Raw genomic sequence first — 83820 nt, forward strand, 5'->3', positions numbered from 1 at the left:
AAAAAATCCATAGCCAGACAGTCTGACTATGGATTTTGAAGGCTCTGCCGGATCGGTCAACCGATCGCTAAAAATTCTTTAACTGATCGGCATTACCCACGAAGGGTGCCTTTAAATACATCAAAAATCCAGTATTACTGCGCCTACTGTAACAGTGGCGACCCGGTACTGACAAAATCAAAGCCTTTAATGTCCGCTTCGTTTGCTAAAGCCTGAATGTATTGCGATACCGCCTTGCGGTGAACTTTTTCTTCCAGGTACTCAGCAATTTTGTCACGTACTGCCTCGTATGGCAGCGGTTTGCCTTCAATTTTATGATCCACGCTGACTACGTGAAAGCCATAACGCGTTTCTACCGGGTACTTCATAATGCCGGTATCAGCCGTAAACAATTGCCGCTCAAATTCCGGCACCGTTTGGCCTTTACTCAGTTGCCCCAGGTTACCATCGGTTTCTTTCGACGGGCATGAAGAGTACTGACGCGCCAACTGAGCAAAATCATGGCCTTGTTTCAGTTCCTCGATTAATTGCTCTGCCATACGTTTGGCGTTAACACGCTCTAAGTCGTCATCGGGTGCAGCCGCCAACAGAATATGGCGAGCCTCAACAATGGGCGACGTTTTAAAACGTTCCGGGTTTTGCTCGAAGTACTGACGACATGCTTGCTCATCAGCCTCTGGGCGCGCAACCTCACGGTCAATCAAGGTTTCGATAAAGTCATCGCTGCCACCATCGGCACTGTCATCAGCAACTTCAATACCTAAGTCTTTAGCGCGTTGCTTAAACAGCTCGCCAATGACCAGCGCTTCCGCCGCTTTCGCCATGGCTTCTTCGCGCGTTTCAGCGGGATGATACTGCATTTCTTCCAGAATCACTTTTTCTGGAATTTCGTTTTGATTAACTTGAATCATTATTGCTTCCTTGAGGGGGCATCGCCCCCTCTACTTCAGTCACTTAATAGGTCGGCTTAGCAAACTTCTTGCGCACCACCTGGTGCTGGCGAGTAATGTACTGCACCGGCACACTAAACATGTGAACTAAGCGCGAGAACGGGAAGATTAAGAAAATGGTCATTCCCAATACCACGTGCAGTTTAAACACCCAATCCACTGGATTATTAGCAACTGCCGCTACGGCTTGGACCGGGTCGAGAGTGACGATGTTTTGTGCCCATGTCATCAACGCCACCATAACCGCCGCTTTTTCACCTTCTGCACCGTGAGTGACGTGACTCACCGAGTAGAAAATTGAGATTAAGCCCAGCACTAACTGCGCCAGCAGAATCCACAGCAGGAAGATATCCATGGAAGAACTATTCACACGCACACGGACGTTGTTCATGCGACGGTTGACCAGGATGACTAAACCATACAGGCAAATAACACCAAAGATGCCACCCATGATAATCGCAACCCATTGCTTCAGCTCGTTGCTGACACCCAATGCATACCAGATTGGTTTTGGTGTTAATAAGCCGACTAAGTGCCCGAAGAAAATACCAATAATACCAATGTGGAACGGCAAACTGCCTTTTCGCAGTTGCTTGCTCTCCAGCATTTGACTGGAACTGGTCTTCCAGGTGTACTGTTCGCGGTCGTAGCGAATCCAGGTACCGATAAAAAACACAGCCAGGGCAATATAAGGATATACGCCGAAGGCCAACATATTAATGTAATCCATGATGCTCTCCTTAAATACCCGAGACTTTTCTTGGCTGTGACGGATCTGAATTCATCAGGTCGTCGGTGTTAAACGGTACATATTGATCGCGACGCTGACCTTCCGACGGGCGATTTTGCGCTGTTGGACAGCCCTGGGTTTGATCGTTACCGGTAAAGGTAACCGCTTCTTCTTCCCAAACTTTATCCAACGCTTTCGCGGTATCATCACGCTTTTCGTCTGCGATTTGCTGACGCACGTCGTCCAGATCGATATCGATACCGGAGATGTGCAATAGCACTTCAAACAGCAGTGAGTAGTTACTCCCGCGCTGTTCCAGGCGAGCCGTCAATAGCGCCAGTATATGAGCCACTTCCTGTAAGCCCAGTGTCGCGTTTTCGTCACCCTGAGTTGATAAAAACTCCAGATACAGCGGAATATAATCGGGCAACTCTTTAACACCCAATTCCAATCCCGCTTGTTTGTACTGATTGTTCAAATCAACCATAGCCTGACCACGATCGCGAGACTCGCCATGAACATGCTCAAACAACAGTAATGACAACGCTCGTCCGCGCTCGAACAAGCTGTCGTACTCTGATTGCCAGTCCATCAAACCCATTGCACAGCGGGTTTGCACAAACTCCATGAGTGCGGCTTTATCGCCTGCAGGCAAGGACGACTGCTGAATCATTACCTCGATGTCTTCCCGAGCTTCAACAAGCTCGGGTTTTGGGTAATCCAATAATAAAGAAATAACCTGTAGTACCTGCATGTGATTACTCCTTCATCGTTACTGGAATGACTTGACGGACGCTTTGTTTTTTCGCACCGAACAAGTTGACTTCGTTGTTACCATCGCTACAACCGTTACCAAAGCTGAAGCCACAACCACCCTTGATGTCGTAGGCATTTTCCGCATAAGCACGATGGCTAGTCGGAATGACGAAACGATCCTCGTAGTCAGCCAAGGCCATGTAGCGATACATTTCGTCGACTTGATGCTTAGTCAGTCCAACTTGTTTTAGTACGTTCAAATCCTCTACGCCATCAACGTGTTTAGAACGCATGTGTGAACGCATAGCAATCATTCGTTCGAGCGCACGAATTACCGGCTTCTCGTCACCAGCAGTCAACAGGTTTGCCAGGTAACGCAGCGGTATACGCAATGACTTCAAGTCCGGAATTTCACCGTCCATGCCAACATGGCCGGCTTCGACCGCGCTTTGAATGGGCGACAGCGGTGGCACATACCAAACCATTGGCAGCGTGCGATATTCAGGGTGCAGTGGCAGTGCCACTTTCCACTGCATCGCCATCATGTAGACCGGCGAGCGCTGGGCTGCTTTGATCCAGTTTTCAGCAATGCCTTCTTTACGTGCCGCTTCCTGCACTTCAGGGTCATGCGGGTCTAGGAAAATACCTAACTGCTCTTCGTACAAGTCTTGCTCGTTTGGTGTATTTGCTGCCTCTTCAATGCGATCCGCATCGTATAGCAACACACCTAAGTAGCGGATACGACCGACACAGGTTTCTGAACACGTGGTTGGCTGACCTGCTTCGATACGCGGATAGCAGAACGTACATTTTTCAGATTTACCGGTCTTCCAGTTATAGTAGATTTTCTTGTACGGGCAGCCCGATACACACATACGCCAGCCGCGACATTTGTCCTGATCAATCAGTACAATACCGTCTTCTTCGCGCTTGTAGATTGCACCTGAAGGACACGCAGCCACACACGCAGGGTTCAGGCAGTGTTCGCACAAGCGTGGCAAGTACATCATGAAGGTCTTTTCGAACTGACCGTACATGTCTTTTTGCACCACGTCGTCGAAGTTCTTGTCCTTCTTACGCTTCTCGAATTCCGTACCCAGAATTTCTTCCCAGTTCGGCCCCCAATGGATTTTCTCCATGCGCTTACCAGTAATCAGTGAGCGCGGGCGTGCCGTTGGCTGGTGCTTGCTTGGCTTGGCCGTGTGCAAGTGCTGATAGTCAAATTCGAACGGCTCGTAGTAGTCATCAATTTCCGGCAAGTCAGGGTTACCAAAAATGTTTGCCAGCACGCGACGCTTGCTACCAATTTTCAGCTCCAGGTTGCCCTTTTTATTGCGTGACCAACCGCCGTTCCATTTGTCCTGGTTTTCCCACTCTTTCGGGAAGCCAATGCCCGGCTTGGTTTCTACGTTGTTAAACCAGGCATATTCGACCCCTTCGCGAGAGGTCCATACGTTTTTGCAGGTGATGGAGCAAGTATGACAGCCGATACACTTGTCCAAATTCAGCACCATGCCAATTTGAGCTCTTACTTTCATCGTGTTGTCCTCACTCCGATTTATTCAGTGTCCAGGAAGTCGACTTTGTCCATCTTGCGGACCACCACGAATTCATCGCGGTTACAGCCTACTGTCCCGTAATAGTTAAAGCCGTATGCCTGTTGTGCATAACCACCAATCATATGAGTTGGCTTCATGACCACACGCGTCACTGAGTTGTGAATACCGCCTCGGGTACCGGTCAGCTCAGAGCCCGGCATATTCAAAATACGCTCCTGGGCGTGGTACATCATGCTCATACCCTCAGGTACACGTTGCGAAACCACCGCACGGGCACAGATTGAACCGTTAACGTTAAAGATTTCCATCCAGTCGTTATCTTCAATGCCGGCTGCTTTCGCGTCGATTTCACTGATCCAGACAATCGGGCCACCACGTGACAGGGTTTGCATTAACAAGTTATCTGAGTAAGTGCTGTGAATGCCCCACTTCTGATGCGGCGTAATCCAGTTCAGTACGATCTCTTTATTACCGTTTTGGCGCTTGTTCAGCACCGGCGCAACAGTTTTCAGGTTAATAGGTGGCTTGTACGCACAAAGCGTTTCGCCAAAGTCACGCATCCACTCGTGATCCTGATAGAACTGCTGACGACCGGTAATGGTGCGCCACGGGATGAACTCGTGAACGTTGGTGTAACCGGCGTTGTAAGACACATGTTCGTCTTCCAGACCTGACCAGGTCGGCGACGAAATAATCTTACGCGGCTGCGCCACGATATCGCGGAAGCGAATTTTCTCTTCTTCCTTCGGCTTAGCCAGGTGCGTATGGTCGCGACCTGTCAACTCACCCAGTGCAGCCCATGCTTTAACGGCAACATGACCATTAGTTTCCGGCGCCAGAGATAAAATCGTTTCGCAGGCATCAATCGCCGTTTCGATTTTCGGACGACCCTGATTGGCGCCTTCTTCAACATGGGTGCGATTGAGCTTACCGAGGAACTCAACTTCCTCTTTAGTATTCCAGTTAATGCCCTTACCACCATTACCTAGCTTGTCCATTAATGGTCCAAGCGAGGTAAAGCGGTGATAGGTATTCGGATAGTCACGCTCAACCACAGTAATATTCGGCATGGTTTTACCCGGAATCGCTTCGATTTCGCCTTTCCACCAAGCTTTGCCACCGTATGGCTGTGCTAGTTCTCCCGGTGAGTCGTGCTGCAATGGCACCGTGACCACGTCTTGCTCAACACCCAGGTGACCCTGGCTTAAGCGTGAGAAGTCTTTGGCAATCCCTTTAAAGATGTCCCAGTCAGACTGCGCTTCCCAGACCGGATCAACGGCCGCTGTTAACGGGTGAATAAACGGATGCATATCCGAGGTATTCATATCGTCTTTTTCATACCAGGTAGCTGTGGGCAGCACGATGTCTGAGTACAGGCAAGTCGTCGACATGCGGAAGTCCAGCGTGGTTAGCAAATCAACCTTGCCTTCCGGTGCCTCGTCAATCCATTCCACGTCTTCCGGTTTTTTGCCACCAAACTCACCCAAATCTTTACCCAACAAGCCATGCTTAGTACCCAACAGGTGCTTCAGCATGTACTCGTGGCCTTTACCTGACGAACCTAAAAGGTTTGAACGCCAGATAAACATGCTACGAGGGAAGTTTTTCGGATCATCCGGCTGCTCACAGGCAAACTTCAGATCACCTTTTTTGAGTTGATCGACAATATAATCTTTTACATCCATGCCGGCTTCTTCGGCTGCTTTTACCAGCCCCAGCGGGTTTGTTCCCAACTGTGGTGCAGACGGCAACCAACCCATGCGCTCCGCGCGGGTGTTGTAATCAAGGATGGTGCTGCTCCACTTGTCTTTATTTGCCAGTGGTGACACCACCTCACTCATGTCGAGTTTCTCGTAACGCCATTGATCAGAATGGTTGTAGAAGAACGAGGTACCATTCATGTGGCGAGGTGGGCGCTGCCAGTCCAGACCGAAGGCCAGTGGTTGCCAACCCGTTTGCGGACGCAGTTTTTCCTGACCCACATAGTGAGCCCAGCCGCCGCCCGATTGACCAATACAGCCACACATCATCAACATGTTGATCAAACCACGGTAGCTCATGTCCATGTGGTACCAGTGGTTAATTGCCGCACCAACGATAACCATCGAGCGACCTTTCGTTTTGTCTGCATTACGACCAAACTCGGTTGCAACACGGATAACGTCTTCGGGTTTTACACCGGTAATGTGCTCTTGCCACGCCGGCGTGTAGGGTACGTTATCGCTGTAATCCTTAGCCCGATTCTCGTCGTTCATGCCATTGTCGACACCGTACTGCGCCAGCATTAAATCAAATACTGTGGCAACGTAGGCGGTCTCGCCATTGGCCAGCTCAACTTTTTTAGCCGGAATTTTACGGATCTGAACTTCGTCATGATCAGTGTGCTGGAAATACTCATACTCATGCGGTGCACTGCCAAAGTATGGGAAGCCTACTTCCACGACTTCGTCATGGTTGTCTTTTAGAGACAATTGCAGATCAACTGCACCCTGCTTGTCTTTTTGTTCCAGGTTCCACTTACCTTTTTCGCCCCAACGATAACCGATGGCACCGTTCGGGCTGGTCAAACGCTGATCTTTGCTATTGATGGCAATGGTTTTCCAATCTGGGTTGTTGTCTTCGCCGAGGTTGTCGACCAAGTCCGCAGCGCGCAGGAAACGGCCCTGATTCAGGACTTTTTCACCCGGCTCTAACATAACCAGCATCGGCATGTCGGTATAACGCGTAACATAATCCTGGAAGTACTGGCTTTGCTTGTTCACGTAAAATTCTTTTAAGATTACGTGTCCAAACGCCATCGCTAGTGCCGAGTCGGTTCCCTGACGAGGCGACAACCAGGTATCACCAAACTTTGATGCTTCTGAATAGTCCGATGTAATAACGCAGGTTTTTGTACCTTTGTAGCGAACTTCCGTTAAGAAGTGCGCATCCGGTGTACGCGTTTGCGGTACGTTAGAACCCCAAACGATGATGTAGTTAGAGTTGTACCAATCCGCTGATTCAGGAACGTCTGTCTGTTCACCCCACACCTGCGGCGACGCCGGCGGTAAGTCACAGTACCAGTCGTAAAAGCTTAAGCAGTTACCACCAATCAGCGATAGATAGCGTGCACCTGCCGCATACGACACCATAGACATCGCCGGAATAGGTGAAAAACCACTGATGCGGTCAGGACCATATTCTTTCGCCGTATATACGTTCGAAGCAGCAATAATCTCATTGACTTCCTGCCAGTTTGCACGAACAAAGCCGCCCATACCGCGCGCCTGCTTGTAGCTCTTCGCTTTAGCTGGATCGGTAACAATAGATTCCCAGGCTTTTACCGGATCTTTGTGGGTTTCTTTTGCTTCGCGCCACAGCGACATCAGCTGCTGGCGAACCTTTGGATATTTGAGGCGGTTAGCACTGTAGATGTACCAGGAATAGCTTGCACCACGCGGGCAGCCACGCGGCTCATGGTTCGGCAGATCAGGGCGAGTACGTGGATAGTCGGTTTGCTGGGTTTCCCAGGTAACCAAACCGTCTTTCACGTAAATCTTCCAGCTGCATGAACCGGTACAGTTTACCCCATGGGTAGAACGCACCACTTTGTCATGCTGCCAACGTTGCCGATAACCTTGCTCCCAAGCACGGTCTTCATCGGTGGTAACACCGTGACCGTCGGCGAATGGTTCTTTGTGCGTTTTAAAAAAACGCAATTTTTCGAGTAGACGACTCATAATTTCAGACTCCCAGTCCACGCCTAACAGGTATTTCTAATGGATGTCAGCAAGTGTGCGGGATCAAAGCCCGTAACACCAGTAGGGGTAGCGGCGTAAAAATAGACTAGAGGTAGAAAAAATACCTCTTTTGGGTGATGGGGGTATTTTTTTAACTTGCTGTTTTATAAGTATTTAATTTTTTACAATTGATAGTGGTTTTCATTAACTGGCTCTCGCAGTAAAAAAGGGGTAGCCCAAAGTTACTTACTGCTAAATTCTCTGCTAACATCGTTGTTAATATGCATTAAAACTACATGTATTTACGTAAGTTTTTTACTTATTAGCAGGGTAGCTTTCGGTTTATGAAGACAACGTCGATCATTAATCTTTTTCGCGTTTCACTCGCCGTGATTGTCATTGTCGCCAGTGGCTCAGCGCTAACCGGCTTCTTACTGTTAGAAAAGTCCGAAAAGGACGCCGCCGTTATCAATGCCGCGGGTATGCATCGAATGCTGGCTTTCGAACTTGTTGCTGCGCAACAGGCAAACCAGCCGGGAGAAGTTGCCCGGATCGCTGCTGATATTAATCAACGCTGGCAACACCCCTTGGTCGAGTTCCACACCGCGGATCCTGCAACTAATGCTGCGACGACCGCAGTGATAGCCCGCCAGCAATGGCAGAAGCTAGAGCAACAGCTAAATGACAATAACGTCATCAGCTACGATGAAACACAACACTACGTCACTGCGTTGCAGAACTTTGTTATGGCGTTGCAGCAAAAATCGGAGCAACGCATGGCGTTAGTCCGCGGCGCACTTGCTGTATCAGCATTTATTATTGTCGGTGTGTTCTTCTTTTTGCTTTACATTGTGCGCCGACGTATCGATGACCCTCTCACCCATATCATGGGCGTCTGTCGCCGCCTTATTCAGGGCGACTTTACCGCACAGTCAAAGGTCAAGTCTGATGACGAGCTGGGACAGCTTTCCAGTGCCTTAAATAAAATGTCCGATACCGTCAGCTATTTTTATGGCGGGCTGGAGCGCCGTGTTGCCCAGCAAACGGCTGAACTGAGCCGCAAAAACCGGGTATTGTCTTTTTTGTACGACACGGCACGTTCAATCATTGTCCACAGCTATGATTACGCCAATTACCAAGACGTCATCGAGCGCCTTTATGAGGTGGGTGAAGTCGATGACATCGAGCTATGCCTGTTGACCGAGGAAGGCAGCCGGCCATTTTTGCAAATGCAGCCGCGCCCCAATTCAAAAGAGCCGTGTAGTTCACAAAATTGTGCCAGTTGCATCAAAGCAGGGCCTGGAGCCTCTGTTATCGAAGACAAAATGGTCTATCGCTTTGTGTTAAAACGCGAAGATCAGGAATATGGCGTGCTGATCGTTCGCTGCGATAAAAACGCAACGCTTGCGCCATGGCAGCAACAATTGATGGCATCAACAGCCGACCAACTGGCCTTGTCACAAAGTTTAAAAACAGAAGAAGAGCAAGTTCGCCGGCTTGCCCTGATGCATGAACGCACGGTTATCGCCCGCGAGCTGCATGACTCATTAGCGCAAGCCTTGTCGTATCTTAAAATTCAGGTCACACGGCTACAGAAAGCAGTAGAAAAAGAAGACCGTGAAGTTATTGACGACGTATCGACTGAGCTTCGTGAAGGACTCAATGCGGCTTACAAACAATTACGGGAGCTGCTAACGACCTTCCGTCTTAAAGTTGATGGTTCAGGGCTCTACAGTGCGTTGCAAACGACGGTGAAGCAGCTGTCTGAGCAAAGTGAATTACAGGTTCATCTGGATTATCGCCTGAATGATATTCCACTGGCACCCCACGAAGAGATTCATTTATTACAGATTATCCGCGAAGCCAGCCAAAATGCAGTAAACCATAGTGAAGGGCAAAACCTTCATATAGCGCTGACGCAGCCGACGGGTTCAGATATCGAGCTAACGATTAGTGATGACGGTGTGGGTATTCCAGAAAGTGCAGAAAAGCTGAATCATTACGGGCTGGCCATTATGCAAGAGCGCAGCCGCAATTTGGGCGGTGACCTGGACATGCGTCGTCGCGAACAAGGCGGCACCGAGGTAAGCTTCCGCTTTACCCCCGATTACTTGCTACAGTAAGTGCGCGGCCTGTTATGGGTTATAGAAGTCGCCATGGCGGCGCAAATAAATAACGTAATTAAAAATAAATCCAGCAACAAAAAACAGCGCCACTTCAGTCATTACTTGATCAAAGCTGAATGGCTGCCAGGCGACAGCAAAGCGCAACGGCAAATAGAGCGCGCCTAACATAGCAAAGCTCCCCATCCAGGTCAGCGCGCGGTTAATGTAAGCCACAGGAAAAACTTTGTGCAAGGTCACAACGACTGAACCGTTTGCCATCGCAGCACTAATAACCAAGCCCAACATGCAAGTAAACAGCACATCAAAATAGCGCATGTCATGTTGGTGGTGTGTTAATTCAAACTGCTTTGCCGCCAGCGCAGCAAAGATAGCCATCAATAATAAGCAAACCTGTGTGATTAACGTACCGCCGACCAGACGTCCGAGCCAATGCCCCAAAGGTCGCGATAAAATTGCCAAAAACGGTGCCATCCACACGAGCATTAAGGTGCTATAACCAAATACAATTTCCAGCACAAAAGGCAAAACAAAACTAACGCCGATGAAGGTACCTAGTGTTAAGTTATAGAGGATACCGATAAACCAAAAATGTCGATTTCTGAGTAATTCCGGGCTGAGTGACTGACGCTTGCCGGTTAAGAACTGAAAGCGTCTATCGGGAAGGCACCATTGTTTGACACCAGAAACTAAGAACAGCGCCATGATAAATAAAGGGAAGGATGCCAACCATATAACCGATCCGGGAGCCCGACGAATAAATAAATTACCACTACTTAGCACAAACTCGTGAGCGGCCCCTGACAGCGGTAGATGAACCATTACCACTAATGGCACAATCAGGTAGGCTAAGAAAGTGGCCACCAGAATAATGCCCACCACCCATGCAGAAGGCAGCATTTCACCACTTAAGTCAGCTCGCGAACCGACCAGAGATAAGTCAAAAGCTCGTGCGTAAAGCAGCCCCGAACAGCCGGACACCGCCACGGCAAAATACAACGCGTAATGGAGTGAAAAATCAACGAGTGCATAGCAGCCAAGAGCGGCGACAGATGCCATGATCAAATTATGAAAACGCGCAATAGTTGCTGACTGCATTGGGCTCATAAAACTACCAACAACGCGGGCAAGAACACCACTACCACCACAAATACCAAGCAACAAAAATGCATCAGACGGTGCCAGTCGGCTCGTCTGATACATCAATACAATAATTATTGGCCAGCTAGCCCAATAACTCATGCCTATGAGCAGCTGTAGCCAAGTTGCACGGCTTTCCTGGGTCACTACGTTAATGATTATGGTTGCTTTAAGATCCTATCAACTTTGCCTTGAGCGCCGCCAAACAACAATGCGTTTTACGTGTTAGTTATTGATTTTTATGGGGTAATGAAATACTCCAAAAGGAGTATTTTTAATGTATTTGAATTAAGAATATGGCAACCTATGCTTAGTTAGATTCATAGAGAATATATGTTTTAGGGAGATACTCATGTCGAATGAAGCAGCCAGCATTATGCTTGTTGATGACCACCCGCTGTTACGCAAAGGATTAAAGCAACTCATCGCCATGGAAGACGATATGCAGGTTGTCGCTGAAGCAAGTAGTGGGAAGGACGCGATTGCGTTAGCTGCTGAACATGACCCGGACCTCATCGTTTTAGATTTAAACATGCAGGGAATGGATGGCATTGAGACACTCAAGCAACTGCGTGATAGCGGCGTTACGTCGCGTATCATCATGCTCACTGTCAGTGACGCTGACGACGATGTCGTCGCCGCCATCACTAACGGTGCAGACGGGTACCTACTTAAAGACATGGAGCCCGAGCAATTACTGGAACAAATCCATCGTGCGGTTACCGGCAAAATGGTACTTAGCGAAGCCATTACCGAAATTCTTGCCACCGCCCTGCGCCAGCCAGCTAAAGCGCCTTCGTCACAGTTAAGCTCATTGACCAATCGTGAATACGAAATCCTCAGCCTGATTGCTAAAGGCATGAGCAATAAAGTCATAGCCCGCGAGCTGGATATTTCTGACGGCACCGTAAAAGTGCATGTGAAACACCTACTCAAAAAACTTGGGCTCCGCTCGCGTGTCGAGGCGGCAGTCTGGATGGTTAATCAGCAAGGCCAGCAAGGAGAGTCATAATGTCTAACGCAACAGCGCCAATGATGCCGTTCGATGACGCTATTGCTACCATGCTAGCGCAAGTCAGTGCATCGGAGTCATCGGAAACTGTCCCATTAACTCAAGCGCTAGACCGTATCGCAGCTGAGGACATCGTTTCACCGATTGACGTACCGGGCCATAACAACTCCGCCATGGATGGTTATGCCGTTAAAGCCGGTTCAGCTCAAGTTGGCGATGAGCTTAAAGTGATTGGCGTTGCCGCGGCCGGACACCCGTTCGCTAAAGAACTGGGGGACGGCGAGTGTGTCAGAATTATGACCGGTGCCACCATCCCCACCGGGGCTGACGCTATCGTCATTCAGGAAAACGTAACTGCCAACACCGAAGCCGGAGCGATTACCATTAATCAAGCAGCAGCAGTTGGCGACAATATTCGTTTGCAGGGAGCGGACATTAAACTGGGCCACGCTGTCATCGCCACAGGGGAGCGCCTCAGCCCTGTTGATATTGGTTTGTTAGCGTCCCTTGGGATTGCTGAAGTCAAAGTTAAGCGTAAATTAACGGTGGCTATTTTTTCTACCGGAGATGAACTTGTTGCTCCCGGCGCGCCATTAGAGTCAGGCCAAATTTACGACTCAAATCGCTACCTTATCCATGCCATGTTACAACGCTTTAACGCAGACATTATCGATTTGGGTCGTTTACCCGATGATTTAGGCAAAATAAAGGATGCACTGAGCGAGGCAGCTTCGCAAGCCGATGCCATTATTACCAGCGGTGGGGTTTCGGTTGGTGATGCAGATCACACCAAGGCGGCCTTAGATGCGCTTGGCGACGTTGGTTTTTGGAAGGTTGCAATGAAACCCGGCAAGCCCTTTGCGTTTGGTCGTATCGGCGCTAAACAAGCCGACAACGGAGCCTGGTTTTTCGGTTTGCCCGGCAATCCCGTTGCTGCTGCTGTCACCATGGACCAGTTAGTTCAGCCAGTGTTAATCCAGTTAGCGGGTCAACAGCCAACAGCATCTCCAGTCTTTAACGCAGCAGCCGATGAAGCCTTTAAAAAGCGACCCGGACGTGCAGATTTTCAGCGCGCAACGTATTGGCAGGATCCGCAGGGACCGCTAAAAGTTAAAAGCGCTGGGTCACAAAGCTCTGGCGTGCTGAGTACCATGAAAAGCGCCAATAGTTTTGCTCGCCTTGAACAACAGCGTGACAGCGTTGCTGCCGGCGAAACGGTAGAAGTATTGCCATTTTCCGAGTTGTTACGCTAGGCCAATTAATGCATTGCGGCAGCTTTAAAGGCTGCCGTAATCTTTTGACCCACGCCCAGCTTCAAGCGCTGACAGGAGACCACAGTTACCAATGCCCGTAACAATTGACCGTCTACCAACAGCGTAACTATTTTCTCAGCCTCGTGACCGGCACTCTGGATATCTGTAATCGTTGCATCAACCTGGTTGCTCAACGAGCTATCCCTTGCAGGACTTAAAGAAATACTCACGTCCCGAGCCCAAATAACGAGTCGTTTGTGTTTATCCACTTGATTCAGAGTCTTGGTTAAACCGTCAGGTAGCCAAAGTTGTTGCACTCCCATACTCCAGCAACGTAACCCTTGCTCAACCGGTTTGTCCGTTTGGGTTAACTCAATAATCGATAACGGACCGTCGCTGACCTGACCTAAATAGGGAGCTTCATCAACAAGCGAACCGGCTGAAACCTTTACCCCGTTATCGATAACAACGACCTCATCAGCTAACGAAACAACTTCGTCAACGTGATGGCTTACCAGTAACATAGGTAGTTGGTAACGCTGTTGAATCCTTTTCAGGTCTCCCAGTATTTGGCGCTTTGCGTCGCTATCAAGCCCATTAAGCGGCTCATCTAACAATAACAATTTAGGTTGGGACAGCAGTGCCCGCGCTATTGCAACGCGTTGTTGCTGACCCCCGGATAACTGCGACGGAAGGCGCTGTAATAACGGTTGCAATTGCAGTAAATCGATAACCTCTTGCGGCTCGATAAAGATATCGTCTGTTGTTTTAGGCAAACCGTAACGAATATTGTCAATAACACGCTTTTTGCTAAACAAATTGGCTTGCTGAAATACCATCGCTAAGTTTCGTTGCTCTGCTTTACGAAACGTCTTTTTGTTTTGCCATGGCTGTCCCTGCCAGCTAATTTCACCGGTAACTCTTGCTTCTAGCCCGGCAATGCAGCGTAGCAAGGTACTTTTACCGCTACCTGAGGCCCCGAATACCGCGGTTATTTTATTATCAGCAAAACGGTGCTGCAGCTGCAGCATAAAGTCCCGGCGCTGTAATCTGATATCAACGCTTAACACCAAGTCCTCCTGCTGCATAACGCTTTTGTAAACTGTAAACGCTAACTAATACAATGAATGAGAACACTAACAACCCAAGCGCCAGCGTACCGGCGCTGTCATAGTCCATTGCTTCCGTGTGATCATAAATCAGAATAGACAACACCTGGGTTTCACCCGGAATACTGCCGCCGAGCATCAAAATAACACCAAATTCTCCCAGCGTGTGGGCAAAACTTAGCGTCGCCGCAACCAACAAACCGCCCTGACTCATCGGTATAACGAGTGTCCAAAAACGTCGCCACCATCCGGCCCCTAAGGTTGCTGCAGCATCGAGCTGGCCCTGGGGGAGTTGCCGAAATGACTCGATTAATGGCTGCACGGCAAAAGGTAAGGAATAAATCACCGAGGCGATGACAATGCCCTCAAAACTAAACGCTAAATGATCAAGTCCCAGACTTTCGAGTGAGGAGCCAATAAAGCCCGAGGGCCCTAACCAAATCAGTAGATAGAAGCCCAGCACCGTGGGAGGTAACACTAGTGGTAAAGCCACCAGCGTCTGCACGATAGAGGTTACCCAGCCGTTTTTGCGTGCCAGCCACCAGGCTAGCGGAATCGCCACTAACAGCAGGATCAAGGTGCTATAGATACCAAGCTTTAGCGTTAGCGTCACCGCTTGCCAGTCGGCCTCGCTCATCGCTTATCACTCCCGCTATCAGTGGTTAGCCCGTATTGCTGCTTAATCTCATCGAACTTAGGCTGTTGGAAGTAGTCGCTGAATTGACGGGCAACACTGGCCTCAGATGTCGCAGAAACAATGCCATGCCTATGTTGCAACAGACTGTTATCGACCGCAGGTAGAATAACTAACTGCTTTGCTGTGCGCGCATCTAGCGGAATGACCGATAGCGCTACCAGGCCAAATTTGGCGGCGCCACTAAAAACCATTTGTGCAGCCTGAGCGACATTCTCAGCATAAACGAGCTGCTCTGCCAGGTTCAGGTCGTTGCTTTGTAGCCACTGCATTGCCGCTTGCCCATAAGGCGCATGTCGCGGCTGTGCAATAGCAATGCGCTGTTGCGTGTGTTGCAAATTATCAACGCTTAACGCTGTGGCTTGTGGAGCAGCGGCCCACAGGCCAAGTTGTCCATAACCATCCAGCGTTACGTCACGGACTAAACCTTTGTCTTGTAGCAACTCCATAAAGCGCTTATTGGCTGAAAAATAGATATCGAACGGCGCGCCGGCCTGTATTTGTGACGCCAGCTTACCTGAAGAACCATAAACGATGCGTACCGAAATGTCGTTGGCTTCTTTAAAGTCAGTAACTACGGCTTCCAGTATGGGTCGATAACTTGACGCTGCCGCTAACGTGAGTGTTTGCGTCGCCGCGTTGCTACTGAACACCAGCAACAATGGCAGTACTAGTCGCCACATGACTCACTACCCTGCCAGCGCTTTGCAGCCTCGTCATCGCTTTGTTTTGCTTCAACCCAATGTGTCTTGTCAGCATAATGTTCTTTCTTCCAAAATGGCGCCCGGGTTTTTAAGTAATCCATGATAAAGCGGGTCGCCTCAAACGCCGCATCACGGTGACCACTAGCGACACCAACAAAAACAATTTGCTCGTTTACACGCAAATAACCGACCCGATGAATGACCGTGACCCGCTGCAGTGGCCAGCGCTGTTGAGCCTGTTCAACAATGCCATGCAGTGCTTTTTCAGTCATTTGTGGGTAGTGTTCCAGTTCCAGTGCTTTTAGATCTCCTGAATCATCACGCACTAAGCCACAGAACGTCGCAACAGCACCACTGCGTGAGTCTGTAGCGAGCTGGTTATAAAGTTCGCCAACATTAAAGTCGTCGTTCTGTACAGACACATTGACCGTCACGCCTTAGCCCCCTGTTACTGGCGGGAATAGCGCCAGCTCATCGCCATTACGGACGGTTGCGGCAGGATCGGCGAACTCATGATTGATCGCACACAGCAAATCATAACGCGAAAGCTCTTTATGCCACTTTTCTGAACGCTGCTTAAGCTGTTCCAGTAATTCACTTACCGGTGTTGATTCAGTAACATCTAACTGGATTTCGTCCGTCGCTAAACGCTCGCGTAGCACGGCAAAAAATTTAATCGTCAACATATTCTAGACCTCTTACACGTCACCTTGTTGCTCACTAAAGCGCCAGTGACCTCGCTTGCCGCCCTGCTTTTCGACAAGGTGTGTATTAGTAATCACCATGGCCGGGTCAACGGCTTTACACATGTCGTATAGCGTTAACGAAGCAACCGATGCCGCAGTCAGGGCTTCCATTTCAACCCCAGTATTGCCGTTGACTTTGCACTCTGTCAGCACCTTAATAGCGCCTGCGTTCTCGTCAATATCAAAGCTGACACTGACGCGTGTTAATGCCAAAGGGTGACACAACGGAATTAAATCGCTGCAACGTTTGGCGGCCATGATTCCTGCAATGCGGGCTGTCGCCAGAACATCACCTTTTTTGTCTGCGGCTTTTTTTAACAACGCCACCACATCGCCTCGGGTGATTAAGGTACTGGTTGCCAACGCCACACGTTGTGTTTGTTGCTTGTCACCCACGTCAACCATGTGCGCCGAGCCGTCTTCGGTTAAATGTGTAAATTCACTCATTTTATCTCTCGTTTAAACTAAATGACCGACGAAGTTGCAAGGACCTTGTCGAGCATCCATCTGTGGTTTCAATAGTTTTTCCCACGCTAGCATGGCAGCTCCGCCGGAACCCGGCACGCAGGCGACTAAGGTTTTATTGGTAATGCCGGCAAAGGCCCGTGACTGTAGTGATGAAGAGCCGATATCCTGATATGACAACTGACGAAATAGCTCGCCAAAGCCATCTATTCGCTGCTCTAACAATGGCGCTATTGCTGCTTGCGTCACATTGTCCAGCGCAAACCCGGTGCCACCGTTGGTTAAAATCACCTGTACTTCGTCATCGGCAATTAGGCTACATACTGCGGCCCTAATGAGATGTTTATTGTGTTCACATACCTTGCGGTAAACGACTTCATGGCCCTCGGCCTCAACAGCCTGCTGCAATTTGGCACCGGTCGTATCGTTGCTTTGGTCGCGTTTATCTGAAAATGTCAGTAGCGCAACATTCAATGGCTTAAACTGTTTTGCTGAGCTCATACCTGCTCCTCCTTTAATGCGTCATGCCATTGCGCCGGGGTATTGGTATTGACCAGTTGTTCAACCTTGTCGGTTTTTATTGGCTTGGCATCGAAGCTTTGCAAAAGACGTTTTATCGATCGATCACCATCATGATCGACCAGACAATTCTCGATATAGCGAAGCAAATCCGGCGTTAAACTTAAAACACACGGCAACGCGCAGTGTTGATAATAAACGGGGTTGTCGCTATCAACATCGAGTAACCGTTTTAAAGCGCATACGGTTAGTTTTGGCATATCAACGGGAGTGACTAAAACTCGTAACGGCTTGCTCGAAATGGGGTGTTGATACAGCAAGGTTTGTAAGCCTGCATGAAGGCCACCCAAAGGTCCGCGCTCCTGATAAATATCTGAGACTCCGCCGACATTCTGGCCGCTCACCACGATGGGGTTACAGCCCGCTTCGCTCAATAGGCGCTGCCCCCGCTGCAGCAAGGTTTCACCTTTGAGCTTCAACAACGCTTTATCACGACCCATGCGACTCGACTTGCCGCCCGCTAAAATAATGCCGGCAGGCTCTAAGGCTACTTGTGATGGCACGGTTTCAGCCTCCAATCATTGCCAGGTGGCGTGTCGCTCCGCTGTTTTCATCGTGCAATCCATGCGTGGCTTTTTTTAACATTACATTGTGCTGCAAGGCATTCATCAACGGTTCAGGGTCGTCAGTCTGAAGGTACTGACGAATATCTTGATGTTGTTCAGTAAACAGGCACAAGAAAAGCTGCCCTAAACTGGATACCCGCAGGCGGTTACAATCGTCACAGAAATCTCGACTGTAAGGCATGATGAGGCCCATCTGACCAGCGTAGTCGGGATGCTTAAATTCCTGAGCAGGGCCATCGTTATGACTTTTCAAGCGTTGAACCCAGCCCTCATTAAGCAGCTGCTGCTTAATTTCCTGCCCGCTGACATGATGTTTTTTATAGTAATCGACATTATCGGATGTACGCATTAACTCGATAAACCGAAGCGCCACATTGCGGTCTTTGATAAAGTCCAAAAACTGTGGCAGCTCACCGCCGTTGTATTGTTTCAATAAGACGGTGTTGACTTTTACCTTGGCGAAATCCATTGCCACAGCCTCGTCAATGCCCTCGATAATTTGCGGTAATTTATTTTGCCCGGTAATCAAATGAAAAGTTGACGGGTCGAGACTATCAATACTGACGTTAATCGCATCCAGGCCAGCATCGCGCCACGCCGGCAAATCACGTTGCAAACGGTAACCGTTAGTTGTGATTGCCACCTTTTCGATACCCGGCACCTCTTTACAGGTTGCAATAATATCCGTCAGGTCTTTGCGTAAACAAGGTTCACCACCGGTTAGGCGAATTTTGGTGGTGCCTAATTCAGCAAAGGCGGTAACTAACCGACGTATCTCAGATAGCGTTATTTCGTGTTTGCGTGAGCTGCAATCGGGACCATTAGGCAGACAGTAGTCACAGCGGAAGTTGCAACTTTCGGTTAGCGAAAGACGCAAATAGGTAAAACGGCGCTTAAAGCGATCCTGCAGTTGTGTCATAAGTCACCTTTCCAATGTCGGGAGGTGTCACCGTTTCCAGCTCCACCCGGTGGGCTCAAGGTTAAGAGCACCACGGCACACGGTTCATGTCAGCGGCTATACCACTAAGTTAGAGCCCGTCGCTCGGCGAATGTGATGACAAGCTTACGCAGTGCAAGCGTTTTACGAAATTCCCTTGAATGGGGGGATTAATTACCACTTTGGGGGTAGCCTAGTTAGCGAAGTTTTGATCCCCATCAAGTTTTTGCTACCACTACTCTGCTAATCTCAGCGCAAATTTTCCACAATCCTGATCTAGGTCAAGCTGTCCATGGTCAATAAACCAGAATTACTCTGCCCTGCCGGCAACCCTAACGCGATGAAAATAGCCTTTGCCTACGGCGCCGATGCGGTTTACGCAGGCGAACCGCGTTACAGCCTACGAGTACGCAACAATAGCTTTACGTTACAGAATATGGGTGAGGCAATTGCTTATGCTCACAGCCACAACAAACGCTTTTACGTGGTCGTAAACATTGCCCCTCATAATGCTAAGCTCACTCACTTTGTTGAGCATATGGCGCAGATAGTAGCTTTAAAGCCGGATGCTCTGATCGTATCCGACCCCGGCGTTATCATGCTGTTGCGCCAGCACTTCCCGGAACAGGCGCTACATCTCTCTGTGCAAGCTAATACCATTAACTGGGCCGCATTAAAGTTCTGGCAACAACAAGGTATCGAGCGTGTTATTTTGTCGCGCGAACTTTCGTTAAAAGAAATTAAAGAAATGCGCCAACAGGTACCCGATTTAGAGCTCGAGGTATTCGTGCATGGCGCCCTATGCATGGCCTATTCCGGCCGCTGTTTGCTATCGGGCTATATGAACAAGCGCGACCCCAACCAAGGCGCCTGTACTAATGCCTGCCGTTGGGGGTATCAGGTTCACGAGGCCAAAGAAGACGCGGTGGGCCAATATGTACCCACCAATCACCCCGATCCGGTGTTATTGGGTGACCCCAAACAACCTGACGACCTGATGTTACTGGATGAAGATTTACATGGCAGTTACATCATGAACTCTAAAGATTTAAGAGCCATTGACCTGGTTCCTGATCTTGTCAGTATCGGCGTGCATTCGCTTAAGATCGAAGGACGTACTAAATCCGATTATTATGTCGCCCGCACCGCGCAAGTCTATCGCCGCGCTATCGACGATGCGGCAGCCGGCAAACCTTTTGACCCGCAATTGTTAGATGACCTGAACGGCATGGCGAACCGTGGCTTTACACATGGTTTTTTACAGCGCCACTCACCACAAGATCTACAAAATTATCAACGCTCGCATAGCGAAGGTGAGCAACTATTAATCGGTCAGTTTATCGAGCAAGTGGGCAGTAACCGTTATCTAATTGACGTAAAAAATGGTTTTAACGTCGGCGATACCGTGCTGTTGATGTCACCATCCGGTAATCAAAGTTTTAATTTAGAAACCCTTGAAAACGAGCACGGCGAAGCGATTATTCGCGCCCCTGGCTCGGGTTACAGAGTAATTGTACAGACAACTTTACCCTTAGCCGAACGAGATATCCCTTATAGCCTATTGGTTAAACAGTGAGCAAATCGATATGATAGTGATTAACGAAGATTGTATTAACTGTGATATGTGCGTGCCCGAGTGTCCGGTAGAGGCAATCGACATGGGAGCAGAGCATTACGAAATCAATCAAGCACTTTGTGTCGAATGCGAAGGCTATTACGATCAACCGAGCTGTTATGCCGTCTGCCCTGTTAATGCTGTTGATATTACGCAAGACTAACGCATTCAGTAATGAAGGTAACTCACATGCAACACGCAGCAAAATCACAACCCGAGGTGGCCATGCGCAATCCTATTCAGTGTAATCAATGCAGTATGCAATCCATTTGCGTACCCGCCGGCCTAGTTTCTAGCGACGTTGAGTTGCTCGACAAAAGTAGTCGCGAGCCCCATGTCTACAATAAACGAGCGATGGTTTATAGCCCCGATCAACCGATGCACTCTTTATTTGCCATTAAATCAGGGTCGGTCAAATGCTATACCATCGACAGTGAAGGCAAACAGCAGATTACCAGCTTCCATTTAGCCGGCGACATCATAGGCATGGAGTCAATCGCTAAAGGCGCTGCAGTAACCTATTGTGAAGCACTAGAAACGTCGATGCTGTGTGAAATAAAGCTTAGCCGCCTGTTCGCGCAAAACTTCAACGGTGTCGATAAGAATTTATTGCAATTACTCAGTAAGCGTATCGGTCAGCGTAATGTGCATTACCTTAACGTCGTCAACACTACCGCTGAACAACGCGTCGCCTCGTTTTTAATGGCGATGGGCGATCATTTGCACGAGCACGGGTTCTCGCGACAAGAATTTCGTTTACCCATGACGCGTACCGATATTGCCAATTACTTGGGTTTAGCGGTAGAAACTGTCAGTCGCATTTTCACCTCCTTTAAAAACCAGGGGTTAATCGCGACACAACAGTCTATATTGACCATTAAGAATTTACAGGAACTGCAAAAAATAGCGGCCTAACAACTCATAACAACTCATAACAACGGAGGCATTCTATGTCACAGCCGGCATTTAACTGGGAAGATCCTTTAAATATGACTTCGCTACTAAGCGAGGAAGAGCGTATGGTGCACGAAAGTGCGCGTCAGTACGCACAAGAAAAGTTAATGCCGCGCGTGTTACAAGCCAACCGCGAAGAAATTTTTCACCGTGAAATCATGAATGAATTGGGTGAAATGGGATTACTTGGCTCGACACTCCCTGAAGAATACGGCGGCGCCGGTGTTAATCATGTTTGTTATGGCCTGATTGCACGCGAAATCGAACGTGTCGACAGTGGCTACCGTAGTGCGATGAGTGTGCAGTCATCATTGGTGATGCACCCGATTTATACCTTTGGCACCGAAGCACAACGCAAAAAGTATTTGCCTAAATTGGCATCGGGCGAATGGGTTGGCTGTTTTGGCTTGACCGAACCTGACGCCGGCTCAGATCCCGCCAGTATGCGCACAGTGGCCAAAAAAACCGACAATGGTTATGTATTAAGCGGCAGTAAAATGTGGATTACTAACTCACCCATTGCCGACGTGTTTGTGGTGTGGGCAAAACTCGATGGCGAAATCCGCGGTTTTGTGCTGGAAAAAGACATGCCGGGTCTGAGCGCACCCAAAATTGATGGCAAATTCTCACTACGTGCATCGATCACCGGCGAAATTGTCATGGATGGCGTCGAAGTACCCGAAGAAAATATCTTCCCTGAAGTTAAAGGCCTGAAAGGTCCATTCAGCTGCCTTAACAAGGCCCGTTATGGTATTGCCTGGGGCTCCATGGGTGCAGCAGAATTCTGCTGGCATGCCGCGCGTAAGTACACCTTAGATCGCGAACAATTCGGTCGCCCGCTAGCGGCTAATCAGCTGATTCAGAAAAAACTCGCCGACATGCAAACCGAAATCAGTATGGGCTTGTTGGCCGCGCTTCAAGCCGGACGTGAACTCGACAATGGTAGCCTAAACCCTGCGGCTATTTCGCTGATTAAACGTAATAACTGTGGCAAGGCGCTAGACATCGCGCGCACCGCTCGAGATATGCACGGTGGTAATGGTATCGCTGACGAGTATCACGTTATCCGTCACGTGATGAATCTGGAAGCCGTCAATACCTACGAAGGCACTCACGACGTTCATGCCTTAATTTTAGGACGCGCGCAGACAGGTATTGCTGCGTTTTAATTGCTGACAAGGAGTCGTCATCATGATGCGAACCGATTTTGAAGGTTGGCAGGCAGACTTTATTCAGCGTTTGGCCGTAGCTGATTTACCTGCAGCCGAGGTATCAGAACCCTCAGTATCCAATGCCATGCTCAGTGAGTGGTATAACAGCCAACTGACCAGCCGCTTTGCCGACTTAGAGTCCCGGCGACTGCAAAAGCAGGGTCTGAGTTTTTATACCATAGGCAGCGCCGGCCACGAGGCTAATGCTTGTGTTGCTGCGGCCTTACGCGTAACCGACCCGGCGTTTCTGCACTACCGCAGCGGCGCCTTTTTTTTACAACGCGCGAAGCAACAGCCCGGCTGCCATGCACTCTATGACCTGATGTTGTCCTTTTGCGCCTCAGCCGACGATCCCATTTCTGGCGGTCGTCACAAAGTACTGGGTAGTCTCGAACTCAACATTCCGCCGCAAACATCAACCATAGCCTCTCACTTGCCCAAAGCCATGGGGGCAGCGCATGCCATCGCCATGAGTAAGCGCTTAAAGCTTAATGGCAATTGGCCACACGACAGTATTGTGCTGTGTAGTTTCGGCGATGCCTCAGCCAATCATTCAACGCTGTTAGGTGCGCTTAATGCCACCGCCTGGGCTGCCTATCAGGGGATTCCGATGCCGGTGCTGTATGTTTGCGAGGACAATGGCATCGGTATTTCGACCCGCTCTCCCAACGGTTGGATCGGTCAACGCTTACAGACTATCCACCCGTTAAAATACTTTTATGCAGACGGCCGCGATGCGCAACAGACTTACTTAGTCACTCAATCGGCACAGGCCTACATCCGCAAAACCGGTAAGCCAGCTATTTTGCATTTAAAAACCATTCGCTATTTTGGCCACGCGGGCGCCGATGCAGAGGTAGCTTATCGCGATAAAAAGAGTATCGCGGCTGACTTTGAAGAGGATATTTTGCTGCACACGGCGGCGCAACTCGTTGAAAGGGGAGTATTCGATGGTGCCAAGCTGGCACAACACGCAAAGGACACTAAAGCCCGCATTCAGCGCGTGGCTGCTGAAGCGGCTACTCGACCGCGCTTAAAAACGGCAACCGCCATCAAAGCATCGATTGTTCCGCAAGCTAAGACGCAGACTTTGCCTGCTCGTAGCGAACAGAGTATTGCAGCAGCGCTTTCTTTCGATAAACGTAATGCCGGGCAACCGCAACCGTTAGGCAAAATGCTGAACTGGGCTTTGCATGAGGCCATGCAGGATTATCCGAATACGCTGCTATTTGGCGAAGATGTCGGCAAAAAAGGCGGCGTTTACCACGTTACCCATGCGTTAAGAGACCGTTTTGGACCCAACCGGGTAATGAATACGGTGCTCGACGAACAAAGTATTTTAGGTTTAGCCATCGGTGCCGCACAACAGGGCTTCTTACCTATTCCGGAAATCCAGTTCCTCGCCTACGTGCATAACGCGGAAGACCAAATTCGAGGTGAGGCCGCGACACTACCGTTTTTCTCTAATGGCCAATACGATAACCCGATGGTTATTCGAATTGCCGGACTGGCCTACCAGAAGGGGTTTGGCGGACACTTCCACAACGACAACTCATTTGCCGTATTCCGCGATATCCCCGGCGTTATCGTGATGTGCCCCAGCAATGGCCGCGACGGCGCTCTACTCATGCGCCACGCCATTGAACTGGCGCAACGTGAACGTCGGGTGGTAATCATGTTAGAGCCCATTGCACTCTATATGACCCGCGATTTACTCACAGAAGCTGATAATGGCTGGGTCGGTGACTACCCTAACGCTGACCAACCGTTGCCTAAATTGGGTCAACCCAGTGTGTATGGCAACGGCAAAAAAGTGGGGGTAATCAGCTACGGTAATGGTTATTACTTAAGCCGCCAGGCGTGTGCCAGATTAAACGCAGAACAGCAAATTAAAGTCATTGATTTGCGCTACTTAGTGCCCCTGGATATGGATCAGATTATGCAGGCGATCGACGATTGTGAGCAGCTACTGATCGTTGACGAGTGCCGCCAGCGCGGTTCGCTCAGTGAAGAAATCATAACCTATCTGGCAGAGCATGACTCCCAACGCCGACCGGTACAGCGGATAACCGCAGACGACTGTTTTATTCCGTTGGGTTCCGCAGCGTATGACGTACTGCCCTCGGCAGCAGATATTGAATCCGCATTAACGGCAATGGGAGTGACCAAGCGATGAGTCAGCAAAAGCCAACCGCCATTGTTGTCTGCCCCGGCCGTGGCGGTTATAACAAACCTGAACTGGGCTCTATTAGCCGCAAGTATGGCAAACAAAAGCACTGGCTTGACGCTTGGGATGAGCGTCGTCATAGCCTGGGTGCAGCAACCGTTACCGAACTCGATCAAGCACAAAAGTTTGACTTTAAACGACACCTACACGCCGAAAACTCCGCCGCACTGATATACGCGGCCGGTTATCTCGATTATCAGGCGATCAAAGACGACTACGATATTGTCGCCGTTACGGGTAATTCGATGGGTTGGTATACCGCATTGAGCTGTGCCGGTGTTTGGGACCCCGTCAATGCCATGGATATCGTCACCGACATGGCCCGCAATACCGCCGATGCTCAGGGCGCCCAGCTTATTTTCCCGTTAACAGACGCGAACTGGAAACCGCAGCCTGAATTTCAAGCTGCCATTACAGAGATGCTCAATGAGTTACGTAACGAGCTCTTTGAATCCATTTATTATGGTGGCTATATCTTGTTGTCAGGCACCGAGCGTGCCATTAAACAAGTGGCCGGGAAGTTACCCAAGGTTGACGACAGGTTTCCGTTAATACTACCGGGGCATGCGGCTTTTCATTCGCCACTGATGCAACAGGCGAGTCAACGGGCGTTAGCCAATTGGTCAGTCGAACACTTTAACCAACCAGCGCTGCCGCTGATTGATGGGCGAGGTCATATTTGGCAGCGCCCTGCGGTTGATTTAAACGACCTGCGCGGCTACACCTTTAATCATCAAGTGGCACAAACCTATAATTTCACTCGCGCGCTTGAGGTTGCCGTGCGTGAGTTTGCGCCAGACAAGCTGTTGCTGTTAGGGCCTGGCAACAGTCTTGGCGGCGCCGTTGGGCAAACGCTGGCGATGATGAATTGGCGCAACATTCACGACAAACAGAGCTTCGTTCAACAGCAAGAGCGTGATGACGCTGCTGTCATCAGCCTGGGTTTAACTTAACCATCGCTATCTGTAGCGACTGCCAGCGCGAGCGTGATCATGGTATCAAAAGAGCGCTCGCGCTCATCACCTGACAGGTGCTGTTGTGTAATCAGGTCGTCAGAAACCGTTAAGATAGCCAGTGCCCGGGCACGGTGCCGTGCTGCCACGCTATAGAGCCCGGCAGCCTCCATTTCGACCGCGAGTATATGCAACCGGTTGAGCATGGCGGTTAACTTACGGTTCGGGTGATAAAAGCTATCGGTTGAAAATACGTTACCGACTTTTACCGTCTTCTTTTGTTGCTTCGCTACATCCACAGCTCCGCTCAATAAATCAAAGTCTGCAATGGCAGCATAGTCATAGCCGTTAAACTGATGCCGGTTGGCATTGGAGTCTGTCGATGCGCCAGCCGCCAATACAATATCATTTAGACCAATTTCGGGATCGGTTGAGCCGCACGAACCAACACGAATTAACCGCTTAACGCCGTAATCCTTAATTAATTCCTCGGCATAGAGCATACAACTTGGCATCCCCATTCCGGTACCCATTACTGATACCGGCCGTTGGTTATAAAAGCCCGAATAGCCCAACATATTGCGCGTGCTGGTTATGCATTCTGCACGCTGCAAATAGTTCTCAGCAATGAACTTTGCGCGCAGTGGATCGCCGGGCAATAAACAGGTTTCTGCAAATTGATCAGATTTTGCTTGAATATGTGGTGTCGTCATATATTATGCTTTTAACTTAATTGTTTTGATGCGATTCAATGTAACCGAATTAGCAGTATTGACGATTGACGCATATCAATCCAGTCGCTGTCATTAATTAGCGGACTGGACTATTTTGCAGTATCTCTATTGGAGTAATAAGCATGAGCGTAGAAAAAGCATTAATGGCCTTTGCCGGTTTTATGGTGATGCTGTCTGTTGCCCTGACCTATTGGGTTCATCCTAATTTTGTCTGGCTAACCGTATTTGTGGGCGCAAACTTGTTCCAACAATCTTTTACCGGTTTTTGCCCTGCCAGCATGGTCATGAAAAAAGTGTTTGGACTTAAGACTGAAAAAGAGCTGGCAAAATAACCGCAAAAATAGCTAAGTGCTACCTTTTGTCACATCCCCAAACGTAGCGGTTACACAGATAATAGGCACCTTATTTTTTAATAAAGGTGCCTGTAATGAAAAAGTCGGTTTGTTACATAGCTGTATTAAGTAGTTTTTCAGCCATTGCCCAAGACGCTAATGAATCGACTCAACAGCCTGAAGAACATATCACCATAATCGGTGACTCGATGTTGTCACCCAGTGTCTATGAATTAAACGCGAAGCAACCCAGGCAGCCCTTACCTGCACACGATGGCGGTGACTTTTTAAAGACCATTACAGGTTTTAGTGCGACGCGCAAAGGCGGCGCTTCATCAGATCCTATGTTCCGGGGAATGGGCGCTTCGCGGCTGACCATCGTTAATGACGGGCAAATGTTGCAGGGCGGATGCAGTAGCCGCATGGATCCGCCAACTGCCTATATCACGCCACAAAGTTACGATACTGTTCGCATTGTTAAAGGTCCGCAAAGCGTCCGCTATGCAGGCAGTGCCGCAACCATCGAGTTCGAACGCGATACTCTGCGCTATTCTGAACCCACTTTGGAGGGTTATGCCAACCTCACCGCGGCAAGCTTTGGGCGGTTAAATGGCACCGCCGAGCTCATTGGCGGTAATGCAACCGGCTATGTCAAAGCTAACCTTAGCGCAGCCACTGCAGATAATTACGAAGATGGCGATGGAACTGAAATCAACAGCCAGTACCAACGTTGGAGCGGTGACATCGATCTGGGCTGGACACCGTCGCTAAATCACTCATTTAAACTGAGCCTGGGCGCCAGCGATGGTGAAGCGGCCTACGCCGATCGCGCCATGGACGGTGCTAAGTTCGAGCGCACCAGCACCGCATTAACCTATGATTATGAGGGCGCCGGTACCTTCCAATCACTTACCGCCAACAGTTATTTCAATTATATCGATCACGTGATGGATAATTATTCCTTACGTAACTTTACGCCATCAATGATGATGCCAAATAAGACCGCGCGCAATCCTGACCGTTACTCGCGTGGCGCACGGATCGAGTCGACATGGCAGCTACACTCGCAACATACCACTGAGCTTGGTATCGAATATCATGATAACAAGCACCGAGATCGCATTAGCCGCAATCAAGAAATGAGCCCTTATCAATCGCTGCCACGCAAAGCCGATGCTGAAAGTTCCCAGTTTGGACTGTTCGCAGACCACAGTATGTCATTAACAGCCGACCAGCGGCTCATCACAGGAGTTCGTTTTGACCACTGGCAGCTGACTGATCGCCGCGAGAGTCTGGGTAACATGATGAATAGTCAGCCGAATCCAACACTAAACCAAACGCACTCCGATGATTTGTTTAGTGGCTTTATTCGTTATGAGCAGCAAACCGACTTGGGCACTTGGTATGCTGGCTTGGGCCAGGCAGAGCGCTTTCCGGACTATTGGGAAGCCATTGGCAACAATAAAACCTATCAGAACTCGCCCTCGGCACTTTATCTGCAACCCGAACAAAATCAACAGTTGGACTTAGGCTGGCAATACCAAAACGACGCCCTGCAATTAGAAACCTCAGTATTTTTCGGCAATATCGATGACTTTATTCTACTGGAACAAAGCTCAGGGATGATGCCCGATAGCGTCCGCAATATCGATGCAACCACCTGGGGTGGAGAGCTAACCAGTCGTTGGAATGTAACGACAGCCTGGAAACTTTCAGCCAGCTTTGCTTTTACCCGAGGTAGCAACGACACCGATAATCGCTATCTGCCACAACAATCGGCGGATGAACTGCGACTTGCCAGCGACTATACACATAACGACCTTACCTACTCACTGCTATGGCGGGTCGTTAAGCAGCAAGACAAGGTGGACATCGGGCGTGGCAACGTCATTGGTTATGACTTTGCCGAAACGCCAGGCTATGGCGTGCTGTCAGCTAACATGAACTGGCAACTCGATAAAAGCTGGAAGTTAGCCATAGGTGTCGATAACCTGTTAGATAAAACGTATGCTGAACACATTAGTAGCAGCGGAGCCACCATTGCAGGCTATGAACAGGTTGATCGCGTTAACGAACCCGGACGGGTCTTTTGGTTACAAAGTAACCTGTATTTTTAGGCGCCCCGGAGCATCTGAATGTTGACCCTCTTAGCAACGATATACGGCCGTGAAAATACCTTGTTATTAGTCTTGGCAATGTTGATTGATATCAGCATCGCCAACGTGGTTATTGCCTTTACTGGTGGTATCAGTAACCCCTTTTCGACGATCTTATTGCTATTTGTTGTGGTTGCCGTCTTGCTCCTTAACTGGTTACCCGCATTAATCATTTTAGTTGCTAGTATTTCAGGGCAAATCGCGCAACTGTGGGGGCATCAGTGGCTCAGTGTAGCTGACCACAGCGGCCATGCCATGGGGCCGGAGTTTACCGCCCACGCGCAGGGTATGGTCATTAGTTTTGTTATCGCAGCAATGATCATTTGGGTATCAAGCCTTTGGTTAAAGCAACGCTGGCAGCGCTCACAACAGGTTGCTCAAGCCCTGCGTGAACGCCAGCTGCGCGATGAACAGCTACTCACCATCGGTTCTGCGGCGGCACAACTAGCGCATGACTTAGCGACACCCATCCAAACCATGCAACTGTTGCATGAAGAGCTTATTGAGCAAGCCCCGTATGCTGACTGGCAAACTCTGGACACTGAGCTAACGAAAATCGGCCACTCACTCGCGCAATGGCGGCAAACTGCTGATGATGTTCGTAGCGGCCGTCGCCATCGCTTGAGTGTTGAACAGCTAAGTCAACAAATTCGGCAGTTATTGCGAGTTGTAAGCCCACAAACGCTTGCCCAGTGGCAGCTTGATAACGCAACGCTTAAACAGTCTCTGGTCTGTGATCGGACGTTAATACCTGCGATCGCTAATCTCATTATCAATGCACACGAAGCTTCACCAGAGCGCGAAATTGACGTGAAAATTACGACTAAAAATAACTTTTTATACTGGCACATAACAAATCAAACCCAGCACGTTGATTCGCTAGCCAATAACCTGGGTTTTAGCTTACAAAAAAGTGATAAAGGCAGTGGCGCAGGCGCAGTCATTAGCCATGCTACGATAGAGCGACATCATGGTCAGGTAAGCTGGAATTGGCACAACGGCATCGCTATAACCAAAATACGACTGCCGCTATCACCCGCTAACAATATAGGTTAAGCAGTATGAGTCTGTCGGTATTACTCATTGACGATGATAAAAGCTTTTGCCACGTCATGAGCCGTCGTCTTCAGTATCATGGTTTTAACGTTGATGTTAGTTTTGACAGCTTGTCTGCTTTGGAACAGCAGCCTGTCCACTATGACGTGATCTTGCTCGACATGATGATTGGCTCCGATAATGGCATAGAGCTTATTCAACCCCTGATTAAGCGGTATACGCCCGACCAACTGATTGTATTAACCGGTTATGCCAGTGTTGCAACCACGGTTGAGGCGATAAAACGCGGGGCTGATGACTATTTAGCTAAGCCGGTCAGCAGTCAGGATATTATTAAACGCTTAAATGGCGAGGCTCCAACCAACCTTGAACAAGCCCAGCCATTATCACCGGCTCAGGTAGAGTGGGAGTATATTCACCGGGTATTGCTGGAAAATCAGGGTAATATTTCTAAAACAGCACGAGAGTTGGGTATGCATCGACGCACACTGCAACGCAAACTCGCTAAAAAAGCGCCATAAAAAAGCCGCCATCAGAAAACCTGTGGCGGCGAGGGCATCTTCCCTAATTCAGGCCCCTAAAACGCTAGAACGAATAACGTAAACCAACCATTGCCACGTATGGGTCGATTTGTACGTCGACACTTTCTATCGTTGCACCATTCAGACGCACATCACCCGTGGTATCAATATCCATTTTGCTGACCATAACGTGCATCCCCCAGTCTTTGCTTAGACTGACGTTAACACCGGCTTGCAATGCAACACCCCAGCTGTTTTCTAAAGAAAGATCTACTGCGTCACTCGTTGTTGCAACACCGGTGCTGACTAATAGGTCTTTTACTGCCGGTGACACCTGGTCGTCAAAAAACGCTGTATAGTTAGCACCGACACCAACAAACGGCTTAAACATATCGCTGCCGATATCAAAGTGGTACTGGGCTAATAAGGTTGGCGGTAAATGTTTGGTATCACCGATTTTAACGCCCGCTAAAGCACCGGTACCGGTGATATCATGACTAAAGGGAGTCGCAGCGACCAACTCAATAACCCAGTGATTATCAAGCGCATAGTCGAATGTCAGGCCAAGTTGCGTATTGGTGTTAACGCCAACGCCGGTGCTGTCCGCATCCAAACCCGCAACGCTTTCAACAACGTTTAGTGAACCGCTGCTGTCGTCAGGCATAACACTGATTGCACCGATATTGACCGAAAAATCGTTAGCCTGTGCGGCGCCGCTTAACAACCCGAACAAAATACCAACAGACAAAACTGAACGCTTCATGGGTAACTCCTTTTGTAGAATACCCATGAAGTTTAAAAGGTTTTGCGTTAAATCAATTTGATCTGGATCAGTATTTTGACTGGCTAAACTTCAGCATTGTGATAAATGTTTTGCACGTCATCGCAGTCATTCAACATATCCATCAGGCGCTCGTACATTGGCATGTCGTCGTCGCTGATTGCTGTGGTTACGTGCGGAACAAACTGAATTTCGTCAGTATCAAAGTCGATATCAGCAAAAGCAGACGTTAATGCCTGATGTGCTGCAGCATATTCTGTGTGGGGAGCAAAAACGGTCACAACACCGTCTGCAAATTCTACGTCGGTAACATCGACGTCGGCTTCCATCAAGGCTTCCAGAACCTCGTCTTCGCTATCGTGTTTAAACGAGAAAATCGCACAATGCTCAAACGAGTGCATTACGCTACCCTGTTCGCCAATTTTACATTTGCTTTTAGTAAAGCAGTTGCGGACTTCACCAAAGGTGCGGTTTGGGTTATCTGTTAAGCATTCCACGATAACCATGCAATTACTCGGACCATAGCCCTCGTAACGGGCAGGTGAAAAATCCTCGCCCGCACCGCCTTGTGCCTTTTCAATGGCTTTATCGATAACATGCGAGGGCACTTGATCTTTTTTCGCCCGGTCAATCAGGCTGCGTAACGCCAGGTTAGCCTCTGGATCTGTTCCACCCTGCTTACCACAGACATAAATTTCACGGCCGTAACGGCTATAGACCTTACTTTTAGCGGCTGCCGTTTTGGCGATAGATTCTTTTCGGTTTTGGAATGCGCGACCCATAACGTGATTCTCTATTCTGTTATTTTTAACAAAGAACGTGAATTTTACACGGGCATCGCGCTAGGGTCTATGGAAATCAGTAGAGCGTTTTATCAGCCGTAATCACGCAGTTTCTACCCTTTTGTTTGCCAAGGTAAAGCGCTCTGTCCGCTATTTGCTGTAACTGCTCTTCTGAGTCAATATCTTCCGAAATAGCGACTAACCCCAGTGTCGCCGAGACTGAGACAGACGTGCCATTATCATCTATCGGGTTGGTTGCGATAGCCTCGCGGAGCTTCTCTGCCACCAGCTGACCTCCGCTTACATCCAGTCCCGGCAATAAAATGGCAAACTCCTCACCGCCAATGCGCGAAAAGATATCTTGTTGCCTGAGATTAGTGCCGACAACTTCAGCGGTTGCCTTCAGCACCTTATCACCCATCGCATGACCGTAAGTGTCATTTACCCTCTTAAAATGGTCGAGATCGAACATGATCAGACACAATGGCGTGTGATAGCGTTGATAGCGGTTGTACTCCCTTTGCAACGCCTGGTGGAAATAGCGACGATTGCCAATTTGAGTGAGTGGATCGATGACGGCTTGCTGTTGTAATTTTAATTCCAACTGTTTCTGCGTCGTAACATCCCGCACGGTACCAATTAGCGTGACACCGTCGGCTTGTAACTCGGCTAATTCATGCACCCAGATTAGCTCACCGGATTTTGTGAACATCCGATGCTGCACGTCATGAATACCAATTTGCTGCGCTTCTTGTTCACTCTTGCGAACAGCGGTTAAATCTTCCGGGTACACCAGGCTATTAAACAGTTCGACGGAGGGCTCAACTTCTCCACGCTCGAATCCCAGTATCTGAAATACCATATCCGACCAATACAAGGCGCCTGTTTCAAGGTTCGCCTCCCAATGTCCGGTACGCGCTATTTTTTGTGCAAGCTTCAGGTTTGCCTGACTTTTTTCCAGCTCCAACTCAAGCTTCTTGCGCTCAGTAATATCAATGATCATGCCATACCACAACACTGAGCCATCAATGCCGGATTGCGGGCGCGCATGCCCAAACACCCAACGAGGTGTACCTGTGTGTATGACCCTATACTCACATACCCAGTCTTGACCCTGCTGCGCCGACTGGTTAATTGTTCTGGCAACGCGTGGCAGATCTTCTGGGTGAATGGCTTCAAATACCAGCGCGGCATCCTCTTTAACGGCGTCGGGTGCGACGCCATAGATATGCCGTAGACCCTGGCTGGCAAAGGGGAAAGACGAGCTGCCATCGGGGCGTTGCTGGTATTGATAAACGACCCCCGGTAACAGATCAGCAAATGCCTCAAAGCGTTCGCTTAATTCTTTTAAGCCGCTGATATCAATATGTGTGCCCACAACCCATTCGGGTTTTCCCTCGGCCGTGCGGGACACCAATTTGCCGTAATCACGAACCCAGACCCAGCGGCCATCTTTGTGTCGCATGCGGGCTTCGCACTCGTAAAAGCTGCGCTTGCCATCGAAATGTTCAGTCAGCCGTTTATCAGACTCGCTTCCATCATCAGGATGGACGAACTTCAACCAGGTCTGGATATTAATCGGCTGCAGCTCATCCAGCGTGTACCCGATAATTTCCGCCCAGCGCTCGTTAAAGTGCGTTTCCCCAGTCTGCACGTTCCACTCCCATGTGCCAGCCTGAGTGGCCTCTAGCATCATCATCAAACGGTCACTAAGCGGTAAATTTTGGTATTTCCCGTAGGGCACTGAACTATCCTTACACTACTTTTTTACTAACTATGCCAAATAAAGAGAGTATTATCACGAAAATTTGGCGACCCATTGCTGCAATTGCGGTGTCGACATAACGCCGGCTTGCCGCGCCACTTCCTGGCCACTTTTTATCAGCATGGTTGTCGGGATACTGCGTACCGCATACTGTTGAGCTAGGTTGGGCTCTGTTTCTGTACTGATTTTTAAAAACTGCACGTCATAAGGCAATTGTTTTGCTGCTTGTTCGAAGTGCGGTCCATATTGCTGACAAGGCCCACACCAACTAGCCCAAAAATCGACCACTAATGGTAAGTCGGCACTTTGATGAGCACGAAACTCGTCGCTGTTCACCTTGATAACCCGACCACCGAACAGCGCCGCTTTGCAATGCCCACACACAGCATTTTCTTGCTTTCTTTCCCAAGCAACACGGTTCTTTTTGTGGCATGCGGGGCATGCCACAACCTTCTTCTCGCTCATTCTTTTGTTCCTGTCGATTTATCCGTTGTCATCCCGATAAGTTTATACAGCAGACAGAATTTGAATATGGCAGTACCTAACACTACTGCGCCCAGAATCCACCATAAGTTACCCGCTTGTAACGACCAAACGATAATAGCGATTCCTACAATCGCTCTTAAAATACGATCAATACCACCAACGTTTGCCATAATAGCCACCTTCTTAGTTGAGCCTAATGAACTAAATAGTCTGCCTTTTTCGTAAGCGTAGTACTGTTTTAATCAGATGAAAGATTAATATCATGCTAAATTTAGATTTTACTCAACGCGTTGTCATAAATACCGCTGAACAAGATTGGATTGATAGTCCCGCAGCAGGTGTCCGGCGCAAACAGCTCGAGCGCGAAGAAGCAGAACGCGGCCGTGCTACCAGTATTGTCGAATACAAGCCCGGCGCGTCATTCAAGACCCATCATCACCCTCTGGGTGAGGAAATTTTGGTACTTGAGGGTGTATTCTCTGATGAAAATGGAGACTATCCCGCTGGCACTTATCTACGCAACCCTCCCGGCAGTTCGCACGCTCCTTTCAGCGAAAAAGGCTGCAAATTACTGGTGAAACTTCACCAGTTTGATGCTGATGACCGCAACACTGTGCGTATTGATATCAACAACGCCGAGTGGCTAGCGGGACAGGGTGGACTGCAAGTCATGCCACTGCACAGCCACAATACAGAACACGTTGCACTGGTAAAATGGCCGGCCAATGAAGTTTTCAAACCTCACCGCCACATGGGCGGCGAAGAAATCATTGTACTACAGGGTGAGTTCTGCGATGAACACGGCCGGTATCCTCAGGGCACCTGGTTACGTAGTCCTCACATGAGTACCCATCATCCCTTTGTTGAGCACGAAACCATTATCTGGGTAAAAACCGGTCACCTACCCATTTAGAGTTAGCGGTTTCGCACCGGACGAAAGCGACTTTTAACGCACAACAGCGTATAATACGCGACCAATTGCCCGAGCATAGTCTACAAGCACCAGATAAAGTTGAGTGTTTTAGTCAGGTATTTTATAATATGGGCATTCGCAAGTTAGTAAGGTGGTCATCATGAGCGAACAAATTGATCAAGCGCTAGAGCGCAAATACGATGCTGGTTTTGTTTCTGAAATAGAATCAGAAACGTTCCCGCCGGGGTTGGACGAAGATGTTATCCGCCGTTTATCCGCAATGAAAGAAGAACCGGAGTGGATGACGGAGTGGCGTTTGCAGGCCTATCGGAAGTGGCTGAAGATGGAAGAACCCGAGTGGGCGCACGTTGATTACCCGAAGATTGACTATCAATCTATCTCGTATTATTCAGCGCCAAAAAGCATGAAAGATAAGCCTAAATCGCTCGATGAGGTCGATCCTGAACTGCTGCGCACCTACGAGAAGCTGGGCATTCCTCTGCATGAGCAGGAAATGCTAGCCGGCGTTGCCGTGGATGCGGTATTTGATTCAGTTTCTGTGGTCACCACCTTCCGCGAGAAGCTTGAAGAAGCAGGCGTTATTTTTTGCCCAATTTCCGAAGCGCTACACAAATACCCAGAGCTGGTTAAAAAGTATCTGGGTACTGTGGTGCCTAAAGGCGACAACTACTTTGCGGCATTGAACAGCGCTGTATTTACTGACGGCTCGTTTGTTTACATTCCAAAAGGCGTACGTTGCCCAATGGAATTGTCGACCTATTTCCGTATTAATGAACAGAATACCGGCCAGTTCGAGCGCACCTTAATCGTTGCCGAAGAAGGCAGTTACGTTAGCTATCTCGAAGGCTGTACCGCACCCCAACGTGACGAGAATCAGTTACACGCAGCGGTAGTCGAGTTAGTAGCGTTAGATGACGCCGAAATCAAATATTCGACCGTACAGAACTGGTATCCGGGTGACGAAAACGGCAAAGGCGGTATTTATAATTTCGTGACTAAACGCGGCCTGTGTGAAAAGAACGCGAAGATTTCCTGGACTCAGGTAGAAACAGGTTCTGCGGTAACCTGGAAGTATCCGAGCTGTATCCTTAAAGGTGACAATAGTGTCGGCGAGTTTTACTCAGTCGCTCTGACCCGTGGTAAACAGCAAGCTGATACGGGTACCAAAATGATTCACTTGGGCAAAAACACCAAGTCGACCATTATCTCCAAAGGTATTTCTGCCGGTTACAGCAACAACGCCTATCGTGGCTTAGTACGCATGGGACCGGGCGCCGAGGGAGCACGAAACTTTACCGAATGTGACTCGCTGTTAATTGGTGATAAGTGTGGTGCGCATACCTTCCCATATATCGAAAGCAGCAATCCAACGGCGATTGTTGAGCACGAGGCAACCACCTCAAAAGTCAGTGATGATCAGTTATTCTTATGCCAGCAACGAGGCCTTGACCCTGAAAAAGCAGTCTCAATGATTGTAAATGGCTTCTGTAAAGAAGTATTCCGCGAATTGCCAATGGAGTTTGCGGTAGAAGCCGGTAAGTTGCTCGAAATCAGTCTTGAAGGTTCAGTGGGGTAAAACATGTTAACGATTAAAGACCTACACGCACGTGTAGAAGAAACTACCATTCTTAAAGGCCTTAACCTGGAAGTGAAACCGGGTGAAGTACACGCCATCATGGGCCCTAATGGTGCCGGTAAAAGTACGCTTGGCTATGTATTGTCCGGTCGCGAAGGTTATGAAGTCGAAAGTGGCAGTGCTGAACTCGATGGTAAGGATTTATTTGATATGGAAGTAGAAGAGCGCGCGCAAGCCGGCGTTTTTCTTGCTTTCCAATACCCGGTAGAAATTCCCGGCGTAAGCAACATGGAATTCATGAAAGAATCAGTCAACGCGATGCGCGAAGCTCGTGGGGAAGATGCATTAAGCTCGGCCGAGTTCCTGAAAAAAGCGAAAGAAGCATGCAAGCACGTTGAGTTGCCGTTGGACTTCTTAAAACGAGGCGTTAACGAAGGTTTTTCCGGTGGCGAGAAAAAACGCAACGAGATCATGCAAATGATCATGCTTGAACCTAAGCTTGCGATTCTCGATGAGTCTGATTCAGGCTTAGACGTTGATGCCCTGCAAGTGGTTGCAAAAGGCGTAAACAGCCAACGCGACGGTAACCGCAGTTTTATCGTGGTTACCCACTATCAGCGGCTGTTGGACTACATTGAACCCGACTACGTGCACATCTTATCGCAAGGCAAAATTGTTAAGAGCGGTGGCCCTGAGCTCGCTAAAGAAGTTGAAGCCTCGGGTTACGCGTGGTTGAAAGAGGGAGAAAGCGCATGAGTCAATGGTTAGCCCACGTTATTGAGCGTGCTGCCAACGTTGACGACTGGCTGTCTCCGGTACGCGCTAACGCGCTTGCCCAGCTAAAGCAAAAAGAGTGGCCGGGACGTCGCACCGAGGCATGGCGCTATACGTCACTGCACAAAGTCGCCGATTTGAACCTGCAAGCCGGCAGTCAGGCGAGTGCAGAAGCTCCTCAGGTTAATGGTTTAAACAGCATCGATCTGGTATTTGTTGATGGCCGCCTGACGACTGATATTGCTCAGTTGCAGCTGCCCGCAGGTATCAGCATTACAGCCTTAGATGCTAAAAGTGAGGCTGCCGATGCATTATTCGCAAAAGTTAAGCCTGCGCACCATTTATTTGGACTGATCAACGATGTGCTTGCGCAACAAGGCATTGTTATTGATGTAGCTGAAGGCTCACAGGTCGAACAGCCCATTCGTATTGTGAATGTTGCTACCGACGGCGTTGAGTCACACCAACGCACACTGGTTCGTGTTGGTAAAGGCGCTCGCGCAACCATCATTGAACACGGTGCCGGCAACGAGCAAAGCCTAAACACAGTGTTTGCCGAGTATGACATTGCTGACAACGCAAAACTCGAACATTACCGCTTAGCGTTGCAAGAAGACCAGGCGATTCATGTTGGCGGTAGTCACTTCCGTCTGCACAATGAATCGAAATTAAACAGTACATTGGTTGGTTATGGCTCACAGTTAACACGCCTGGATGTTGATATCGAGCATGCCGGTGAACATGCCTTTGCCAAGTTCAATAATATCTATTTGCTGGCACCGCATGAGCATTTCGACCTGCACAGCACGATTGAGCACGCACAACCCAATGGTACCACCGAAGAAAATGCTCGTGGCATTATCGGCGACAAAGCTAAAGCGGTATTCAACGGTCGTATTCATATTCACCGTGACGCCCAAAAGACGTTGGCGGAACTGAATAATCGCAACTTGTTGCTGTCGCGCGGAGCACAGATCAATACCAAGCCCGAGCTTGAGATCTATGCCGACGACGTGCAGTGCGCTCACGGCGCTACAGTCGCCGAGATTGACGAAGAAGCGCTTTATTATATGCTGACACGCGGCATCGATAAGCAACAGGCATTGGTTATGCTCAACTTTGGTTTTGTGCAGGAGCTACTGTTTCAAATGCCGAATAAAGCATTGGCGGATTGGTTGCAGCCGATTTTACGGCAGCGTTTTGAGCGCATGATGGAGCAAAAATGACCCTGAACGTCGCACAAATTCGTGAGCAGTTTCCGATCCTGGCGCGTCAGGTTAATGGTCAGCCGTTAGTTTATCTGGACAATGCGGCAACAACGCAGAAGCCGCAGGCGGTTATCGATGCGCTGGTTGACTACTACACACAGTGCAACTCGAATGTGCATCGCGGCGCTCACTACTTGTCAGATGAGGCGACTAAGCGTTATGAAGCCGCCCGCAAAACCGTTGCTCACTACATTAACGCAGGCCGCCCAGAGGAAGTCATTTGGACCAGCGGTACCACCGAGGGTATTAACCTTGTCGCTAATGGTATGGCGCAACGTTTAAAAGCAGGCGACGAAGTCATGGTGACCGAAATGGAACACCATGCAGACTTAGTTACCTGGCAGCAGGCGTGTAAACGCTCAGGCGCGACGTTAAAGATTGTACCTATTCATGATAACGGCGAACTGAATAGCGATGCGTTTTATGATTTGTTGAGTGACAACACGGCATTCGTCGCAATGCCGCATATCTCGAACGCGTTAGGTACCATTAATCCGATTAAAGAACTGACCGCCGCGGCTAAGGCGCGCGGTGCGTTTGTGTTGATCGACGGGGCGCAAGGCGTTGCTCATGGTGCTATCAACGTACAGGATATTGGCTGCGATTTTTACGTGTTTTCGGGTCACAAACTATTTGGTCCGACCGGTATTGGTGTTTTGTGGGGTCGTTATGACGTACTCGCCGACTGGCCGGTGTGGCTCGTTGGTGGTGAAATGATTGCAACAGTGACCTATCAGGACGCGACTTGGGGCGAATTGCCCAATCGCCTCGAGGCCGGCACCCCGAATATCGCAGGAGCAATCGGTTTAGCTGCCGCCATTACCTGGTTACAGGGATTCAATGCCGATGATATCTGGGCTCATGAGCAGGCATTGCTTAAACGAGCCACCGAGCTCGCGGAAAAGACCGACGGTATGCGTATCATTGGCACGGCCAGCAACAAAATCGGCGTGCTTAGTTTTATTATCGAGGGTACGCACCCGGCCGATATTGGCTTTATACTCGATAAGCAAGGCGTCGCCATTCGTACCGGCGATCACTGCGCACAGCCATTGATGAAAAGATTGGGTGTGCCCGGTACGGCTCGAGCTTCTTTTACTATTTACAACACCATGGACGATGTTGATGCGCTGTTTAAAGCGATCAATAAAGCCCGCATGATGTTGGCTTAACGACGGGAGGAAATATGTCTGTCGAATCTTTTGTCCCATCAACCGCGTTAGTCTCGATGACTGACAGCGCGATTCGATATTTCGAATCGCGCCTAGAGGATCAACCAGGCAACCTCGTGAGGTTATCGACTAAAGCCAGTGGTTGCACCGGTTATGCCTATGTCCTGGATTCGGTTGATAATGCACAGGAAGGCGATGAGTTAGTTAAGATCAACGACAACATCACCGTTGCTGTTGCAGCCAACGCCATCGAACTGCTGCGTAACACCGAAATTGACTACGTCAAAGAAGGCATTAACGGCATTGTGAAGTTTAACAACCCCAACGTTGTTAACGAGTGTGGCTGCGGCGAAAGCTTCAGCGTCAGTTAAAAGGCTGCCGTAACCCTATGCAACAGAAAATGGTCAACACCTTGCGCGAAGTAAAAGCGCGCAAGGTCCCTTCAGGCGAACCCAAAGTTATTCCTAAAGGTGAATTTGTTAATATAACTCAGGACCTCGGCGGTAACTACACGGTAACGTGGCAAGGTAATATGCTGCGTATAGACGGTACCGATGGCGATGCCATTGGTCGCAAACCGGAAAAACTTGATTTCGAAGCGCCCGCTGACGGGAAAATCTCGGAACAACAAGTTTGGGACGCATTAGAGACGATTTACGATCCGGAAATTCCTATTAACCTGGTATCGCTTGGGCTAATCTACAAGGTGGACGTTGACCAAGACGCCAATCAGGTAAATATCGACATGACCTTGACCGCCCCGGGTTGCGGCATGGGTCCTGTGCTCGTTGGTGATGTTGAGTACCGTGTTTCACTGGTGCCTTTCGTGAACAATGTAAAAGTTAACCTGGTATTCGATCCGCCATGGTCTCGCGAAATGATGAGCGAAGAAGCGCAACTAGAAGCAGGAGTGTTTTTCTAATCATGAGTAACCTACCCAGCACTGAAGAAATCATTGACGACCTGGAGTTTCTGGACGACTGGGAACAACGCTATCAGTATATTATCGACCTGGGCAAGGCACTGCCTGGCTTGCCGGAAGAGCAGCATAGAGACGAATACCGGGTACGTGGATGCCAGAGCAACGTATGGTTAATCAGCGAACAAAGAGGCGGTAAGCTATTGTTTCACGTCGATAGCGACGCAGTTATCGTACAAGGTCTCTTGACGCTGGTGATGGCGGCTTATGATGATAAAACCCCGGCGCAAATACTCGAATTTGATATCGATGGCTATTTTAATCGGTTGGATTTAGAAAATCACATCACGCCCACTCGGGGAAATGGTCTCCGTGCCATCGTTGGTAAGATTCAGGATATTGCCAAAGCCAGTTAGTCGTTCGGCTTTCGCCATCCTGTGATCATGGGTCGTATTAATGCGATACGACCCCACCAGCCAATAATCAACACCGCTGCAATATGCAGTAAAGCCCCCGCATATAACGCGTGAGCAATCAGCTCGTGAATATTCTCCACTAAACTACTGCCAAAAAATCGGTCTGTTTCTTCAAGTAAAAAGCCGGTTAACCCTTGCCCCAGAAACAGTAACCAAAACACCAATATTAGCATGCCCCCCAAAGCATTATGGCCTTGTCGCTGTGACAGTCGCCGCATACGTAAGTGATCAAAGTGTCGCCGTAGGCGTAACGGGGTAGGAAAAAAGTCAGTGATTCGTGCGGTTTGTGGGCCAATAAAGCCCCACCCGATTCGCAATAAAACCAGAGCCACGGCGCTGTAACCGACCCATTGATGAATCGTTTCGCCGGGCTCCAGGATAAAGTAATTCAATGTAAATGCGACAATAATTAGAACATGGTAAAGCCTAATAAACGGATCCCAGATTAACCTTGTCGCACTCACCGTATTACTCCATTTCTTGTTTTACGATACTGCCGTCAACAGGGTTAAAGTAAATTTCAACTTTATCGCCAGCGGGACTTTGGCCATAGATTTCATAACAATTACCGGGTGTCACCTTAAACTCGTTAATTTGGTAACCCTGTTGCTCAAGGCCTGCTTGAAACTCGCCCTCGTCCATCCATTCCGAGCTTGCAGCGGTCGTACACTGGGTAACACTTTCTTCGGCGCTGCAGGCTGCTAATAACGAAACTACAGCAGCTGAGGTTGCTAACTTAATCATGTTCATCTTGTGCTCCTTTTGTTACTTCTTTTTTGCGCGCGGGGTTTTGCTCGTTAGCCGCTTCCATCGCGGCCATCAGATTGCTCGACAACGAATCGAGTTGCCCGGTAGGCTGTGGCAACATAATAACCTTACTGGAAGAATTATCGAATGAGCCGAGTACATCAACATAGTTGGTGAACTTCAGCAAATCAATGACATCACGTGAGGTCACGTCCTGGTTTTCATTAGTCACCATGGCAATAGAATCTCTTAAGCCCTCGGCAATTGCACGGCGCTGCCCGGCAATACCCTCGCCTTGCAAGATTTTAGATTCTTTGTCTGCCTCAGCCTGCTTTACCTTGATTATTTTTTCAGCCTCGGCTTTGTGCTCAGCCGCGCGCCGCTCCCGCTCTGCCGCATTGATTTGGTTCATTGAATCTTTAACCGACTGATCCGGATCTATATCGGTAACCAAGGATGCAATGATTTCAAAACCATAGCCTTCCATAGTGTCGCGCAGCTGCATTTTCACATCGTTAGAAATACTGTCTTTGTTATCAAAAACTGCATCAAGGTTTTGCTTAGGTATCTGCGCCCGCACCGTATCAAAAACATAGGACTGCATTTGCCATTCGGGATTTTCCAGCTGATAAAACGCGTTATATACAGCATCTGTTGAGCCTACGCGGTATTGCACTGAAACCCGCACCACCACAAATACGTTATCGTTAGTTTTAGTCTCTACATCAACGTCCAGTTGGCGCGTCCGCATAGACTCTTTATGCGCAACTTGTTCAACCAAGGGAATGATAAAGTTAAGACCCGGGCGCAATAATCGCCGATAGCGACCAAAAAGCTCAATAATAAAAATACGTTGTTGGGGGACAATACGAATCGAGCTCGCTAAAAGAGCGAGCCCGATTATAATGACCACCACCCATAAAATGGGAAAGTTGGCGGCGTTTTGCATTATTCAATTACTCCTGTGGTAATGATTCGTAACCCATGTGGTAGAGGGTGAAACCAAAAATATCGGAATACTGTTCAATCGTTTTTGAAACGGGTGTCCCGGCGCCATGCCCCGCATTCGTTTCTATACGAATGAGCTGTGGGTTATCTCCACCCGCCTTTTCTTGCAGTTCTGCAGCAAATTTAAACGAATGGGCCGGCACAACGCGGTCGTCATGGTCACCCGTCGTGATCAATGTTGCCGGATAAGCCACACCTTCTTCTACGTTGTGTACTGGTGAGTAGTTTAACAAGTACTCGAACATTTCCGGGCTATCTTCTGCGGTACCGTAATCGTAAGCCCAGCCAGCACCAGCGGTAAAGGTGTGGTAACGCAACATGTCCAGTACCCCAACTGCCGGTAACGCAACAGCGAATAGTTCAGGCCGTTGTGTCATCACGGCACCCACTAACAAGCCGCCATTAGAGCCGCCTCGTACAGCAAGTCGCTCAGATGATGTGTAGTCCTCATCAATTAAGTACTCACCCGCAGCGATAAAATCATCAAACACGTTTTGCTTTTGCATCTTAGTACCGGCTTTGTGCCACTCTTTGCCGTACTCGCCGCCACCGCGCAAGTTAGCCACGGCATAAACACCACCCATCTCCAACCAGGCTGCGTTAGCAATACTAAAGCTTGGGGTCAGGCTAATATTAAAGCCACCGTAACCATACAAAATCGTTGGGTTGCTGCCGTCCAGCGCCATACCTTTTTTGTGCGTGATAATCATCGGTACCTTGGTACCATCTTTAGAGGTATAAAATACTTGCTTGCTGACATACTGACTGGAGTCAAAATCAGCACCCGACTCTTCGTATACCACTGATTCGCCGGTATCCGGATTCATTTCATAAATCGTTTGTGGCGTGCTGTAGTTAGTAAAGCTATAGAAAACTTTTTCAGCGTCTTGTTTCTCGCTAAAGCCGCTGGCACTGCCAACGCCTGGTAACTCGATATCACGTACTTTGTTACCGTCGTAGTCGTATTGCTCCACTTTAGACACGGCATCAACCATGTACTCGGCAAAGATATAGCCGGCACCGGTAGACGGGTTCAATACATTATCGCTGTGCGCAATAAAATCCTGCCAGTTCTCCGGCTGCGGATTGCTTGCATCAACGGTCACCACACGACCATTTGGAGCATCCATATTGGTCTCCAGATACAACATATTATCGCGACTGGTTAATACCGATGTGTCGTAGTCCATGTTGCCGTCAACTAAAACCAGGTCAGCATCCGGGTCACTCAGGTCTTTAATGTAAAGCGTGTTGCCTGATGTCGAGTTCGCTGCAGATACCACCAGGAAACGGTCATCTTCGGTAACGTAGCCGCCAACATAGCGATGTTTTTCTTCTTCCGTACCACCAAAAATTAACTGATCGTCAGACTGCGCTGTGCCTAACTCATGGTAATACAATTTATGTTGGTCAGTTTTCGCCGACAGCTCACTGCCTTCGGGCTTGTCATAGCTGGAATAATAAAATCCGTCATTACCTTTCCAGGAAATACCGCTGAACTTGACGTCAACGAGCGGCTCTTCCAGTTGCTCACCGGTTTCGGCATCAATAACAATGATTTTTCGCCAGTCACTACCGCCTTCAGAAATAGAGTAAGCGGCAATCGAGCCGTCCTCGCTAAAAGTTAATTGCGCCAACGAGGTGGTACCGTCTTCGCTAAAGGTATTCGGATCTAAAAAGACCTCAGCTTCCGCATCCTCACTTTTTTTACGATAAACGACATACTGGTTCTGCAAACCATCATTTTTATAAAAATAAATGTAGTCGCCTTCAAAACGCGGGGCGCTAACTTTTTCGTAATTCCAAAGCTCCGTCAGACGTGCTTCGATTTTTTCACGAAACGGAATATTTTCGAGATGATCAAAAGTTACTTCATTTTGCGCTTTTACCCAGTTTTCCGTCTCTTCGCTCCGATCATCTTCTAACCAGCGATAGGGATCGGCAATTTCGGTCTCAAAGTAAGTATCGACAACATCTCCTTTCCGCGTTTCGGGGTACTGCATTTGCGCGCTCTCTTGTTGTGCTTGTTGCTCTGTTTGTGGTTCTTGCGCTTGCTCTGCAGATTGTTGTGGCGAACATGCCATTAATACACTCGCGGCAACCGCGGTTAAGACCATTCTCATTGTTATTCTCCTGTGTCTATTTATTGCAATACGTTAGCAGAACTAGGCAGCAAGAGGAATCTTTGCTAGAAAGGTAACGACTGTCAGCAAAAAAAGAGCGACCAGTGGCTGATTTACCCCAGATCATTTGCGGACCTATTTTACGTTCGGTCGAACCTGACGCCATTATTCTATGGCTAGTTACATCTCATGATAGTCCAGCAGATGTGCGACTAACTGTCGATATTGAACGCTGCGATGAGCAATTAGTGAGGGTCGGTCGATACGCCTGGATTCGTCGACTCTGCATCACACCTAAAACACCACTACCCGATCAGCACTACATAGAATACGACGTGTTGTTTGATGGTCAGGGGATTAAACACACATCACCGCACTTGCTGTACGCCGACCAGCATAGTCCCGGTTTTGTATTTAAAAGCAATATCGATAAGTTACTACACGGCTCTTGCCGTCGCCCCCATCATGCCGCTACCGACGGCTTAGTTCGTGTGGACCAAAAACTCGAAGCATCCGTCAATAGCCCGGCAGATAGACCAGCGCTACTCCTCCACTCGGGTGACCAGGTTTACGTTGATGATGTAGCCGGGCCAATGCTGGTGGCTATAAAACAGGTTATAGAACAACTCGGGCTTTATGATGAACACTTTGACGGCGCTCCGTTCAGCTCGTTGCAGGAACTCTATCAGTCGGACAGACATTACTACGCACGCGACTCGCTATTGCCGGATACTGAATCAAACGAGGCTATCACCGAGAAGTTTTTTGGTGGCGTTCGCAAACCTATTTTTACTTCCAGTAACGCAGCCAATCACCTGATATCGTTGAGCGAAGTCATTGCCATGTATTTGTTGTGCTGGTCTCCACAACCATGGTGTTGGGTAAATATCGAGACGCCAACGTCACTCTGTGAGCAAAATAAACAACGCTTCAACACCGAGTTACAGGCGCTAAATGAATTCAGTTCCAATCTGCCAAAAGCTGCTCGAGCATTGGCCAATATTCCTAACTATATGATTTTCGATGACCATGACATAACCGATGACTGGAACTTATCGGCACTATGGGAGGAAACAGCCTATGAACCCCCCTTCTCCAAACGCATCGTTGGTAATGCTTTAATTGGCTACTTATTATGCCAAAGCTGGGGCAATCATCGTGACCAATTTCAGCCGTTGATAAATCACCTACAAGAAGGCCCCCCATCTGACTCCATCTGGCCACAATCCATGCAAGATGCCCTTATCGATAAGCTTCTGTATTTTGAGCATTGGGATTATGACATTAATAGCCAACCCGCAATTATTGTGCTCGATACCCGCACCCAGCGCTGGCGAAGCGAACGAGCGCGAAGCAAGCCATCAGGACTCATGGATTGGGAAGCGTTAACCGCTTTTCAGCATAAACTCATCGACAAACCATCGGTAATTGTTGTTTCGCCTGCGCCGATGTTCGGGGTCAAATTAATAGAAGCCATACAAGACGTGTTTACCTTCTTTGGCAAGCCGTTATTAGTCGACGCCGAAAACTGGATGGCGCACCAGGGCGCTGCCGAAGTCATGTTGAATATTTTTGCGCACCGGAAAACACCTGAACACTTCACTATTTTATCAGGCGATGTGCATTATTCTTTTGCTTACGATGTGCATTTAAAGCACCGCAAGCGTTCCCCTCGCATATATCAAATAACCAGCAGTGGCATCAAAAATGAGTTCCCGGATAAACTATTGGAGTGGCTTGATCGGTTAAACCGTTGGCTATTTGCGCCCTATTCCCCGTTAAACTGGTTCACTAAACGCCGACGCTTTCGTGTAACACCTCGCCTGCCAAGCGAACGCGACGCCGGGGAGCGTTTGTGGAACCAGTCTGGCATTGGTTATGTCGAGTTCAATAAAGAGGGTATACCGCAGCTAATCCAACAACTTGGTGCTTCGCGAGGCGAGTGTACGTTCACCCCTTCGAAAGTTAACAAGGAGTCCACCGAATGAAACAAACCCCGTTTGATAAACAACGCCAGCAGCGCTATGACAACAAGCAGCGTGAATTTCTGTTAGCGATCATTACCGATGAAGATGATTCTTCACAAGTCGAACTCGATGATGGTCAAACGGCATGGCGCTCTACCTTGCGTTATGACGAGCTAGTTCGCGAAGCAACGGGCACCTATGAGCTGCATGATATCGAAGAGGATGATGGAGGAGAACATCACTTAATCAGCTTGATAGCGGAAGGTGGCAGAGGCGCGGAATTCTCAGAGCTGGTCATGTTCGGTAAGCACTTGATGACCTTTGATGATCGTACCGGACTAGTCTGCGAAATCCGTCACCAAAATCAATTGGTACCCCGGCAAATTTTGATGACCGGTAGTGGCGATGAAAAATTTAAAGGCTTTAAAAGTGAGTGGGCAACCATAAAAGGTAACGAACTGATTGTCGGGAGCCATGGCAAAAAGCCTGAAGAAGAATGGATCAAAGTGATTGGGCGTAATTACGGCTTACAAAGCATCAACTGGCATGATAACTATCAGGCCCTGCGTGAGGCTGCAGGCCTAGGGCCTGAAGGATACATGGTTCATGAAGCCGCAGAATGGCATCCACAACTGCAAAAGTGGTTGTTCTTTCCACGTAAAATATCAAATCAAGCCTTTGAACCCCAACACGATGAAAACTGCTGCGGTAGTAACAAATTATTTATTGTTAGCGAGGACTTTAGCGACATCCAGATAATCGAAGTAGGCGAAGCTATAGGTGAGCGCGGCGTCTCTTCATTCAAGATTTTACCCGGCTTTCCTAACGAATGTGTAGCACTGAAAAGCGTTGAAGTGGGAAACCGAACCGAAACCTATTTTTTTGCTTTCGATCTGCAAGGAAACGTTTTACACGCTGATACACTCATCGGTCATTATAAGTGTGAGGGGATTGAGATTGTTTAATCTACTCAGACTCCGCGTATAAGCTCCATGGCTTGCCTCGAACTTTTTCTAACCAGTGACGAAGTTCGTGTTCCAGCGGTCTATCTTCTACTAGCAGTTCGAATTCAGCGGCTAGCGACGCTCGCATTGCCGCCAACTCTGGCCCGGTGTCACGCAGCTTCCCTGCCATACGTTCGCGCAGAACACTGCCCTGATAGGACGCTAACAAGGTGGCCACTGTCACTTGCTCCGTGAGTTCGAGTACCCGCATACAATCGCGAGCTGCGATGGTTCCCATACTGACCTTGTCCTGATTGTGACATTCAGTGGAGCGTGAAAAAACACTCGCAGGCATGGTCAGTTTTAGCGCTTCTGCAGTCCAGGCAGAACAACCAATTTGCACCGCTTTAAAGCCATGGTTAATCGCCTTTCGCTCGCCTTCAGCCGCCGATAAATTCGATGGCAAGTCATGATTCATTTTCGTATCAAGCAACAACGCCATTTGCCGGTCATGCAAATCGGCCAGGTTCGCTATAGCTGCTTTCATCGAGTCCATGACCATAGCAATGTGGCCGCCGTAGAAGTGGCCTCCATGCAAAACATGCTCGCCAATACCATCAATAATCGGGTTATCGTTAGCACTGTTCAGCTCGTTTTCAATGGTGTCTTTGAACCACGGCAAAGCGTCTTTCAACACACCAATGATGTGCGGCGCACAGCGAATGGAGTAGCGGTCCTGCAACCGGGAGGAATTACGCGGATGCTCATGATGATTCAAGTCGTCACGTATCCACTTGGCGACTTGTTGCTGGCCTTTATGCGGCTTAACGGCAAACAGCAGTTCGTCAAAATGGTTTGAATTACCGTCTAATGCAATGCTGGCTAACGCAGTAATGCGGCTGGACAGGCGGGTTAAATAGTCAGCACGATCCCAGGCCAGACAAGCCAGTGCGGTCATCACCGCCGTGCCATTCATTATCGCTAAACCTTCTTTGGGACGCAGCGTGTGAAGTTCGACACCCAGAGCCTTGAAAGCTTCCGCGCTTGTCATAATTTCACCGTTAAAGCGAACATCCCGCTCGCCAATTAAAGCGCCAGCAATATAAGACAGCGGTGTTAAGTCACCACTGGCGCCAACACTGCCCTCTTTAGGAATTAGTGGCAGCATATTTTCATTCAGCATCAGTACCAAACGTTCTAACAGCGGCCAACTCACCCCTGAGTACCCCTGAGTCAGCGATGCCAGGCGCACCGCCAAAATAGCGCGCGTTTCCTGCTCGTTAAAGTAGTCGCCCAACCCACAGCCGTGGAAGCGTGTTAAATGAATAGGCAGCTCTGAAACCAGGTTGTCAGGCACAGAAACGGTACAGCTGTCACCATAGCCCGTGGTCACGCCGTAAATCACGCCATCCTGCTCTAACAGGTCATCGAGGAAACGAACACCAGCGTCAATTCGGGCAACAAATTCCGGCGCTTTACTCAAGGTTGCTGTCACCTCATTGTTAGCAAGCGCTACAACATCCTTTATGGTGACCGGCTGTTCGCCAAAACAAACGTTTGCTGTCGTCATAGTCTTAATTATCCCGTCGCTTTTGCGCATAGCGCGCCAACGTTTCCGCATAAACATAGCGAACTTCCTGGGTGAAGTTCTCAACCGAATGCGACGCAGCACATTCAACCGCTTGTTTTGCCAGTGATTGGCGTTGTTTTTTATCTTCGAGTAGGTATTTAACCCTTTCTAACCACAACGCTTGTTGCGCCGGGGTTTTATAGCCGTTAACCCCATCGGCCACGACATCGTCAATACCGCTTGAGCGCACTGCCACCACCGGCAGTCCCGCCGCCATGGCTTCTAGAATAACCATGCCCTGAGTCTCGGACTGTGAGGCAAATAAAAACACATCCCCGAGTTGGTACCATTGCGGCATTTCTTCCGGCGGCACGGCGCCAACGAACGACACCTGCTCGGCCAAACCAAGATCGTTGGATTTTTGCTGTAAGCGCTGGCGTTGATGGCCATCGCCAATCATTAAAAAACGAAACGGTTTATCTGTTTGCGTTTTTAGCTGCGCCAGCGCCTCTAACATAAAGTCGATATTCTTCTCGTTGGACAAGCGCGCCACACTAACAAATACCGTTTCGTCATTGATATTTTGTTGTGTTTTGAGTTGCTTGATAACTGCCTCGTCGCGCTGTTGAAAACGATCAAATTCAATGCCCGTTGGCTGCACATAGATGGTACTTTTCACACCAATTAAACGCAGGTACTCTTCAGTCGACTGAGTAGGCACGATCACGCTGTCACACTTATTGGCAAACCGCCTGACCAAAAAGTGCGCGATAATATTGCGGAATAGACTTCCGGGTAAAAATACAAAATGTGCGTAATGCTCTAGCCGCGTGTGATAGGTGTAGACGACCGGTATTTTTAAGCGGCGGGCCATAAATACGCCAACCGAGCCAATCCAGAACGGGTGGTGGGAGTGGATAATATCGGGCTTAAACTCGCGGACTTTTTTACGCACATAGCCAGAAAATATGTTGGCAAAACGGAACTCACTCTTATCGCCAAACGAAAACAACGATGGCATGCGAATGACGTTGTTTTCCTTTTTGACGTTATCGCGATAACGCGGCGCGACGATTAAAACTGTGTCTTTTACCTTTGTTAGGCCGTAGCGCAGGCGCTCTATAGAAATTGGCACTCCACCTATAAACGGCAAGTAGTTGTTGGTAAACATCACTACTTTTAACGACTTTTTAAGCCAGGGTCCGGCATCAATATCATAGTTAGGGTAATAATTCTTGCCCACAAATACCGCGTTATACAGTTTAATGCTGACCGCCAGGAACAGTGCTAACAATAAGAAAAAATTAACAAAGCCCGTGTAGAATAACGAATAGATAAAAAACCAAAAGCTTTCTAGTTGCTTTAATACTGGGTGTTGCCCGACCGGCAACTCGACCACCTGCTGAGAAATGCCATCATTGGTATCGACGGTCACTTTTACATAGTGATAAAAGCTATCATCCTGATTTAGTACTAAGCCACCGGCGCCGCCGGTTGTTACATGGGGGATGCCTGCTTCTATATGCTCCGAAAATACGGATATATTGGCGGAAAAAACCCGATCAACGTCAAACTGCTCAAAAGTTGACAATAGCGCCTGGCGAAATGTTTCGGGTTGCAGAAAGTCTTCTTCGTCTGAAAGCAAAAACTCTTCTTTCGGCTCAAACAAGGGGTGTCCAATAAACACAAACCGATGTTCAGATTGATCTGCACGCAATATGTCAGTTAACCAACGGATCTGCCACTGCCAAGGCGTTTTTCCCGTACTATCCAGAAAGATAAAACGACTATCACCGGCACTAAAACTGAAAAAGTGTGGCCCGTAATGATCATAAAAACGGAAGCTGCCAAATTCCTCGTACTCGTTTTCGCCAAAAGTTAACAGGTACGGCTTATCTAAATGCGACAGCGTACCCTTTAATGCACGGTATTTGTCCTCGCCACCGCCGCTGACCGCATTGCCGGCAGAAATAACAAAATCAATATCGCTATTATTGAGCTCGGGAATAATGCGGCGCTCAAAGATACCCACCGAATTATTAATATTACCCACCACGGCAAAGCTATACTGGGGCTGGCCTTCAATTCGAGCGCTGATAGAAGATAGCTGTTCACTATGCACAGCAGAGTACTCTGCACTAGCGAAGTTTAAATACAGCTTGTAAGCCACCATCGCCAGGAGTATCGCGATATTGAAGTAAAAAAGCAGCTTTAACCACTGGCGTTTATTCATAACCCACCTGCACAGACTGTTTAGAACGGCTAATTAAATAGTGCTGCAAAATAAATAAGCCGATGACCATGCCCAGGTATATGGTTAGCGTGCGCCAGCTAAAGGTTACCAATAACAGATGATGCTGCTCTAATAAGGTATTAAAGAAATTGCCGAACACGCCTTCTGAAATGCCCGAAGCCCCCGGCGTGGGCGAAAAGTACATGATGAACGTTGTCACCACCAACAAACCGACTGATAACAAGTAAGGCACGTCATAGCCCAGTCCCCACATGATCAACGCGGGGAAACTAAACAACGCGAGTAAAAATAGTGCAGTATGTAACACCGACAAGATAATGGCTTTTTTTGGACCGCGCACATAGTCCGAAAAACTTTTTGAAAACTTAAATAACTCGCGCATTAAGGTAAAATTCCAACGCCGCATTTTTTCCTGCGAGATCAGGTTAAGCCGATAGAGGCCTTTAACCACTCCCGTCATAGGCGTGACCAACCACACCGCACGCCACAGCAGTACGATAAAAAATGCTAAATAGATTACGGTAAACACAGCTAAGGCCGAGCTGATACTGTTACTTAAGGACGACTCTTGCAACGGTGGAAGGGTCAGCAGAAAAATGGGCGACAATGAGAAAATAAAAAGCACTGCTAATACGGTTCTAATCGTACTACCGGCCATCGCTTTACCCACAGACACCCCGTGTTCGTGCAAAAACCATACTTGCGCAAACCCACCACCGGTCGCCATTGGCGTAATATTGGAGAAAAAGATATTAATAAACACCAGCTTTGTCATAACTTTGGGGCTAACCTTTATACCCAGCGCCACTAGGGTGTAGTAAAAGCGAAGCCCATCACTGACAAAATAGACCGTCAATAAAGCGAGGCTGGCGAGAATAAATTCGGGGCGCAGCAGCTGCCAGTCAAACGTAAGACTACGCCCCGAGAAGTGCTCAAATACCGTGAAAAAGCCTGCCAGTGTTAATGCCACAAACAGCGCAGCAAAAATACTGAGTCGCTTCCATGAAACAGGCTGCTTTTGTTTTTTCACTGACACTCCTTTGTGCGAACAAGTGCTCGAACATGACGCTGTTAGTTATAAGCGGGCATTAAAAATACTTCCCTTACGCAATTACGAGGATGCGCGTTTAAAGCATACAGTACTGCATCTGCAACGTCATCGGGATCTAACTTATCAGGCTTAGGTTCATCAAAGAACGGTGTATTAACCATGCCCGGCGCGATGGTTGTGCAGCGGCCATTCCATTCTTTCATTTCTTCGGCAAGATTTTGGGCAAAGCCGTGCACAAACCATTTGGTCGCGCCATAAACTGACCCTTTTAGAGTAATGCGCCCGGCTGCTGAGCCTGTCATTAAAAAGTGTCCGGTTGATTCACGCAAATGGGGTAAGGTCAGTTTGGCGGTGTAGAGCAAGCCATTGATGTTTACGTCAATCATTGACTTCCATTCGTCCGGGTCACCGCCTTCTGTACCAGCAGTATTGACGCCGGTACCCGCATTGGCAAACACAGCATCTAGCTTACCGAAGTGAGCAACGCCCTTATCGACAACCTGCTTGAGTTGCTCGTAGTCGCCTGCATCTGCTGCAACGCCAAAGGCATTATCAGCCCCCAGTTCACCCACTAGCTCTTCAAGTAACTCTTTACGCCGTGCGGTCAATATGACTTTTATTCCTTCACTTACAGCTTTTTTAGCTGTTGCTTTACCAATGCCACTCGATGCACCGGTAATTAACAATACTTTGGACATAAATCCTCCACTTACTTTTTAACGTGATATGGAATACTGATCAGTATGACATCTCGATCAATGAAAGGCAGTAATCTAAATCACAGTCTGTCCGTAGTAATAACCACATATTTGACGTTATGGAGTACACAATGTCTGAAGTTAACGGGAAAGTAGTCATTATTACCGGTGCAAGTAGTGGGTTAGGCGAGGCGGCAGCAAAAATGCTGGCAGCTAAGGGAGCCAAGCTGGTACTCGGCGCTCGCCGTGAAGAACGGCTAAAGCAATTAGCCGATGAAATTACCCAGGCTGGCGGCGAAGCCATCTATCAAACGGTCGATGTAACGCATCGTGACCAGGTTGAAGCACTGGCAAAAGCCGCGAAAGATAAGTTTGGACGCATTGACGTGTTAGTTAACAACGCCGGCCTTATGCCGCTAGCCCCGCTTGATGAGTTAAAAATCGATGAATGGGATCAGATGATTGACGTCAACATCAAGGGTGTTATGTATGGTGTTGGTGCTGTACTGCCGACGATGCGCGAGCAGCATGCCGGACACATTATCAATTTATCGTCAGTGGCCGGTCACGTGGTATTCCCAGGTGCAGCAGTTTACTGTGCGACCAAATATGCGGTTAAAGCGATCAGCGAAGGGATTCGTCAGGAATCTAACGGCGAGATTCGCTCAACCAATATTTCGCCGGGAGCGGTCGCTACAGAATTAACCGACCATATTAGTCATAAAGACTCAAAAGAAATGGCAGACGATTTGTATAACGATGCGATTGACTCAGATGCTATTGCACGCGCCATCACCTTTGCTATTGAGCAACCTGGCGAGGTTGACGTGAATGAGATGATCATTCGCCCAACCAAACAAGAACTGTAATAAAACGGCCCGCCGTCAGGCGGGCTAATTTACCCGCAGACTGCGATTTCCTTTGTAATTTTGCCCAATAACGCGTAGATTACGCGCCTAATTTTTGTTCGGGTATAAATAGTGATCGCTGCTTCTAATGTCACCATGCAATTTGGTGCAAAACCTCTCTTCGAAAATATCTCTGTTAAATTTGGTAACGGCAACCGTTACGGCCTTATCGGCGCAAATGGTTGTGGTAAATCCACGTTTATGAAAATTCTAAGTGGCGACCTTGAGCCATCGGCGGGCAATGTGTCGATTGACCCGGATATGCGCGTCCGCAAGTTGCGTCAGGATCAGTTTGCCTATGAGCAGTTTAGCGTTATCGATACGGTGATCATGGGCCATGAAGAGCTATGGAAGGTTAAAGCTGAGCGTGACCGTATTTATAGCTTACCGGAAATGAGCGAAGAGGATGGCATGCGGGTCGCCGACCTGGAAGTCGAATTTGCCGAGTTTGACGGTTACACCGCAGAATCACGTGCCGGCGATGTGCTCCTTGGTGTGGGTATCCCGCTGGAGTCACATTTTGGCCCCATGAGCGAAATCGCTCCCGGGTTAAAACTGCGTGTATTGCTGGCCCAGGTACTATTTGCGGAGCCGGATATCATGCTGCTGGATGAACCGACCAACAACCTCGATATCAATACTATCCGCTGGCTGGAAGATACGCTTAACGAACGCGAAGCGACCATGATCATTATTTCGCATGACCGGCACTTCTTAAACAGCGTTTGTACCAATATGGCCGATATTGATTATGGCGAACTGCGCGTGTATCCGGGTAATTATGATCAGTATATGTTTGCCGCAACCCAGGCGCGTGAACAGCTATTAAATGATAACGCCAAGAAGAAAGAAAAAATCGCTGAATTGCAGCAATTTGTCAGCCGCTTCTCTGCCAATGCGTCAAAAGCCAAGCAGGCAACGTCACGCGCTAAGCAAATAGAAAAAATAGAATTGGCCGAAGTTAAAACATCGAGTCGAGTCAGTCCGTACATTCGTTTCGAGCAAGAGAAAAAACTGTATCGCTTAGCGTTGGAGATGGATGGATTAAATAAGTCCTTTGACGACAATCATGTGCTGAAAGGTTTAAGCGGTATTATCGAGGTCGGCGAAAAAGTCGCTATTTTAGGTGCTAACGGTATTGGAAAAACCACGCTATTGAAGTGCCTAATGGAACAGTACGATATCGATAGCGGCCTGATTAAGTGGTCTGAGAACGTCAATATTGGCTACTACGCCCAGGATCACGCAGATTGGTTTAAAGACAAAATAACCGTTTTTGAATGGATGAGTCAGTGGAAAAAACCCTACCATGATGACCAGGCGATACGTGGCGTACTGGGTCGCATGTTGTTTTCGCAGGATGACATTAATAAACCCGTTACGATTTTATCCGGTGGCGAAAAGGGTCGCATGATATTCGGTAAGTTGATTCTCCAGCGCCCTAACGTGCTGATTATGGATGAGCCCACTAACCACTTAGATATGGAGTCTATCGAAGCATTAAATCTGGCTTTGGAACAATACGACGGCACGCTGTTATTTGTCAGTCATGACCGCGAGTTTGTGTCGTCACTGGCGTCACGAATTATCGAATTAACCGACCAGGGAATGCGTAACTTTTCGGGAAGTTACGATGACTATCTTAAACAATTGATGTGAGCCAAGTGCAATTCTAGCCAACAGCACTATGCCAAAACGCCGCTATCACGGGGTCTTGTAGTCGCTTTTTTAGACAACATAGACTGACGTGATACGGCTCAATGTCCCGGGGCCGCAGAAATACCTCGATTTGCTCGCGAATCGAACTTTGCTCCACCACAACTTCAGGCACCAATCCAACAGCCAGCCCTAAACCGACCATAGCAACAATGGCTTCGTGCCCTGCCACTTCGGCATAAACGCGCGGTTGCTGACGGTGCGCCTCAAACCATGTAAATAATCGCTCACGCGATAGCCCCATCTGTGCCACCACTATTGGCATGTCGTTCCAGTCAATCTTCCCGGCCAGGGTTTTTTCCCGCACTGCGCATGTCGTTTTCGGCCTAATCATCACTAGCGGCGAGGTGTATAACTGATGCATAAGCACACCATCCGGTACCTGCTCAGGGCGTGTGGCAATGGCAATATCCGTCTGCTGCCGTAACACGTGTTCAAGAGCCAGCGCAGGATCTCCGGTATCAACGCTTAACGCAACGTGGGGATAATTTGGTCGAAAGCCTTCGATAAACTGACGCATAAAAGTCTGCGCTGCTGTTACCGAGCAAAACAATCGTAGCTTGCCTTTTAGTTCGCCGTCATCTGCTAATTGCATTTGCAGCTGCTGCCATTCCGCGAGAATGGATTGACAGCTCTGCAAAGCTTGTTGGCCCTGTTGGGTCAATGTTACGGAGCGGTTATTACGGACGAACAAACGAGTACCCAGGGCATTTTCTAAGCGCTGAATGTGCCGTGATAAAGCAGATGGGCTGACATGCTGTTCCTCACTGGTGCGGCCAAAATGCAATGTCCCGGCCAGTGAAATGAATAACTCCAGAGAACGTAAATCCATGACCTTCCTTATTGTTGCGAGTTGTTGCGACTGTTTGTTGCGGGAATCGCAATACAATAATGCAAATAATTCATTATACGCAACAATTGCTTTGCCGTAAGGTAATCTTAAATTTAAGGAGAAACCTATGGCTGAGAATTACTTTAATCAACTTCCCTTTCGGCGCCAATTAGCGCAATTGCAACAGTGTCGATTTATGCAGGCTAACGAGTTTGAAGCAGGTTGCCAGGAACTTGTTGGTAAGAAGGTTGTAATTGTCGGCTGCGGTGCCCAGGGACTTAACCAAGGGCTTAATATGCGTGACTCAGGCCTTGATGTCAGCTACGCACTGCGACCTGCTGCGATCGACGAAAAACGGCCCTCATGGCAATCCGCGTCACGAGAAAAGTTTTCTGTAGGTAGCTATGAAGAGCTTATTCCAAGCGCTGATCTGGTCATTAACTTAACCCCGGATAAGCAGCACAGCGCGGTCGTTGAAGCGGTGATGCCATTGATGAAAAAAGGCGCAACGCTGGGTTACTCGCATGGCTTTAATATCGTCGAAGTAGGACAAAAGATACGTGACGATATCACCGTCATTATGGTGGCGCCTAAGTGTCCCGGCACCGAAGTTCGCGAGGAATATCTGCGCGGCTTTGGTGTGCCGACATTAATCGCAGTCCACCCTGAGAATGACCCAACCGGCCACGGTCTTGCCTGGGCCAAGGCGTGGGCAGCAGCCACCGGTGGTCACAGAGCGGGCGTACTGGAAAGCTCGTTTGTGGCAGAGGTCAAATCGGACCTCATGGGCGAACAAACTATCCTGTGCGGTATGTTACAGGTGGGCTCGCTGCTGTGTTTTGAACATATGGTCAGTAACGGCATTGAAGCCGCTGAAGCAGCGCACTTAGTCCAGTATGGGTGGGAAGAAATTACCGAAGCGCTAAAATTTGGCGGTATCACCCTGATGATGAGCAACCTCGACAGTGCTTCAAGGGTTCGGGCATACCAGCTTGCAGAGCAGGCAAAAGAGGCGCTAACCCCGTTATTTAATAAACATCAAGATGACATTTTAAGTGGTGCGTTTTCTAAGCAGATGATGCAAGACTGGCAGAATAATGACCATGACTTGCTGAGCTGGCGAGAAAACACGCGACAAAGTGCATTCGAGCAAGCTCCTGATTCTGATCAGCAACGCAACTGTAACGATTTCTTCGCGCGCGGAGTGGTGATGGTGGCACTGGTTAAAGCCGGTGTAGAACTCGCATTCGAAACCATGGTGAATGCCGGTATTCGTTCTGAATCAGCCTACTATGAGTCGTTACACGAGTTACCCTTGATCGCTAACACGATAGCCAGAAAACGGCTCTATGAAATGAATGTTGTTATCTCTGATACCGCTGAATATGGAAATTATTTGTTTGCTAACGCCGCTTATCCGATTCTGCAAAAAGAGCTTTTTGCTCATATCAGTAGCAGTGATATCGGGTTGGGACTAACTGCTGAATCGGCAACGTTTGACTACCCAGTCTTAAATACAATCAACGAAGCGATTTATCAGCACCCTATCGAGCAAATCGGCCGAAAACTTCGACGTTATATGAAGGATATGCAACCAAAACAAAAAAAGCGTTGACATTAACCTCACGAATGTTAGAACAATAAATAGACACGAACAAAAACAGACCGTTTAGTTAGAGAAAGAGATTTTTACAATGCGTTTAGTTGCTGTTGCAAACATTAACATTCTAGTCCTACTCGTGGTGATTATTAATCGCTGCGCGGGCAGGTGTTGGAATTTGTAAAGCAACAGACAAAAAGCAAAATCCAAAAACCCCCGCTTCAACAAGCGGGGGTTTTTTCGTTTAAGGGCAAAAAAAGGCTAAAAAGTAATGACAGGCGCCGAATCCATCATCGAATTTTTAGAAAGCCAGCACGTTGAGCACGTTTTTGGATATCCCGGCGGCGCTATCATGCCGATTTACGACGCGCTCTATAGATCGCCGGTGCAACATTTCTTATGCCGGCACGAGCAAGGCGCTGCGTTTGCAGCTATCGGCTATGCGAGAGCCAGCGGCAAAACCGGCGTTTGTATGGCAACCTCAGGACCAGGAGCGACCAATCTCCTAACGGCTTTAGCCGATGCCAAACTTGACTCAGTGCCCATCGTTGCTATTACCGGCCAGGTGGATCAAGCCGTGATGGGTACTGACGCATTTCAGGAAATCGATGTACTCGGACTAAGCTTAGCCGTTACCAAACACAGTATATTGGTTAATGAAGCCAGCGAACTTCAGGAAGCCTTGCGACAAGCTTTTCGAATTGCCAGCGAGGGACGGCCGGGGCCTGTCATCATCGACATTCCTAAAAACATCCAGCTGGGCGCTGCCAGCACGACCAAAAAGACAGCAGCTGATCACAGTCCAATGCCGCCACCTCAGCCCTCCCACACGATAAGTAATGCGGCAGCGGTTGCTTTGGCTCGTCACTTGATATCGCAGGCGAAGCGTCCGGTGGCCTATATCGGTGGTGGTGTGACCATGGCAAATGCCGTGCCGCAACTGCGGGAGTTTCTTGCAACAACCCAGTTACCTACCGTATCGACGCTAAAAGCCTTGGGCAGTGTTGCCGGCGACTATCCACATGATTTAGGCATGATTGGTATGCATGGACGGCAATGCGCTAACCTGGCGGTTCAGGAGTGCGACTTGCTAATTAACCTTGGCGCGCGTTTTGATGACCGTGTTACCGGTAAGTTAGCTGACTTTGCGCCCCACGCTAAAGTCATTCACATCGACATTGACCCGGCCGAACTCAATAAAAGACGACGCGCGCTATGCGGTATACACGGTAACCTACGCGAGGTATTGCCATCGTTGCAGGTTACTACGCAGTGTGACGACTGGCGCCAATACTGTCAGGATTTGAACCACCAGTATCCACTGCAGTACCGCAACCCGGAAAAGGGTATTTATGCGCCTAAATTACTTCGCCTTATCAGCGACAGTATGCCGGCCAATTCAGTCATTTGCCCGGATGTTGGTCAGCACCAAATGTGGGTTGCGCAACATATGCGCTTCGCTCAGCCCAACAATCACTTAAGTAGCGGTGGTTTAGGGACTATGGGGTTTAGCCTGCCCGCCGCAATTGGCGCGCAGATCGCTCGCCCTAGTGACAGCGTGTTTGCTATTAGCGGCGATGGTTCTTTTATGATGAACGTACAAGAGCTTGGCACCATAAAGCGCTTTAGCCTGCCGGTAAAAATAATCATCATCGATAATCAACGCTTGGGAATGGTTCGACAATGGCAACAACTGTTCTTTGATGGTTGCTACAGCGAAACAGACCTTAGCGATAACCCTGAGTTTTGTACCCTGGCAAAAGCGTTTGAAATTCCATCTGCTTATATCGATCGTGCCGAGCAGGTGCCTGACGCCATTGACCAACTGCTCAGCAGTCAGGGGCCTTTCCTATTACATGTCCGCATCGATGCCGCCGAAAATGTTTGGCCACTCGTACCGCCGGGCGCTGCCAACCACCAAATGCTGACGGAGAATAACTAATGCATACCATAGTTACCTTACTCGTTGATCATCACCCCATCGCTATTGAACGCATCTTACAGGTCACACGCTATCGCGGCTTTACCGTTACCGGACTTAAGCTGAGCCGCGAGGACACATGTCAACAAAACGTAACACTGGAAATTGCCAGCGACCGAAATATAGAGCTACTCATCAATCAATTAGCAAAAGTCTATCACGTGATGGAGCTAAAAGTCGGTGCCAGTTTGGATATAAACCAAGCCGAACCGGCTATGCAGCAAGCCATAGCGCATTGAACCCATTACAACTGAGCAGTCAACGAGGTTAGTTATGCCCAAGTTACGATCATCAACGGTCACACAAGGAAGAAATCGTGCTGGAGCTCGCGCTTTATGGCGTGCAACAGGCGTAAAAGATACTGATTTTGGTAAGCCCATTGTGGCAGTGGTCAACTCGTTTAGCGAGTTTGTACCCGGTCATGTTCACTTACGCGAAGTGGGCCAACTGGTTGCTGACAGCATCAGCGCCAGTGGTGGTATCGCAAAAGAATTTAACAGTATTGCCATTGATGACGGTATCGCCATGGGTCATGACGGGATGCTTTATAGCCTGCCTTCGCGCGATTTGATTGCTGACTCGGTCGAGTATGTTGTAAACGCCCACTGTGCCGATGCAATGGTGTGCATTTCAAACTGCGACAAGATCACCCCGGGCATGTTTATGGCCGCTATGCGGCTTAATATTCCTGTCGTTTTTGTTTCGGGTGGTCCCATGGAAGCAGGCAAAACGCAGCTTTCTGACCAAATTATCAAACTCGACTTGGTCGATGCTATGGTCGCTGGTGGCAACCCGACGGTATCCGACAGCGATAGCGAGTCGATTGAACAAAGCGCCTGTCCTACCTGCGGTTCCTGTTCGGGCATGTTTACCGCTAATTCGATGAACTGCTTACTCGAAGCGCTAGGGCTGGCATTGCCTGGAAATGGCTCGTTATTGGCCACCCATCAATTGCGTAAACAACTCTTTGTTGATGCCGGCAAAACAGTCATGGATTTATGCCAACGCTATTATCAAAATGACGATGACAGCGCGCTACCACGTCAAATTGCTAACCGCTCAGCTTTTGAGAATGCGATGATGCTGGATATCGCCATGGGCGGATCGACCAACACAATTTTGCACTTGCTGGCCGGGGCTTATGAGGGCGAAATTGACTTTTCCATGGCAGAAATCGATGCGTTGTCACGGCAAGTTCCCAACTTATGCAAAGTAGCTCCTGCAACACCGAAGTTTCACATGGAGGACGTGCATCGCGCAGGTGGCGTAGTAGCCATCCTGGGTGAGCTTGAACGCATGAACCTACTCAACCGCGATGTCGCACACGTCGCCTTCAAGTCCTTGGAGAGCTGGCTTGCAAAATGGGATATACGCCGCACGCAAGAAGAACACGTATTAACCTTTTACCGGGCGGGTCCGGCGGGTATTCGCACCACTAAGGCCTTTTCCCAAGATTGCTATTACCCCAGTCTTGACATTGATCGCGAACACGGCTGCATTCACTCCGGCGACTATGCTTACTCGCAGGAGGGCGGGCTGGCTATTTTACACGGTAATATTGCAGTCAACGGCTGTGTCGTAAAAACCGCAGCGGTTAACGAATCGATGTATGACTTTACTGGCCCCGCGCGGGTTTTTGACAGTCAGGATAGTGCGGTAGAAGGCATTTTAAATGGCGATGTTCAAGCCGGTGAGGTAGTTGTAATACGCTACGAGGGACCTGCCGGCGGCCCGGGAATGCAAGAAATGCTTTATCCCACCAGCTATTTAAAGTCGGTTGGCCTTGATAGTCAGTGTGCACTAATTACCGATGGTCGCTTTTCCGGCGGCACGTCTGGCTTGTCAATTGGTCATGTGTCGCCTGAGGCTGCAGCCGGTGGCGCCATCGGTCTGGTTGAAGATGGAGATACCATCACCATTGACATTACCCGTCGCTCAATAACATTAAACATCTCGGAAACGCTGTTAGCGACGCGCCGCCAGGTGATGAATGAACGCGGCTGTGATAGCTGGCAACCGATGCCGCGGCAACGCGCTGTCAGCACCGCTCTGCGCGCTTATGCAGCATTTACCAGCAGTGCCGACAAAGGTGCTGTGCGTGTCTTGCCGTTAGCGCATCCTGGGCGGGAGTTATGATGATTGAATCACTGGATACCAACGAGTTACGGCACCATTTTTTACAGCAAATTCTGCTCGCTCCTGTCTATCAGGCGGCGGTAGAAACCCCGTTGCAACGCATGCCGAAATTAAGCCATCGACTGAAACATCAGGTGTTTTTAAAACGCGAAGATCAGCAACCTATCTATTCGTTTAAGTTGCGGGGAGCGTTTAATAAACTTTATCAGCTCCGGCAGCAAGGTCACCACGGTGTAATTTGTGCCTCAGCCGGTAATCATGCTCAGGGGGTTGCCTATTCAGCCGCTAAACTCGACATGCACGCCGTGGTGGTGATGCCGGTAACCACGGCCGAAATTAAGGTGATGGCCGTTCGTGATATGGGCGCAGAAGTTATTCTGCACGGTGTTAATTTCGATAGCGCAAGTGATCACGCGCTGCAGCTGGCTCAAACTCGTCAGCTACATTATGTACCACCCTTTGATGACGAGGCTGTTATTGCCGGTCAGGGTACTGTCGCCAAAGAAATGCTCGCACAGCAGCCCAATCTTGATGTGGTCTTTGTTCCTGTCGGTGGTGGCGGCTTACTCGCCGGTATGGCAGCTTATATTAAAAGTATCCAACCACATATAAAAGTGGTTGGCGTGGAGCCGGCAGATGCGGCATCACTCAGCGCCGCGCTTGCTGCTCACTATCCTATGCGGTTATCTCAAGTTGGACTATTTGCTGACGGCACCGCTGTCAAACAAGTAGGAAAGCTGCCTTACAAAATTGCTAGTGCCCTTTGTGATGAAGTAATTACGGTTAGTTCCGATGAGATTTGTGCAGCTATAAAAGATATTTTTGATGATGCCAGAGCTATAGCCGAACCCGCCGGAGCGCTGGCGTTAGCCGGCTTAAAAAAGTTTTCGCGCACACATGAACAACAGCAAAACCTGCGCTTGGCAACGGTGTTGTCGGGGGCCAACCTGAACTTTGACAGGCTCCGTTATATCGTAGAACGAAGTGAGATTGGCGAGCTACGTGAAGCGTTACTGGCTGTAACCATTACCGAAGAGGTGGGTAGCTTCCGGCGCTTTAGCGAATTGCTCGAAGGCCGCGTTATTACCGAGTTTAATTATCGCTATGCCGATGATTCGCAAGCACATATTTTTGTCGGTATAAAACTGACCGGCGGTGATAGCGAACTAATTGATGTTAAACACACATTAGCCACTGCCGGGTATCCGTTTGTCGATTTGTCTCAGGATGAACTAGCCAAACAACATCTTAGACATATGGTCGGGGGACGTCCTCAACAGGTGTTGCAGGAGCGTTTGTATCAAGTGACCTTTCCGGAGCATCCCCGGGCGTTGAGTGACTTTCTGAGTGCGCTGGGCGATCACGCCAATATTAGCTTGTTTCACTATCGCAATCACGGCGCAGCCTATGGTGATGTGTTGGTGGGCTTTACCGATGCTTCTGAGCAAGCGCTTAACCAATTGCTACATGAACTTGGCTATCCATTTATCGATGTGACAAAACAACCCAGCTATCAATTCTTCCTGGGCAGCAGCGCTAAACACGTTGCTGCCCCAAACTAGCCTCTTATCACACGGCAAACGACTGCGGCATAAACCATGGCGCATCGTTTGCCCGCGAATCTTCATAACGGTCAATCGCATCGGCATACTGTTCAGCCATACCAATAAAGTCATTATCGTTTAGCAATTGTTCGCGATCACTAAACGCTAATTCAAAGCTGAAAACCTCACCGTTAGCCAAAATCAGTTCCTGATTCTTTAGGTCAACACTTATCTGCCGTGCCTGTTGGCTATCTGCAGAGTCGCTAATAGACTGCTGAATCGATTCAAGCGCATTGGCTGTCACGCGCGCAGGCAAGAGTTTATTGTTAATGCAGTTGCGGTAAAAAATATCAGCAAAACTACTCGCAACAATAACTTTAAAGCCAAATTGTGCTAATGCCCACGGCGCATGCTCGCGGCTCGAACCGCAGCCAAAATTATGGCCAGCAACCAATACGCTTGCCTCGTTAAACTGGGGTTTATTCAAAACGAAGTCTGGATTTTTAGTGCCATCTTCACGGTAACGCCAATCGTAAAACAGCGCTTCACCAAAACCTTCCCGCGACACCCCAGTCAAAAACTGTTTAGGAATAATTTGATCAGTGTCGACATTATCTACAGCTAACGGACACGCAGCTCCCTGGTGAAAGTAATTGCTCATATTAACCCCTCCCCACTCACTAACGGAGTACTTGATAAATAACCATGTATTGCAGCGCTTACAGCTACCGCCGGGCTAGCTAAGTGCGTTCTTGCCATACGCCCTTGTCGCCCCTCAAAATTACGATTACTGGTTGACACACAGCGTTTACCGGCGGGCACGATGTCATCGTTCATCGCAAGACACATTGAACAGCCGGGTTCACGCCATTCAAAACCAGCGGCTTTAAAAATATCGGCAAGTCCCTCGGCTTCGGCTTCGCGTTTCACTTGTGCTGAACCCGGCACCACCAGAGCTCTTACATGCGGTGCCACTCGCCCGCCTTTTACTACCGCAGCTGCTTGGCGCAAATCAACCAGCCGACTGTTCGTACACGATCCGATAAACACGACATCTACCGGGTAATCCTGCAGGGCTGAGCCAGGTGTTAAGCCCATATAATGCAATGCGTCGGCGACACTGCGCTGTAAGTCGCTGGTGTCGAACTGAGTCGGGTCAGGAACCCGGTCGGTAAGCGCCATAACCTGCTCTGGTGACGTACCCCAGGTGATTTGAGGGCGGATGCTACCAGCATCCAGTACCACTGTTTTATCAAAGGTGGCATCGGCATCTGACTTCAATGTTTTCCAACGCGCTTTAGCTCGATGCCATTGTTGTGCGCTGGGCGCTCGAGGACGTCCTTCCAGGTAACTAAAGGTCACTTCATCCGGCGCGATCAAGCCGGCTTTAGCGCCCATTTCGATGGTCATGTTACAAATCGTCATGCGTTCTTCCATGTCCATCGACTCGATTGCTTCACCGCAATACTCAACAACGTAACCACTACCTCCGGCAGTGCCAACTTTGCCAATCACCGCTAAAATAACGTCTTTTGCAGTAACGCCGGCAGGCAATTGCCCGTCTACTTGCACTTTCATGCTTTTTGCACGTTGCTGGGGTAACGTTTGCGTAGCCAAAACGTGTTCGACCTCGCTGGTGCCAATGCCAAAAGCCAGAGCGCCGAATGCGCCATGCGTTGATGTATGCGAGTCGCCGCAGACAATTGTCATTCCCGGCTGGGTAATACCTTGTTCCGGACCAATTACGTGCACAATTCCCTGATCACGATGGGTGATATCAAGCAACGGGATTCGGAACTCATCGCAATGCTGTTTTAAAGCCGTTAACTGTTGTCTGGAAACGTCACCGGCACCATCGATACGCCGGTTTTGGGTAGAAATATTATGGTCCATCGTAGCCAGTGTTGCTACGGGGTTACGTACGTCTCGCCCTGCTTGTTTTAATCCTGCGAAGGCCTGTGGCGAAGTCACCTCATGGATAAAATGAAAATCAATATAAAGCAGATCAGTACTGTCATTCATAGTCGCTACTTTATGCTGCTGATAGATTTTTTCGTATAATGTCATGCCCATGATGTTGCTTCCTCACTAATGAATCGTGCTACCGCGTCACCGACGCTGGCGGTAGAAACCGCGTTATTGCTGGTTAAATCTGCAGTTACTTGATGTTGTTTTAATGTCTGTGCGACACCTGCCTCAATTGCACAGGCGGCATCGTCGTTAGCAAAGCTGTATCGCAGCATCAGTGCTGCACTTAAAATTTGCGCGATTGGGTTAGCAATACCCAGACCGGCGATATCGGGTGCACTGCCGCCTGCAGGTTCGTAAAGACCAAATCCCCGGGTGTTAATGCTCGCTGATGGCAACAGCCCAAGCGAGCCAGCGATTGCCGCGAGTTCGTCCGAAAGGATGTCGCCAAACAAGTTATCGCAAAGCATTACGTCAAACTGACTTGGGTCCCGAATCAATTGCATCGCAGCATTGTCCACATACATGTGTTCAAGCTTTATGTGCGGATACTGCTTAGCGACGTCATCGACAACTTGTCGCCACAAGACCCCGGTCGCCATCACATTAGCCTTATCGATTGAGGTCACTTTGCCTTTACGGTTTGCGGCGGCTTCGAATGCCTTGGTTGCGATACTATAGACTTCGTTGTAACGATAGGTCTGAGTGTCAGTCGCCTGCTCTGCTGAACGCTCTTTGGCGCCAAAGTAAATACCACTGGTGAGCTCGCGAAAACAGACAATATCCATTCCCTTAGCGGTTATGTCAGCGCGCAGTGGACTTAGTACTTCAAAGCCGTCGTACCAGCGCGCGGGGCGAATATTGCAAAACAGATCAAAGTGTTGACGAAGCTTCAATAAGGCGGCTCGCTCGGGCTGCTGCTGAGGCGGCAAATTAGCCCATTTAGGTCCACCGACTGAACCGAACAAAATAGCATCACTGGTTTCGCATGCCGTTAAGGTGGCTGCGGGAAGTGCGTTGCCGGAGCTGTCGATAGCCGCACCACCAACCTCGGCATAACGATAGCAACACGAAAAATCAAATCGTTGCGCACAAGCATCTAATACCTTGGTCGCCTCATTGACCACTTCAGGGCCAATACCATCGCCGGCTAACACAGCAATATAGTAAGTGTTCATGATGCTTTCTCCTTCGACTCTGTTTGTAAATCAGTCTTGAGAGCACGCACCTGAATAGCCCGCGCAGCCGTGTTCAGCACATGGATATAAGCTTGCACCGATGCCTTGACGATATCAGTATCTAAACCGACACCATGGATGTGTTGCCCATCAAAATTCGCAGTAATATCAACTTGCCCAAGCGCATCCGCTCCACACCCCTTGGCGCTGAGTTGATAGCTCTCTAGCGAAATCGGTTGCTCTATAATGGCTTGCAGCGCGTCATACGCAGCATCAACGGGTCCATTGCCCTCTCGTGTTTGAGTCGCCAAACGCCCGTGGCAACCTAGCTTTACCGTCGCTGAGGCTTTGCCATCAGTGTCTGTCTGTGTCGTTAATTCAGCCAGGCTGTAAGGATCGTCCTGGGCCTGCAGGGATTGCGCAAAAACCAAAGCCTCCAAATCGTAGTCAAAGACTTGGCCTTTTTTATCAGCCAGCTCTAAAAAGCTGCTATATACCTCGTTTAAATCGTAGTCCTGATCGCGATATCCAAGTTCATGTAAACGATGTTTAATGACATGCTTGCCACTGCGCGACGTTAGGTTAAAGCAGTTAGCACGCATACCTATCGACTCGGGACGCATGATCTCATACGTGTTTTGTGCTTTTAGTACACCATCCTGATGGATGCCGGAGGAATGAGCGAACGCGTTGCTGCCAACAATGGCTTTATTTGCCTGAATTGGCATATTACAAACTTGACTCACCACTTGTGAGGTTCGATATATTTCGTGACCTTGAATACCAGTATGCCAGGGTAAGGTGTCAGCGCGGGTATTCAGTATCATAGCTATTTCTTCAAGCGCACAGTTACCTGCGCGCTCACCAATACCATTTACCGTGCACTCAACTTGCCTGGCGCCAGCTTCGATAGCAGCTAAGCTATTAGCAACGGCCAACCCTAAATCATTGTGGCAATGAACACTTAATCGAGCTTGATCAATGTTATTCACTCGCTCTTTTAAAGCTGTGATGATATGAGCAAATTCAGTGGGGACGGTATAACCAACGGTATCGGGAATATTAATCGTGGTGGCACCTGCCGCGATGGCGCGTTCAACCATATAACATAAGTCATCAATGGGTGTGCGCCCGGCATCCTCGCAAGAGAATTCAACGTCGTCAGTATATTGCCTTGCTAACCGGATACTGGCTTCTGCTTGCTCGGTCGCCTGTTGTAATGACTTTCTAAGTTTGTACTGCAAATGTAAGGGCGAGCTTGCAATAAACGTGTGGATTCGAGCACGTTCGGCTCCTTTTAACGCCTCTCCGCAGGCACGAATATCATCAGGAATTGCCCGCGCTAATCCACACATCACAGGGCCCTTAATTGTCTGAGCAATTTCCGCAACGGCAGAAAAATCACCCGGTGAAGAGGCTGGAAATCCAAGCTCCATCACGTCGACCCCCAAGCGGCTAATCGCGTCGGCGAGCTGAATTTTTTGCTTTTTACTGAGACTAGCCCGTAATGCCTGTTCACCGTCTCGTAAAGTTGTGTCAAAAATCCAAACTCTATTATCTGCTGTAGGTGTCATTGCGTTTCCTCTTCGGCTCTGTTGCTACCTGCCGTCGAGGCAAAAAAAAAGCCCCGACCTGAAGGCGGGGCTTTTTTTGTTCGTTTTTTTTCTATTAACGCATAAAAGCTCCCGCGCGGCTGATTAGACGCACGATGAGTAGTAGGTTAATAATTTGAACGAACATAATTTTAAACATTAGTCTTCTTTTGGCTGTTATTTATTCAACTTTATTTATTGGTATCACGCTAAAACTTGTCATGCAACCGTTTTTATTGGTAGTCGAACAAAAATTCTCTAAGTTGTTGATAATCGGGCTCCATGGTTTGGTTAAGCTCTGCTTTTCCGATAACATGCTGTAATCGTTTTGGCAGTTCTATCGATGCACCCAATATCTGTTCAACAAGCTCAGCAAACTTGGCCGGGTGCGCAGTTCCCACGATAAGACCATGCTCACCCTGTTGCTGTTGCTTTTTAAATGCAGAAAATGCTACTGCCGTGTGGGGCTCACTTAAGTAACCCTGCGAATGCAATGCTTGAAGCGCCTCTACTGTATCCTGCTCAGAAACCGAAACCGATTCAAAGCGGCCACCAAGCTCAGGATTATGTGCTAACAATGCTTCCACTCTAGGCCAATTATTAGGTGCACTAATATCCATCGCATTAGATAGCGTTTGCTTGGTTGGTGATGGCTGCCATTGCCGACTCTGTAAATACCTCGGCACCGTATCATTACTGTTGGTAGCGGCAATCACCCGCTTTATCGGTAAACCGAGTTGCATAGCCAAAAGTGCGGCACATACGTTACCGAAATTGCCACTTGGAACCACTATGGTCGTGCGGTTTTGTTTGTCAGTCGACAACTGTGCCCACGCTTCAAAGTAATAACATACCTGCGCAAATAAACGACTAATGTTAATCGAGTTGGCAGAGTTTAAATTTAGATGATTTACTGCCTCTGCGTCATTAAACAGTTGTTTTACTAGTGCCTGACACTGATCAAAGTCACCATTAACAGCAATACTCTGCACGTTATCGCCCAAGGTCGTAAATAACCGCGCTTGAAGCGGACTCACTTTATTCTGAGGATACAGCACTACAACCCGGGCACTTGATTGACGATAAAACGCGGCAGCAACTGCAGCGCCGGTATCCCCCGATGTTGCAGTGACAATGGTCGACGGTCGATTATCACCATTAACCTCTTTTGCCTTTGCCAGCGCCAACGCCATAAAACGTGCACCAAAATCTTTAAAGGCCAGCGTTGGTCCATGAAATAACTCAAGGCAACTGACCGCTTCGTTTACCGCAACCACAGGGGCAGCAAAGTTAAACGCCTGTTGTGCCATCTCCGTGGCATCTTCAATACTGATATCGCCACCTGCCAGCGCCGACAAAATCACGCCGCTGCGTTGCGCAAAAGGCATGGCCAGCAGTTCATCAACAGGGAGCTTTGGCAGCTCTTCAACCTTTGGAAAAAAAAGGCCCTGACTGCGCCCCAAACCGATACGGACCGCGTCATAAAAACTGACACATTGACTCTCATCAGCGAGATTAACTAATGGCATTTGGTGCCTCCTCCGATACTAATAAACGCGCTCCCGATAAATCTACCCGACAATGATGAGTCATCGCATCCGCATTCGTGTGGTAGTGGTTTTCAAACAGCTGTTGTGCTTGCCGAGCCTGTTCGTCATCGGTACACAATGCAAATAATGTTGGTCCGGCGCCTGAAATACCCAAATGATGAATACCTAAGCGATGCGCCTGCTCACGCAATGATGCAAGCTTTGGAATCAACGGCTGGCGGTACGGCTCTGCAATAGTATCCTCGAGCGCATTCAGCGCCAAAGCTTCATTCTCCGTATACAATCCACTAACAAAGCTTGCTAAGTTTTTTGCCGCGCGGACGGTTGTTGGCAATGCAATGGTTGCCGGCAAAACCTGCCTCGCCATGGCCGTGTTGATCACAGTGCCTGGGTAACTCACCACAACCGACCAATGACTGAACCAAGGCAATTTAAGCGCCGGTTCGTCCAGGCTTGGTGTCATCAACTGCATACCCCCTAAAAACGCTGGTGCAACGTTATCAAGATGCACCGAACCGCTCACGCCACCCTCGATTTCTGCCATTAGATTGAGTAATTCCATCGTCGTTAGCGGCTCTGCAAAAAAGTGATTGAGCCCATAACAGGTCACTACCACCGAACACGCGCTTGAGCCTAAACCACTACCTACCGGCAACTCCTTTTGTAGCGTGAAATTAAGTTCCGGCAATGGCTTGGCTACTAAGCGTCGAAAAGCCGTCCAACAGCGCAGCACCAAGTTATCTTGCGATTTAGTCGGCAACTGGTGCCGATAGCGGCCCGCTACTACCAGTTTAGATTTTGTTGAATGTTTAGCCGCGGTCGCTATAGCGAGTCGGTCACCCAGCAGCTCACCATTAACGGGTGATAGTGCCAGCCCGAGGGTATCAAATCCGACTGAAAAATTGCCGATAGAGGCCGGCGCATAATAGGTCTTTTCCATCACTTAACTCCCTATTCGAACAGTCGTTCAAGCCTGTTGCTGCCAAGCCAACGTGCGCATAATATCGCTAAAAATACCAGCCGCTGTCACCGTTGCTCCCGCGCCATAACCGCGCAGCACAAATGGAATAGGCTGGTAATAATCACTTTGAATCACTAGTGCATTTTCACCATTTTTAATCGTTGCCAGTGGGTGATCAGGTTCCAGCTCTAAGATTTGCACCTGGCATTGGTTATCGTGGATTTCCGCAACGTAACGCAACACCTTTCCTTGCTTATTTGCCTGCTGATAACGTTGTTGATAATAGGCATCCAACTGCGGGAGTTTTGCCATAAAATCGTCAATACTGTCGCTATCGTCGGTAAAACCCGGCGGCAATAAAGGTTCGATAGTTATGTCATTAAGCTCCAACGGCAGACCTATTTCACGTGCCATAATCAATAGTTTTCGCGCCACGTCCATGCCTGATAAATCATCCCTGGGATCCGGCTCGGTATAGCCTTTTTGTTTCGCCTGAATTATGGCTTGCGAAAAGCTTTCACCTTCTTCCAGCAAGCCAAATAAGTACGACAATGAACCCGACAAAATACCGCCGAACTGGCGTAACTGGTCACCGGCATGCTGCAACCCCTGTACAGCGTCAATAATCGGCAGCCCCGCGCCAACCGTCGTTTCGTAAAGATAGCGCCTGTGTTTGGCCCGGGCTGTTTCTCGTAACTGCTGGTAATAATCCCACCCCATGGTATTGGCTTTTTTGTTCGGCGTGACCACATGGAAGCCATTATTCAAAAACTCTTGATAGCTTGACGCGATTTCGGCCGAACTGGTGCAATCCACGAGCACAGGGTTGACCAAATGCTGGCGTTTAACGAACTGCTTTATCGCCTCTACGCTGTATGCCTGTTTAGCGTTATCGAGTTTTGCCTGCCACTGACCTAAATCGATGCCCTTTTTACTGAGTAATAACTGACGGCTATTCGCGATACCAAACACCCGCAGTTTCACATTACGTTTTTGCAAGAACTGCTGTTGACGCTCAAGCTGTTCCAGCAATTGACGCCCCACCGTGCCGCAGCCCACCAAAAACAAATCGATACTGGGCATGTGAGTAAAGAAGTTTTCATGACATACGGTAATCGCATCAGGCGCTTCAGAATCGTTAATAACTGCAGAAACAGCCCGTTCATTACTATCTTGCGCCATTGCACAAACATTGACATGCGCTTGCGCAAGCGAGGCAAAAAATCGTGCAGCGAGCCCCACCTGCTGACGCATTCCATCACCTATAAGGGATATGATCGCCATATTCTTTTGCACCTGCAGCGGCTTTATTAAGCCAGAGGCTAACTCTAATTCAAACTCGCTTCTTAACGCCTTTTTAGTCTGTGCAACACACCGTTGCTCAATACAAAAACTAATGCTGAACTCTGAGGACGACTGAGTAATCAGGTTGATTGAAATATTACAATTCGCCAGACTCGAAAACACCCGAGCGGAAATACCCGCTACGCCTTTTAAGCCGGGTCCCGAAACCGTCACTAACGCCATGTCTTGTAAACTTGACAGGCCCTTTACAGGCAAGCTGATATCACCTTGCGCATCGATCAACGTCCCCGGAGCGTCTGGGTTATCACTATTTTTAATCCGGCAAGGGACACCAAACTGGGCCAAGGGGGCAATAGTTTTAGGATGTAAAATACGGGCTCCAAAGTGCGATAACTCCATCGCTTCTTCGTAATTCAATCGGGTGATAAGCCTGGCATCGTCTACCGCCCTGGGATCTGCGGTAAAAACGCCATCCACATCGGTCCATATTTCACAACTTTCAGCATTTATCGCCGCAGCGATCACCGCAGCAGAATAATCCGAGCCATTCCGACCCAGTAAGCACAGTCCCCCATCTTCATGGCTTGCCTGGAAACCTGGCACTAGTACCAGGCCAGGCTGACTTTGTTTGAGCCAAAGCTGTATTAACTTTGCTGTTTCTCTAATATTGACCTGCGCATTCAGATAGTCGCCAGACGCACTTATGCACTGTTCGACCGGTAACAGCGGCGTCTTGGCTTGTGTTCCGTTATCAACTAATACCTGCATCACCTTAACGCTTATCAGTTCGCCAATAGCCATCAATTTTGCCCGCGTTCTCGGTGTGCATTCTTGCAGCAGCGCTATTCCCTGTAGTTGCTGTTCCAATCGTTGAGTTAAGTCGTTAATAAACGCCTCAAGTCCCGGGTGATCTTTAATAATAAATTCCATGCAGCGCTGTCGCCATTGAGCTAATAGCTCAGGATTAGGCTCGCCGATAAGCGCCTGTGAGATCATCTGTTCAAGTAAATTCGTGACGCCTTTAGGTGCTGATAAAATAACGGTTAGCTGCGTGTTGTTTGCACGCTCAGTGATAAGGTCACTCACGCGTCGCATGTGTGCCATCGATGCTAATGACGAACCGCCAAATTTCAGTACCTGCATTGTCTTATCTCCACTTTTAGGCAAAAAAAAACCCACGGTTTTTAGGCCGTGGGCTTTTTGTTTTCTTAATTTTATTTAAGTCAACAAAGCTCGCCACAGGCCCGCAGGCTTGTGGTTGTAATTAGGGTTAGGCTCTGTTGTGTAATATTCATGTTAGCCAGCATCGCTTTTTACCATGCACTTGTCAATGCGTTAACTGCCGCGGTGATGTAGAATGGCGTCAATTATCACTATTAAGTTGCACATTTATACATGACTTTTTCTGATCTCGGACTGTGTCCGGAAATCCTTTCTGCCCTGACTCGTCAGGGCTATACCAAGCCCACTCCGATTCAAGCGCAAGCAATTCCTCCTGTACTTAACGGCAATGACGTTATGGCTGCGGCTCAAACCGGTACCGGGAAAACCGCAGGATTTACCCTGCCGATTTTACAGATGTTGAAAGATGGTGAGCGCGCTAAGTCGAATACAGCACGGGTTCTTATCTTGACCCCGACGCGTGAACTTGCAGCCCAGGTGGGTGAAAGTGTCGCCACCTACGGCGCAGGCTTACCACTAAACTATGCAGTGGTCTTCGGTGGCGTTAAAATTAACCCACAAATGATGAAGCTGCGTAAAGGCGTCGACATTCTTGTCGCCACACCCGGACGACTGCTCGATCTGTACCAACAAAACGCCGTTCGCTTCCCTAAACTCGACGTATTAGTGCTGGACGAAGCCGACCGTATGCTGGACATGGGCTTTATTCATGACATCAAGAAGATCATCAAGTTATTACCGGCAAAACGCCAGACACTGATGTTTTCGGCAACGTTTTCTGATGAAATCCGTACACTGGCCAAAAGTTTAGTCAACAGCCCGGTAGAGGTGTCTGTGGCACCACCTAATTCTACCGCAGAGCGCATCGAACAAACCTTATATGCGGCGCAAAAAAGCGAAAAGCCTCGCATGCTGATGCAAATTCTACGCAACCTTAACTTACCTCAAGTACTGGTATTTTCGCGCACTAAGCACGGCGCAAACCGACTGGTTAAACAGCTCGATGCGGGTGGTTTCTCGGCTGCAGCTATTCACGGCAACAAAAGCCAAGGCGCGCGCACAAAGGCCTTGGGCGACTTTAAAGCCGGTAAGGTACAAGTACTGGTCGCCACCGATATTGCCGCGCGTGGACTCGACATCGAAAAGCTGCCCTATGTGATAAATTATGATCTGCCACAGGTGGCTGAAGACTACGTTCATCGCATCGGCCGCACCGGTCGTGCTGGTCAGGTGGGCCATGCTATTTCATTGGTAATGGATGAAGAATTTAAAACCCTGAAGGCGATTGAAAAGTTGATTGGCCAACCGATAAAACGCGATCAACTGGAAGGCTTCGCTGACGTTGAACTGAACGGCAAAACGCCACCACCGAAGAAAACTCAACGACCACCGCGCAAGCCAAAGCCGGGCGGTGCTCGTGGTCGCAAAAATAATCGGAAAAGCGGTTAATACTCGACTATGGCTTTAGTCAGCCGACATCACGTCAAAGGCTTTGCCAACCATGTCATTGTTCTTCAGGCAGCCCAATAACACATGAGCGACATCCTCTCGCGGTATCGAACCCGCGGGCAGATGTTCACCAATATCGACCCGACCGGTGAGAGAATGATTCCGAGGACGGCTATTTGGATGGGCTTGGTGATCAGGACGAAGGCGCTGAACTGGTGCTGCAAGCGCGTCGTGCGCTCGATGCCGACTGGCGCTACTGGTTGGTGAGCCGTGTGGTAGCCAGTGACGAGGGAAATCTTGCCCTGTTTGGTATCGGCCGTCGTTTTGGCGACCAAGTTGACGGTACGGGTTCAGAAGTTAATTTAGTAGCGACGTTCCACGACAGTGAGTATGCGACCAAGGGATTTGGCATAGACGCGGGCCAGGCTGCTGCGTCCGGTTTGCCACAGACATCAATGAGTGGCGGATTGCGCTCGATAGGCGTTGATTTTAATTACCGCCAATACATCAATGAGAATTGGCAGCTCTACGGTGAGGCTTTGTTTGAATATTACAGTAGTGATGTTCGGGATAGTCCGATTGCTCGTAGCAACTACGAAGCAGAGGTCGGTATAGGTTTCATTTACATCTTCTAGTCGCGCAAAATGCGCGGCCTACCGAGTAAGACGTGCAACCCCTCGCACTTCGCGGAATGATAGTGAGATGTATCATTCCGCGATAATGAATAAATCTAACTAAAATAGGCAACAAAACTATGAAACGACTGCTTACAAGCTTGCTTGTATCTGCGGCGCTGGGGGCGTCCGCGTCTGATGGTAGCTCAGAACGACCTTTGATTATGCAACCCGAAATTAGTCCTGATGGGACGCGAATCGCCTTCAGTTACCAGGGCGATATTTGGACAATGTCGACATCGGGCACCAATCCAAACCGTTTAACCATCCACGAAGGCTATGAAAGCTCACCGAAATGGTCAAAAGACGGCAGTTCCATAGCATTCAGTAGTGACCGCTTTGGTAATGATGACGTGTTTATCATGCCAAGCGAGGGCGGCCGTCCCGATCGCTTAACCTATCACAGTGCCCCCGATCGTGTTTTAGGGTTTAGCAACGATAACCAAGTACTCTTTAATACTCGCCGTTTATACGCTGAAGTTGAACGCGAGTGGGAAGTCTATGGTGTAGCTCCGACAGATGACGCTACCGAATCGCGGTATATGGACGCTCTGGGCTTTGATGCAGTGGTTTCTCCGGACGGCACAAAGATTGCTTTTGTACGCAGTACCGCCAGAGTATCACGTGAGGATTACCGTGGCCCTGCCAATCGCAATATCTGGATTTATGACACCGAAACCAGTGAATACGAACAGCTAACCGACTTTGATGGCAATGACTTTATGCCTAAATGGTCGAGCAATAACGAGTTGTACTTTATTTCTGCTCGCGCCGGTAAATACAACGTGTTCAAGCAGAAGCTAGGTTCGAGGCGTGCAACACAAGTCACCGATGAAAGCGAGTTTGGTGTAGAGCACTTTAGTATTGATAAACAAGCAAACCATCTTGTTTATCAGGCAGCTGATAAAGTTAAACTTGTCGCTGATGGTAAGAGCTCATCGCTCGACCTGTCAATTCCTACGGACTTTCGTTTTGACCCGGTCACCAAAAAATCAACCACGGACTCACTGGATGAATACAGTGTATCCCCTGACGGTAAATTAATTTCTTATGTCGTGCGTGGCGATTTGTTTGTAAAACGCAACGATAAAGAAGATAAACGGTCAGTCAGACTAACAACAGGTGCCGCACGAGACAGAGATGTCACCTGGCTTGACGACAACACCTTGTTGTTTGTGTCAGACCGCGATGGACAAAACGATATATTTGCGCTGACATCGGCTGACTCTGAAGAGCCAAACTTGTTTAAATCGCTGAAGCATTCAGTAACACCTGTCACACGCACCGACGCGCAAGAAAGCCAGCCTCTGGTTTCTCCGGATGGCAAGAAAGTAGCCTACCGTGAAGGGCGCGGTAAATTGATTGTCGCTGACATTACTGCAGACAAGTCATTAACCAATAGAGTTACCTTGTTAGACGGCTGGGCAACACCCAGCGGCATAAGTTGGTCACCAGACAGTAACTGGTTAGCTTACGCTAAATCGGATCTGTCGTTTAACAGCGAAGTCTTTATTCATGCTGCCGATAACTCGCAAGAACCTGTTAATGTCAGTATGCATCCGAAAGGCGATTACAGCCCGGTTTGGTCGCCCGATGGTAGCAAGCTAGGCTTTACGTCCATGCGTAATAACGGTGATTACGACATTTGGTTTGCCTGGTTAACAGAAAGCGATTGGCAACGCTCAAAAGAAGAGTGGAAGCGCGATGAGTTTGTAGACGAAACGGCTGATGCCAAAAAAGACGAAGACGACTCGGAAGTTGATGAAAAAGCAGTCGAGCCGATGCAAATTGATTTAGATCGCATCTATGAACGACTGGTTCAGGTCACGCGTTTTGCCGGTAATGAATCGGGCTTAGCGTTCGACAAAGAAGGCGAGCATGTTTATTACACCATTGGTGGTGCTGGCCGTCAGAACTTTAAAATGGACCAGGATCTGTTCAAGATTAAGTGGAACGGTGAGGATAAAAAACAGGTCATTGAGGGTAACAAAAGCCCACGTAGCTTATCGTTGAGTAACGACGGCAAGCACTTGTTTGCGTTAACCGGTAAAGGCCAGTTAGTCAAAGTAGACACCAAAAAAGACAAGCCCGAAACCTTATCGACCGTGTCTCAACAGAACATCGAGCACATGGCCGAGCGCGCGCAGATCTTTGATGAAGCCTGGCAAGCACTTAATGCCGGATTTTACGATCCTGAATTCCATGACAATGACTGGCAGGAGCTAAAAGAAAAGTACCGTCCATTAGCATTAAAAGCATCAACCAAAGAAGATTTTCAGTATATCTTCAACTTGATGCTGGGTCAGGTTAACGCCAGCCATATGGGCTTATACCGCGGTGAAAACCAAAAACAGACTCAAAAAACCCAAACCGGTTTAGTGGGTGTTGAGGTTATACCAACCGATGCAGGCTTAGAGGTAACTTCTGTTCTTAACAAAAGCCCTGCAGCACGCGATGACAGCCGCCTGCAAGTCGGTGATGTCATTACTCAAGTCAATCAACAATCGGTCAAAGACACCAACTTCTATGAGTTGCTGAATGGCTACGCAAACCAACGGGTGTTGCTCAACATCAAGCGTGCCAATGAGGACACCGAAGTCGTGTTGTGGCCAACCACCAGCTTGAGCGATGAGAAGTACGACAACTGGGTCGAGACGCGCCGTGCAATGACCGAAGAGTACTCCGACGGACGCTTAGGTTACTTGCATATTCGCGGTATGAACTGGACCAGCTTTGAGCGTTTTGAGCGCGAATTGATGGCTGCCGGTTACGGCAAAGACGGTATCGTCATTGACGTGCGTTATAACGGCGGGGGCTGGACAACCGACTACCTGATGGCCGTCTTAAACGTTGAACAGCACGCTTATACCATTCCTCGTGGTGCCACTGACGACCTGGACAAAGACCAGAAGAAGTTCAGAGACAAATACCCCTACTCTGAACGCTTACCGTTATCGGCGTGGACTAAGCCATCTATTGCCATGAGTAACGAAAACAGCTATTCAAATGCTGAAATCTTCTCTCATGCCTATAAAGCCTTAGGCATCGGCAAGTTGGTTGGTCGCCCCACCTTTGGTGCGGTAATCAGTACCGGCGCTGAACGTCTTGTTGATGGGTCTATTATCAGAATGCCATTTAGAGGCTGGTGGGTTAAGGAATCCGACGCCAATATGGACTTTACCCCGGCACAGCCCGATATCGAGGTATTCAACCCGCCGGCTTATAAAGCCAAAAACGTGGATCCGCAGTTAAAACGTGCGGTTGATGAGTTATTGAAAACTCTGTAGAGCGTTTTATTGAGAGGTAAAGAGGGAAAGTGAGCTCTGTCGCAGGGGCTCACTTTTTTTGTGGTAAAACGTTAGTTCTGAGTCGCTATAGTCTGAATCGTGCATAAAGCGGGTTGTGATCAGACACTTTACTGGTATCTATCGCTAATGTTTCCTGCAATGCCAGATCGCGATAAAAGATGAAGTCGAGCGGATGTTGTCGGTAGGCCTTAACATGATGAGGGTCGACCATAATTGCTTGCCGAAGACCCACACTGCGACAGAACTGCAACAAGCTTAGCCGGCGCTGGCGACTCCACACGTTAAAATCACCCGCCACAATAAGCGGTCCTTTATGTTCTAGTATTTCTTCTTTGATAAGCTCTATTTCTTGGGAAAACTGGCGCGCACGAACAAAGTTAATCGCGTGAACATTGACGACCAGCAGTGAGCCGCCCTCTGCCAACGAGTGATGAGAGAGCATGTAACTTTTATGAGTTGCGAACATGCCTTCGCGCTTGCTGCTCAGCCGAGCCTGAGCTTCTTTAAACGCATAACCGCTTGCCGTAAGAACACCATAGACAGAGCGCCGGGTTTGCATATTCGGCGCCACCGCATAAGACCAGCTCGGCAGCAGCCAATTATTTTTTGCGCTCAGCTTCACCTCCTGGAGTAACAAAAACAAACTCGGGTAGTCTGTTAAAACGCGTGATAAAGTGCGCTGAAACTCTGGCTTTTCGGTCAGTTTTTGCGTATTCCAGCACAGCACGCCAAACTCTTCCCCATGATGAATAGGGTGTTTGTGAATAAACTGCTGAGGAAATAAAACTTTGGGTTTAAGCACACGCCCGCCTCGTTAATAACCAACCTTTAGTACGTTATCTTGGCATCGATGGTTTTATCGAGTGTTCTCTAAAGTCGTTGGCTGTACCTGCGCATACCATTGAAAATGGGTTCAGCAATAAAACTGGGGAACGACTCAGGTAAATCGCGAGTAACTTGCTCTATGACACTCTCAGTTCCTTCAGCCATATCGTCTAATATCTCGTTCATAGCGTCTTGGCTAAAACCAACCTCTTTAGCGGTTGCCAGAAAGTGCTCTCGACGGATCATTCGGCATTCGTACTTTCTGCCATGGCTCCCCTTAAGCGACATGGCAAGCTTTAGGTCTTTTTCGTGCAGACCCTTTTTATTAATAGCAGGAAACGCCGATAGGATATCGTAGAGTGGCGTTAAGCGATATCGGTTTTCACGCTCTATAAAAACAGAAAAGTTTTTGGCATGGCCGTCTGTCGCGCCCAACAACCAAAATAAGACTTGCGCACGCATGAAGGTATAACGATCCTCAATAGGTGTAACCGACCCTAGCAGCTCCTTCATAATTTGCGAAACTGCAGGACCGCCATCGGTTTCATATTTTCTTGCCGGTGATGTACCAGTCACCTGGCAAAAGTCCTCTTGCGGAAGACGTATTATCCATGACCCGTCTGGGCTTTGCTTACGGTCAAAACGCTCTACGGCAAGCGCTTTCATACCATCAGGCGTAATGACTTCGCAATTTGCGGCTTTAAACCCATACGCTTTTGCAATTTGCAGACATAAGTATTCGTTCTCAACGCTATGTCGCATGTCAATAACTCGGTCATGAGACTGTATCTCACCGATGGGTAGCTTGATAATGTGAGTCGTTGGTGTCGCGTTGTGGGGCAAGCACCACTGCCCGTTGTGAAATAATAAAGCGGTTTTCTCCTGGGCACCTGCAAGAGAAATGCGAAAATCAGCCTCACCTCTTAACATACCCAGCGGGGTTTTGGATTGATATCCCCTCAAGATTCTCGCTAATTGCTTTTCAGATAGAGGGCTCAGGTCAATGCACTTTAAATTGGGTGGCTGTGTCTTATGAGGTAAGAGCTGTATAGCGCCAACACAGTCCCGGCCGATTTGGGTTAAAATATCAAATGGCTCAGTAGAGTCAGCCTGAAAACGTGCAACGATTCGCTCGCGAATTTCCCGGGAGTCGGGAAGTAGGTTGTCAAAATAATTATAAACTTCTGGTCCCGGATAGGGCTTGCTCCGAAGCGGCAGTGACAGTGATATACAGCGTCGCCCCGGCGAATCCAGCCAGCTTTCATCATAGCCAAACGTATTCGCCCCGCTCCTGCTACGCCCGTACTCACCCACTTTTAGACCGTTCATGTAAACATCTAGTTTATCCATTGTTTACCACTCTTCAGTCCATTCTGACGAATCGCCCTGGCTTCCGGCGTCTCGCGTATTTATATCTATTTTTAAATTAAGCGCGGCCAGAATCTTAAAGAAGGTCTCTAGTTTGCAGGATTGGGGTTTATTTTCGAAATCCGACACTGTGGCAACACGAATGCCCACAAGCTTTGCAATATCAGACTGAGTGAGGCCGCTTTTACTGCGGTAGTCCTTTATAAACGCACTAAGCTGCTCAGGTCTTGTGATATTCATGATATTTACCCGTATAGTCGCCGTTCAGATTAGACTCTAAGTATACGGTAAAGCGTAATACTAGCAAGTATACTCTATACCGTATAAAAAAGATAAATACGCTATAGAGTAAAATGGTAAATTATGTTGAACTCTGAAAAGGCCGATGACCATTGTTACTGGGTTCTGAAGAACATAAGTTGAATTAACTATATGGAGTTGGCCAGATTTAGTTTGCCACAACACTTAGTCTTTTCTGAATTCAGGTAGAGAAGGTTAAGCGAGCTTCCGGTGAGTCTGTTGAGCGCGCTTATTGCCTTTACTTTAAAGCAAAACTTGCTATCCGCCTATGGAACTTCCTATTGTTAAAATCATCACTGCTGACTTGGCATTGAACCGTTCGCTTTAATAGGCCTGATTTAAGCTTCATTAATTATACCCCACCTTTGAACCATATCGTCAGTCAGTCCAGTTGTCTATCCCCCCACCCCATTTGGACGCCTAGACATCCATAAGCAGTTTTGCTATTATATCTCCCGCATTAAGAGAAGAGCGATGCTCTCGCCAACCTGCCGGTCTGGGTAAGGTGGTTACTAAGGAGTTCCTTAGGATGTGCCTGTCGATGTCAGGAACCATCAGACACACATTGCATTGCTCTCCTTACTTGCACTTTGTTTAACGCAATTAAGGAGATACCCATGAGTCATCCCCATGACTATAAGCGCGAAAACGCCCCTAAAGCTTACTTAAAGCGTGAGTTTGTCGAGCCAGTGCCGAATCAAATCACGTTTGCTGCAATGATAGGCTCGTACCGCATTTTTGTACTCGACTTATCCCAGCATTACTCTGCAATCAAGTCCAGTGCAGGCGAGCCCTACATTTGTTCGGCTATTCAAGAAGACTCAAGCGGTGTGCATCGTATTCGCGGCACCGTTAGTCATTATATTTTGGTAGTCGATAACAAAACACTTGCGCGCTATGACACCGACGGCCGCTTTATCGATGAGACTGGCGATATTCCTTTACCAACTGCAAGAAGCAGTGCTCGGTTAAAGGGTAAAAACTCATCCCTGCAATTGAAGTAATTAGGTGTTTAATAAGGAGGCTGTCATGCAATCGATTTGGAACTATGTTGAAAATCAAGCGTTGCTTAACTGGAAAGAGCATTGCCGTCGTGTAGAGCGCTACGAAGAGGGTACAAAGTTCATCCGTGAAGGGCTAAATGAGTTGGGTCTACCAGGTAAAAGTAGTATTGAGCGACTGAATAAACTCAAAACATTCCTGGGTTATACCAACCAACAAGCGGCCGACTCTTTGGTTATTGATGCAAAAGGGCCTTGTTGATCAAATCATTATTGAGGGTAAACTCCCCCTTTCCCCAACTCGGGGTTAGCGCACCATTTCGCTCACAGGCATACCAAGGCGTGT

At 48.7% G+C, this 83820-nt stretch carries 74 protein-coding genes, 1 pseudogene and 2 riboswitches; of the genes and pseudogenes, 35 read left to right on the forward strand and 40 right to left on the reverse strand.

The window, feature by feature from the left end:
- Nucleotides 1–143 precede the first annotated feature (143 nt).
- The 5 genes from DEU29_RS08345 to DEU29_RS08365 are packed head-to-tail and all read right to left on the reverse strand — an operon-like array spanning nucleotide 144 to nucleotide 7714.
- Entirely contained in the window at nucleotides 144–911 is a 768-nt protein-coding gene (locus DEU29_RS08345) for a peptidylprolyl isomerase (RefSeq protein ID WP_133539909.1), read from the reverse strand.
- A 43-nt stretch (nucleotides 912–954) separates the two neighbouring features.
- A complete protein-coding gene (gene narI, locus DEU29_RS08350) occupies nucleotides 955–1680 on the reverse strand; it encodes a respiratory nitrate reductase subunit gamma (protein WP_133539910.1) in 726 nt (241 codons plus the stop codon).
- A gap of 10 nt (nucleotides 1681–1690) precedes the next feature.
- Nucleotides 1691–2434 (reverse strand): nitrate reductase molybdenum cofactor assembly chaperone, encoded by a 744-nt coding sequence (gene narJ / locus DEU29_RS08355; RefSeq protein WP_133539911.1) that lies wholly within the window; start codon nucleotides 2432–2434, stop codon nucleotides 1691–1693.
- A 4-nt stretch (nucleotides 2435–2438) separates the two neighbouring features.
- Nucleotides 2439–3974 carry a nitrate reductase subunit beta gene (narH, locus tag DEU29_RS08360; RefSeq protein ID WP_133539912.1) on the reverse strand — a complete coding sequence of 512 codons (1536 nt, stop codon included), beginning with the start codon at nucleotides 3972–3974 and terminating at the stop codon, nucleotides 2439–2441.
- Between the two features lie 20 nt (nucleotides 3975–3994).
- The gene (locus tag DEU29_RS08365; protein WP_133539913.1) at nucleotides 3995–7714 is read right to left on the reverse strand and encodes a nitrate reductase subunit alpha; all 3720 of its coding nucleotides are present in this window, start codon (nucleotides 7712–7714) and stop codon (nucleotides 3995–3997) included.
- 344 nt (nucleotides 7715–8058) lie between these two features.
- Between DEU29_RS08365 and DEU29_RS08370 the strand changes: the two genes are divergently transcribed.
- Nucleotides 8059–9837 (forward strand): ATP-binding protein, encoded by a 1779-nt coding sequence (locus DEU29_RS08370; protein WP_133539914.1) that lies wholly within the window; start codon nucleotides 8059–8061, stop codon nucleotides 9835–9837.
- A 12-nt stretch (nucleotides 9838–9849) separates the two neighbouring features.
- On the opposite strand, the gene DEU29_RS08375 is transcribed toward DEU29_RS08370, so the two are convergent.
- The gene (locus DEU29_RS08375; protein WP_133539915.1) at nucleotides 9850–11079 is read right to left on the reverse strand and encodes a hypothetical protein; all 1230 of its coding nucleotides are present in this window, start codon (nucleotides 11077–11079) and stop codon (nucleotides 9850–9852) included.
- Nucleotides 11080–11329: 250 nt separating this feature from the next.
- Between DEU29_RS08375 and narL the strand changes: the two genes are divergently transcribed.
- Nucleotides 11330–11989 (forward strand): two-component system response regulator NarL, encoded by a 660-nt coding sequence (gene narL / locus DEU29_RS08380; RefSeq protein WP_133539916.1) that lies wholly within the window; start codon nucleotides 11330–11332, stop codon nucleotides 11987–11989.
- Nucleotides 11989–13242, forward strand: coding sequence for a molybdopterin molybdotransferase MoeA (moeA, locus tag DEU29_RS08385; RefSeq protein WP_133539917.1), 1254 nt, complete (start codon nucleotides 11989–11991; stop codon nucleotides 13240–13242). Before narL ends, moeA begins: the two co-directional genes overlap by 1 nt.
- Before the next feature lie 5 nt (nucleotides 13243–13247).
- Here moeA and modC read toward each other — a convergent pair whose 3' ends face one another.
- From modC to moaA, 9 genes are all read right to left on the reverse strand, one after another.
- The gene (modC, locus tag DEU29_RS08390) at nucleotides 13248–14312 is read right to left on the reverse strand and encodes a molybdenum ABC transporter ATP-binding protein (protein ID WP_166635898.1); all 1065 of its coding nucleotides are present in this window, start codon (nucleotides 14310–14312) and stop codon (nucleotides 13248–13250) included.
- Nucleotides 14299–14988, reverse strand: coding sequence for a molybdate ABC transporter permease subunit (gene modB / locus DEU29_RS08395; RefSeq protein ID WP_133539919.1), 690 nt, complete (start codon nucleotides 14986–14988; stop codon nucleotides 14299–14301). Before modB ends, modC begins: the two co-directional genes overlap by 14 nt.
- Nucleotides 14985–15728: a molybdate ABC transporter substrate-binding protein gene (gene modA, locus DEU29_RS08400; RefSeq protein ID WP_133539920.1), complete on the reverse strand. Its 744-nt coding sequence runs from the start codon at nucleotides 15726–15728 to the stop codon at nucleotides 14985–14987. Before modA ends, modB begins: the two co-directional genes overlap by 4 nt.
- Nucleotides 15716–16183 carry a molybdopterin synthase catalytic subunit MoaE gene (gene moaE, locus DEU29_RS08405; RefSeq protein WP_133539921.1) on the reverse strand — a complete coding sequence of 156 codons (468 nt, stop codon included), beginning with the start codon at nucleotides 16181–16183 and terminating at the stop codon, nucleotides 15716–15718. The genes modA and moaE overlap by 13 nt, the downstream gene beginning before the upstream one ends.
- Nucleotides 16184–16186: 3 nt before the next feature.
- Complete coding sequence (locus tag DEU29_RS08410; protein WP_133539922.1) at nucleotides 16187–16435, reverse strand: MoaD/ThiS family protein; 249 nt, start codon at nucleotides 16433–16435, stop codon at nucleotides 16187–16189.
- Nucleotides 16436–16447: 12 nt separating this feature from the next.
- Nucleotides 16448–16942, reverse strand: a complete 495-nt coding sequence (gene moaC, locus DEU29_RS08415) for a cyclic pyranopterin monophosphate synthase MoaC (RefSeq protein WP_133539923.1) — start codon at nucleotides 16940–16942, stop codon at nucleotides 16448–16450.
- Between the two features lie 12 nt (nucleotides 16943–16954).
- Nucleotides 16955–17461 (reverse strand): molybdenum cofactor synthesis domain-containing protein, encoded by a 507-nt coding sequence (locus tag DEU29_RS08420; protein WP_133539924.1) that lies wholly within the window; start codon nucleotides 17459–17461, stop codon nucleotides 16955–16957.
- Complete coding sequence (gene mobA / locus DEU29_RS08425) at nucleotides 17458–18042, reverse strand: molybdenum cofactor guanylyltransferase (protein ID WP_133539925.1); 585 nt, start codon at nucleotides 18040–18042, stop codon at nucleotides 17458–17460. The genes DEU29_RS08420 and mobA overlap by 4 nt, the downstream gene beginning before the upstream one ends.
- Nucleotides 18043–18046: 4 nt before the next feature.
- Nucleotides 18047–19024, reverse strand: a complete 978-nt coding sequence (moaA, locus tag DEU29_RS08430) for a GTP 3',8-cyclase MoaA (RefSeq protein ID WP_133539926.1) — start codon at nucleotides 19022–19024, stop codon at nucleotides 18047–18049.
- Nucleotides 19013–19165: riboswitch (molybdenum cofactor riboswitch) on the reverse strand. It overlaps the preceding gene by 12 nt.
- A 169-nt stretch (nucleotides 19166–19334) precedes the next feature.
- Between moaA and yegQ the strand changes: the two genes are divergently transcribed.
- Genes yegQ through DEU29_RS08460 form a run of 6 tightly spaced genes read left to right on the forward strand, consistent with a single transcriptional unit; the run spans nucleotide 19335 to nucleotide 26002 of the window.
- Nucleotides 19335–20618 (forward strand): tRNA 5-hydroxyuridine modification protein YegQ, encoded by a 1284-nt coding sequence (gene yegQ, locus DEU29_RS08435; RefSeq protein WP_208107620.1) that lies wholly within the window; start codon nucleotides 19335–19337, stop codon nucleotides 20616–20618.
- Between the two features lie 10 nt (nucleotides 20619–20628).
- Nucleotides 20629–20820, forward strand: a complete 192-nt coding sequence (locus DEU29_RS08440; protein ID WP_133539928.1) for a 4Fe-4S binding protein — start codon at nucleotides 20629–20631, stop codon at nucleotides 20818–20820.
- A 26-nt stretch (nucleotides 20821–20846) separates the two neighbouring features.
- Entirely contained in the window at nucleotides 20847–21572 is a 726-nt protein-coding gene (locus DEU29_RS08445) for a helix-turn-helix domain-containing protein (protein ID WP_243734522.1), read from the forward strand.
- Between the two features lie 35 nt (nucleotides 21573–21607).
- On the forward strand, nucleotides 21608–22780 hold the full coding sequence (locus DEU29_RS08450) for an acyl-CoA dehydrogenase (protein ID WP_133539929.1): 1173 nt from the start codon (nucleotides 21608–21610) through the stop codon (nucleotides 22778–22780).
- A gap of 22 nt (nucleotides 22781–22802) precedes the next feature.
- On the forward strand, nucleotides 22803–24998 hold the full coding sequence (locus DEU29_RS08455; RefSeq protein ID WP_243734523.1) for a thiamine pyrophosphate-dependent enzyme: 2196 nt from the start codon (nucleotides 22803–22805) through the stop codon (nucleotides 24996–24998).
- A complete protein-coding gene (locus tag DEU29_RS08460) occupies nucleotides 24995–26002 on the forward strand; it encodes a malonyl CoA-ACP transacylase (RefSeq protein WP_133539930.1) in 1008 nt (335 codons plus the stop codon). Before DEU29_RS08455 ends, DEU29_RS08460 begins: the two co-directional genes overlap by 4 nt.
- On the opposite strand, the gene deoD is transcribed toward DEU29_RS08460, so the two are convergent.
- Complete coding sequence (deoD, locus tag DEU29_RS08465; protein WP_133539931.1) at nucleotides 25999–26715, reverse strand: purine-nucleoside phosphorylase; 717 nt, start codon at nucleotides 26713–26715, stop codon at nucleotides 25999–26001. The two genes, DEU29_RS08460 and deoD, sit on opposite strands and share 4 nt — an antisense overlap.
- A gap of 143 nt (nucleotides 26716–26858) precedes the next feature.
- Here deoD and DEU29_RS08470 point away from each other — a divergent pair, with 143 nt between their 5' ends.
- The 4 genes from DEU29_RS08470 (at nucleotide 26859) to DEU29_RS08485 (ending at nucleotide 30801) form a co-directional block, all read left to right on the forward strand.
- The gene (locus DEU29_RS08470) at nucleotides 26859–27068 is read left to right on the forward strand and encodes a YgaP family membrane protein (protein ID WP_133539932.1); all 210 of its coding nucleotides are present in this window, start codon (nucleotides 26859–26861) and stop codon (nucleotides 27066–27068) included.
- 95 nt (nucleotides 27069–27163) lie between these two features.
- On the forward strand, nucleotides 27164–29185 hold the full coding sequence (locus tag DEU29_RS08475; RefSeq protein ID WP_133539933.1) for a TonB-dependent copper receptor: 2022 nt from the start codon (nucleotides 27164–27166) through the stop codon (nucleotides 29183–29185).
- An 18-nt stretch (nucleotides 29186–29203) separates the two neighbouring features.
- A complete protein-coding gene (locus DEU29_RS08480; protein ID WP_133539934.1) occupies nucleotides 29204–30280 on the forward strand; it encodes a GHKL domain-containing protein in 1077 nt (358 codons plus the stop codon).
- A 5-nt stretch (nucleotides 30281–30285) separates the two neighbouring features.
- On the forward strand, nucleotides 30286–30801 hold the full coding sequence (locus tag DEU29_RS08485; RefSeq protein ID WP_133539935.1) for a response regulator transcription factor: 516 nt from the start codon (nucleotides 30286–30288) through the stop codon (nucleotides 30799–30801).
- Nucleotides 30802–30865: 64 nt separating this feature from the next.
- On the opposite strand, the gene DEU29_RS08490 is transcribed toward DEU29_RS08485, so the two are convergent.
- The 5 genes from DEU29_RS08490 to DEU29_RS08510 all read right to left on the reverse strand — a co-directional run bounded on the left by DEU29_RS08490 (nucleotide 30866) and on the right by DEU29_RS08510 (nucleotide 34785).
- Nucleotides 30866–31564, reverse strand: a complete 699-nt coding sequence (locus tag DEU29_RS08490) for an OmpW/AlkL family protein (RefSeq protein WP_133539936.1) — start codon at nucleotides 31562–31564, stop codon at nucleotides 30866–30868.
- Between the two features lie 83 nt (nucleotides 31565–31647).
- Nucleotides 31648–32364 carry a YebC/PmpR family DNA-binding transcriptional regulator gene (locus tag DEU29_RS08495; RefSeq protein WP_133539937.1) on the reverse strand — a complete coding sequence of 239 codons (717 nt, stop codon included), beginning with the start codon at nucleotides 32362–32364 and terminating at the stop codon, nucleotides 31648–31650.
- Nucleotides 32365–32440: 76 nt separating this feature from the next.
- A complete protein-coding gene (locus DEU29_RS08500) occupies nucleotides 32441–34108 on the reverse strand; it encodes a GGDEF domain-containing protein (RefSeq protein ID WP_133539938.1) in 1668 nt (555 codons plus the stop codon).
- Nucleotides 34109–34162: 54 nt separating this feature from the next.
- Nucleotides 34163–34594: a thioredoxin TrxC gene (gene trxC, locus DEU29_RS08505; RefSeq protein ID WP_133539939.1), complete on the reverse strand. Its 432-nt coding sequence runs from the start codon at nucleotides 34592–34594 to the stop codon at nucleotides 34163–34165.
- Entirely contained in the window at nucleotides 34591–34785 is a 195-nt protein-coding gene (locus DEU29_RS08510; protein WP_243734524.1) for a YgaP family membrane protein, read from the reverse strand. The genes trxC and DEU29_RS08510 overlap by 4 nt, the downstream gene beginning before the upstream one ends.
- 92 nt (nucleotides 34786–34877) lie before the next feature.
- Between DEU29_RS08510 and DEU29_RS08515 the strand changes: the two genes are divergently transcribed.
- The 8 genes from DEU29_RS08515 (at nucleotide 34878) to DEU29_RS08550 (ending at nucleotide 41674) form a co-directional block, all read left to right on the forward strand.
- Nucleotides 34878–35528, forward strand: coding sequence for a cupin domain-containing protein (locus DEU29_RS08515; RefSeq protein WP_133539940.1), 651 nt, complete (start codon nucleotides 34878–34880; stop codon nucleotides 35526–35528).
- Between the two features lie 160 nt (nucleotides 35529–35688).
- Nucleotides 35689–37125: a Fe-S cluster assembly protein SufB gene (gene sufB, locus DEU29_RS08520; protein WP_133539941.1), complete on the forward strand. Its 1437-nt coding sequence runs from the start codon at nucleotides 35689–35691 to the stop codon at nucleotides 37123–37125.
- Between the two features lie 3 nt (nucleotides 37126–37128).
- The gene (gene sufC / locus DEU29_RS08525; RefSeq protein ID WP_133539942.1) at nucleotides 37129–37881 is read left to right on the forward strand and encodes a Fe-S cluster assembly ATPase SufC; all 753 of its coding nucleotides are present in this window, start codon (nucleotides 37129–37131) and stop codon (nucleotides 37879–37881) included.
- On the forward strand, nucleotides 37878–39125 hold the full coding sequence (gene sufD / locus DEU29_RS08530; RefSeq protein ID WP_133539943.1) for a Fe-S cluster assembly protein SufD: 1248 nt from the start codon (nucleotides 37878–37880) through the stop codon (nucleotides 39123–39125). Before sufC ends, sufD begins: the two co-directional genes overlap by 4 nt.
- Complete coding sequence (locus DEU29_RS08535; RefSeq protein WP_133539944.1) at nucleotides 39122–40339, forward strand: aminotransferase class V-fold PLP-dependent enzyme; 1218 nt, start codon at nucleotides 39122–39124, stop codon at nucleotides 40337–40339. The genes sufD and DEU29_RS08535 overlap by 4 nt, the downstream gene beginning before the upstream one ends.
- Nucleotides 40340–40353: 14 nt before the next feature.
- A complete protein-coding gene (locus tag DEU29_RS08540; protein ID WP_133539945.1) occupies nucleotides 40354–40710 on the forward strand; it encodes a HesB/IscA family protein in 357 nt (118 codons plus the stop codon).
- A gap of 17 nt (nucleotides 40711–40727) precedes the next feature.
- A complete protein-coding gene (gene sufT / locus DEU29_RS08545) occupies nucleotides 40728–41261 on the forward strand; it encodes a putative Fe-S cluster assembly protein SufT (RefSeq protein WP_133539946.1) in 534 nt (177 codons plus the stop codon).
- A gap of 2 nt (nucleotides 41262–41263) precedes the next feature.
- On the forward strand, nucleotides 41264–41674 hold the full coding sequence (locus tag DEU29_RS08550; RefSeq protein ID WP_133539947.1) for a SufE family protein: 411 nt from the start codon (nucleotides 41264–41266) through the stop codon (nucleotides 41672–41674).
- Here the strand turns inward: DEU29_RS08550 and DEU29_RS08555 are convergent.
- The 4 genes from DEU29_RS08555 to DEU29_RS08570 are packed head-to-tail and all read right to left on the reverse strand — an operon-like array spanning nucleotide 41671 to nucleotide 45612.
- Nucleotides 41671–42198: a cytochrome b/b6 domain-containing protein gene (locus DEU29_RS08555; RefSeq protein ID WP_243734525.1), complete on the reverse strand. Its 528-nt coding sequence runs from the start codon at nucleotides 42196–42198 to the stop codon at nucleotides 41671–41673. The genes DEU29_RS08550 and DEU29_RS08555 overlap by 4 nt on opposite strands.
- A 4-nt stretch (nucleotides 42199–42202) precedes the next feature.
- On the reverse strand, nucleotides 42203–42484 hold the full coding sequence (locus tag DEU29_RS08560; RefSeq protein ID WP_133539948.1) for a PepSY domain-containing protein: 282 nt from the start codon (nucleotides 42482–42484) through the stop codon (nucleotides 42203–42205).
- Complete coding sequence (locus DEU29_RS08565; RefSeq protein ID WP_133539949.1) at nucleotides 42471–43430, reverse strand: SPFH domain-containing protein; 960 nt, start codon at nucleotides 43428–43430, stop codon at nucleotides 42471–42473. Before DEU29_RS08565 ends, DEU29_RS08560 begins: the two co-directional genes overlap by 14 nt.
- A 7-nt stretch (nucleotides 43431–43437) precedes the next feature.
- A complete protein-coding gene (locus DEU29_RS08570; protein WP_133539950.1) occupies nucleotides 43438–45612 on the reverse strand; it encodes a prolyl oligopeptidase family serine peptidase in 2175 nt (724 codons plus the stop codon).
- Between the two features lie 104 nt (nucleotides 45613–45716).
- Here DEU29_RS08570 and DEU29_RS08575 point away from each other — a divergent pair, with 104 nt between their 5' ends.
- Together DEU29_RS08575 and DEU29_RS08580 are read left to right on the forward strand one after the other, a co-directional pair.
- Nucleotides 45717–47600, forward strand: a complete 1884-nt coding sequence (locus DEU29_RS08575; protein WP_133539951.1) for an alkaline phosphatase D family protein — start codon at nucleotides 45717–45719, stop codon at nucleotides 47598–47600.
- Nucleotides 47597–48544, forward strand: coding sequence for a hypothetical protein (locus tag DEU29_RS08580; RefSeq protein ID WP_133539952.1), 948 nt, complete (start codon nucleotides 47597–47599; stop codon nucleotides 48542–48544). Before DEU29_RS08575 ends, DEU29_RS08580 begins: the two co-directional genes overlap by 4 nt.
- 1 nt (nucleotide 48545) lies before the next feature.
- Here DEU29_RS08580 and DEU29_RS08585 read toward each other — a convergent pair whose 3' ends face one another.
- From DEU29_RS08585 to DEU29_RS08600, 4 genes are read right to left on the reverse strand one after another with little or no spacing between them, the layout of a single operon-like run.
- Nucleotides 48546–50093: an HAL/PAL/TAL family ammonia-lyase gene (locus tag DEU29_RS08585; RefSeq protein ID WP_133539953.1), complete on the reverse strand. Its 1548-nt coding sequence runs from the start codon at nucleotides 50091–50093 to the stop codon at nucleotides 48546–48548.
- Nucleotides 50094–50097: 4 nt separating this feature from the next.
- Entirely contained in the window at nucleotides 50098–52326 is a 2229-nt protein-coding gene (locus DEU29_RS08590) for a glycosyltransferase (RefSeq protein WP_133539954.1), read from the reverse strand.
- Nucleotides 52319–53377, reverse strand: coding sequence for a lysylphosphatidylglycerol synthase transmembrane domain-containing protein (locus DEU29_RS08595; RefSeq protein WP_243734526.1), 1059 nt, complete (start codon nucleotides 53375–53377; stop codon nucleotides 52319–52321). The genes DEU29_RS08590 and DEU29_RS08595 overlap by 8 nt, the downstream gene beginning before the upstream one ends.
- A gap of 41 nt (nucleotides 53378–53418) precedes the next feature.
- Nucleotides 53419–54096, reverse strand: coding sequence for an SDR family oxidoreductase (locus DEU29_RS08600; protein ID WP_133539956.1), 678 nt, complete (start codon nucleotides 54094–54096; stop codon nucleotides 53419–53421).
- Between the two features lie 131 nt (nucleotides 54097–54227).
- Here DEU29_RS08600 and DEU29_RS08605 point away from each other — a divergent pair, with 131 nt between their 5' ends.
- Together DEU29_RS08605 and DEU29_RS08610 are read left to right on the forward strand one after the other, a co-directional pair.
- A complete protein-coding gene (locus tag DEU29_RS08605; RefSeq protein ID WP_133539957.1) occupies nucleotides 54228–54965 on the forward strand; it encodes an SDR family oxidoreductase in 738 nt (245 codons plus the stop codon).
- Nucleotides 54966–55076: 111 nt separating this feature from the next.
- Complete coding sequence (locus DEU29_RS08610; RefSeq protein WP_133539958.1) at nucleotides 55077–56663, forward strand: ABC-F family ATPase; 1587 nt, start codon at nucleotides 55077–55079, stop codon at nucleotides 56661–56663.
- A 13-nt stretch (nucleotides 56664–56676) separates the two neighbouring features.
- Here DEU29_RS08610 and ilvY read toward each other — a convergent pair whose 3' ends face one another.
- Nucleotides 56677–57552 carry an HTH-type transcriptional activator IlvY gene (ilvY, locus tag DEU29_RS08615; RefSeq protein WP_133539959.1) on the reverse strand — a complete coding sequence of 292 codons (876 nt, stop codon included), beginning with the start codon at nucleotides 57550–57552 and terminating at the stop codon, nucleotides 56677–56679.
- A 127-nt stretch (nucleotides 57553–57679) separates the two neighbouring features.
- Here ilvY and ilvC point away from each other — a divergent pair, with 127 nt between their 5' ends.
- From ilvC to ilvA, 5 genes are all read left to right on the forward strand, one after another.
- The gene (ilvC, locus tag DEU29_RS08620) at nucleotides 57680–59167 is read left to right on the forward strand and encodes a ketol-acid reductoisomerase (RefSeq protein WP_133539960.1); all 1488 of its coding nucleotides are present in this window, start codon (nucleotides 57680–57682) and stop codon (nucleotides 59165–59167) included.
- 256 nt (nucleotides 59168–59423) lie between these two features.
- The gene (ilvG, locus tag DEU29_RS08625; protein ID WP_133539961.1) at nucleotides 59424–61094 is read left to right on the forward strand and encodes an acetolactate synthase 2 catalytic subunit; all 1671 of its coding nucleotides are present in this window, start codon (nucleotides 59424–59426) and stop codon (nucleotides 61092–61094) included.
- On the forward strand, nucleotides 61094–61372 hold the full coding sequence (ilvM, locus tag DEU29_RS08630; protein WP_133539962.1) for an acetolactate synthase 2 small subunit: 279 nt from the start codon (nucleotides 61094–61096) through the stop codon (nucleotides 61370–61372). Before ilvG ends, ilvM begins: the two co-directional genes overlap by 1 nt.
- A gap of 34 nt (nucleotides 61373–61406) precedes the next feature.
- The gene (gene ilvD / locus DEU29_RS08635) at nucleotides 61407–63269 is read left to right on the forward strand and encodes a dihydroxy-acid dehydratase (protein ID WP_133539963.1); all 1863 of its coding nucleotides are present in this window, start codon (nucleotides 61407–61409) and stop codon (nucleotides 63267–63269) included.
- Nucleotides 63266–64831 carry a threonine ammonia-lyase, biosynthetic gene (gene ilvA / locus DEU29_RS08640; protein WP_133539964.1) on the forward strand — a complete coding sequence of 522 codons (1566 nt, stop codon included), beginning with the start codon at nucleotides 63266–63268 and terminating at the stop codon, nucleotides 64829–64831. The genes ilvD and ilvA overlap by 4 nt, the downstream gene beginning before the upstream one ends.
- Before the next feature lie 7 nt (nucleotides 64832–64838).
- Here the strand turns inward: ilvA and leuD are convergent, their stop codons facing one another.
- The 7 genes from leuD to thrA all read right to left on the reverse strand — a co-directional run bounded on the left by leuD (nucleotide 64839) and on the right by thrA (nucleotide 74510).
- A complete protein-coding gene (leuD, locus tag DEU29_RS08645; protein ID WP_133539965.1) occupies nucleotides 64839–65474 on the reverse strand; it encodes a 3-isopropylmalate dehydratase small subunit in 636 nt (211 codons plus the stop codon).
- Nucleotides 65471–66886 carry a 3-isopropylmalate dehydratase large subunit gene (leuC, locus tag DEU29_RS08650; RefSeq protein WP_133539966.1) on the reverse strand — a complete coding sequence of 472 codons (1416 nt, stop codon included), beginning with the start codon at nucleotides 66884–66886 and terminating at the stop codon, nucleotides 65471–65473. The genes leuD and leuC overlap by 4 nt, the downstream gene beginning before the upstream one ends.
- On the reverse strand, nucleotides 66877–67959 hold the full coding sequence (gene leuB / locus DEU29_RS08655) for a 3-isopropylmalate dehydrogenase (protein WP_208107621.1): 1083 nt from the start codon (nucleotides 67957–67959) through the stop codon (nucleotides 66877–66879). Before leuB ends, leuC begins: the two co-directional genes overlap by 10 nt.
- Complete coding sequence (gene leuA / locus DEU29_RS08660) at nucleotides 67956–69533, reverse strand: 2-isopropylmalate synthase (RefSeq protein ID WP_133539968.1); 1578 nt, start codon at nucleotides 69531–69533, stop codon at nucleotides 67956–67958. The genes leuB and leuA overlap by 4 nt, the downstream gene beginning before the upstream one ends.
- 251 nt (nucleotides 69534–69784) lie before the next feature.
- Nucleotides 69785–71080, reverse strand: coding sequence for a threonine synthase (gene thrC / locus DEU29_RS08665; RefSeq protein WP_133539969.1), 1296 nt, complete (start codon nucleotides 71078–71080; stop codon nucleotides 69785–69787).
- Entirely contained in the window at nucleotides 71067–72041 is a 975-nt protein-coding gene (gene thrB, locus DEU29_RS08670; protein WP_133539970.1) for a homoserine kinase, read from the reverse strand. The genes thrC and thrB overlap by 14 nt, the downstream gene beginning before the upstream one ends.
- 27 nt (nucleotides 72042–72068) lie before the next feature.
- Complete coding sequence (thrA, locus tag DEU29_RS08675; RefSeq protein WP_133539971.1) at nucleotides 72069–74510, reverse strand: bifunctional aspartate kinase/homoserine dehydrogenase I; 2442 nt, start codon at nucleotides 74508–74510, stop codon at nucleotides 72069–72071.
- A gap of 252 nt (nucleotides 74511–74762) precedes the next feature.
- Here thrA and DEU29_RS08680 point away from each other — a divergent pair, with 252 nt between their 5' ends.
- The 3 genes and pseudogenes from DEU29_RS08680 to DEU29_RS08690 all read left to right on the forward strand — a co-directional run bounded on the left by DEU29_RS08680 (nucleotide 74763) and on the right by DEU29_RS08690 (nucleotide 79959).
- Complete coding sequence (locus tag DEU29_RS08680; protein ID WP_133539972.1) at nucleotides 74763–75998, forward strand: DEAD/DEAH box helicase; 1236 nt, start codon at nucleotides 74763–74765, stop codon at nucleotides 75996–75998.
- A 170-nt stretch (nucleotides 75999–76168) separates the two neighbouring features.
- A pseudogene (locus DEU29_RS08685) lies at nucleotides 76169–76633 on the forward strand (MipA/OmpV family protein); the annotation flags it as partial.
- Nucleotides 76634–76752: 119 nt separating this feature from the next.
- Nucleotides 76753–79959 carry a S41 family peptidase gene (locus tag DEU29_RS08690; RefSeq protein WP_133539973.1) on the forward strand — a complete coding sequence of 1069 codons (3207 nt, stop codon included), beginning with the start codon at nucleotides 76753–76755 and terminating at the stop codon, nucleotides 79957–79959.
- Nucleotides 79960–80044: 85 nt separating this feature from the next.
- Here the strand turns inward: DEU29_RS08690 and DEU29_RS08695 are convergent, their stop codons facing one another.
- The 3 genes from DEU29_RS08695 to DEU29_RS08705 all read right to left on the reverse strand — a co-directional run bounded on the left by DEU29_RS08695 (nucleotide 80045) and on the right by DEU29_RS08705 (nucleotide 82413).
- Nucleotides 80045–80782: an endonuclease/exonuclease/phosphatase family protein gene (locus DEU29_RS08695; protein ID WP_133539974.1), complete on the reverse strand. Its 738-nt coding sequence runs from the start codon at nucleotides 80780–80782 to the stop codon at nucleotides 80045–80047.
- Between the two features lie 68 nt (nucleotides 80783–80850).
- Nucleotides 80851–82155, reverse strand: a complete 1305-nt coding sequence (locus tag DEU29_RS08700) for a type II toxin-antitoxin system HipA family toxin (protein WP_133539975.1) — start codon at nucleotides 82153–82155, stop codon at nucleotides 80851–80853.
- Nucleotides 82156–82158: 3 nt separating this feature from the next.
- On the reverse strand, nucleotides 82159–82413 hold the full coding sequence (locus tag DEU29_RS08705; protein ID WP_133539976.1) for a helix-turn-helix domain-containing protein: 255 nt from the start codon (nucleotides 82411–82413) through the stop codon (nucleotides 82159–82161).
- Nucleotides 82414–82925: 512 nt separating this feature from the next.
- Nucleotides 82926–83038, forward strand: a riboswitch (SAM-I-IV-variant riboswitch).
- 52 nt (nucleotides 83039–83090) lie between these two features.
- Here DEU29_RS08705 and DEU29_RS08710 point away from each other — a divergent pair.
- Entirely contained in the window at nucleotides 83091–83477 is a 387-nt protein-coding gene (locus DEU29_RS08710) for a hypothetical protein (RefSeq protein ID WP_133539977.1), read from the forward strand.
- Between the two features lie 25 nt (nucleotides 83478–83502).
- Nucleotides 83503–83736, forward strand: a complete 234-nt coding sequence (locus DEU29_RS08715; protein ID WP_133539978.1) for a hypothetical protein — start codon at nucleotides 83503–83505, stop codon at nucleotides 83734–83736.
- Nucleotides 83737–83820: the final 84 nt, after the last annotated feature.

The sequence above is a fragment of the Idiomarina aquatica genome (assembly GCF_004362895.1).
Classification (GTDB): Bacteria; Pseudomonadota; Gammaproteobacteria; order Enterobacterales; family Alteromonadaceae; genus Idiomarina.

Coding starts and splice junctions, on each gene's coding strand:
- DEU29_RS08570 (WP_133539950.1), bottom strand. CDS start 45,612: ATGAGAATGGTCTTAACCGCGGTTGCCGCGAGTGTATTAATGGCATGT.
- DEU29_RS08365 (WP_133539913.1), bottom strand. CDS start 7,714: ATGAGTCGTCTACTCGAAAAATTGCGTTTTTTTAAAACGCACAAAGAA.
- DEU29_RS08540 (WP_133539945.1), top strand. CDS start 40,354: ATGTCTGTCGAATCTTTTGTCCCATCAACCGCGTTAGTCTCGATGACT.
- DEU29_RS08460 (WP_133539930.1), top strand. CDS start 24,995: ATGAGTCAGCAAAAGCCAACCGCCATTGTTGTCTGCCCCGGCCGTGGC.
- narI (WP_133539910.1), bottom strand. CDS start 1,680: ATGGATTACATTAATATGTTGGCCTTCGGCGTATATCCTTATATTGCC.
- DEU29_RS08345 (WP_133539909.1), bottom strand. CDS start 911: ATGATTCAAGTTAATCAAAACGAAATTCCAGAAAAAGTGATTCTGGAA.
- DEU29_RS08470 (WP_133539932.1), top strand. CDS start 26,859: ATGAGCGTAGAAAAAGCATTAATGGCCTTTGCCGGTTTTATGGTGATG.
- sufD (WP_133539943.1), top strand. CDS start 37,878: ATGAGTCAATGGTTAGCCCACGTTATTGAGCGTGCTGCCAACGTTGAC.
- leuD (WP_133539965.1), bottom strand. CDS start 65,474: ATGAGCAATTACTTTCACCAGGGAGCTGCGTGTCCGTTAGCTGTAGAT.
- DEU29_RS08445 (WP_243734522.1), top strand. CDS start 20,847: ATGCAACACGCAGCAAAATCACAACCCGAGGTGGCCATGCGCAATCCT.
- DEU29_RS08515 (WP_133539940.1), top strand. CDS start 34,878: ATGCTAAATTTAGATTTTACTCAACGCGTTGTCATAAATACCGCTGAA.
- DEU29_RS08550 (WP_133539947.1), top strand. CDS start 41,264: ATGAGTAACCTACCCAGCACTGAAGAAATCATTGACGACCTGGAGTTT.
- DEU29_RS08580 (WP_133539952.1), top strand. CDS start 47,597: ATGAAACAAACCCCGTTTGATAAACAACGCCAGCAGCGCTATGACAAC.
- DEU29_RS08480 (WP_133539934.1), top strand. CDS start 29,204: ATGTTGACCCTCTTAGCAACGATATACGGCCGTGAAAATACCTTGTTA.
- sufT (WP_133539946.1), top strand. CDS start 40,728: ATGCAACAGAAAATGGTCAACACCTTGCGCGAAGTAAAAGCGCGCAAG.
- deoD (WP_133539931.1), bottom strand. CDS start 26,715: ATGACGACACCACATATTCAAGCAAAATCTGATCAATTTGCAGAAACC.
- yegQ (WP_208107620.1), top strand. CDS start 19,335: ATGGTCAATAAACCAGAATTACTCTGCCCTGCCGGCAACCCTAACGCG.
- DEU29_RS08565 (WP_133539949.1), bottom strand. CDS start 43,430: ATGCAAAACGCCGCCAACTTTCCCATTTTATGGGTGGTGGTCATTATA.
- DEU29_RS08455 (WP_243734523.1), top strand. CDS start 22,803: ATGATGCGAACCGATTTTGAAGGTTGGCAGGCAGACTTTATTCAGCGT.
- ilvY (WP_133539959.1), bottom strand. CDS start 57,552: ATGGATTTACGTTCTCTGGAGTTATTCATTTCACTGGCCGGGACATTG.
- modA (WP_133539920.1), bottom strand. CDS start 15,728: ATGTGGCGACTAGTACTGCCATTGTTGCTGGTGTTCAGTAGCAACGCG.
- thrC (WP_133539969.1), bottom strand. CDS start 71,080: ATGCCATTAGTTAATCTCGCTGATGAGAGTCAATGTGTCAGTTTTTAT.
- DEU29_RS08690 (WP_133539973.1), top strand. CDS start 76,753: ATGAAACGACTGCTTACAAGCTTGCTTGTATCTGCGGCGCTGGGGGCG.
- DEU29_RS08705 (WP_133539976.1), bottom strand. CDS start 82,413: ATGAATATCACAAGACCTGAGCAGCTTAGTGCGTTTATAAAGGACTAC.
- DEU29_RS08600 (WP_133539956.1), bottom strand. CDS start 54,096: ATGTCCAAAGTATTGTTAATTACCGGTGCATCGAGTGGCATTGGTAAA.
- DEU29_RS08375 (WP_133539915.1), bottom strand. CDS start 11,079: ATGAGTTATTGGGCTAGCTGGCCAATAATTATTGTATTGATGTATCAG.
- DEU29_RS08440 (WP_133539928.1), top strand. CDS start 20,629: ATGATAGTGATTAACGAAGATTGTATTAACTGTGATATGTGCGTGCCC.
- DEU29_RS08590 (WP_133539954.1), bottom strand. CDS start 52,326: ATGAATAAACGCCAGTGGTTAAAGCTGCTTTTTTACTTCAATATCGCG.
- DEU29_RS08560 (WP_133539948.1), bottom strand. CDS start 42,484: ATGAACATGATTAAGTTAGCAACCTCAGCTGCTGTAGTTTCGTTATTA.
- DEU29_RS08495 (WP_133539937.1), bottom strand. CDS start 32,364: ATGGGTCGCGCATTCCAAAACCGAAAAGAATCTATCGCCAAAACGGCA.
- narL (WP_133539916.1), top strand. CDS start 11,330: ATGTCGAATGAAGCAGCCAGCATTATGCTTGTTGATGACCACCCGCTG.
- DEU29_RS08605 (WP_133539957.1), top strand. CDS start 54,228: ATGTCTGAAGTTAACGGGAAAGTAGTCATTATTACCGGTGCAAGTAGT.
- DEU29_RS08710 (WP_133539977.1), top strand. CDS start 83,091: ATGAGTCATCCCCATGACTATAAGCGCGAAAACGCCCCTAAAGCTTAC.
- ilvG (WP_133539961.1), top strand. CDS start 59,424: ATGACAGGCGCCGAATCCATCATCGAATTTTTAGAAAGCCAGCACGTT.
- narJ (WP_133539911.1), bottom strand. CDS start 2,434: ATGCAGGTACTACAGGTTATTTCTTTATTATTGGATTACCCAAAACCC.
- DEU29_RS08475 (WP_133539933.1), top strand. CDS start 27,164: ATGAAAAAGTCGGTTTGTTACATAGCTGTATTAAGTAGTTTTTCAGCC.
- ilvM (WP_133539962.1), top strand. CDS start 61,094: ATGCATACCATAGTTACCTTACTCGTTGATCATCACCCCATCGCTATT.
- DEU29_RS08450 (WP_133539929.1), top strand. CDS start 21,608: ATGTCACAGCCGGCATTTAACTGGGAAGATCCTTTAAATATGACTTCG.
- DEU29_RS08680 (WP_133539972.1), top strand. CDS start 74,763: ATGACTTTTTCTGATCTCGGACTGTGTCCGGAAATCCTTTCTGCCCTG.
- DEU29_RS08585 (WP_133539953.1), bottom strand. CDS start 50,093: ATGACGACAGCAAACGTTTGTTTTGGCGAACAGCCGGTCACCATAAAG.
- DEU29_RS08485 (WP_133539935.1), top strand. CDS start 30,286: ATGAGTCTGTCGGTATTACTCATTGACGATGATAAAAGCTTTTGCCAC.
- moeA (WP_133539917.1), top strand. CDS start 11,989: ATGTCTAACGCAACAGCGCCAATGATGCCGTTCGATGACGCTATTGCT.
- DEU29_RS08535 (WP_133539944.1), top strand. CDS start 39,122: ATGACCCTGAACGTCGCACAAATTCGTGAGCAGTTTCCGATCCTGGCG.
- DEU29_RS08715 (WP_133539978.1), top strand. CDS start 83,503: ATGCAATCGATTTGGAACTATGTTGAAAATCAAGCGTTGCTTAACTGG.
- narH (WP_133539912.1), bottom strand. CDS start 3,974: ATGAAAGTAAGAGCTCAAATTGGCATGGTGCTGAATTTGGACAAGTGT.
- leuC (WP_133539966.1), bottom strand. CDS start 66,886: ATGGGCATGACATTATACGAAAAAATCTATCAGCAGCATAAAGTAGCG.
- ilvD (WP_133539963.1), top strand. CDS start 61,407: ATGCCCAAGTTACGATCATCAACGGTCACACAAGGAAGAAATCGTGCT.
- leuA (WP_133539968.1), bottom strand. CDS start 69,533: ATGACACCTACAGCAGATAATAGAGTTTGGATTTTTGACACAACTTTA.
- modB (WP_133539919.1), bottom strand. CDS start 14,988: ATGAGCGAGGCCGACTGGCAAGCGGTGACGCTAACGCTAAAGCTTGGT.
- sufC (WP_133539942.1), top strand. CDS start 37,129: ATGTTAACGATTAAAGACCTACACGCACGTGTAGAAGAAACTACCATT.
- thrB (WP_133539970.1), bottom strand. CDS start 72,041: ATGGAAAAGACCTATTATGCGCCGGCCTCTATCGGCAATTTTTCAGTC.
- ilvC (WP_133539960.1), top strand. CDS start 57,680: ATGGCTGAGAATTACTTTAATCAACTTCCCTTTCGGCGCCAATTAGCG.
- moaA (WP_133539926.1), bottom strand. CDS start 19,024: ATGACACAACTGCAGGATCGCTTTAAGCGCCGTTTTACCTATTTGCGT.
- ilvA (WP_133539964.1), top strand. CDS start 63,266: ATGATGATTGAATCACTGGATACCAACGAGTTACGGCACCATTTTTTA.
- DEU29_RS08510 (WP_243734524.1), bottom strand. CDS start 34,785: ATGGCAAACGTTGGTGGTATTGATCGTATTTTAAGAGCGATTGTAGGA.
- DEU29_RS08420 (WP_133539924.1), bottom strand. CDS start 17,461: ATGAGCTCAGCAAAACAGTTTAAGCCATTGAATGTTGCGCTACTGACA.
- trxC (WP_133539939.1), bottom strand. CDS start 34,594: ATGAGCGAGAAGAAGGTTGTGGCATGCCCCGCATGCCACAAAAAGAAC.
- leuB (WP_208107621.1), bottom strand. CDS start 67,959: ATGAACACTTACTATATTGCTGTGTTAGCCGGCGATGGTATTGGCCCT.
- thrA (WP_133539971.1), bottom strand. CDS start 74,510: ATGCAGGTACTGAAATTTGGCGGTTCGTCATTAGCATCGATGGCACAC.
- DEU29_RS08410 (WP_133539922.1), bottom strand. CDS start 16,435: ATGTTGACGATTAAATTTTTTGCCGTGCTACGCGAGCGTTTAGCGACG.
- DEU29_RS08700 (WP_133539975.1), bottom strand. CDS start 82,155: ATGGATAAACTAGATGTTTACATGAACGGTCTAAAAGTGGGTGAGTAC.
- DEU29_RS08490 (WP_133539936.1), bottom strand. CDS start 31,564: ATGAAGCGTTCAGTTTTGTCTGTTGGTATTTTGTTCGGGTTGTTAAGC.
- moaC (WP_133539923.1), bottom strand. CDS start 16,942: ATGAGTGAATTTACACATTTAACCGAAGACGGCTCGGCGCACATGGTT.
- sufB (WP_133539941.1), top strand. CDS start 35,689: ATGAGCGAACAAATTGATCAAGCGCTAGAGCGCAAATACGATGCTGGT.
- DEU29_RS08370 (WP_133539914.1), top strand. CDS start 8,059: ATGAAGACAACGTCGATCATTAATCTTTTTCGCGTTTCACTCGCCGTG.